Raw genomic sequence first — 110,557 nt, 5'->3', positions numbered from 1 at the left:
ATCGGCAGGTCATTCGCCATATCCGCAAGGAAATCGCCGATGTCGATGGGATCACGCTGGAAACCGGGCTGGGGGTGCTGTCGCTGCATCTGCCAGAGGGCTTCAGTTTTCATCAGCATTTCGCGACAGCCCTGTCCAGCCACCAGTGGGACGCCGACAATGCCGAGCGGATCACCGAGTTTCTAAGCTATACCCATCGGTTGGAGGGGATCAGCTCTTCCTACGATTCCTGGCTGGCGATCACACGCAGCGCCTTTCTGGCGCTTGTGCGCGAAAGCCTGGATGCAAGAATGGGCAACACGCAGGCGGGCGATCTGCCGTCGCTGCGCGATCCGGCGGGCTTTGCCCTGCAACTTGAGCCGTCGAACGAAACCGCCGCACGGATTCTGATGACGCTGGACTGGCAGGCGGGTCACGCGACCCGCGCCATCGAACGCTATAACGCGCTTTACGCCCATCTGGACGAGGAATTCGATCAGGAGCCCGAGGCTGAAACGATCGAACTTCTGGCCGCGATCAAGCTGAACCCGACCGCGGGCGGGGTGCGCCGTCAGGTGACCGACCGCCGCCCCGAGGTCAGCCTGAGCGTCAGGATGCTGCCGGGCGAGGGGATCCCCGCCGACATGGCCAGTTTCGGCACCGTGCTGTTCGCCGATCTGCGGATGCGGATGGGTCGGTTCCGCGAATGGCGCGTGATCGACGAACAGGGGGGCGAACAGGCGCAGATCCAGATCATGCTGCGCCCGGTCCATGCGCTTGGCCGCTATCACCTGTTCGTCGATGTCCAGAACGGCAGCGACGGGCAGTTGATGTGGTCGGAAGTGATCGACCAGCCCGAAACCGAATGGGAGGCGAAGGCCCGCGTCCTGCTGTCGAACATCGCCAACGCCCTGTCGGTGGTGGTGTCCGACAAATCGCTGTCGGATTCGGGGTCTGCGATCTACGACCGCTGGCTGCGGGCGCAGGCCCTGCTGGATGCGTGGTCGCCCCAGACCGAGGGCAAGGCCCTGTCCATGCTGGAGGACATCACCCGCGACGCGCCGCGCTTCGGGGCCGCCCATGCCGAGCTGGCTGGCGCGCTGAATGTGCGGCACGTCCTGTTGCCCGGCACGTTCCAGACCGAAGAGGTCAAGCAGCGCGCCCTGCATCACGCCATCATGGCGGTGTCGATCGACCCGCTGGACACGCGGGCGCATCGGGTCGTGGCATGGTGTTATTGCCATAAACGCGAATTCGGCCTGGCGGAATTTCACTTCGAACAGTCGCTGAACCTGAATCGCAGCAATCCGATGACGCTGGCCTCTTGCGCGCTTGGCTTCGCATTCGCCGGCAATCCGGGCCGCGCGGGCGACCTGATCGCAGAGGCCAAGTCCCATTCGGCGGTGATGGAACCCTTTCACCTGATCTACATGGCGGCGGTAGATTACCTGCGCGGCGATTATGCCCAATCGGCCGAGGAATGCAGCCGCGGAACGGGGTTGATGCCAACCGTGGGTGGCTGGCACGCGGCCTCGCTGTGGAAGCTGGGACGCACACAGGACGCGCAACGGCGTCTGGCCGATTACCTGACCGAAATCCGCGCGCAATGGTGTGGCGAGGATGATCCCGAAGATGCAAGGATCATCGAGTGGTTCGTGTCCTGCTTTCCCCTGCATGAAGAAAGCGCCGCCGCCGATCTGCGCCGGACGCTGCAGGATATCGCTGGCGATTAGCGGCACATGTTCGTCGCGTAGATCCCGACCGAACGATAGAAGGACCGCAGCGGGCTTTTCATGATGTCGTTCTTGACGTCATCGGCGGGATTGCCGCCCGCATCCTTGAAGGTACAGCGGTCCGCGATGCTGGCCTTGATATGGTCTTCCAGCTTCTGCTGCATCTCGGCGCTCATGTCGCGCTCGGCGGCGGCGAATTCGCGGACCATCTGCAGCATGTCATCCTGCATGCTGGCCAACATCAGCGCCCGGTCCAGTTCATAGGACAGGGGTGGCCGAAAGCCGTTCGCGCTGCCTTGCGATTTCAGCAGGGTATCGGTGATTTCAAGCGTTTCGTCCGAGGGCACGACAAGGATCCGGCGGTTGCGATCCGATCCACGATCGCCGCGCATCCGGGTTTCGAATTCGATCCGGACCTCGCAATTTTCAAGGATGGCCGCGCGTTCGTCATCGCTCAGCTCGGCGCCGCCGCTATGCAGCGCGAAATCCTGCACCATCAGGGCGTGGCGGACCTGATCCTCGAAGGTTTCAAGTTCGGCCACGGTGACATTGCCGGGGCCGCGTTTCGACAGATCGACCATCAACTGACCGATATATTCGACATTCAGCGCGGTGCCGTCCTGGCCTTTCTGCCGGTCGATGCTGCCATCGGGGTGCAGGAAATATTCGGCCTGATCGACCTCGGATCCGACAATCACGTATTTCGGGTTACTCATCACTTATCCCCTTCTCACAAGTTTGATCAGTTCCAGCATGGTGGCGGGTCGCGGCAGATTCTGCGCCGCAGGCAGTTCGGGGGCCAGGGCGACGCGGTCGATCGAGCCCATGATCGACCCGCGCAACAAGGCACTGCCAAAGGGACCAAGCCCCCCTTTCTGGCCGTAAAGCTGTGCCTCGATCATCATCATCTGAAACAGCGGCCCCCATTCGACGACCTCGGCGGTCAGATCGATGGGCGCGGCCGGAAAGCGGGCGTTGAAATCCTGTGCCAGCCGGTCGGGCGTCAGGCGGTCGCGCCATGCCGCCGGCAGCTTTGCCAGCGCGGACTCGATCACCGGGTTGCCGGGGCGCAGGGGCAGGGCCTCGGCCGCGGAACGATCATCCAGCGCGATCACGGCGGCAGCCGACACGGGCGCGCGCAGTTCCGGCGCGACGCTGGCCGAGAGGCCGGTTTTCGGCCCGCCCGGTTTCTCACCGAACAGCAGCGGCCAATCTACGGCCCAATCGGTCTCCGCCTCGCTGTGATCGAAGCCCGATTTCAGCAGCACGCGCAGGTTGTGGCTGCCCGACCGGCCCAGATGATAGGCCGCCAGCGGCATGGCGTGAAAGGCGCGGAACAGCCCGTGCAGCAGGGTCGTTTCGTCCAGCCGCCATTCCTGCGGAATCTGGGTCAGGGCGGCGATGTCGGGGTGAACAAAGCGGGGCAGGATGTCCTGGGCGACGATGTGATGCCACACCCGGACGGCATGGTTGCGCACGATCACATAGGCCTGAAATGGGCGATGTGCCGGCAACAGGCTGCGGGCGCAAAGGTTGTGGAACTGCATCCATGCGACGGTCAGCTCATGCAGCATCAGCGTGTCGCGATTGCGTTCGTCATACAGCGCCCGTATCACCTCGCGCCGGTCAGACAGCGGGTCGGGCGACACGCGATAGACCCGCGCCAGCCGCGCACCCGGCGTCAGGCGGAACAGCATCGTTTCGGGGTCGTAGAGGGTCGAGGCCATCGACGGACCCGAGCCATAGACCGTTTCAAGCGTCAGCGGATTGTCGATCAGGTTGTAGCGCGTCGGCCCCAGCGCCGCGACCGCGGTCATGTCCTTGCCCCGGCGCGCATGCGGCACGCTGGACATAGAGACGCTGCTGCCCATGTCGTGGCCCATCAGCTGACCCAGATAGGTATAGCCCGACGGAATATGCGCGGTCTGCGCAAGGCAGGCGCGGCGCCAGACCGGATCGGTGCGCAGAAGAATCTGCGGCATCTGACGCGCATTGGGATGGGGGCCTTGCGCGGGGGGTGGCGGGGCCGCGCGTTCGACCATCAGCGTCGGGTCGAAGGCATCGGGGCTGCACCCGAACCGGCACACGGTTTCCTCAAGGTGAAGCTCATCTGTCTGCGGCATGATATGACCCCCTTGCATATGTCAGAAAAACGGCGAGCCGCGCTCGGGCGTGACGCAGGGCGGCACGATCTGCGGGCGGCACAGCCAGACGCGGATCGGCCCGTCGGGCGGCGTGATGTCATCCAGATGCACCGGCGCCCCGAACATCTTTTCGGCCTTCACCGCGGTGCGGGCCACGGGCTCGACCTCGGGGGCGTCGGGCAGCAGGGCGGGGCTATAGCGCGCATAGGCGGCGATCTGGCGCTGGACCGCGCCCATCAGCGCGGTCTGCCCGCTGCCCCGCGCGGCCAGCAGCTCCATCAGGTTCATCTCCATCAGCAGCATTTCCCGCAGCGCCTTGCCGGCCGAGGCGGTGGGCGACGGATCGCAGCCAAAGCCAAGGATCGGTTCCTGTCCTTCAGGGCTGGTGCTGCGACAGATGGTGACGACGGGATGGTCCGCGCCCGCATCAATGCACCAGAACCGGGTTCGGCGTTTCAGCGCCGCCCCGGCGCGCCCGTCTGCCAGTTGTTGTTCAAGCCCCTGCCGTTGCAGCCAGGCGCCCTGCACCGGTGCGGCCGCCGCGCCGTGGCCATCCCACCAGGACATGATCGCGAAACGCTCATACGCCTCCATCAGCGCGGCGCGGCGGGCGATGTTCTGATCGACATGGGCGGCAATCCCGTCACGCAGCGGGTTGAACGCGACCTCGCCGCTTTGCAGGGCGTGGATTTCGGCGGTTTCGCCAAGGCAGCGGTGAAAGGCATCGGCGCGGCAGCGGCCCACGCCGCTTGCCGTGCGGTTGCCGTCGGTCAGCGCCTGCAGGATCGACATCTGGGGTGCAAAGAAGCTTTCGCGCCAGTCATAGCGCCGCCAGGTGGAAATCAAAGCATTTGGTTCCATTACCAAGCTGTTCATCAAATCGGGGCCCGGTCAAAAGAATGAATGTCATCCCTTCCTAGGCGTCGGTTGTGAACTGGCTGTGAATCGGGAAATGCTGCAATGCGGCAAGCCCGTATGGGGCAGTGTCACAGAGCTGTCTCACTCGTCCGTGATTGTTCACCGTGGTCGAACAGAGAAAGTGAGATTTCGCGGCTAATCTTTTTTAACCGGGCCGCTTATCTCCCCTCTCACAACGGGACGATGTCCCAACGGAAACAAAGGAAATACGTTATGAAACATACTGTTGCCATCCTGACCGCCCTTGCCCTGTCGACCGGTGCCGCTGCTGCCGCTGGCCCGAACACCGTGAACGAACGCCCGGGTGATGTTGCCCATGTCGTGTCGGCCAACAACACCACGCAAGTTCGCGCAGACAGCGTTCTGACCACCAAAGAACTGCACCGCGCAGGTCTGTCGGCTGATGCCAAACTGACCGTCACCAGCTATCCTTCGGAAGAATACACCATCGCCGAGCAAGAACGTTGATCGGTTGCAGCAGAAGCGTTCGGATGATGTCCGAACGCTTCTCGCGGTGCATTGAAACCGCCGGTGACCGCCCCACAAGGGCGGTTTTCCTTTTCCGATGAATGGTGCATTGTCGGGGGTCCTTGCCGACAAGCGGACCACTCGTTTCATGGACACCACAATTCTGCGCACTTTTGTCGCCATTCTCGATGACGGCAGCTTTGCGGCGGCGGCCCGCAAGATGGGCATCTCGCGCAGTCTTTGCAGCAAATACATCTCGGACCTGGAAGAAGATCTGGGCGTTCGCCTGCTGATGCGGACGACGCGGTCCGTGCGCCCGACCGTCATCGGACAGGAATATGGCCAGCGTATCCGCGAGGTTCTGCGACAGCTTGATGCCGCGAATGAAGGGGTGCGGGCCGCCAGCGGCAATCCCGCCGGCACGCTGAAAGTCGGTGCGCCGATCACCTACACGCTGAAATCGCTGCAAGCCCATCTGATCGATTTCATGGACCTGTATCCTTCGATCGAACTGGAACTGGTTCTGGACGACGGAACCTCCAATCTGGTGGATGAGGGTTATGCCGCGGTGATCCGCATCGGCGTGCTGCGTGATTCAACGCTGCATGCGCGCCGCCTTGACGATGTGCGCATCATGATGGTGGCCGCGCCCGAATATCTTGACCAGCGCGGCACCCCGACCGAGCCGCAGCACCTGTTGCAGCATAGCTGCCTGCATTACAACAACCTGCGCGAGGCAGAGACATGGCAGTTGCAGCGCGATGGCGAGCCGATCTACCAGAAGGTTCAGCCCGTCTTTTCCTCGAACAGCACCGAGATGCTGCAGCAGATGGCACTCAGCGGGCGAGGGATCGCTATGATGCCCGAATTCGCGGTGGCCGATGACATCGCGGCAGGACGGCTTGTGCCGATCATGCATAATTATGTCATCCCCGCCTTGCCGGTGCATCTGCTGTATCCCACGGGCAAGCTGATGACCGCCGCCTTGCGCAGTTTCCTGGATCATTTCGCCAAGCTGCGTCTGGGTTAGGGGCGATAGCCGCGGCCTGTCTTTATTCTGCGCCAACGGTCCTGCGCGGCGATCGCGTCGGGCATTGACGCGAACCAGTCGCGTCGTTCCTGCCCGGCTGTGCCGATCCGGCCCCAGTTGCGGATCAACACGACCCCGCCGAACAGATCGGGTTGCAGATCAATGCTGTAGAACCGCGCCATGTTGCGGCATGTGTCCGATCTGGTCAGGATCACGCGGCTGCTGCCCATAGCCGAAACCGTTTCGTGCCGGTCACTTCGCGGACAATCCCCATGCGATGCATCCGCGCCAGAAGGCGTTCCGAAGTGTCGCGGCTGGTGCCGGTCGCCTGTTCGACCATCGCCGTCGACATCAGCGGATGCGCCGCCAGCGCATCGATGACCCGGGCGGGGTTCTGCCCCTTGATCCGCGCGGTGCGCAGCTTGGCCTCGGCCGCCCAGTCACGCAGGCGAAGCAGGTGGATGCGGGCCTCGGTCGCACCCAGGGTCAGCGCGGCAAGGTGATTCGGCAGGCGTCGCGCGGGATCGCCGCTGTCGGTCCAGACCGCGCGACCGTGCAGGCCCATCGGCAGGAATGTCAGCGCCTCGGTGCCGATGGCCATCTGGCGGGCGGTCCAGACCGCCGCCTCGATCGGGGTGTCGGGCGGTGACAGGTCCGAAAGCCGCCACAGGGTCCGCAGTGCAGGCCCGCGACAGAACGCGTGCAGCCCGGCAAGTCGTTCGTTTTGTTCGTGAAAGCCCGCGATTGCCTCGTCCAGATCATGACCGGCCGCGCGGCGGGCGACATCCTGCGCAAGACCGGTGAATTCCGATCTGTGCAGGCCCAGAAACGCCCGCAGGTCGGGCGGCACGGTCGCGCCTTCCAGCCGCCGTAACGCCCAACGGGCCTGGCGCATCGCCTCTAGATCCGCATCGGCGCGCGCATCCATCAGATCGCGACCGATTTCTTCGCGTCGCAGAGGCGTGCCCTGCGCCCAAAGCATCGCCTCGACCTCGGTCAGGGCCAGACGGCGGATTGCGCCATCACGGTCGGTTCCGGACATGTCGCCCAGCATCGCATCCAGTCGCCCCACCGCCATCGCGGCATCCGCCAGTTCAGTGACGGACATTTCCTGTGCTCGCTGCCATTTCCGTGGATCTATCAGCGGTGTGTGATCGGCCTGCGGCAGGGGCGGCGACCAGTCCTCTACAGGTTCGATTGACAGGTTATCAAGATCGCCGGGTTCCATATCCGCAGATTAGGGCCGTTCCGCGAAAATCCCAAAGACTTCCTCGCTGATTAGAAAACCTGATGGGATGGATAAAAACAAACAACTTCTTCTTTTGGATCGCTCTGCTAACTTGATCGCACAAGCTGCCCGACCCCGGGCAAGTCAGAGATTCGTCAAGCGGAGGACGTCATGGACGGCAAGGATATGGAAACCGGGGGTTGCCCCGTCATGCATGGCAGCACCAAGCATGTTTCGTTCGGCGGTCGCAGCAATCGCGACTGGTGGCCGAACCAGTTGAACCTGAAGATCCTGCATCAGAACACGCCTCTTGGAAATCCGATGGGCGCCGAATTCGATTATCGCGCGGAATTTCAGAAGCTTGATCTGGATGCGGTCAAGCAGGATCTGTTCGCGCTGATGACCGACAGCAAGGAATGGTGGCCCGCCGATTACGGCCATTACGGCCCGTTCTTCATCCGCATGGCCTGGCACAGCGCCGGGACCTATCGCACCGGCGACGGGCGCGGGGGCTCGACCTCTGGTTCGCAGCGTTTCGCGCCGCTGAACAGCTGGCCGGATAACGCCAATCTGGACAAGGCGCGCCGTCTGCTGTGGCCGATCAAACAGAAATACGGCGATGCGCTGTCCTGGGCCGACCTTCTGATCCTTGCCGGGAATTGCGCGATTGAATCGATGGGCGGCAAGGTCTTTGGTTTCGGCGGGGGCCGCGAGGATATCTGGGAACCGGAAGAAGACATCTACTGGGGCACCGAGGAAGAGTGGCTGGCCACCAGCGACAAGAAAGGCAGCCGCTATTCGGGCGAGCGCGTTCTGGAAAACCCGCTGGCCGCCGTGCAGATGGGCCTGATCTATGTGAACCCGGAAGGGCCGGACGGAAACCCCGATCCCGTCGCCTCGGGCCGCGATATCCGCGAAACCTTTGGCCGGATGGGCATGAATGACGAGGAAACCGTCGCCCTGACCGCAGGTGGCCATACCTTCGGCAAATGCCACGGCGCGGGCGATGCCGCCATGGTCGGGCGCGAGCCCGAGGGCGAAGACATCGCCGCGCAGGGCCTTGGCTGGATCAGCACCTTCGAAAGCGGCAAGGGCGGCCATACCATCACCTCGGGGATCGAGGGGGCTTGGACGCCGAACCCGACGCAATGGGATAATGGCTATTTCGACATGCTGTTCGGCTACGAATGGGAACTGACCAAAAGCCCCGCAGGCGCACATCAGTGGACCCCGGTCGGGGTGGACCAGGATCACATGGCCCCTGCTGCGCATGATGCCGACATCAAGGTCAAGACCATCATGACCACCGCCGATATGGCGATGCGGATGGATCCGATCTATGAACCGATCTCGCGCCGTTTCCACGAGAACCCAGAAGAGCTGAAGGAAGCCTTCGCACGGGCGTGGTTCAAGCTGACCCACCGCGACATGGGGCCGAAATCGCGCTATCTGGGCAAGGATGTCCCGGCCGAGGATCTGCTGTGGCAGGATCCGATCCCGGCCCGCGACCATGCCCTGATCGAGGATGCCGATATCGCAACGCTGAAAGAGCAGATCCTCTCGTCCGGTCTGACGGTTCAGGAACTGGTCCAGACCGCCTGGGCCAGCGCGGCGACCTTCCGTGGGTCCGACAGCCGTGGCGGCGCCAACGGCGCCCGCATTCGCCTTGCGCCACAGAAGGACTGGGACGTCAACCAGCCGCAGCAATTGTCCAAGGTTCTGACCGTGCTTGAAAAAGTGCAGGCAGACTTCAATGCCGGGGCCGCTGGCGGCAAGCAGGTGTCGCTGGCCGACCTGATCGTTCTGGGCGGTGGCGCGGCCATCGAACAGGCCTCGGGCGGGGCGGTGCAGGTGCCTTTCGCGCCCGGCCGTACCGATGCCAGCCAGGACCAGACCGATGCCGAGGGCATGGAGGTTCTGGAACCCGAAGCCGACGGTTTCCGCAACTATCTGAAGGCGGATTATTCCGTGCCGACCGAAAGGTTGCTGATCGACCGGGCGCAATTGCTGACCCTGACCGCACCCGAAATGACGGTGCTGATCGGCGGCCTGCGGGTTCTGGGCAACAACCACGGCAATTCCAGCACCGGCGTGTTCACCGACCGTCCGGGCGAGCTGACGAATGATTTCTTCGTCAACCTTCTGGACATGGAAACCGAGTGGAAGCCCGTCGCCGGAACCGATCAGCTGTTCGAAGGCTTTGACCGGACCAGCGGTGACAAGAAATGGACCGGCAGCCGTGTCGATCTGGTCTTTGGCTCGAACTCGCAATTGCGGGCACTGGCCGAGGTCTATGCCTGCGAGGGCAATCAGGCCAAGTTCCAGCGCGATTTCGTCCGCGCCTGGACCAAGGTCATGAATGCGGATCGGTTCGACCTGATCTGATCACGGGACGCGGGTCCTGGGCTTGGCCCGGGGCCCGCGTTTCGCCGGCCTAGTCGCGCGACGCGGCCAGACCACCCCCCGCCTGACGTCGCCGCGCCAGATCCAGCTTGGCCTGTTCTTCGGTGACGTGGCGCAGACAATCGCGCACATAGCCCAGATGGGCATGGGCTGCCTGCGCCGCACGCGACGGATCGCGCGCGATGATCGCATCGGCAATCTCGTGATGCTGTTCATGCAGGCGTTTCCGGGTATCGGCGATGCTGAACATGCGTCCGCGATTGTGGATCACATCCATCCGCAGATTGCCCGACAACGCCCGCATGATCTGCAACAGCACAAGGTTATGCGTCGCCTCGTAGATCAGCTGATGCAGTTCGGCATCGGCTTCGGCCTCTTCCTCGGCGTCGGTGGCGGCATGGGCGTTATCGATTCGCGACAGCGATGTGCGGATCCGGTCCAGATCGACATCGGTGGCGCGTTCGGCGGCCAGTGCGGCGGCCTGACTTTCGACGATATCGCGAAATTCCAGATAATCATCCGCCAGCGCCGCGCTGCCGGTCAGAAGGTTCATCAGCGGATCGGTGATCGCTTGCTGACCCAGGGCCGCGACACGCATTCCGCGCCCGCCCTCGGCCGTCAGCAAACCCTTGTCCACCAAGGTCTTAAGCCCATCTCGCAGCGTGGGTCGCGAGACGTCCAGCCGCAGCGCCAATTCGCGTTCGGCCAGCAAGGACTGACCCGGACGCAGCGTGCCTTCCAGGATCAGCGATTGGATATGTTGGGCGACGGCATCGGCGGCCCGTTCGGTCTTGATCGCGCACATGGCGGGTCCTTTCGGCGCGGATTGGGGTTTGACATGCTTGGTCAAATTATTTTACCAAACCTAGGTAGCGAGGAGGAGGCACCATGTCCAGTATTGTCATGCCCCAGCCAGATGAACGTATCCTGTCACGCGCACCGCAGATAGTCGCGGCGCTGCGACAGGCGCTGCCCGATGACGCGGTGATATCCGATCTGGTCGAAACGCGCGCCTATGAATGCGACGCCTTGACGGCCTATCGATGCCCGCCCTTGGCGGTGGTCCTGCCGCGCAGTACGGCCGAGGTCGCGGCGGCGATGCGGGTCTGTGCCGACATGGGGGTGCCTGTTGTGCCGCGCGGTGCCGGCACCTCGCTTGCGGGTGGGGCGCTGCCGACGGCGGATTGCGTCGTGATCGGAACCATGCGGTTGAATTCATTTCTTGAAATCGACACACAGAACCGGTTCGCGCGGGTCCAGACCGGTGTGACGAACCTCTCTGTCAGCGCCGAACTGGAGCCGTTGGGCTTTTTCTACGCGCCTGACCCGTCGTCGCAGCTGGCCTGCACCATCGCGGGCAATATCGCCATGAATTCAGGTGGCGCGCATTGCCTGAAATACGGTGTGACGACGAATAATCTGATGGGGGCGACGGTCGTTCTGACCACGGGCGAGGTGATCGAACTGGGCGGTCCCGAGATGGGACCGCAGGGTCTTGATCTTCTTGGTCTGCTGTGCGGGTCCGAAGGGCAGCTTGGCATCGTGACCGAGGCGGTGTTGAAGATCCTGCCGCGTCCCGAAGGCGCGCGGCCCGTACTGATCGGTTTCGACGATGCCGAGGTCGCGGGCGAATGCGTGGCGCGGATCATCCGCTCGGGCATCCTGCCTGTCGCGATCGAATATATGGACGAACCCTGCCTGCGGGCGGTCGAAGCCTTCGCCAGGGCGGGCTATCCCAAATGCGCCGCGGTCCTGATCGTCGAGGTCGAGGGCTCGGCCCAGGAAATCAGCGATCAGATCGCCCGGATCCGCGCTATCGCGGATGCGCTGAACCCGGTCGAATTCCGTGAAAGCCGCAATGCCGACGAGGCGCTGGCGATCTGGAAGGGGCGCAAGTCGGCCTTTGGCGCCATGGGCGTTCTTGGCGACTATATCTGCCTTGATGGCACGGTGCCGGTCGGGCAATTGCCCTTCACGCTGCGCCGGATCGGTGAGTTGTCGCGCCATCACGGGCTGGAGGTCGCGAATGTCTTTCACGCGGGCGATGGCAACATGCACCCGCTGATCCTGTTCAACGCCAACGAACCCGGTCAACTGGAACGTGCCGAGGCCTTCGGAGGCGACATTCTGCGGCTGTGTGTCGAGGTCGGCGGATGCCTGACCGGCGAACATGGGGTGGGCATCGAAAAGCGCGATCTGATGAGCACGCAGTACGGGCCCGACGATCTGGCGATCCAGATGGAGGTGAAGGACGTGTTCGATCCGCAGTGGTTGCTGAACCCGGCCAAGGTGTTCCCGCTGGATGCAAGCCAGCCCTTCCGCGAAAGGGTCGCGTGATGGACAGCATGTCCGATCTGGCGCCGGTGGACGAGGCGGAACTGGCGGCAATCCTGCGGGACCGGTGCGCGGCGCGCGATCCGGTCTGGATCAAGGGCGGCGGCACGCGGATCGCGCCACGGCGCGATGCGGTGCTGGACCTGACGCGCCTGTCCGGTGTCGTCACCTATGAACCCGGCGAGATGACCCTGATCGCCCGCGCGGGCACATCCCTGACCCAGATCCGCGAAATGCTGGCGGCCGAGGGACAGGCGCTGGCCTTCGATCCGCCCGATGTGCGCGGCATGACCGGGCGCGGCGGCGAGTCGACGATCGGCGGTGTTGTCGCGGCCAATGCCTCGGGGCCGCGCCGGCTGTTTGCCGGGGCCTGTCGCGATCACCTTCTGGGGGTGCGTTTTGTCGATGGGCAGGGGCGCCGCCTGAAGAATGGTGGACGGGTGATGAAGAACGTGACCGGGCTTGATCTGTCAAAGCTGCTGGCCGGGTCATTCGGCACCCTTGGCGTCCTGACCGAGGTGGCGTTGAAAACCCTGCCTGCCGCGCACGATCAGGCGACCTTGCAGTTCGACGCCCCGACCGAAGCCGATGCCCTGGCCCTGTTCTGCGCCGCGCTGGCCACCCCGTTCGAGGTGTCGGGCGCGGCCTGGCATGGCGGCACGGCATGGCTGCGGATCGAGGGGTTGCCCGCGCAATTGACCTATCGTCGCGACCGGCTTCTGGCGCTGCTGGATCGCAAGGGCGCGCAGGTTCTGGATGCGGCGGCTACCGCGACACGCTGGCAGGATCTGCGCGATGTCCATCATTTTCAGGGCGCGATGCCCCTGTGGCGGCTTCTGGTCAAACCGACCGACGCGCCCCGTATCGCGGATGCGCTGCGTGGGCTTGGCGGTGATCTGTCGCTGGACTGGGGCGGGGGGCTGATCTGGTATGCCGGGCCTGCCGCGCCTGCCGACCTGCGTGAACTTGTACCTCACGCGACCCTGATCCGGCCTGCGGGTCTGACCGCGTCGATCTTTCCCGCGCCTGCGGGCCCCGTCGCGCGCCTGTCGCAGGGATTGCGCCGCAGTTTCGACCCCGCAGGTATTCTGAACCCCGGTTTGATGGACGGCTGACATGCAGACGAATTTCACGGCCACGCAGCTGGCTGATCCCGCGACCGCACGCAGCAACGAAATCCTCCGCACCTGCGTACATTGCGGTTTTTGCACCGCGACCTGCCCGACCTACAAGGTGCTGGGCGACGAACTGGACAGCCCGCGCGGGCGGATCTACCTGATCAAGGACATGCTGGAAAACCAGCGCAAACCGGATGCAAAGACCGTGCAGCATATCGACCGCTGCCTGTCCTGTCTCAGCTGCATGACGACCTGTCCGTCGGGCGTGCATTACATGCATCTGGTCGATCACGCCCGCGAATATATCGAGGAAAACTATCGCCGCCCCTTGTCGGACCGTATCCTGCGACGCGTGCTGGCGGCGATCTTGCCCTATCCGGGGCGGTTCCGGCTGGCGCTGGCGGCGGCGCGGCTGGGGCGACCGTTTCGCAAGCTGATGCCAGATGCCCGGCTGCGGGCGATGCTGGACATGGCGCCGGACGATATCCCGCCGGTCAGCCGCAATGACGATCCGCAGGTTTTCACCGCCGAAGGATCGCGGCGCAAGCGGGTCGCGCTGTTGATCGGCTGTGCGCAGCGGGCCCTGAACACCGACATCAACGATGCCACCATCCGGTTACTGCGGCGGCACGGATGCGAGGTGGTGATCCCAAAGGGGATCGGCTGCTGCGGTGCGCTGACCCATCACATGGGCAAGACCGATCAAAGCCATGCGCAGGCGGCCGCGAATATCCGCGCCCTGATGGCCGAGATCGCCGGCGACGGGCTGGATGCGGTGGTCATCAACACCTCGGGATGTGGGACGACGGTGAAGGATTACGGCCATATGTTCCGCAATGATGCGCTGGCGCAGGATGCCGCGCAGATCAGCGCCCTGGCCAAGGATATCAGCGAGGTGATGGTGGATCTGGGCCTTCGGGATCCGACAAAGGCCGTGCCGTTGCGCGTGGGCTATCACGCGGCCTGTTCATTGCAGCATGGACAGCAGGTCAAATCCGCACCCAAGGACCTGCTGAGCGCGGCCGGTTTCCACGTGGTCGAACCCAGGGATCCGCATCTGTGCTGCGGATCGGCGGGAACCTATAACCTGATGCAGCCCGCCATCTCGGCCGAGCTGAAATCGCGCAAGGTCGCCACGCTCGAGGCGACTGCCCCGCAGGTCATCAGCGCCGGAAATATCGGCTGCATGATGCAGATCGGGTCGGGCACCGGGGTGCCGGTCGTCCATACCGTGCAACTGCTGGACTGGGCGACGGGCGGACCGCGCCCGCGCGGGGTGCCTGCACAGGCATGACGGATTTGCAAGCCCGCGCGCTTGCGTTAGAAGCGGGCCGTTGACCACGAGGCCGCCATGATCCTGCCCAGCACCGCCCCCGATGCCCTGACCCGCGCGGTCGATACCCTGTCTGCGGGCGGGCTGGTCGCGCTGCCGACGGAAACCGTCTATGGGCTGGCGGGGTTGTCGACCTCGGCCGGGTCCATTGCAAAGATCTACGAGGCCAAGCGCCGTCCACATACCAACCCCTTGATTTCGCATGTTTCCGGAATCGAAATGGCCGAGCGTTTCGTGATCATGGACCCGGTGTCACGGCGTCTGGCGCAGGCGATGTGGCCGGGGCCGCTGACCCTGATCCTGCCGCTAAGGCCGGGCGGTATCGATCGCAGTTCCACCAATGGACAGGAACTGGCCGCGATCCGCGCCCCCGCCGGTTTCGCGCATCAGGTGATCACACGGCTGGACGCGCCGCTTGCCGCGCCCAGTGCGAATACTTCGGGCAAGATCAGCCCCACCACCGCCCAGCATGTCGCCGAGGACCTGGGCGCGCGTGTCGATCTGATCATCGACGGCGGACCGGCCAGCCTTGGCGTGGAATCGACCGTGGTCCGTGTGCTGCCCGACGGGGTTGCGATCCTGCGTCCCGGTGCGCTGAGCGCGGACATGGTGGCCGAACTGGCGGGGGTGCCGCTGATCGGGGCAGGGGCGGGCGACAACGAATTGTCGCCGGGCACGCTGCAATCGCATTATGCGCCGGATGCGGCGATGCGCCTGAATGCCGATCATGTGCAGCCGGGCGAGGTTCTGCTGAATTTCGGCGCCCGGCAGATCGCGGGGACGCGGCAGGCGGCCGCGGTTCTGGACCTTAGCCCCAAGGGCGATCTGTCCGAGGCCGCACGCAACCTGTTCACCTATCTGCACCGCGCGGATGAGACCGGCGCCGCGATGATCGCCGTGGCGCCGATCCCGCAGTCCGGGATCGGTGTGGCGATCAACGACCGCCTGCAAAGGGCAGCCGCGCCGCGCGACTGAACCGGGCCAGCCGCGCGACGCTGTCTGTCAGTCAAAGCGGATCTGGGTGTCCACCGGTGCAAAGCGCGGCGAGGTCACGGTGATCCGCACGTCCCCCTTGCCCGTCGGTCGCACCCAGAACCCGGTCGTTCCGCCCGCCAGAACCGAGGTTTCGGGCCCGATCAGCTGTGCGGGACCATTGATGGTGACGCTGACGGGATCGGTCAGGAACAACAGCTTGTGGCCCACCTGATCCAGCGCGCGCACCATCACCCGAACCTCACCATGATCGGCCAGGGCGGTCACCTGATCGGGAACGACCTGCAAGGTAGTCGGCAGCGCATCGGCGGGATAGATCCGTTCCGCGACTTTTTCGCCGTTCAGATAGCCGGTGACACGGCCCGCATGCCAGCTTTGGCCCCAATGGCCCAGCTCATCGGGCGAGAAATGGCGGTGGTCGATGATGATCGGCGGGTTCGGCAGATGCGGAAAGCGTTCGCGATCGGGGCCGACGCGTTTCACCACATCGGCATAGGCCAGTTCGATTTCGTCGCAATTGGTCAGCACGATCAGGGGCAGTACGCCGCCGATATTGCGTTCACCCCGGGCCCAGACGGTCACCGGCTCCATCACGATGCCGTCTTCCGGTGCCTTCTGGCTGGAATAGACATGCGCCGCGAATTTCGGTTCGCGAAAGATCGACATGACCCCGTGGTGACAGATGCGGTCGCCGGCCCCGAAATCCTTGTGGGTGTTATAATCGAACATGCACCAGCCGATGCAGCCCGCGATGGCATCGTCACCCATCGCCGCATTCAGCACCTCCAGATGGCGGATGACATGCTCGGCCTGCCGTTCTTCGGGGTCGCCCGATTTGGTCGGATACATGTGACCGTTATATTCGGTGACCAGATAGGGCACCTTGCGATCCAGCCCCGTCACCTCGCGTTGATCGCGCAAGGGGGTACGGCCCCGATTGTTGCTGGGCAGTTCGAATTCGCCCAGCACGAAATCATTCATCGTGTAGACGTCTTCGATCAGCTCGCTGTCGGGGATGCAGCGGACGCCGCCGGTGGGGCGGGTGCTGTCCAGCGCGCGCGCACGGGCGTTGGTGCGCAGGTAGAAATCGTGATCGTCCGGGCTTTCGTTGATGCGCACGCCCCAGATGATGATCGAGGGGTGGTTCCAGTCGCGGCGGATCATCCGTTCGACATTTTCGACGGATTCGTCCTGCCACGCCTGCCCGCCGATATGTTGCCAGCCGGGGATTTCCTCGAACACCAGCAGCCCGATTTCGTCGCAGCGATCAAGGAAATAGTGGCTTTGCGGGTAATGCGAGGTCCGCACGACGTTGCAGGCCAGATCATGGCGCAGGATCTCGGCGTCGCGTTCCTGCGACTGCTGTCCCTGGGCATAGCCGGAATAGGGGAATGACTGGTGCCGGTTCAGGCCGCGCAGCTTGATCCGCTGACCGTTCAGGTGGAACCCGTTGGCCTTCCATTCGACCTGGCGAAAGCCAAAGCGCTGGCTGATCCGGTCGCCCGATGCCAGTTCCACCTCGGCGGTATACAGCGCGGGGCTGTCGACCGACCACAGGGCGATGTCGCGCAACCCGGTCAGCGTGATTTCGCCCTGTCCCTGACCGCGCGCGATCTCGGTTCCGCTGGCGTCGCGGATGGTGGCGGTGGCGTGGCTGTCAGCCTCGATCAGCAGGCGCACGGTCTTGTGGTCGGCCAGAACATCCGGCGTTTCGATCTTCAGCCCGCGGATGTGGTCCCGGGGCAGGACGCACAGCCAGGCATCGCGATAGATACCGGCATAGGTCAGATAGTCGATCCGCCCGCCAAAGGGCGGGATCTGGGGGTTTTCGCTGCCATCGATGCGGACGGTCACAAGGTTTTCGCCCGGTACCAGATGATCCGACAGCGGCACCGTGAAGGGTGTATAGCCGTCGCGATGGCGGGTCACCTGCTGTCCGTTCACCCAGACATGCGCATCGGCCATCGCCGCGTCGAACCGCAGCGCGACGTGGCGGTCGGTCCAGTCGTCCTGCCACTGGATGCGGCGCTGATAGGTGAAGGGCCGCCAGTAAGACGTTTCGTCGAAATAGTTCAGCGGCAGATCGACCGCATTATGGGGCAGGGTGACGGCACGGCCATCCATGGCCGCGCCCGCCCATGCCGGGTCAAAGCCCTCGGCAAAGATCCAGCCGTCATTCAGCTTGGTTTCCGAACGCATCGCGATCACCACTCGGCAAAGCTGCCATCGGCGTGACGCCAGACGGGGTTGCGCCAACGGTGACCCTCGGCGGCGGCGCGGCGGACCTTGTCCTCGTTCACCTCGATGCCCAGACCGGGGCCTTGCGGGATCGCGACGAAGCCGTCCTTGTATTCAAAGACCGAACGGTCGGTGATGTAGTCCAGCAGATCCGACCCCTGATTGTAGTGGATCCCCAGCGACTGTTCCTGAATGAAGGCGTTATAGCAGACCGCATCCAGTTGCAGGTTCGCGGCCAGCGCGATGGGGCCAAGCGGGCAATGCAGCGCCAGCGCGATGTCATGCGCTTCGGCCATGGCGGCGATGCGATAGGTTTCGGTGATGCCGCCGGAATGGCTGGGATCGGGCTGGATGATATCCACGAAACCCTGCGAGATGATGTTCTTGAAGTCCCAGCGGCTGTACAGCCGTTCCCCCAGCGCGATCGGGGTCGAACAGTGGTTCGCGATCTCGCGCAGCGCCTCGGCATGTTCCGAAAGCACCGGTTCTTCGATGAACATCAGGCGGAAGGGTTCCAGTTCCTTGGCAAGGATCTTGGCCATCGGGCGATGTACCCGGCCATGAAAGTCGATGCCGATACCGAAATCCTGCCCCATTTCGTCGCGGATCGCCTGCACGCGTTCCAGAACCTGATCGACCTTGGCGTGGCTGTCGACGAATTGCATTTCCTCGGTGCCGTTCATCTTCACGGCGGTAAAGCCGCGGTCGCCGCATTCGCGCGCCATGCGGGCGGTATCGCCCGGCCGGTCGCCGCCGATCCAGCTGTAAACGCGAATGCGGTCGCGTTGCTGCCCGCCCAGAAGCGCATGGACCGGAACGCCAAGCGCCTTGCCCTTGATGTCCCACAGGGCCTGATCGAGACCGGCGATGGCCGACATGTGAATGCCGCCGCCGCGATAGAAACCGGCGCGATACATGACCGTCCAATGATCCTGGATCAGGCCGGGATCCTTGCCGATCAGGTAATCGGACAGTTCCTCGACGCAGGCCGCGACACTGTGGGCGCGACCTTCCAGAACGGGCTCGCCCCAGCCGCTGATGCCCTCGTCGGTACTGATTTTCACAAAGCACCAGCGGGGCGGCACGATGAAGGTCTCGATTGCGGTGATTTTCATGATGGTTCGGTCCGGGATGGATTATTCGGTGAATGGCTCGGTCACGTGGGGCGTGCCGGTCAGAAAGGCGTCAGAGACAAGGCGCAGCGGGGCCAGATCCACCTCGCTTTCGCCGGCGGCCACCAGATCGCGGAAACGGGCGTAAAGCCGCGCATATTCGCGGTTCTCGCCCTGCGCAAGCGGCTGGCCATCGACCGTCGCGACAGCGCCGCCCTGATCCAGCGTCAGGCTGCCGTCGTCGGTGTCGAACCGGATGCGCCACAATTCGTCGCCCTGCTGTCGCCAGTCGAAATGCGCGTCGATGACCGTATCGCCCGCACGCAAGCCCAGATCGGCGGCAATCGGGGTTTCGCGGCCCTGCGGGATATGCAGATCGGCCCCGGTCAGCAGAACGCCCGGCACCAGCGCGGTCAGGATCGACAGCGCATTGATGCCCGGGTCGAAAACGCCCAGCCCGCCGGCCCGCCAGACCCAGTCCTGACCCGGATGCCATTTGCGCACATCCTCGCACCAGTCGATCCGCACCTTTTCAAGGTTGCGCGTCGCCAGCCAGTCGCGTGCGGCCTGAACCGCCGCCGCCTCGCGCGAGTGCCAGGTGGCAAAGATGGTCAGACCGCGTCGCGCGGCCTCGTCCGCAAGGGCGTGAACTTCGGACAGGGTTGCGCCGGGGGGCTTTTCCAGCATCAGGTGCCGCCCGGCCCGCAGCGCGGCCATCGCCTGATCGAACCGCCCCTGCGGCGGCGTGCACAGCGAGATGGCGTTCACCGCATCCTCGGCGGCCAGCAGCGCGACGATATCGCGATGGCAGGGCACATTGTCCAACGCGGCATTGCGGCTGGCGATCGCGGCCAGCGTGACGCCATCCGTGTCCGCGATGGCAGGCAGATGCTGGGCGCGGGCGATGGTGCCCAGCCCGACCAGACCGATCCGAACCGACATCAGCGCAGCCGCAATTCGGTCTTGGCGTCGAAGAACAGCGCCTGCGACGGGTCAAAGTCCGCGCCAACCTTGTCGCCCAGCTTGACCGGGGTCTTCTGGCGGTCCTCGACGATCAGCTTTTCACCGCCGGCCGTGGTCACGTGGATATAGGACACGCCGCCAAGCGCCTCGACCATCTCGACGGTCAAGTCGCCGCCGGCCTCGATCCGCAGGAATTCGGGGCGCAGACCCACGGTCACCTCGGACCCGTCGGCGGGCAAGGCGACCGGCGTTGCGATGCTGCGGCGCAGGCCGGGAATCTGAACCTCGCCGCCGGTCACGGTGCCCTGCAGAAAATTCATCGAGGGCGAGCCGATGAAGCCCGCGACAAAGCGGTTGTCGGGATCTTCATACAGATGCATCGGCGCGCCGACCTGTTCGATATGACCGCCGCGCAGCACGACGATCTTGTCGGCCATGGTCATCGCCTCGACCTGATCATGGGTCACATAGATCATCGTCGCGCCGATTTCGCGGTGCAGACGCGCGATTTCGGCGCGCATCTCGACCCGCAATTCGGCGTCCAGGTTCGACAGCGGTTCGTCGAACAGGAACACCTTGGGCCCGCGCACGATGGCGCGTCCGATGGCGACCCGCTGACGTTGGCCGCCCGACAGGGCGGCAGGTTTGCGATCCAGAAGCGGCTCCAGCTTCAGGATGCGGGCGGCCTCATCGACCTTCTGGGCGATTTCGGATTTCGGGTGGCCGGTCATCTTCAGGCCAAATCCCATATTCTCGCGCACGGTCATGTGCGGGTACAGCGCATAGGTCTGAAAGACCATCGCCACGCCCCGGTCGGCGGCATCGGCATGGGTGACGTCATCGCCGCCGATGTCGATCTGGCCACCGCTGGTTTCTTCCAGCCCGGCGATCATCCGCAGCAGCGTGGATTTGCCGCAGCCCGAGGGGCCGACGAACACGCAGAACTCACCGTGATCGATATCGAGGTCGATGCCGTGGATGACTTCGACATCGCCAAAGCGCTTGACGATATTGCGCAGCTGAACGCCTGACACGTGGTTTCCTCCCAAGGGGTTATTTCTGTTCGGGGAACCGCCAGGCATTGGCGGCTTCTGCGATATGTGCCGCCGTCCGGCGCACCAGCGGGGCATAGCTTTCAAGTCTTGCGCGATCCGAGGCATCCGCCGTCGTGATCGACAGCGCCCCCAGAACCCGTCCGGCCAAGGACAGGATCGGGGCGGCGATGCAGCGGATGCCCAGTTCGTGTTCCTCGTCGTCCCAGGCAAATCCGCGCGCGCGAATATTCGCCAGTTCGTCCCGCAGCGCCTGTTCGCTGATCAGCGTGTGGGGGGTGAAGCGGTGAAAGGATTGCCGGGCAATGGCATCGGCCAGCTTGTCTTCGGGCAGATGGGCCAGCATCGCCTTGCCGACGCCGGTGCAATAGGCGGGACCGATCTTGCCCGATTGTGCAAACATCTCGATCGGGCGGGCGGCATTGCGCTTGTCGACATACAGCACCATCCCCTGATCCAGCTGCGCCAGATGGATCGTCTCGCCGGTTTCGGCGGACAGGCGATCCAGATGGGTCGCGGCGATCGGGGCAAGGCTGCTTTGCGCCCATGCCGCATGGGCCAGCCGCACAAGACGCAGCCCCGGCGCATAGGTCTGACGGTCCTCGTCAAAGGCCAGCATGCCCTGATTGGTCAGCGACTGGACAAAGCGGAACAACGTCGCCTTGGGCAGATCCGCCTTGGGAAGCAGTTCGGAAAATCGCACAGGGCGACCGAATTCGGCAACCAGATCCAGCACCGCCAGCGTACGCCCGACGGTTCCGTCCTGTTTCGACTTCAGATCGCGGATTTCCTTCATCGCCTCCTCCAAACGATGGTTGACAGAATGGCTGATTCGGCCCAAGGTTTCAATATCCAATATCTGGTTCCACTATGTGAGACAAGTGTGGGGCCGTGGATCGAGTATGGGAGGAATACGATGAAACTTTCGACGACCGTCGCGATTGCGGCGCTGATGGCGACCGTATCGCTGCCAGCCTTCGCGCAGCAGCGCACGCTGGTGCTGAACACCGATGCCTCGGACCCGGCGCCGAAGGCCGCGTTTGATCAGCTGGTCGCTGATTTCGAGGCCGCGAACCCCGATATCGATGTGGTGGTCAATGTCTTCGACCATGAAGGCTACAAGACCGCGATCCGCAACTTTCTGACCGCCGACAGCCCCGATCTGGCCAACTGGTACGCGGGCAACCGCATGGCGCCCTTTGTCAATTCGAACCAGTTCACCGATGTCTCGGACGTGTGGGAAGAAAACGGGCTGAAGGAAAGCCTGGCCCCGGCGCTGTCTTCGATGACTATCGACGGCAAGCAGTGGGGCGTCCCCTATACCTATTACCAGTGGGGCATCTATTATAACAAGGATGTCTACGCCAAGGCCGGTGTCGATGCCGGCGCGATCAAGACCTGGGACGAATTCGTCGCCGCCTGCGACAAGTTCAAGGAAGCCGGCGTCGACTGCCTGACCACGGGCAGCAAGGCATTGTGGCCGATTGCGGGGATCTTCGACTATCTGGACCTGCGCACCAACGGCTATGATTTCCACATGCAGCTGACCAATGGCGAGGTTGCCTGGACTGACGACCGCGTGAAGGCCGTCTTTGCGGAATGGGCCAAGGTTCTGCCCTATACCACGCAGAACCACGCCGCGATCGACTGGCAGGATGCCGTTGCCAACCTGGTGCAGGGCAAGGCCGCCAACTATGTCATGGGCAACTTTGCCGTGGCCGCGTTCAAGGATGGCGGCATGACCAACGACAATCTTGGCTTCATGCCGTTCCCGGAAATCACTCCGGGTCTGGCGCGTGCCGAAGAGGCGCCGACCGACACGATCCACATTCCGGCAGGCGCCAAGAATGTCGAGGATGCCAAGACCTTCCTGGCCTTCCTGGCCTCGGCCGACGTGCAGACCAAGATGAACGACACGCTGGGTCAGCTGCCGATCAACACCGGCGCCTCGGTGGGCGAGGATCCCTTCCTGCAGCAAGGGTTCGAATTGCTGTCGACCGCCGATGGCGGCATCGCGCAGTTCTTCGACCGTGACGCCCCGGCCGAAATGGCCAAGGCCGGCATGGAAGGCTTCCAGGAATTCATGGTCAAGCCCGACCGCGTCGATGCGATCCTCGAGCGTCTCGAAAAGACCCGCGCCCGCGTCTACAAGTAACGACCCTGTGAAGGGGCGCGGCCCGTGTGGCTGCGCCCCTTTTTTCCACGTCTGACAGGACTGGGAGGATTTACCATGCCCGAAGCCCCTGCAATTCCCGCAACCCATGCGCCCCGGCCCCGTCGGTCGCGCCGCGCGCTTGCGCCCTGGTTGTTCCTGGCCCCCGGGCTGGCGATGTTCCTGATCTATGTGATCATCCCGATCTTTCAGTCGATGTGGGTGTCCTTCTACGACTGGGACGGGCTCAGCGATGCCACCTGGGTCGGCATGGCCAACTATGTCGAGCTGATGGATGACGAGGCGTTCTATGTCAGCCTGAAGAACAACGTCATCTGGCTGGTCCTGTACATGCTGGCGGTGCCTGCGGGTCTGATGATCGCGCTGTTCCTGAACCAGACCGTGCGCGGTATCCGCATCTACAAGTCGCTGTTCTTCTTCCCCTTCGTGATCAGCCAGGTCGTTGTCGGCCTGATCTTTTCGTGGTTCTACGCCCCCGATTTCGGCCTGCTGTACAAGCTGATCGAGGGGCTGACTGGTCAAAGCGTCGCAATCCTCGCCGATGAGCGGCTGGTGACCTATGGCATCATCGCCGCCGGTCTGTGGCCGCAGATCGCCTATTGCATGATCCTGTATCTGACCGGCCTGAACGCCGTCGCCCCCGACCAGATCGAGGCCGCGCGGCTGGACGGTGCCAAGGGCTGGAAGATGCTGTGGTATGTGGTCCTGCCGCAATTGCGGCCCGCGACCTTCATCGCCATCGTCGTCACCGTGATCGGCGCACTGCGCAGCTTTGACCTTGTCTCGATCATGACCTCGGGCGGGCCGTTCGGCTCCAGCCGGGTCCTGTCCTATTACATGTATGAACAGGCGCTGTCCGAATATGGCTATCGGATGGGCTATGGCGCCGCCATCGCGGTCGTCCTGTTCGGCATCATGATGATCTTCATTTCGGGCTTCATCTGGAAGATGTGGCGCGACGAGAAAGGGGTGCGCTGAGATGTTTCCGCGTCCGATCCAGACCCTGTCCCCGGCCTCGCAGCGGCTGTACAAGATCGCGCTGCCGGTCATGCTGATCCTGTGGCTTCTGCCCCTGCTGGGCGTTGCCATGACCTCGGTCCGGCCATCTTCGGATCTTGCCTCGGGGAATTACTTCGGCATCCCGTCGCGGCTGGCCTTCGAGAACTACCTGACCGTGTTCCGCAACACCGAGCTGGAAAAATACCTGCTGAATAGTTTCAAGGTGACGATCCCGACGGTGATCGGCGCGGTGGCGTTGTCCTGTCTGACCGGGTTCGCGCTGGCGATCTACAAGTTCAAGGCGAACCTGATCCTGTTCTTCATGTTCGTGGCGGGCAATTTCGTGCCGTTCCAGATCCTGATGGTCCCGGTGCGCGACCTGACGGTGAACATGGGCCTGTATAACAGCATCACCGGTCTTGCGCTGTTCCACATCGCCTTTCAGACCGGGTTCTGCACGCTGTTCATGCGCAATTTCATCAAGGCGCTGCCCTTTGAACTGATCGAGGCCGCCCGCGTCGAGGGCGTCAGCGAATGGCAGATCTTCCGCCATGTGGTGATGCCCCTGATGCGGCCCGCCATTGCCGCGCTGTCCGTGCTGATCTTCACCTTCATCTGGAACGACTACTTCTGGGCGACGGTGCTGACGACGGGCGCGGATACGCAGCCGATCACCGCCGGTCTGAACAGCCTGAACGGGCAGTGGATCGCGGCCTGGCATCTGGTTTCGGCGGGGTCGATCCTGGCCGCGCTGCCGCCGGTTCTGATGTTTTTCATGATGCAGCGGCATTTCATTGCCGGTCTGACCCTTGGCGCGGTGAAATGATGCAGGTCTGGAAGCTAGAGGACGCAGGGCAAACACTTGTTCTTGCGTCCGAAAACGATCGTCTGCCCTGTGTGGCCTATTGGGGACCGCGCCTGCCCGAGGGCGAGGATCTGGACCAGTTGGCGCTTGCCCTTCTGGGCGATGTGACGGGCGGCATGCTGGACCGCAATCCCGATCTGTCGGTCTGCCCGGAAACCACGCAGACCTTCCCCGGGCAACCGGGGATGGCACTGCGCGGCGCCGATGGCGCGGTTCTGAATCCGCGCCTGCGCCTGACGGATGTGACGCAGGAGGGCGACCGTCTGACCATCACCGGGCAGGATCCGGCGCTTGGTCTGACCTATCGCGCCCATATTGCGCTGATCCCGGCAACCGGCGTGATCGAGGCCCGGTCCGAGGTCGAAAGCACCGCCCCGATCCGTGTCGAATGGCTGGCCGCGCCGGTCTTTCCCGCCCCGCAGCTGGCCGATGAGCTGATCGATTTCTCGGGCCGCTGGTGCGCCGAGTTTCAGGCCAACCGCGTCGCCTGGACCCCCGGCATCCATCTGCGCGACAATCGCACCGGGCGCACCGGGCATGAACATTTCCCCGGCGTGATCCTGCCCCTGCGCGGCGCGACGAACACGCAGGGGCAGGCGCAGGCCTTCCATTACGGCTGGTCCGGCGGGCATCGCATGATCGCCGAGGAATTGCCCGACGGTCGCCGCCAGATCCAGTTCGGTCATGCGGCGGGCACCATGCTGACGGCCGGCCACCGCTTTGCCAGCGCGACCCTTTATGCCGCGCAATCGGCGGCGGGGCTGAATGGCTGCGCGACCGCGTTTCAGCGCCACCTGCGCGATCATGTCGTCACCTGGCCGCATCCCGACCGGCCGCGTCCGGTCCATTACAATTGCTGGGAAGCGGTCTATTTCGACCACAAGCTGCCCGAATTGAAGGATATCGCCACACGCGCCGCCGCCCTGGGGGCCGAGCGTTTCGTGCTGGATGATGGCTGGTTCGGGCGTCGTGACGACGACACCACATCCCTTGGCGACTGGACCATCGACCCGCGCAAGTTTCCTGACGGGCTGACGCCGCTGATCGATCACGTTCACGATTGCGGAATGCGTTTCGGCATCTGGTTCGAACCCGAGATGGTCAATCCCGACAGCGATCTGCATCGCGCCCATCCCGACTGGGCACTGGGCGAGGACGATCAGATCACCGGTCGGCAACAGCTGGTTCTGGACATGTCGCGGCCCGAGGTTCGTGCATATCTTTACGACCATATCGCCGCCGTCCTTGGCACCTATGCCATCGACTATGTGAAATGGGATCATAACCGCGTGCTGCCCCATCCCGATGCGGCGCAGGCGCAGGGAACCTGGGATCTGCTGGACCGGCTGCGTGCGGATTTCCCGCAGGTCGAGATCGAAAGCTGCTCGTCAGGCGGGGGGCGGATCGATTTCGGCATCCTGTCGCGGACGCAGCGGGTCTGGCTGTCCGACAGCAACGACGCGATGGAGCGGTTGCGCATTCAACATGACGCCGCCCTGTTCCTGCCGCTGGCCGTCACCGGCAGCCATGTCGGCCCGCGCGTCTGCCACACCTCGGGGCGCATTCTGGATATCCGCGTTCGGGCCTGGGTCGCGGCGCAGCGGCATATGGGCTTCGAGATGGACCCGCGCGAGCTGACCGAGGATGAGGCCGCCGTGCTGACCCGCGTCACCGCCTGGTGGAAGGACAATCGCGACTGGATGACCCGCGCCGATATCCTGCGGCTGGACAGCGCCGATCCCAGCGTGATCGCGGAACAGCAACTGGCGCAGGATGGCGGGCGCTTTGTCGTTTTCGCGGGAAGTGCCGCCAGTTCGGCCCAGGTTCTGCCGCGCCCTCTGCGGCTGACGGGGCTGGACCCGCAGGCGCGATATCGGGTTGACCTTACCAATCGTGACGACCACAACCCGGCGTCGCGGATCGGTGTTCCGCTGTCCTCGGGGGCGCTGACCCTGTCGGGACAGTTCCTGATGACGCAGGGTGTGACCCTGCCCAAGGCCTTTCCGCAGACGATCTGGGTCCTTGAAGGAGAGAAGCTTTGACCAAGCCGGAATGGATAGCCGCCGATTGGGGCACCACGAACCTTCGGCTATGGGCAATGCAGGGGACCGAGGTTCTGGACAGCCGACAATCCGATCAGGGCATGGGCAAGCTGAACCCCGATGACTTTGCAGGCGTGTTGGCCGACATGACGCAGGGCTGGGGCGATGCGCCGGTGATCGCCTGCGGCATGGTCGGATCGCGTCAGGGCTGGATCGAGGCGCCCTATGGTCCCGTTCCGCTGGCCGCGCGACCGCGTCTGGTTCAGGTGCCCGGTCAGAATGTCTGGATCGTCTGTGGGGTCAACCAGATGGACCCGCCCGACGTGATGCGCGGCGAAGAAACCCAGATCGCGGGCCTGTTGGCGGCGCGGCCCAACTTCGATGGCACGATCTGTCTGCCGGGCACCCATACGAAATGGGCGCGTATCTCGGCCGGAGAGATCGTCTCGTTCCAAAGCTTCATGACCGGCGAGATGTTTGCTCTTTTGGCGCGGCAATCGGTGCTGCGCCACACGGTCGGCGATCCGACCGATCTTGGTGCCTTCGACGCGGCGTTGAATGATGCGCTGGCACAGCCCCACCGCGCCTATGGCCGCCTGTTCCAGTTGCGTGCCGGGGCGCTGCTGGGCGATCTGTCGCCCGAAACGGCGGGCGGACGCCTGTCGGGATCGCTGATCGGCTGGGAACTGGCCGCGGCGAAACCCTATTGGTTGGGGCAAGAGGTCTGCGTCATCGGCGCACCGGCGCTGTCCGCCCTTTACGCCCGCGCATTGTCGGCGCAGGGCGTCATCTGCACCGAAGGCGCGGCGCAGGCGACCACGCTTGCCGGCCTTTATTCCGCCTGGACCACGCTGAAGGAACACGCATGACCCGCAATATCGTTGCCATTCTTCGCGGGATCACCCCGCCCGAGGCCGTTTCCGTCGCTGCAGCCCTGATCGACGCCGGGGTGACCACGATCGAGGTGCCGTTGAATTCGCCCGATCCGCTGGACAGCATCCGCGCCATGCAGGACCATTTCGGCGATCAGGCAAAGATCGGCGCGGGAACGGTTCTGACCGTTCAGCAGGTTCGGGACGTGGCTGCGACCGGCGCAGGTTTGATCGTGTCACCCAATTGCGACCCGGCGGTCATTGCCGCGACGAAACAGGCAGGGCTGGACAGTTTTCCGGGCGTCATGACCCCGACCGAGGCTTTTGCCGCGCTGGCCGCGGGCGCCGATGCGCTGAAGCTGTTTCCGGGCGAACTGGTCGGCCCCGTCGGCCTGAAGGCCATGGGCGCGGTCATTCCAAAGACCGTGCCGCTTTATGCGGTCGGCGGTGTGTCGGCCCAGAACATGGGCGAGTGGCTGGCCGCGGGCGCAACCGGCTTCGGGATCGGCTCGTCGATCTACAAGCCGGGTGACAGTGCCGAAACGGTGGCGGAAAAGGCCCGCGCCCTGGTCGCTGCATGGGATGCCGCGATATGATGTTCGACGAGACCCGCTGCGAACTGGGCGAGGGACCGCTGTGGCATCCCGGTCGGCAAAGCCTGTTCTGGTTCGATATCCTGAACCGGCGCATGTATGAAAGGCCGCTGGACGGCGAAACGCGACGCCGCGATTTCGACGATCTGACCAGCGCGGCGGGGATCATCGATGACAACCGGCTGCTGGTTGCATCGGAAAAGGCGCTAAGCGTTCTGGACCTGACCAGCGGCACCCTTGAAACCGTCACCGCGCTAGAGGCCGACAACCCGGTCACGCGGTCGAATGACGGGCGCGCAGATCCGCAGGGCGGCTTCTGGATCGGGACGATGGGCAAACAGGCCCAGCCCAAGGCGGGCTCGATCTGGCGTTTTCATCGCGGCGAGCTTCGCCGCCTGTTTCCCCAGATCACGATCACCAATTCGATCTGCTTTTCGCCTGACGGGCAGACGGCCTATTTTGCCGACACCGCCGAGGCGGTGATCCAGTCCGTGGCCCTGGATGGCGATGGCTGGCCCGCATCCGCGCCACAGGTCTTTGCCGATCTGCGGTCCGAGGGGCTGAACCCCGATGGCGCGGTCGTCGATGCCGAAGGCTGCCTGTGGTCAGCGCAATGGGGCGCGTCCCGCGTTGCCCGCTATGCGCCGGACGGCCGGTTCCTTGAGGCGATCGAATTTCCTGTCGGTCAGATTTCCTGCCCGGCTTTCGGCGGCGCGGATCTGGCCACGCTGTTTGCAACCTCGGCGCATGAAGGATTGGCGCAGCCCGGCGATCAGGATGGCTGCGTCTTTGCCACGCCGACCCGGTTCCGCGGACAGGCCGAACATCGCGTGATCCTGTAGCGATCCTTCACGGCATCAAAAAACCCGCCCGAGGCGATGCTTCGGGCGGGTTCTTTCATTTCGGGGCAGCTTAGTTGATGTCGGCGCTGCGTTCGGCCTGCAATTCGGCAGTCGCCTCATCGACCGAGGCTTTCATCAGGTCAAAGATGTCCTGACCGCCATCGACATTGCTGGTGAACCATTCGTAGACGGGCTGTGCCGCATCGGCGAAGGCCTGCTTTTCTTCGGGGGTGGGCACATACAGATCGCCGCCGCCTGCCACGAATTCCTCGTAGGCCGGGATCGATTTCCGCTTGGGCGAGGCGAAGGTTGCCTGCTGAAGCTGATAGAACCCATCGACCACCACCTGACGCATGTCCTCGGGCAGTTCCATGAATTTCTGGTTCGACATCCACCACAGCGCCGCCATGTAGGCGTGGCCGTCCAGCGTGACATATTGCAGCCCCGCCTCGGGGAATTTCATCGACATGATGTCGGTGATGCCGTTCTTGGTGCCCTCGACCACGCCGGTCTGCAACGAGGTGAACAGCTCTGGCCACGGAATCGGGGTCGGCGATGCGCCAAGCGCGCGGACCAGTTCCTGCGGCAGGTCGGCGACGACGGTGCGCAGCTTCATCCCGGCCAGATCCTCGGGCTTCTGGACGCGCTGCTTGGTATTGGCAAAGTTGCGCCAGCCGCCGGTATTGCCGATGGTCATCAGGCGGATGGTGTCGCCCGAATCCGCCAACGCCATCTTGCGCATCTCGCGGGTGAAATCGCCTGCCAGAACCTTTTCGGCGATGCGGTCATCCTGCATCAGATAGGGCAGATCCAGCACCTGCACATAGGGAAACAGGCCAGCCGCCCCGCCCGAGGTCGAGATATAGACATCGATCGAGCCGTCGGCGACGCCCTGCAGACATTCGGCCCCGTTCGAGCACAGCTGCGTGCCCATGTAGATCTCGACCGCGATGCGCCCGTTCGAGGCGGCTTCGACATGGGATTTGAAGACCTGCAGGCCGTCGTAATCCTCGTCTTCCTCGTTCGAGTTGGCGACGGCGCGGATGGTGAAATCCTGTGCCATTGCGGGCGCGCTCAGCGCCAGCATCGCGGCCAGTGTCAGCGAAGTCTTCAGCATTTCAGTTAGCCTCCCTTGGTTATTCTGAATCTTGTCAGTTCGCGAAGCCCGTCAGGCGCGGGATCGTCATGGAAATCGCGGGGAAATAGGTGATCAGGAAGATCACGATGATCTCGACCGCAAGGAATGGCAGGATCGTGCGCGAGATCGACATGACCTTTTCCCCTGACACGGCCGAGGCCACGAATAACACCAGTCCCATCGGCGGTGTGGCCAGACCCACGGTCAGGTTGACGCACATGATGATCGCGAAATGGATGCTGTCCACACCCATGCCCACGAAAACCGGCCCCAGGATCGGACCCAGAATGATGATCGCGGGGCCTGCGTCAAGGAACATCCCGACCACGAACAGCAGCAGGTTCACCAGGAACAGCAACAGCAACGGGTTCGCGGTCAGCGTCAGGATGAACTCGGCCAGCATCTGCGGTGTATGCGACAGCGACACGACCGTCTTGAAGGACATCGCCGCCCCGACCAGCAACAGCACAACCGCCGAGGTCAGGCCGGCGCGGCCCATCACATCGCCCAGTTCGCCGATCCGCATCGTGCGCAGGACGAACAGGCTGATGAACAGCGCATAGGCGACGGCCACGGCGGCGGCCTCGGTCGGGGTAAAGACACCGATCAGGATGCCGCCCAGAATGATGATCGGCGTCATCAGCGGAAAGAACGCCTTCAGGCTGGCCTGTCCGCGTTCGCCCCAGGTGAACTTGCGCGACGCGACCGGAAAGTCATAGCGGTCGGCCATCAGCTTGATCAGCAGCATCAGACCGATCCCGACCATCGCCCCTGGAACCAGACCGGCAAGAAACAGCGCCGCGACGCTTTCGCCCATGACATAGGCATAGATGATCATGATGCCCGATGGCGGGATGATCGGCCCGATGACCGAGCTTGCGGCCGTGATCGCGGCGGCGAAGCGGCGGGTATAGCCCTGTTTTTCCATCGCCGGGATCAGCATCGACCCCAGGGCGCTGGTGTCGGCGACGGCGGATCCCGACAGCCCCGCGAACAGCATCGAGGACAGCACGTTCACATGCGCCAGACCGCCGCGCAGATGCCCCATCAGCGCCTGACTGAATTCGACCAGGCGATGCGTGATGCCGCCGCGGTTCATGATCTCGCCGGCCAGCATGAAGAACGGGATGGCCATCAGCGGAAAGCTGTCCATGCCGTTATAGAGATTGCGATACAGCAATGTCAGATCGCGTTCCTGACCATTCAGGAACAGCAGGATTCCCGGCGCGGCCAGCAGGCCGAAAAACACCGGCAGGCCGATCATCAGAAAGACCAGAAAGACGGGAAGAAACCAGACCAGCATCACTCGGCACCCTGCGTATCGGCGTGGGGAATGGGGGGAAGATCGGTGACGCCAAGAAGCTGGGCGACATTGCGCAGGATCAGTTCGACATTGACCATGATCAGCAGCACGATCCCGACCAGAAGAGACGCCATCATCCAGCTGCGCGGCACGCGTTGCCATTCGCTGAAATCGATCGCGGTCGGAATGTAAAGCGAGGCCGAGGCAAAGCGCCCGCCAAGGCCCGTCGTCTCGGACCAGCCGATCTGGACGGCAAAGACCAGCACCGTCAGGCTGACCACCATCAGAAAGATGTTCAGGATCGCCGCCGCCGCGCGGGGCAAGGCCAGCGCCAGCATGTCGATGGCCACGAACCCGCCACGGCGGAACGCCGTCGGCGCCATCAACCCGGTCATCCACAACATGCAGAACCGTGCGGCCTCGTCGGGCCAGGGCAGGGCATTGTTCAGCACATAGCGGCAGAACACCTGCAACAGGGTCACCGCCACCATCACGGCGATGGCGATGATGCCGACGCCGCGCCCCAGCATCAGAAGATGCTCGTTGATCCAGGAAATCGGCCGGATCACGCCGCCAAGCAGTGCCATATACTCCCCCCGACGCCTGTCAGCCCGGCTCCTCAACCGGGCCGGCGGCGCTTAATTGATATTCAGACGCGCGATCTTTCCACCGAAGAACGCCAGCGGGTCCCCCTCGCGCATTTCGGCGCGCAGCACCTCGCCGACCACGATGGCGTGGTCGCCAGCGTCATGCAGCGCATGCCGCGAACATTCGAAACGTGCAAGACAATGTTTCAGGACCGGCACGCCTTCGGCGTTCACGTCAAGGTCACCCTCGGTCAGTGCGGTGGCGCTGCGTGCGACGGCAAAGGCCAGCGCCTCTTGTTCGGCGGACAGCACATGGATCGCATAATGCGTGGCACCGGCGAAATGCTGAAACCGGGACGAACTGCGCGCGGGCGACCATAGCACCAGCGGCGGCTCCATCGAGACCGAGGAAAAGCTGTTGGCCGTGATTGCCACGCAGCCTTCGGGGCCCTTGGCCGTCACGATCGTCACGCCGGTCGCAAAGCGACCGAATGCGTCGCGCAGCATCCGGCCATTGGCGGGATCGGGGACAAAGCTTGTGGGTTTCGCCATCTGCATCACGCGACCTCGTGGCCCAGTGCGGCCTCGTACAGCTGGAACCACTGAACGCGGGTCAGCTGAACCTTGGCGGCATCGCCGATCCGCGCGATGCGGTCCAGCGCGTTGGTGCCCAGAACCGGCAGGATCGTTGCCGGGTGACGCAGCAGGAAGGCGATCGCGATTGCCGCGCGGTCAACGCCATATTCCTGCGCCAGCACGTCCATGCGGCGTGCCACCTCGCCATCACCCTGCATCAGGCTGCCACCGCCAAGCGGGGACCAGGCCATGATCGGGTCCTGACGGCGCTGATGGAAGGCCAGATCGCCATCGGTGAAGGGCGCGATGCGGGCCAGCGAGATTTCGATCTGGTTGGTGGCCAGCCGCGTCGACATCGCGCTTTGCAGCAGCTGGACATCCCAGGGACGGAAGTTGGACACGCCGACGGCGCGGACCTTGCCCGATGCCACCAGCGCGTCCAGCGCGGCGCCGGTTTCCTCGGCATCCATCAACGGGTCGGGACGATGGATCAGCAGCAGGTCCAGATAGTCTGTCCCCAGATCCTTCAGCGAATTTTCGACCGAGGCATCGATATGCGCCTTGGACGTGTCGTAGTATTTGCACGGCGCGTCGCTGTATTTGCCGATCGGCGCGACGATGTCGCATTTGGTGACCAGTTCGACCTTCTGGCGCAGGGCGGTGTCGGCCTTCAGCGCCTGGCCAAGGATCGATTCGGCGGTGTAATCGCCATAGATGTCGGCCTGATCCAGCGTGGTGATGCCCTGATCTAGGCAGGCGTCGATCTTGGCGCGGACATGGCTGGCCGAAGTGTCGGCATCATCGCCGATCCGCCACATTCCATAGACAAGGCGCGAAAAGCTAAGCCCCTCGGCGATCTGCACGCGGTCGGTGGTGGGGGTCGTGGTGATATCCATCTTAGCGACGTTCTCCTGCGCCAAGGGGCGTCTGCGGCATGCTGTCGGGGACGCGGCCCCAGACCTTGTTCAACTGACAGGTTTTCATCTGCGGCAATACGCGGCTGCCAAAGTGATCGGCTTCGTCGATATGGGGATAGCCCGACAGGATAAAGGCACGGATGCCCATCTTCTGAAGTTCTTCCAGCTTGGTCAGCACCTGATCGGTCGAGCCGACGATCGCCGCGCCACAGCCCGAACGCGCGCGCCCGATGCCGGTCCACAGATTCGGTTCGATATAGCCTTCCAAATCGGCCAGTTCGCGGTTGCGGGCCTGATGGCTGACGCCAAGGCTGCCCGAATCAAGCGCGCGTTCACGTATCGCACGGCCCAGATCGTCATCCAGCTTGCTGGCGATGTGGCGGGCGTAGTCCTTGGCCTCGGCTTCGGTATCGCGGACGATCACATGCGACCGGAAACCGTAATCCAGCGTGCGGCCGTATCTTTCGGCGGCGGCATTGGCGGCCTTCATCCGTTCGGCGATGTCTTCGGATTTTTCGGGCCACATCAGATAGACGTCGCAATGCTGGCCGCACAGGTCCAGTGCGGCGGGGCTGTAGCCGCCGAAATACAGCATCGGACCGCCCTGCTGATAGGGGCGGGCGGGATCGGTGGTGAGGCCGCTGAAATTATAGACCTCGCCCTGATAATCGATCTGGTCGCGGGTCCAGGCCTGTTTCAGGATCTCGACCACCTCGCGCGAGCGTTGGTAGCGATAGCCGCTATCGGCCTGTTCGCCCGGAAAATCGGACGAGATGATGTTCACCGTCAGCCGGCCTTCCAGCATGTGGTCCAGCGTGGCGATGGTGCGGGCCAGCATGATGGGCTGCATCTCGCCGCAGCGCACGGCTGCCAGCAGGTTGATGCGGTCGGTGATGGGCGCGCAGCCCGCGACAAAGCTAAGCGTGTCCTGGCCGACCTGATACGAGGACGGGCACAGGATATTGCCGAAGCCTTGCGATTCGGCGGTCTTCACGATGTCCGAACAGTGTTTCCACGACGACCGCAGCGACCCGTCCGGCACGCCCAGGAACTGATAATCGTCCGAGCAAAGCGCCGAAAACCATGCCACTTCGACTGCGTCGAGATCGGCGGATGTCACGGGTACGACCGTCATGAATTCCCCTCCTGAAGGCGTGCAACTTTCCCTTTTCCTACCCGTGTCCTTGATGTAGATCAATGGGGCATCAATTTTTTCGCCAATCGGATCGAAACGTGCAGACCGACACCCGAAATCGCCACAGCAGGCCCGACGCGCTGCCGATCTATCTGCAGATCAGCGAGTTGGTGATTCGCGATATCGCGGCGGGTCGGCTGGTCGATGGGCAGAAGCTGCCACCTGAACGCGAATTCGCGGCCAGCCACGGCACGACGGTCCGCACCCTGCGCAAGGCCCTGGCTGATCTGGAAGGCAAGGGGCTGCTGGAACGGCGTCAGGGATCGGGCAATTATATCCGCGTGGGCGCGCCCGTCGCCTCGGTCTATTCGATGTTCCGGCTGGAACATGCGCAGGGCGGGGGCGGTCTGCCCAATGCCGATATCCTGTCGGTCGATTATCTGCCAAAGGATGCGGCGCAGCCCGACTATGGCAGCTCGGATCATGGGACGCGGTTCCGGCGGCTGCGGTTCCTGGATGATGTCGTGATCGCGGTCGAGGAGATCTGGCTGGATGGCGGGGCGGGTCGCGTGGCCCGCGCGCAGGTGCAGGATTCGCTGTATCTGACCTACAAGACCGCGCTGCGGCTTTGGATCACCCGCGCCGAGGATCGGGTTGGCGTGGGCGCCGTGCCGCCATGGTCGCCCGACCGCTTTCGCCTGCCTGCGGGGCAGGTCACCGGCTATATCGAACGGCTGTCCTGGGCGCAGGGGCCCCGCGCGGTCGAATTTTCACGAACTTGGTTTGACACCGACAGGGCGCTGTATGTGCAGCGCCTGATCTGATGAGGAGCGACTTCATGTCCACCCAGACCCTCGCGCGCAGCGAGACCCGCACCATCACCTATGGCATCATCGGATGCGGTATGATGGGGCAGGAACATCTGCGCAATATCGCGCTGCTGGACAATACGGCGATCGGCGCGATCTTCGAACCCGATGCCGCCATGCGCGAGGCCGCCCGCCGCTTTGCCCCGACCGCCCGTTTCGTCGACAGCGTCGAGGCGCTGCTGGATCTGGACGATATCGACTGCCTGCTGATTGCCAGCCCGAACTATCGCCATGTCGAACAATTGCTGGCCATCGCCAGCCGTCGCCCCTTGCCGGTTCTGGTCGAAAAGCCGCTGTTCACCGATCCTGAACATGCAGCGGTGATCGAGAATTTCGCCGCGAACTACCCCGCGCCGGTCTGGGTGGCGATGGAATATCGCTATATGCCCCCGGTCGCGAAGCTGCTGGAAGAGGCCGAGGCCGCGACCGGCGGCATCAAGATGCTGACCATCCGCGAACACCGTTTCCCTTTCCTGCCCAAGGTCGGCGAATGGAACCGGTTCAACCGCTTTACCGGCGGCACCTTCGTGGAAAAATGCTGCCATTTCTTTGACCTGATGCGGGTTGCGCTGAAATCGAACCCGGTGCGCGTGATGGCGATGGGTGGTCAGGCGGGCAACCATCTGGACGAAACCTATGGCGGCGAAACCCCGGACATCTTCGACCACGGCTATGTCATCGTCGAATTCGAAAGCGGTGTGCGCGCGATGCTGGAACTGTGCATGTTCGCCGAGGGCTCGCGCTATCAAGAGGAAATCTCGGCGGTCGGTCCGACCGGCAAGATCGAGGCGCTGGTCCCCGGACCGGGCCGTTTCTGGCCCGAACATCTGGGCGAGGCGCCGGTCCCGCAAGTGATCGTGTCGCCGCGCATGCCCAAGGGGCCAGAGATCCGCGAGATCCCGGTCGATCCGACCATCCTGGAGGCGGGCGATCACAACGGCTCGACCTTCTATCAGCATCGCGGCTTTCTGGAACTGGTGCGCGGTCAGCGCAGCGCCCCCGAGGTCAGCCTGCAGGATGGCAAATGGGCGGTTCTGATGGGCTTTGCGGCGCAGCGCTCGATGCTGGAACATCGCGCCGTCGAGATGAGCGAATTGCTGGACTGACCCGTCACCTGACGTCACGCGGCGACCCATCATCCTGCGGCCTTGAAAGGGGCCGCAGGATCCACTAGCTGCGGCGCAGTTTCCGGCGAATCCTGACGGCATGCAAAACATGCCCCTCAGGGCAGCAGGAACCACCCAAATTTTGAATCTTGCAGGAGGATGCCATGCGCAATCTGCCTTATGCCGTCTTGGCTGCTTCGGGATGGGTTCCAGTACTGGGCCTGTTCGCCGCCGCCGCCCATTTCGATCAACCGCTGCTGGCCGTGGCGGGCACCGGCCTTCTGGCGGTCAAGCTGTCGCTGGGGGCGATGCGTCGCTGGCTGGTCTGACCGGGTCAGTCAATCGCCATCAACCAGAACTGCGGCGCGCAGTCCCCGATCGGTCAGCTTGCGCGCCGCAGCCCATGCACGAAGACCCGTGGCGCAGGCAAAGATCGTGCGCCGTCCCTGCGGGATCAGCCCGGCCACATCTTCGGGCGCAAGACGGATCGCCTGCGGCACGGCCATGACCGGGGCCTCGGCGATATCGCGAAGGTCGATCACCTCGTCATCGGTCCGCAGGTCAAGACGCGACAGCAGCACGGGGTGCCGGCCTGTCGGTTCGGGGGCGCTGTCGAACCGGAACCGCGTCACCTGCCAATCGGCCAGATCGACCGTCATCATCAGCCCCAGAGGACTGGGCTTCAGGCCCAGCAGTACCGCCATCGCCATCTGCGCCTGCAACGATCCCATCACCGCGACCGCCGGTCCCATGACGCCTGCCGTCGCGCAGCTTTGCGCCCCGCCCGGCAGGTCGGGAAAGATCGCGCGATAGCTGGGCGCAGCGCCGCAGAACCCGCCGACATGTCCCCGCCGCCCCAGCACCGAGGCGCTGATCATCGGCAGCCCGGCAGCGTGGCACAGATCCGACAGAAGATAGGTCAGGGTAAAGCGGTCCGCGGCGTCGATGACCAGATCGACGCCTTCGATAGCCGTACGGGCGTTGGCCGGGGTCATATGCTCGGCCCGTGCGACAATTCTACATTCGGGGTTCAGCGCCGTCAGTTCCCGTGCCGCACTGCTGACCTTCGGCGTGCCGATATCGGTCATCCGGAACAGGGTCTGGCGATGCAGGTTGTGCGCCTCGACCACGTCGCCATCGAACAGGGTGATACGCCCGATTCCGGCCCCGGCCAGAAGGGGCAGCAAGGGCGCCGCCAGCCCGCCCGCGCCCGCCACCAGAACATGCGCCTTTCGCAGCCTGTCCTGGCCGTCGGGGCCGATTTCGGGAAGGCGGGTCTGTCGGTCATAGCGGGTCATGGCAGATATCCTCGGGTCGCGGCGATCCAGTCGCGGCAACGCGCGACGGGATCGGGCGCGCGCTGGATGTCGGTGACGACGGCGGCGCTGTCGGCCCCGGCGGTGAACAGGTCGGGCAGCCGCTGCACGGTCAGCCCGCCGATCCCCACCAGCGGCACCTGGCCCGCACGGCGTTTCCAGTCCGACACGCGGTCCAGGCCCTGCGGCCCCCATTTCATCTTCTTCAGCAGGGTCGGATAGACCGGTCCCAGCGCGACATAGGCCGGATTCTGCGTCAGGGCGCGGTCCAGTTCGGCCTCGTCATGGGTCGACAGCCCGACGCGGATGCCGGCACGCCGCAGGGCGGGCAGATCGGCGCTGTCCAGATCTTCCTGGCCCAGATGCACGAAATCGCAGCCTTCTTGCAGTGCCAATTGCCAGTAATCGTTGATGACAAGTTGGCAAAAGTGCCGATCGCAGATCGATTTGGCCAGCGTGATCTGACGGCGCAGTTCTGCCGGCGGCTGATCCTTGACCCGCAGTTGCACCAACCGCACCCCCAGCGGCACCAGCGCCTGCAATTCGGCCACATCGCCCACGATCAGGTAGAACGGATCCAGCCGCGTCATGCCAGTGCCGCCAGTCCGAAGATCGGGGTCGAGGCGACGGCCATGTCGCGCGGCGGCATCAGCCCTGCCTGATGCGCCAGCTGTCCGGCGACGACCGCCTGACCAAAGGCGCGGGCCATGCCGACCGGATCGACCGCCTTGGCGACGGCGGTGTTCAGCAGTACGGCGTCGAAGCCCATCTCCATCGCCATCATCGCCTGCGAGGGCGCGCCGATGCCCGCGTCGATCACAAGCGGAATGTCGGGGAAATGGGCCCGCATGCTGCGCAGCGCATCCAGATGCCGCAGGCCCTGACCCGACCCGATCGGTGCGCCCCAGGGCATCAGCACGCGGCAGCCCGCCTCGATCAGCTTTTCCCCGACGATCAGATCCTCGGTCGTGTAGGGAAAGACCTGAAAGCCGTCCTCGGACAGGATGCGTGCCGCCTCGACCAGCGCGAAAGGGTCGGGTTGCAGCGTGTCGGCATGGCCGATCACCTCCAGCTTGATCCAGTCAGTGCCGAACAGTTCACGGGCCATATGGGCGGTGGTGACGGCCTCGCGGACACTGTGACAGCCCGCGGTATTCGGCAGGATGCGACAGCCGCTGTCTTTCAGGATACGCCGGAAATCGCCGCCCTCCTGTCCTTCGCGCCGCAGCGAGACGGTGATGACATCCGCGCCCGACGCCGCGATCGCGTCGCGCAGGATCTGGGGCGAGGGGTATTGCGCCGTGCCCAGCATCAGGCGGCTGGACAGGGTCCGATCATAGAACATCGCCTAGCCCCCCTGCATCGGCGACAGGATCTCGATCCGGGTGCCGGGGGTCAGCGCGGTTCCGTCGCGCAGGCCGCGCGGTACGAATTCGCCGTTGACCGCCGTGGCGACCGAGGCGGCGTCCAGACCGCGTTCCGCGATCAATTGCGCCAGCGTCGCGGCAAGCGTGACGGTCGGCTGGCCGTTCAGGTCAATTTGCATAGATCACCTCGTGGCAAAGCTGCTGCGCCAGATCGGTGGCCAGAACCGGGGCCATCAGAAAGCCGTGGCGATGCATCCCGTTCATGTGGATGCGGTCGCCCGCGCGGCGCAGGGCAGGAATGTTGTCGGGAAAGGCGGGGCGCAGGCCCGCGCCGCCGTGGATCAGCCGCGCCTCGGCAAAGCCGGGATGGACAGCATAGGCGGCAGACAGCAGTTCCATCAGGGCGCGGGCGGTGATCGGGCCGCCATCGGCGGTTTCAACCATGGTCGCGCCGATCATATAGCGGTGCTGCCCGCGCGGCACGATATAGCAGGGAAAGCGCGGGTGCAGCAGGCGGATGGTCCGGGTCAACGCGACCTGCGGGGCGAACAGTTCCAGCATCTCGCCCCGCACGCCGCGCAGGTCGGGAAGATCGGCGCGTGCGGACCAGCCCCGGCAATCGACGATGCGACTGCCGGTGTGCGGGCCATGATGAAAGCGCACGCCCCGCGTAGTCAGGCGGCTGCGCAGGCTTGCCATCGCCTCGGCCGGGTCAAGATGGCCTTCATCGGCAAAGAACAGACCGCGGGCAAAGCGTCCCGACAGGTCAGGTTCCAGATCGTCGGGCCGCACGGTGCGATGATTCTGGGTGGCGCGGGCAAAGCGGTCCAGTTCCGCCCGATCGCGGGCCGCGGCCAGGACCAGGGTGCCGCGCGGCTGAAAGCTGCGCACGCGGGCGGACCACCATGCGATGGATTGCTGCCCCCGGCGGGTGACAAGCGGATCGGCGCCGTCGCCTTCGCAGAACGGCGCCAGCATTCCCCCCGCCAGCCCGGAAACCGGGTCCGGCGCGTCGGCCGGGGTGACGACCTCGACCGTCATCCCCTGTTCGGCAAGGGCGGTGGCGGCGCAAAGCCCCGCCACCCCCGCACCCAGAACGGTGATCATTCGCCGGCCTCGTGGACCGGGACATAAAGCTCGCCCCCTTCGCGGAACCGCGCGGCCATGCGTTCCATGCCCTGCTGCTTTTCCGCCTCGGCCCGGATGTCGTGGCTGATCCGCATCGAGCAGAATTTCGGCCCGCACATGGAACAGAAATGCGCCACCTTATGCGCCTCGGCGGGCATGGTTTCGTCATGCATCTCGCGCGCGGTGTCGGGGTCCAGACCAAGGTTGAACTGATCGATCCAGCGGAACTCGAACCGGGCGCGCGACAGGGCATCGTCACGGCGCTGCGCGCCGGGATGGCCCTTGGCCAGATCGGCGGCATGGGCGGCCAGCTTGTAGGTGATGACGCCGGTTTTCACATCGTCACGGTCGGGCAGGCCCAGATGTTCCTTGGGCGTGACATAGCACAGCATCGCCGTTCCGAACCACCCGATCATCGCCGCGCCGATGGCGCTGGTGATGTGGTCATAGCCCGGCGCGATATCGGTGGTCAGCGGCCCGAGCGTATAGAAGGGCGCCTCGTGGCAGTGCTTGAGCTGCTCCTCCATATTGGCCTTGATCTTGTGCATGGGCACGTGGCCCGGCCCTTCGATCATGACCTGGCAATCCTTGGCCCAGGCAATCTTCGTCAGCTCGCCCAGGGTGTGCAGTTCGGCGAATTGCGCCTGGTCGTTGGCATCGGCGATGGAACCCGGACGCAGCCCGTCGCCCAGGCTGAAGCTGACGTCATAGCGGCGGCAGATATCGCAGATCTCTTCGAAATGTTCATAGAGAAAGCTTTCGCGGTGATGGTGCAGGCACCATTTCGCCATGATCGAGCCGCCCCGGCTGACGATGCCGGTCACGCGTTTCGCGGTCATCGGGATCATGTGCAGCCGCACGCCGGCGTGGATGGTGAAATAGTCGACGCCCTGTTCGGCCTGCTCGATCAGCGTGTCGCGGAAAATCTCCCATGTCAGGTCCTCGGCCACGCCGCCGACCTTTTCCAGCGCCTGATACAGCGGCACCGTCCCGATGGGCACGGGCGCGTTGCGCAGGATCCAGTCGCGGATATTGTGGATGTTGCGACCGGTGGACAGGTCCATGACCGTGTCTGCCCCCCATCGGATGGCCCAGACCATCTTTTCGACCTCTTGTTCCATCGACGAGGTGACGGCCGAGTTGCCGATATTGGCGTTGATCTTGACCTTGAAATTGCGGCCGATGATCACCGGTTCCAGTTCCGGGTGGTTGATGTTGGCGGGGATGATCGCGCGGCCTTCGGCAATCTCGCGGCGCACGAATTCGGGCGTGACCAGATCGGGCAATTCGGCGCCCATCGGTTCGCCATCGCGTTCCTGGGCGGCGATGCGGCTTTCGTTTTCGCGAATGGCGACGAATTCCATTTCCGGGGTGATGATCCCCGCCCGCGCATAGGCCAGCTGGGTCACCGCGCGGTCGCCCTTCGCGCGCATCGGCCGATGACGCAGCGGGAAGGCCGGGGTCAGGCGGTCGCCCTTGGCAAAGCCGTTATCGGCATCGGTGACTTCGCGCCCGTCATACGCCTCGATATCGCCGCGCTGATGCTGCCAGCCGCCGCGCATCGGCGGAAGGCCCTTGGCGATGTCGATGTCGATCTGGGGGTCGGTATAGGGGCCGGAACTGTCATAGACCACCAGCGGGTCTTCGTTGGAAATCGCGATCTCGCGCATGGGGACGCGGATATCGTGCTGCTGGCCGGCGACATGGATCTTGCGCGAGGCGGGCAGCGGGCCGGTGGTGATGGCGGGGGCAGTGTCTTTCATTTCGGTCCTCTCTTTCGAAAAGACCCAAGTGAAACTTTCGGCAGAAAGGGGCCGCAAGGCCCGGCGCGATGACGCGGTTGGGCCCTTCGGCCCGAAAGGCTTTCCGTGTCGGAAAAGCGCCCTTCGGTCTTCCTACGCCAGCATCAACTGGGTCAGGTTCAAAGGGTCGCTTCACCGGGGTTTCCCCCTGTCAGCCTCTCAGTCCCCGTGGCGGGACTCCCCTGACGTGGGGACATGGCTAGCAGGATCGGCGGCTATGTCAAGCGGTCGGAATCGCCGGGGCGATCCGACCGCCCGCGATCAGGATTTGCCCTTGAAGCGGCGCGGGGGCGCATCGCCCGACCGTGCGGGGCGCGAGCCGGATTTCGCCTTGAAGCCCTTGGCGGGCTTGTCCTTGGCGCGGAAGGGCTTGCCCTCGGGGCGCGCCGCGCCGGGCTTCTTGCTGCGAGGTGCAGTGAATTCACCTGCGGGACGCGGCTTCTTGCGTGCGGCGGGCTTTGCTTCGGTCGGGGCCTCGTCACGCGGCTTTTCGGCTGCGGGTCTGGGGCGCGGCGCGAATTCCTTTTTCGGCTTCGGGCCGCGGTCGCGGTCCTTGCCCGCGCGTTGCGGCTTGCCACCGGGGCGGGGGCCGTCGGTGCCGCGACCCAGCGGCGGTTCGCCCGCCATGCGCAGCATCATCAGCCCCTCTTCCAGTTCGGCAGCATCGCCGAATTTCGGGGCATCCGCAGTGGCGATCTGAACGAAGGTTTCGTGTTCACGCACACGGATCGCGCCGATGGCGTCACGGGTGATGCCACCTGCTTCGCAGATCTTCGGCAGCAGCCAACGTGCCTCGGCGCGGCCGCTATAGCCGACCGACAGGGTGAACCAGACCGAATCGCCAAATTCGCGCGGCGGGCGCGGCGCGGATTCGGACGGAGGCGCCTGCACGGTCAGTTCCTCGGGCGAGGGGCGGCCATCGCGCCACAATTGCACGAATGCGGCGGCAACCTGCTGCGCGCCGAACTGTTCCAGCAGCTTGTCGGCGATGGATGCGTCTTCCAGCGCGGTTTTCAGCGCGGGATGGTCCAGCATCCGCACATCGTCACGTGCGCTGACCTCGTCGGCCGAAGGCGCGTTGCCCCACTCGGCTTCCAGCTTGGCACCTTTCAGCAGGCGGTTGGCCTTCTTGAATTCGCCCGGCGTCACGATCAGCGCCGAGACACCCTTGGCGCCCGCGCGACCCGTCCGCCCCGAACGGTGCAGCAGCGTTTCGGGGCTGCCCGGCAGATCGGCATGGATCACCAGTTCCAGGCCGGGCAGGTCGATGCCGCGCGCGGCCACATCGGTCGCGATACACACGCTGGCCCGGCCATCACGCAGCGCCTGCAGCGCATGGGTGCGTTCCTGTTGTGACAGCTCGCCCGACAGGGCGACGGCGCGGAAACCGCGATTGCCCATGCGGGCAAGCAGGTGGTTCACATTGGCGCGGGTCTTGCAGAACACGATCGCGGTACGCGCCTCGTAGAAACGCAGCAGGTTGAAGATCGCATTCTCGCGGTCGCGCACGGCCACCGACAGGGCGCGATAGGCGATGTCGCCATGCTGGCGGGCCTCGCCCTTGGTGGTGACGCGCAGGGCGTCACGCTGAAAATCGCGGGCCAGCTTTTCGATATCCGACGGCACCGTGGCCGAAAACATCAGGGTGCGGCGTTCTTCGGGTGCGGAGGACAGGATGAATTCCAGATCCTCGCGAAAGCCCAGGTCCAGCATCTCGTCGGCTTCGTCCAGAACCGCGACGCGCAGGTCGGTCAGAACAAGGCTGCCGCGCTCGATATGGTCGCGCAGACGGCCGGGGGTGCCGACCACGATCTGCGCCCCGCGGGCCAGTGCGCGCCGTTCGTTGCGGTAATCCATGCCGCCGACGCAGGTGGCGATCTTGGCGCCGGTCGCCGCATAAAGCCAGGTCAGTTCTGCCGCGACCTGCAGCGCCAGTTCGCGCGTCGGCGCAATGGCCAGCGCCAGCGGCGCCTCGGCCTGATGCAGAAGCCCATTATCGTCCAGAAGATCGGCGGCCGAGGCGATGCCGAAGGCCACGGTCTTGCCCGAGCCGGTCTGCGCCGAAACCAGAAGGTCGCGACCGACCATTTCGGGATTCAGAACCGCCTGTTGCACGCCGGTCAGTGTTTCATAGCCGCGATCGGCCAAAGCCTGCGCCAGGGGCGCAGCAATATCAGTCTGTGTCATGTATGTGCCTAGAAGGGCCCGCAGGCCGGTGGACGGCCCTATTCTGCCTCCACGCGCCCTCAACCATGCGCCACCAGAACAGCCGATTGGGCGACCTATCCCGAATGGGCGATGAAGTCAAAGCCAGATTGCACAGTTGTCACGATGCCGGACCCAAGGTTAAGCTTGCCCAAAACAAACGAGCGGACAGAAGGGGCAGGCGATGAAAACCGCAAGGCGCGGGGCGTTGAGGCTGGGTTTGGTCGGGGTGATGCTGCTGGCCGCCTGCGGTGGCGGCAAGGGCGTTGGCCGACATTCGGCGCAGAACTGCATGGAACGCGCGATGTATTTCGAATCGAACCGTTCCAGCCGCGATGGGATGATCGCGGTCGGCAGCGTGGTGATGAACCGGGTGCATTCACCGCAATTTCCAAACAGCGTCTGTGGCGTCGTTGCGCAAAAGAACCAGTTCGCGCCGGGCGTGATGACGCGCGACATGAACAGCCGCGCCATGCCGCTGGTCCGCGCCTCGGCCGCCGCGGTGCTGCGGGGCGAGCGTCATCCCTATGTGGCCAATGCGCAGTTCTTTCACACGGCGGGCTACAGCTTTCCCTATGACAACATGCATTACGTGTTGGTCACGGGCGGCAACGCCTTCTACGAAAAGCGCAAAAGCCATCTGGTCACCCGTCCGGTGCCGCCCCGCGCGATCGAGGGCGTGACCGGGCGTCGTTAAGGATCCGGACGCCAAGGTTCGGGGCGGGCATATCGCCCGCCCTTCCTGTGCTGCCGGATCTAAAGCTGATCTGCCAGCACCTCGGCCATGCCAAGGACCGTGGCGTCATGGCCGCGCGGCGCGGTGATCATCAGCCCCGCGCCCGGCAACTCGGTCAGCGGCAGGCTGACCGAGCAGCCATCGATCACGTTCCCAAGGCTGGTATTGCGCAGTGCCAGCAGGTTCACGCGGTCATAGGTGGCGTCGTCCGACAGGTCGGCCAGTTGCGGCGGCAGGGTCGCGACGGTCGGCAGCACGATGGGCGCATCCGCGAAGATGCGCGTGGCCTCGTTCACCAGCGCCTGGCGCGCGATCAGCGTGCGGGCATAGCCCGGGGCATCGGTCTCGTCCGCGCGGGCCATGCGCGAGGCGACGCGCGGGTCCAGCCGGTCGCGGTGATCCGCGAAGGCCGCGCCGTGATGGCAGCGGGATTCGACCGCGCTGAACTGCCAGACGGGCAGGGCGCTGTAATCGTCGAAGAAGCGCATCGACAGGCGGCGGATGGTGATGCCGCCCTGGGCCAGGACCTCCAGCGCGGCCTCGAAGGCCTCCATGATCTGCGGATCCACGCCGTCCAGCCCGAAATTCTGCGGCACGATCACGGTGCCGGGGATGTCGGCGGCGGCCAGTGGGCGGTCGCGCAGCACGTTCAGCACCGGGCGCAGCAGGGCCGGATCGCGGGTCATCACGCCCACGCTGTCCAGCGAATGCGACAGCGGCACGGACCCCTTGCGCGAGATGCTGTCCGCCGTCGGCTTGAACCCGTAAAGCCCGCAGAAGGCCGCCGGAATGCGTGCCGATCCGCCCGTGTCGGTCCCAAGCGCGATATCGGCCACGCCGCGCGCCACCGCCGACGCCCCGCCCGAGGTCGAGCCACCCGCGATCGCGCCCTCGATCAGCGGGGTCAGCGGCGTGCCGTGATGGGGGTTCAGGCCCAGCCCGCTATAGGCGTATTCGGTCATGTTGGCATGGCCGATCAGCCCCGCCCCTGCCGCCCGCAGCCGCGCCACGGCGACCGCGTCGTCCTGCGCAGGCGCGCGCGCGGGATCGGGGGCGGTGCCCGCGCCGGTCGGGTAACCGCGCACGTCGAACAGGTCCTTGACCGCGACGGTCAGGCCGCTCAGCGGGCCTTCGGTTTCCACCGGATCGTCGAACACGCGCGTGAAGTCGGGGGCAGAGGCGCGGGCGCGGGCGGCGGCAAGCAGGTCGTTGGTCATCGAAGCTCTCAGATCGTTTGTTGGACAAGCCAGGTGGCGATGCCGGGGAATGCCGTCAGCAATATCACCGCCAGCACGAGGATCAGGAAATAGGGCACGATCATGCGCGTGATCTCGAAGATGCCGCGCCCGGTCAGGTTCTGGATCACGAACAGGTTGAAGCCAAGAGGGGGCGTGATCTGCGCCATCTCGACCACGATGATCAGGTAGATGCCGAACCAGACCGGATCGATCCCCACCGCCGCGATGGCGGGCATCACCACCGAGGTCGTCAGCACCACGATCGAGATCCCGTCGAGGAAGCAGCCCAGCAGCACGAAGAACACCGTCAGCACCGCGATCAGCCCCGCCTTGCCCAGCCCGCTGTTCGAGATCACTTCGGCCAGGTCGGCGGGCAGGCCCGAGAAGCTCATGGCGGATGTCAGGAAGGCCGCGCCCAGAAGGATCAGGCCGATCATCGCGGATGTCCGCGTCGCGCCGAACAGCGCGGCGATGAAGCTGTCGCGCGTCAGCGACCGCCCAAGCGCGGCGATCAGCAGGGCGCCCGCCACGCCGATGGCCGCAGCCTCGGTCGCGGTGGCGAAACCGGCATAGATCGAGCCGATGACGCCCACGATCAGCCCCACCACCGGCAGCAGCAGGCGCAGGCGGTACAGGCGCTCGGCCCAGCCGATGCTGGTTTCGGGGGCGGGCATGGCATCGCGGTTCATCCGCGACCAGATCGCGATATAGCCCGAGAACAGCGCCATCAGCATCAGCCCCGGCACCACGCCCGCGATGAACAGGCGGTTGATCGAGACCTGCGCCGCGACGCCATAGACGATCATCACGACCGAAGGCGGGATCAGCAGGCCAAGCGTGCCCGACCCCGCCAGCGACCCGATGGCCAGCCGGTCGTCATAGCCGCGCGATTTCAGTTCCGGCAGCGAAATGCGGCCCACGGTGGCCGTGGTGGCTGCCGACGATCCAGACACGGCGGCGAAGATGCCGCAGCCCACCACGTTCACATGCGCCAGCCCGCCGGGCAGACGCCCGACCCAGGGGGCAAGGCCGGAAAACAGATCCTCGGCCAGGCGGGTGCGGTACAGGATCTCGCCCATCCAGATGAACAGCGGCAGCGCGGTCAGGGTCCAGCTGGCGGAATGCGCCCACATCGTGGTGCCAAGCACCGCATCGACCGGGCTGGAGGTGAACAGCAGGAAGATCACCACGGCGGATGCCAGAAGCGCCACGCCGACCCAGACGCCCAGGCCCAGAAGGACCAGCAGCGTCACGACAAGAACGGCGGATTGCGAAAGGATTTCCATGTCACTCGCCCCGTGCTTGTTCGGCGACATCGTCGCGTTCGACCGGCAGGCCCAGGACCAGGCGCAGCGTGCGTTCGGCAAAGGCCACCGCGAACAGGATCGCGCCGAAGGCCATGGCCGATTGCGGGATCCACAGCGGCACCGCGACGATCCCCTGGCTGACATCGTCATAGGCCCAGCTTTCGTGGACATAGCCGAAGATCGCCCATGCGACCCAGGCCATCATCAGCGTGGCAAAGCCCGCAGCGATGATGTCCGCCGCGTGTCCGATGCCCGCAGGCAGCAGCTGGCGCAACGAGGTCACGCGGATATGGTCGCCATGCGTCAGCGCGGTCGGAAGCGCCAGGAAGATCGAGGCCGACAGCCCCCATGCCGCGAAATCGTCGGCGGACGGGATCTGGCTGCCCATCATGCGCAGCACGATCTGGGCAAGGATCAGCACGGCGATCCCCACAAGCGAAAGCGCGGCCAGGGCCCCGCAGAAGGTGAACAGATGTCGTGTCAGGACCATCGCGACGCTCCTTTTGTCGTGGACGGGCGGCGCCCGTGGCAGGATGCCCGCGACCCCGTGGGCGGGATCGCGGGTGCGGGGCCTCAGTTCAGGCCGTCGACGATGGTCTGGCCATCCTCGCCCGCCTGTTCCAGCCACTCGGCGCGCATGGTCTCGGCGATGGCCTCGAAATCGGTCGCAAGGCCTTCGGGGGTGGGCAGGACCTGCATGCCGTTATCGGCCATGGTCTGCGTGGCCTCGGTGGTGGCGGTCTCGGCCATCTCCCAGCCGCGGGTCTCGGCCAGGTCGGCGGCCTCGCGCAGCGCGCCCTGGACGCCCTCGTCCAGCCCGTCGAAGGACCGCTGGTTCACGATGACCATGTTCTTCGGGATGAAGGCCTGCACGTCATAGTAATGCGAGACGAAATCCCACGCCTGGCTGTCCACCCCGGTCGAGGGCGAGGTGATCATCCCGTTGATGACCCCGGTCGAGAAGGCCTGCGAGATCTCGGCCGTGGCGATGGTCGCGGGCACGGCACCCAGCAGCTCGGCCAGCCGCGCGGTCGAGGGGTTGTAGGCGCGGAACTTCACGCCGTCGAAGGACGAGGCGTCGGTGACCTCGCTGTTCATGTAGATCCCCTGCGGCGGCCAGGGCGCGGCATAGAGCAGGACCAGGCCTTCCTCGGCCAGCTTCTCCTCGTAGATCGGGCGCGATGCGTCCCACAGGGCCTTCGCCTCGTCGAAGGTGGTGGCCAGCAGCGGCACGGCATCCGCCGAATAGGCCGCGTCCTCGTTCCCAAGCGCCGAGATCAGCACCTCGCCGATGGGCACGATGCCGCGCTGCACGCCGCGCTTCAGTTCCGGGCGCTTCAGCAGGACCGAGTTCGAGACGACCTCGATCTCCAGCTCGCCCTCGGTCAGGCGGGCGACGTCATCGGCGAAGGCGCGGATGTTCTGGGTCAGGTAGTTGCCGTCCGGCGCGTCCGCCGACATCTGCCAGGTTTCGGCCTGTGCCAGACCGGCGCCGAAAACAGCGAAGGTGGTGCCAAGAAGAAAGCGTTTCATGATGCGTAAACTCCTGTTGGTCGGATCTTGTGATTGAAAGGCCGGGGGTCTGCGCCCCCGTGCCGGGCATTGTCAGTCGGTCAGGGCCGGCAGGTCGTGCTCGTCCAGCGACCACAGCAAGGTAAAGGTCTGTGCCTCGCGGATCGCGCCCTCGAAGCGTTCGGTCATCTGGCGCAGGGTCGCCTCGGCCACGGGTTCGGTGGTGACATCGACGACAAGGCAGGGCGCAAGGACGCGGCCTTCAGTCTGTTCCGAGGGCAGGGGCGTCGAAAGGGTTTCGTCGGGGACCATGTAGTGGACGCGCAGCACGCCCTCGACCGCCATCAGCGCCTCCATCTGGTCGCGGATCGCGTCCTGATCGACCGCGCCGGGGGCCAGTTCGACCATCGCGACGGCCGATCCCCAGCCGAAGCCGCCTTCCAGCGCGACCTGCATCACGCGGCGGCGGGTGTTCGACATGCGGGTGAAGTTCGTGACCGACCACTGCGTCTGGTGCTGGAACGCCTGCTTGTAGGCCGCCGAGGTGAAATCGCTCAGCGCGCTTGCGCGATACAGCGCAAGGTAGCGCCGCGCCGATCCCGACACCGCGCGATAGCGGCGCGCACCGGTAAAGCCTTCGATGCGGACGCGCTCTTCCATGTGTTCGCGATCGTACCACAGGTTGAAATCGCTTTCGTGGTCGGGGTCCACGTCGCTCCAGACGAACAGTTGCGCTTCGGTGGTGGAGTGGATCTTGCTCATGTCACGTCCTGCCTGCGGGACGGGCGGACGGGCCGCCGCGTCGATTGCGTTTGCGCAAAGCTGCGCCAAGGCGGTCGGTTCACGCAAACGGGAATTTCCGTCAGGGGGCGATCGGGTTTTCCTAAGTTTCTGTTTTAGCTTTGGAAAGTGAGGCTGTGCGATGCGCCTCGGCGCAGGTTCGGGCCAGATCGGCAATGGCCTCGTAGATGGCGGCATCGGAATTTCGTCGCCAGACGCAAAACAGCGGCAGGTCGGGCAGGCGGGCATCGACCTGCAATTCGCACAGGCCCGGCCCGGCCAGATCGCAGCCGCGCGGCAGGGTCGCCACGCCAAGCCCGCGTTCGGTCAGCCGCGCAATCGCCGAGATCGAGGTGACGCAATGCACCATCGACGGCCGCAGCCCCTGTTCGGAAAACAGCGCCACGATATTGGCATGTGGGCGCGAATTGCGGGTGAAGGTGATCAGCGGGCCGGTGATGATATCGGCAAGGGTCAACGCCTCGTCGCGCATCCCCGCAGGGCCGAACCAGCCCATCGGCAACGGCGGCAGTTCGACACAGGCGATCTGTTCGCCCTGCGTTTCCTGTGTCGTCAGCAGCATGTCCAGACCGCCGCGATCGAAGGTGACGGCGATATTCGATGTCGGCTCGATCGTCAGCTCCATCTCCAGCCGGGGATAGCAGCGGGCGATCTCTTCCATCAGGTCACAGAACCATGTATGAACGATCGAGGTCACAAGCCCCAGCCGCACACGCCCGGCGGCCTTGCCGGGATCGGAGAGCGTCAGCCGCAGCTTGCGTTCGGTCGCCAGAATATCCTGCGCCTTGTCCAGGATCAGTGCGCCCGCGACGGTGATGCGGGTGGCATGGAATTCCCGGTCGAACAGATTCACGCCCAATTCCGTTTCAAGCGCCGAGATGCGGCTGGATACGGTCGCCTGCGAGATGTTCAACTGCTCGGCCGCGGCGCGAAAACTGCCAAGGCCGGCGACGGTCACGAAGGTTTCCAGAAATCGAATATTCACCTTTTTCCCGCCCCATGCCGCCTGAAACGCATCTGACGGTCCTAAAGGCTGGGGCGGGTCGGGGCAATTCAGAAGACGGGCGGGATCGAAAGAAGGCCGCGACAGGCGCGACCCTTTCTGGCGGTCATTCGTCGCGCATTGCCGCCCTGGCCTGCGTCGCGGCGTGATCGGCTGCCGCTGCCAGCTTGGCGCGTTCCTCGTGGTAGATCGCGCTGACCTCGTCATAAAGGCGGTCACTGTAGCGGCCAAGATAGGCACGTTCCTGACGCGTGCGCGGCAGCAGCGCGGCGATCCCCGCGCCGATCCCGAAGGCAAGTGCCCCAAAGACCAGTGGCGCCTTGTCGAAACCTTGTTCGGTGTAGCGACGCGCGTTGCGGGCGGCATCATGTGCGGCGCGCTGGCCGTCTTCGCGCCACTGGCGGGCACGTTGGCGCAGATCCGCAGGCCGGGGGTCGGTTGTTGTCTTGAAGGTCATGTCTGCCTCTGCTGGATGGGGGCCGGCGCGGGGCGATGCGCCCGCAGGGTCAGGCTGATCGCGAGTAGGGACAAGGCCAGAAGGTTAAGGGCGACGAACATGGGAACCTCCGGGCAGGTCGTTGTGGATCCGCGATCCGGCCATCACGAACCTTGCGGCGGCAAAGCCCAGAAGTGTCGCCCCCGCGATAAAGCTGGCGGGGTTCGCACGGGCAAAGCGACCTAGGTCGCGGGCCACGTCGCCCAGATCCTGATCGCGCAACAGGGCCGAGGCCTGTCCGACATTGCGGGCGGTGTAATGCGCGGCCTTGGCGGCGGTGCGTTCGTTGATATCCTCGGCCGCCGAATGCAATGCGCCCGATACCTTGTCCACGCGATCGGCGATATCGTCGCGCAACTCGGCTTCGCGTTCGCTGAACTCGCGGGTGATTTCGTCGCGGGCCTCGCCAAGACGGTCCTTGGCATGTTCCTTGATACGGTCAAGGCGGCCCTGCGCCTGATCCGAAGGCGTCGCGTGATCGCTTTCCATCTTTGGTCTCCGATCTGACTGGTTTTGACAGCTTAACCAAGGCGGCGGGCGCTGGGTTCCGCGGTTTAACCTTTGTTCGCGGCAACCGCCTGCTGCAACGCCTCGCCCAGACGGCCAAAGGACAGCGCAACGGCCAGTTCCAGATCAAGCCCGTCGGCGATGACCGCGCCGGGATCCTCTTGCCCGTCATGCAGATTGCTGCGGCTGGCCAGCCAATCGTCCAGATCGGCGATCTGGTCGGCGGTCAATATCGTGGCAAGATGCTGGATCAGGCGTCGTCCCGCGATCATCGGGGCATCGGTTGCGCGGCTTTGTGTCATGGCGGTTTCCCCTGGGCATGGTCCATGCGGATCAATCCGGCACGCCGCGCGTTGGTTCCGCGGATCAATCGGCAGGAGGAAGGGATGCTGGACTGGATCGGTCAGCACAGCAGCGTGGTTCAGGCAGGCGTCGGGGTGATCACGGCGCTGGTCTGGCTGGTCTATCTGCATATCATGGTGTCGGGATTTCGTCGCCAGCGGCGCAGCGAGATCCTGATAACCCTTGGCGGGCCGCGGCGCGTATCGGGCCATCTTTTCGTCAGCAATCTGGGGTTCGAGCCGATCTATGTCCTGGATATCCTGCTGACCTGTTGTCGGGATCAGGATAAGGTCACGGTCTCGATCGTGGATCGCTTTGACGAGGGTGACACAGGGGATGGCAGGGTGACGTTGCAGATGCCGCTGAACAGCGGCGATCATGTCGATGCGGGGCGGATCAGCGATCTGCTGGAACGGGCGCAGGCGCGTTCGGACCAGATCAGCGATATCGGCGATTTCGCCAGCTTGCGGATCACCGTGGCGGCCCTGACCGCCGCGAATGCCGGGATCGTCGCCGCCGAGCGCAGCTTTCGGGTTCTGCAGGACGATGATGAACCCGTCCTGCAGGCAGAACAGCTATATGCACGGCAGATCCGCGGTCGCCATGCCCGCAAATCGATCGAGGCACAGCTGAAGGATGACTTCCGTCGCCGCAGGGTTTCCTGAGCCTTGGGTCGCTTACCCGCCATCCGAGAAATTTTTACGCTGCGTTGGAATAGAAATGCGGCACCGCACGTCTACCCCACACGGAAGGCAGTTCGGCGTGACATGCTTTCCTGAAAATCAAGGGAGAGACAGATGACGATCATACCCAATCTGAAACGTCGGCATTTTCTGATCGGCACCGCCGGTGTGGTGACCAGCGCCGCGACCGGCCTGCCCGCGCTGGCAGAGGGCGACGCGACCGCGCTGCCCGATTACGTGTCCTGGAAGAACGCCGACACGGTGATCGTTCATACCAAGGAAACGCTGGAAACGCAGCGCGCCGCGCAGGGTGCCGAACTGCTGACCCCCAGCAACAGCCTTTATGTGCGCAACAACCTTCCCGCCCCTTCGGACGAGATCGTCGCGGATCGCGATGCGTGGGAAATCGAATTCGGCGGCGTCGCCAACCCGACCAGCATGACCCTGGGCCAGTTGAAGACCATGGGCATCGAAACCGTCGTATGCGTGCTGCAATGTTCGGGCAATGGCCGCGCCTTCTTTGATCACGAGGCCAGCGGCACCCAATGGGGCGTCGGCGCGGCGGGCAATGTCGCATGGACCGGCGTCCCGGTTCGCACGGTGATCGAGGCGATGGGCGGTGCCGGCGATGACCTGCCCTGGCTGACCGGAACCGGTGGCGAGGTCATCCCCGAGGGCATCCCCGCCGAGACCATCCAAGTCGAGCGTTCGGTCCCGGCCGAGGTCATGGACCGGGCAATTCTGGCCTGGGAAATGAATGGCGAGCCGATCCCGCTGGCGCATGGTGGTCCGCTGCGGTTGATCGTTCCGGGCTATTACGGCGTCAACAACGTCAAATACGTCAAGAAACTGGCCTTCACTGCCGAAGAATCCTCGGCCAAGATTCAGCAATCGGGCTACCGGATCCGTCCGGTCGGCGAAAAGGGTGCGCCCTCGCAGCCCTCGATGTTCGAAATGAACGTCAAATCCTGGATCACCGGCCCGCTGACCGATGCGGCCACCGGCAAGGTGCAGATCCATGGTGTGGCCCTTGGCGGTGTCAGCGCCGTCAGCAAGATCGAAGTGTCGATCGACGGTGGCGAGACCTGGACCGAAGCCAGCTTCATCGGCCCCGATCTGGGCGAATATGCCTGGCGTCCCTTCGTTCTTGGCGTCGATCTGCCTGCGGGCGATCACGTTCTGGCCAGCCGTGCCACCAATGCGGCCGGCGACACGCAGCCCGAAACGGTCGAGCCGAATGAACGCGCCTACGGCCATAACGGCTGGCGCGCCCATGCGGTGACCGTGACCGTCGCCTGATTATCCTGACCGGTCGGCGGCTTTCGCGCCGCCCGGTTTTCACCTTCGGAGATAGCCATGAAGTTCTTCACGTCGCCGCTGTTCTGCGGCGCAGCCATTCTTGCGGCCTCGATCACCGGTGCCGCCCATGCGGGGACGGATCTGGATGCAGGTCGCCAGATCTTTGTCGAGGGCGCCGAGCCGAATTGCGCGATCTGCCACACGCTTGGCGATGCCGAGGCCGTGGGCGAGATCGGTCCCAATCTGGACGACCTGAAACCGACCGCCGATCAGGTGCGCGCCGCTGTGACCAGTGGTATCGGCGTGATGCCGGCCTTTGCCGACATGATGTCCGAAGAGGATATCGAAACCGTCGCGCAATATGTGGCTGCCGCGACCGGCGGCGAGGCGCAGTAAGCCCCGCTTGCCATCGTTCCGCCCGTGACGGAACTTGCCGCGTTTCACTCCCTGGGCGCGGGCAAGGGCCCCGGCGGAACATCCGACAGGCCCGGACGCAAGATCGTCCGGGCCTGTCCTTTGGGAGAAGGCGGTGTCAAGCGCAGCTGCGGCTTTGCAGGAAATCACGGGGCAGATCGGCGGCCATGTCGCGGCGTCCCGTGGTCCGGTCCTGAAGATAGCGGGCGATCAGCGCAAAACGACGTTGATCCATCCCCTCGGACAGGGCCATGAAGCGACGCCCGTCCGCATCCCATTCTGCCACGCGGGTCACCGCACCCCTGGGTGCCGTCAGCGGATATTCGGACATCAGCAGGGTGATCCGGCAGCCATTCGGCCCGGCGTAATGCGCGGCCTTGATCCCGTTCTTGTTGTACGAGGCGACATGCACCAGCCCTGCAACGCCCAGTTCGGGAAAGTCGCTGTCGACCTGACCCGGCGCCGCGATCGGCGTGGTGCCGGATGCGGGCTGGCTGGCGGCGATGAATTGGGCGTGAATCGACGCGGCCGAGGGTGCGGTGCCGCTGCCAAGGCCCAGAAAAACCGCAAGCGCGGCACTGGCCGCCAATGCGGTCAGGCCGGTCCGGATCATCGCGCGTCGGGGCCTGTTCATCGAAACAGTTGCCGTCGCCGTCGCCGGGCGCAGCGTTCGCAGCCGGCCCGACAGCGCCTGCAATTCGCGCAGCTCTGCCGCAAGCGCGGGTTCGGCCCGCAGGCGGTGTTCGAACAGGCGACGTTCCGACGCCGACATTTCGTCGTCGTGATAGGCGTTCAGTGCCTGCCAGTCATGATCGGTCAGAATGGTCATGGCCTAAACTTGATCCTCTGTGCTGTCCTGTGTTCCCACGCCTTCGACAAGATCGCGCAGCGCCCTGCGGGCGCGGCTGATCCGGCTCATGATGGTGCCTTGGGGTACATCCAGGATTTCTGCAGCCTCGCGGTATTTCAATTCCATGATATCGATCAAAAACAGGATCTCGCGTGTCTCGGGCGGAAGGCGCTGGAACAGCATCCGCATCTGGATGTCGGATTCGGTGCCCCATTGGATCGCCGTGACATCGGATAGACGTTTCTCACGCGCGGAATATTCCCGGCGCACGCGCGTTTTACGCAATTCATCGTAGTGCAGGTTTCTGATGACCCGGAACATCCAGGGCCGCAATGCGGCAAGCTGGCGCGGGCGGGTCCCCGATTGCAGGGCCCGCTCGATCGCATCCTGTACCAGATCATCGACCTCGTCGCCTTTGCGGCAGATCGACAGCGCATAGCTGCGCAGCTCCGGCAACAGGGTCATAAGAAGTCGTTCGCGCGCCATTTTCGGCTGTTAGCACGAATGGCTTTCGCAAGAGTAGCCGGAATCCGGCCCGGCGCGCGGGTCTACAGAACGTCCTGCCAGTCGCGATGGCGCTGAAACTGGGCCTTGGCAAAGGGACATAGCGGCAGGATCCGGATGCCGTTCTGCCGCGCATCCGCAACCGCGCGTTCAACCAGCCGAACACCGACGCCCTGACCGCGCAGGGCGTCCGGCACATCGGTATGATCGATGATGATCATGCTGTCGCCCGCGCGGGAATAGGTCAGTTCGGCCAGATGTCCGTCGACCTGCATCCAGTAGCGGCCTTTGCTGTCGTCCTTTTCGTGGTGGATCTGGGACATTTTTCCTCTATCCTCAGGGGGTTCCGGTCCGGGATCGTCGGGCTTTCCCGGCCGGGTTCTTGTGGTCAGCGCCGTTCTCTATCATGCACGGAAGGGCGAGACGGGGAAGGAGTATTGCCGCATGCAGCCTGCGACACCCGGCGAACCATCCCCGGACAGTGCAAGCCCGCCACGGTTCAGCGCGACCCTGACGGGGGAGTGCCTGATCCTGTCCGGGCCGCTGCGCGTGCAGGCGCTGTCCGATCCGGCGATGACCAGATCGGCGGCGACCATAGATGCCAGCGCCGTCACGGCGCTGGATACGGCAGGTGCGTGGTTTCTGGAAAAGGCGCGGCGCGGTGGCTGCAAGGTCACGGGATTGCCGCAAGAACTGCAGCCGCTGCTAAGGCAGGTCGCGGCATCCTGGCCGCAAAGGCCCAAGGAGACCGGTCCCCCCCGTGGCAGCCTGCGTGGCGCGGTGGAACAACTGGGCCGCCATGTCGGCGCGGCGATCGCCTCGCTTCTGGCGCTGGTCGAATATCTGGGCCGTTTCCTGGCGGCGCTTGCCCGCGCATTGCGCCATCCAAGGCAGTTTCCGCTAACCTCGCTGGTCTATCATTGTCAGGCGGTGGGGCTGAACGCGGTGCCGATCGTGGTGACGATTTCATTCCTGATCGGGGTCGTCATCGCCTATCAGGGGGCCTATCAGCTGCGCGCCTTCGGGGCCGAGATCTTTACCATCGATCTGGTCGGCATCGCGGTCCTGCGCGAATTGGCGATCTTGCTGACGGCCATTGTCGTGGCCGGGCGTACGGGTGCGGCCTTCACCGCCGCGCTGGGGGCGATGAAGATGCGCGAAGAGATCGACGCCATGCGCACGCTGGATATCGACCCGGACCAGACCCTGATCCTGCCCCGTGTTCTGGCGCTGACGCTGATGATGCCGATCCTTGCGCTGATCGGCGATATCGCGGGCCTGTTCGGGGGCGGGGTGATGGCATGGGCGGCGCTGGACATCTCGCCCGCGATCTATGTGGCGCGGCTGTCGCAGAACGTGGATGTCACCCATGCCTTTGTCGGTCTGGTGAAGGCCCCGGTCTTTGGCATGTTGATCGCGATCATCGGCTGTCGTTTCGGGATGCAGGTCGGTGGCGACACGGAATCGCTGGGGCGCATGACCTCGGCCTCGGTCGTGGCGGCGATCTTTGCGGTGATCGTGGCGGATGCGGGCTTTTCCATCTTCTTCGCACAGGTCGGCCTATGAGCGATCCGATCATCACCATGCGCGGCATCCGGACCCAGTTCGGGCCGAAGGTCATCCATGACGGGCTGGATCTGGATGTGATGCGGGGCGAGATTCTGGGCATCGTCGGGGGATCGGGCACTGGGAAATCGGTTCTGTTGCGCAGCATCGTCGGCCTGCTGACGCCCGCGGCGGGTCAGATCACCGTGAAGGGGATCGATGTCCATCGCGCATCGGGTCGCGAACATGCGTTGCTGGGGCGGTCCCTGGGCGTCATGTTTCAGGATGGGGCGCTGTTTTCGACGCTGACCGTGCGCGAGAATGTCGAGGTGCCGATGCGACGGCTGGATCTTCCGGCTGGGGTCCGCAGTGAACTGGCCGATCTGAAAATCTCGATGGCGGGGCTGCCCTGGGATGCTGGCGGGAAATACCCGTCCGAGCTGTCGGGCGGCATGCGCAAGCGCGCCGGTCTGGCGCGTGCGCTGGCGCTGGATCCGGAACTGGTCTTTCTGGATGAACCGACCGCCGGTCTGGACCCGATCGGGGCATCCGAATTCGACCGCCTGATCCGTGGGCTGACCGACACGCTGGGGCTGACGGTGTTTCTGGTCACGCATGATCTGGATACGCTGCACGCCTGTTGCGACCGGATTGCGGTTCTGGCGGAAAAGCGGGTTCTGGCCACAGGCAGCATCGATCAGCTGCGCCGGATCGACCACCCCTGGGTGCATGAATATTTCAATGGCCCACGCGCCCGCGCCGCGATGGAACAGACGGCCCGAAAGGACGACTAGCATGGAAACCAAGGCCAATTATCTGCTGATCGGCGCGTTCACCCTGGCCGGTTTCGTCGGGCTTCTGGGGCTGCTGATGTGGTTTGCCGGGCATGAGGCGAACCGCCAGTATGAGTATTATCAGGTGATGTTTCCCGAAATCTCGGGCATTTCGGCGGGGACGCAGGTTCAGTTTTCGGGCGTGCCGACGGGCCAGATCGTCGATCTTTCCCTTGAGGAGAACGGGCAGGTCCTTGTCCGGCTGGAACTGCGACAGGGCACCCCGGTGCGGACCAGCAGCGTCGCGACCATGGTGCCGCAAGGGATCACGGGGCTGTCGATCCTGTCGATTTCTTCGGGCACGCCGCGTGCGCCGCTGCTGCGCGAGGTGCGCGACGAACCCGAGCCGCGGATCATCGCGGGTCGGTCGGTCCTGGATTCGATCACGCAAAGCGGACCGGAACTGGTCGATCAGCTGTCGCAGGCCGCGACCCGCCTGAACGACCTGCTCAGCGATGAGAACCGCGATCACGTCGGCAGCATTCTGGGCAATGTGGACAGCGCCTCGGGGCAGTTGGAGGAATCGATCAGCGCGATTTCCGATGCCGTGTCGGGGATCAGCGACGTGGCCGAGGCGCTGGACGAATTCGCGGGTCAGTTCGACGGCCTGGCCCCTCGTCTTGAAACCGCGCTGGATGCCGCGACCGACGCGGCCCGCCAGGTCGAACAGACCGGCGCGGCGCTTTCCGATGTCGATTACGCCGGCCTGTCGCAAGAGGCGCAGGGGCTGGTCGGCGATCTGCGCGCGATGCTTGGCAGCGAGGATGCGGGCGAATTGCCCCGCAACCTGTCCGAAACGCTGAAGGCGGCCTCGGCCCTGCTGCGCGACATGCAGGACAGCGGCACCGTTGCCAATCTGAACGCCAGCCTGCAATCAGTGGCCAATGCGGCCGAGGATCTGGAAAACGGCATCGGGCCGCTGCTGTCACGCTTTGGTCGTGCCGCCGACAATATCGCCCGTGCCGCGCAGGCGTTCGGCGATGGCGGCGCATTGCAGGTGGATCTGCGCAAGATGACCCGCGAAATCGCCAAGGCCGCCGCCGCGGTCGGGGCGACGGCACGCGATATCCAGCGCAATCCCAATTCGCTGTTGCTGGGCCGCTAGGCGACCACCCGCATCATTATTTCAGATAGGTGTCGAACCATTCGATGGTGCGATCCCAGGCCAGTTCCGCCTTTTCCTTGTCATAGCGCGGTGTGCTGTCGTTATGGAAACCGTGATTGGCCGCCTCGTAGATATGGGCCTGATAGGTCTTGTCGTTGGCCTGCAGCGCCTCTTCGAAGGCGGGCCAGCCTTCGTTGATGCGTTCGTCCAGTTCGCCCATCTGGATCATCAACGGGGCCTGGATCTTTGCGACATCCTCGGACGCGGGCTGGCGGCCATAGAAGGAAACGCCGGCCGACATTTCGGGATAGGCGACGGCCAGCGCGTTCACGACCCCGCCGCCATAGCAAAAGCCGACCGCGCCGACCTTGCCGGTGCTGTCCTCGCGCGTCAGCAGATGTTCGAAACCTGCGAAGAAGTCGTTCATCAGCTGAGTCGTGTCGACCGTCTGTTGCAGCTCGCGTCCCTCGGCGTCGTTGCCGGGATAGCCGCCGACCGAGGTCAGCCCGTCGGGCGCCAGCGCCATGAACCCGGCCTTGGCAAGGCGGCGCGCCACATCCTCGATATAGGGGTTCAGACCGCGATTTTCGTGGATGACCAGCACGGCGGGCAGCGGTCCTTCCACCCCGGAAGGACGGACCAGATATCCGCGCACATCGCCGGTCCCGTTGGGCGAAGGGTAGGTGATGTATTCGGGCAGGATTTCGGGATCGTTGAACGACACCTGCTGAGCCAGCGCGTAATCCGGGCTCAGCATGTTCAACAGCGCAATGGCGGTCACGCCGCCGACCGCGAATTTTCCGGCGCGGTCCAGAAACTCGCGCTTGGTGATCCGGCCATGGGCGTAGAAATCATAAAGATCCAGAAGTTCCTGATCGAAATCCTTGGCGGTCATGCGGGTCATCGGCATCTCTCCGGGTAAAGGCCAGCGTGGGCGGGAAGGATGCGATCAGCCTAAGGGCGTTTTACGCCAACACGGCGCGAAAAATCCCGCGCCGCGTTCACGATTTCTTGCGGGCCGCGCGGATCAGGCCGCCCGGTTGCGGGACAGCGCGTGGATGATGCCCCTGATCTCGGCCAGGCCGCGCAGGCGCCCGATGGCCGGGTATCCGGGCGCACCACCCTGTCGGGTCAGGTCGTCCAGGATCTGGTGCCCGTGATCGGGACGGAAGGGCAGTTCGACCCCGCGCGCCTTCTGGATCGACAGCGCCTCGGAGACGATGGCGACCATGTCCACGTCGCCCTCCAGATGCGCGGCCTCGTGGAAGGACAGCCCGTCCTCTTCGCGCAGCGTCGCGCGCAGGTGTAGGAAATGGACCCGGTCGCCGTGCCGCGCCAGCATGGCGGGCAGGTCGTTGTCGGCCCGCACGCCATAGGAGCCGGTACAGAAGGTGAAGCCGTTGGCGTGGCTCTCGTCGATGCCCGCGATGAAGTCCATGTCCGCGGCGGTCGAGACGATCCGCGGCAGGCCGAACAGCGGGCGGGGCGGATCGTCGGGATGGATCGCCAGCACGACCTTCGCCTGTTTCGCGGCGGGCAGCACATGGCGCAGGAAGGCCGCAAGGTTTTCGCGCAGGCGGGCCGCGTCGATCCCGTCATAGGTCGCCAGCCGCTCGCGGAACTGGTCCAGCGTATAGCTTTCCTCGGACCCCGGAAGCCCGGCCAGGATGGTGCCGGTCAGCGCATCGCGGTCGATGCCGGGTGCGCGGCGGGCGGCCTCGGCCACGATTTCGGCGGGGTGGTCGGCATCCGCGCCGGGGCGTTCCAGCACATGGATGTCGAAGACCGCGAAATCGGCGGCGTCGAAGCGCAGGCAGCGCGCCCCGTCCGGCAATTCGTGATCCAGCGAGGTCCGCGTCCAGTCCAGCACCGGCATGAAGTTGTAGCACACCGTGCGGATGCCGCATTCGCCCAGGTTCAGCACCGATTGCGCCCAGGCATCGGCATGGGCCTGCCAGCCGGGGGCGGCGGTCTTGATGTCCTCGTGGATCGGGATGCTTTCGACGACATCCCAGGTCAGGCCGGCTTCCTCGATCAGGCGCTTGCGGGCCATGATCTCGTCCACGGACCAGACGGCGCCGTTCGGCAGGTGGTGCAGCGCGGTCACGATGCCCGTCGCCCCTGCCTGCCGGATATCGGCCAGCGTCACCGCATCGTTCGGCCCGAACCAACGCCAAGTCTGCTTCACTTCCTGTTCTCCGTAATCTTCAAAGCGCCTGCCGGGCGCGTGCGGTCGAGAATAGATACCCGTCGAAGGACGGATCGTCGGGATCGGACAATTGCATCAGTGTCGCGCTGACATTGCCGATATGGTCGCTCATGGCGTTGCGGGCGCGCTGGCTGTCGCGGGCGCGCAGGGCGTCCAAGATTTCCTGGTGGTCGTCCAGCCAGCGGTTGCGATAGGCGTCGTCGAAGATGCGGCTGTGCAGCTGTGCCCACATCCGGCTGCGTTCGCGCCGTTCCCACAGGTCGGTGACCGTGCGGACCAGAACGCCGTTCTGCGTCGCCTCGGCGATCAGCAGGTGAAAGCGCTGGTCGCCCGAATAATCGCCGGTGCCTGCCTCGATATTGCGGCGCTCCTGGTCCAGCGCCTCGCGCATGGCGGTGATGTCGGCCTTGGTCACGGTGGCGGCGGCAAGGCCCGCGACGGCGCTTTCGATCACCATCCGCGCCTCCAGCAGCTCGAACGGGCCGATATCGTCGTCGATGACCGTCGCCTCGCCCGCAGGCTCGTTCAGGTAGATGCCTGACCCTTGGCGCACCTGCACCAGCCCCTCGACCTCCAGCATGATGATCGCGTCGCGCACCAGACTGCGCCCCACGTCCAGCCGCAGCGCGATCTGGCGTTCGGTCAGCAGGCGGTCGCCCGGGCGCAGCCCCTCGGCCCGGATCAGGTCGCGCAGTTCTGCGGCGACATCCTGGTAACGGCGTTGCTGCGATCCGCTCATGCCTTGCCCTCGGCCCGGCGGGCATAGAAATCGGCAAGGATGCCGAAGGCCTGCTTGCGCGTGGTCTTGTCGGCGGCGATCAGCCCCTTGCGGTTCCAGCCGCGCTGAAAGATGCCCTGCCGCCGCTCGGTCCGGAAATCATAGAGGATCCAAGGCGACATGCCCTTGACGTAATCCAGCTTGGACAGCGTGGCGATCTGCTTGCGATAGATCTCGGCCTGATAGGCCTCGGAGAACAGACCGGTCTTCGGACCCTGCGGCGTGATGTCGGCATCCGCGCCGGTCTCGGAGATCACCACGGGGCGGTCGGGGTCGGAATTGCGGCCGATCTTTTCCAGGTCGTCGAAATCCTCGTCGTACCAGCCGTAATATTCGTTGATCCCGATGATATCGAGATGCTCGGCCAGCCTGTCCTCGATCTTCAGGGTGTTGTGGTTGATCAGGCAGGCCGCCGCGATCAGGCGGGTCGGGTCCATCCTGCGGGCCAGCGCCGCAAGGTCGGACATGAAATCCAGCCGCGCGTCGGTATCGGGGTTCTCGTTGCCGACGGACCAGATCACCACCGATGCGCGGTTGCGGTCGCGGCGGACCAGTTCGGCCAGCTGGTTGCGTGCATCGGCCTGCGTGGCCGGATTGGCAAAGTCGATCGCCCAATAGACCGGGATCTCGGCCCAGATCAGGATGCCGCGTTCATCCGCCATGCGCGAGGCATCCTCGTGATGGGGATAATGCGCCAGCCGCATGAAATTGCTGTTCAGCGCCTTGGCGTGGTCGAAGCGGCGGGTCAGGTCGGCGTGGTTCGTGAGCTTGCCCAGCTTCTCGTCATCCTCGTGGACCGCGATGCCGCGCAGCCAGATCGGGCTGCCGTTCAGCAGGATCTCGGTCCCGCGGCGTTCGATCTGGCGGAAACCCACGCGGTCGGTCACGCGGTCGGGGCCTGCGGTCAGTTCGACATCGTACAGATGCGGGTCGTCGGTGGACCACAGATGCGGTTCGGCCGGGATCTCGATCACGGCCCGGCCATCGGTCAGCGGGATCGTCCGGTCGACCAGGCCGTCGATGCGCAGATGCGCCTCGGTCGCGCCCTCGACCTCGATCTCGGCGCGGATCAGGTCATAGCGACCCGGCGCCAGCGTCACGAACAGGTCGCGGATGACGGTGCGCGGGGTCCGGTACAGCGACACCTCGCGGTAGATGCCGCCATAGTTGAACCAGTCGGTGTTCTGCATCGGCAGACGGTCGGGGCGGCGGCGGTTGTCCACGAACAGCATCAGCCAGTTGCGCCCTTCGCGGACGTGATCCGTCAGTTCGACGAAGAACGGCGTCGAGGCCCCGAGGTGGTTGCCCAGATATTCGCCGTTCAGGAACACCTTGCAGTCATAGCTGGCGGCCCCGATGCGTAGGAACAGCCGACCGTCCGGATCGGGTTCGATATCCAGCGGACGCGTGTACCACGACCCGCCCTCGAAGAAATACCAGCGGTCCTGAAGCATCTGCCAGTTGGACGGGACGGGCACGGTCTCGCCCATATGGGGGTCATAATCCCAGGGCTCGATCCGGTCGGCGGGATCGCCGGGCTGCATGGCGAACCATTTCTGGCGCAGCCCGGTATCCAGCAGATCGACGCAGAAGTTCCAGTCCCCGTCCAGCGACTGCGCCTTGCGCCCGCCGATGAAGATCATGCCCTGCGCCGTCAGATCGCGCCGGTCGAAGGCGCGATCATAGGCTTCGTCATGCAGGGCCGCCAAGGCGTTTTCGGCCAGATCCGAACGTTCAAGCATGGCGTCCCCGTCCCCTTACTGCGCCGAGGCGCGGATCTGTTCGATCAGACCGGCCAGTTCGGGATTGGCCTCTTCGGCCTCTTGGTACATCGGCTGCACGGCCTCGATGAAGGGGGCCTTGTCCACCTCGTGGATCTCCACGCCCATCTCGGCCTGCGCCTCTTCGATGGCGGCGTCGGATGCCAGCTTCCAGGCTTCGGTATGCGACAGCATCGAGTTGTGCGCGGCGGTGGCCAAGGCCTCCTGCTCTTCGGTGCTCAGCCCGTCCCATGCGCAGTTCGAGATGAACACCACCGAGGGGATCAGCGTGTGTTCGTCCAGCGAGAAGTGCTTGGCGACCTCGCCGTGGCGGGCGGTGGTCAGCGCGGTCGGGTTGTTCTCGGCCCCGTCCACGACGCCCTGCTGCAGCGCGGAATACAGCTCGCCCCAGCCGATGGGGGTGGGGTTGCCGCCCAGCAGTTCGACCATGCGCACCGCCGAGGGGCTGGGCTGGACGCGGATCTTCATGCCCTCTAGGTCGGCGGGCGAGTTGATCGCCTTGTTGGTATAGAAGGACCGCGCGCCCTCGGTATAGTAGGCCAGCCCGCGGATGCCGTTCTCGATGCCGGAATCAAGGATTTCCTTGCCGATATCGCCCGCGATCACCTGGTTGAAGTGATCCTCGCTTGCGAACATGTAGGGCAGGTTGAAGACGGCATAGGACGGCACGAAGGCCTCCAGTTCCGCCGCGTTCGACCGCGCCATGTCCAACGAGCAGTTCTGCACCTGCTCGGTGGATTCGCGCTGGGTGCCCAGCTGGCCGTTGGCATAGATGCGGATCTTCAGATCGCCGCCGGTGGCCTCTTCGACCTCATCGGCCATCTTCTGCATCGAGATGTGGACCGGGTGATCTTCCGGGTTGTTGTGGTTCAGGCGCAGGGTCTTTGCCTGCGCGGCAGCGGTCATGGTCAGCAGCGCAAGCGCGGTGCCTGCGGCAAGCTTGGTCGCGATCTTCATTCGTGTCCTCCCGAAAAGATGCGTGGGGCGTTGAATCGCCAGATTGTGGTGCGGCGATTTGATCCGCCAATTTGCCTGATTGTCAACCAGTTTAATAAATTGGTTGACCACTTTGTCGGTTGGCGTCATCTTCCGCCCCAATCAGGAACCTGCGGGAGGAGCACGCAGCATGACCGACGGAACCCCTTGCCCCCGGATATCCGCATGAGGCGGGTCGCGGATCTTGTGCTGCGTGGCGGCATCATCGTGGCCTTTGCCGTCCTGCTGATCTGCGTCAGCTGGCAGGTCATCAGCCGGTATGTCCTTGGCACGCCATCGACGGTGACGGACGAATTGGCGCGTTTCATCTTCATGTGGCTGGCGCTTGTGGGCGGCGCCTATACCTATGGGCAGGGCCGCCATCTGGCGATCGATTTCCTGCCCTTATCGCAGATCGGTGGCAGGCGTCAGGCGACCGAGGCGGCGATCACGCTGCTGATCGCCGCCTTCGCCGTGATCGTGATGATCTGGGGCGGCTGGCAACTGGTCAGCAAGACGCTGGCCTCGGGTCAGATCTCGCCTGCGCTGCGGCTACCGATGGGGTGGGTCTATGGTGCGGTGCCGGTCGCGGGCGCGATCATCACGGCCTATGCGGCGGGCAACCTGGCCCGCATTGCCAAGGGCCGGCACATCCTGTCGCCTGCCGATGAAATCCTGGCCCAATCGGCCGACCCGAAGGAGAGCCAGCGATGAATTCCGCCGCAATCGTCCTGTTCGGCAGCTTTGCCGCGATGATGGTGCTGGGCGTGCCCATCGCCTTTTCCATCGGCATTTCCGCCGCGCTGACCTTCCTGCTGTTCATGTCGCTGGACCAGACGATCTTCATCGTGGCCCAGCAGATGGTGTCGGGGCTGGACAGCTTCACCCTGCTGGCGATCCCGTTCTTCATCCTTGCGGGCAACATCATGAACCGCGGCGGCATCGCCCTGCGCCTGATCGAGTTCGCCAAGGTCCTTGGCGGTCGCCTGCCGGGCGCGCTGGCGCATTGCAACGTCATCGCGAACATGATGTTCGGCGCGATCTCGGGCTCGGCGGTGGCATCGGCCGCCGCCGTGGGGGGCGTCATGGCACCCCTTCAGCGCAAGGAGGGCTACGATCCGGCCTATTCGGCGGCGGTCAACATCGCCTCCAGCCCGACGGGCCTGCTGATCCCGCCCTCGACCACGCTGATCGTCTTCTCGCTGATCACCGGGGGGACCTCGATCTCGGCGCTGTTCGTGGCGGGTTACCTGCCGGGCATCCTGCTGGGCCTGTCGCTGATGGTCGTCGCGGGCATCATCGCCAAGAAGCGCGGATACCCGCTGGCCCCGCGCCCCAGCATGGCCGAGGTGCGTCATCGCACGCTGGACGCGATCCTGCCGCTTGGGCTGATCGTGGTCATCATGGGCGGCATCATCGCGGGCATCTTCACCGCGACCGAGGCATCCGCCGTCGCCGTCCTCTATTCGCTGTTCCTGGCGCTGGTGTGGTACCGGGAACTGAAGCTGTCGGACCTGCCGCGCATCTTCCTGGAAAGCGCGATCACCACGACCATCGTGCTGCTGATGATCGGGACATCCATCGCGATGTCGCGGGCCATGGCCTATGGCGACATCCCCTTCGCGCTGTCGGACTGGCTGCTGGCGCTGTCGGACAACCCGATCGTGATCCTGCTGATCATCAACGCGGCGCTGCTGGTCGTCGGCACCTTCATGGACATGACCCCCGCGCTGCTGATCTTCACGCCGATCTTCTATCCGGTGGTGCAGGATCTGGGCATGGACCCGGTCCATTTCGGCATCATGATGACGCTGAACCTGTCCATCGGCATCTGCACGCCGCCGGTGGGGTCGGCGCTGTTCGTCGGCTGCTCGGTCGCGGGCGTGCCGATCCAGCGGGTGATCCGCCCGATGCTGCCGCTCTATGCCGCGATGATCGTCCTGCTGCTGGCGGTGACCTTCATCCCCGAAATCAGCCTGACGCTGCCGCGCTGGCTTGTAAGCTACGGTTAAGATCATGAAGACCCTCAAGGACTGGACCCTGCAGGGGCGCGACGGCGCCACCGTCACCCTGCTGACCGATGGCGGCCGCCAGTTGCGCATCGCCGTGCTGGACCGCGAACTGATCCGCGTGTCGCTGACGGGGCAGGACGGCTGGCGGCTGGACCGCAGCTGGTCGGTGGCCCCCGATGGCGACGTGCCGTTCGAGGGACGTTCGCGCGACGATCTGTCGGGCTTTGCCTGCCCCGATTTCGACCTGTCGGACACGGATCGGGGGCTGGTGATCGACACCGGCACGCTGCGGCTGCAGGTGCTGCGCCCGCTGCAGCTGGTCTGGCAGGCGAAGGTCGGGGACGAGTGGCGCGTATTCGCCGCCGACCGCACGACCGGGGCCTATATGGCCGGCGTCCGCGACCACGCCCACAGCCATTTCCTGCGCCGCAACCCGGGCGAGCTGGTCTATGGCCTGGGCGAGAAGTCGGGCGATCTGGAACGCTCGGGCCGCCGGTTCGAGATGCGCAACCTCGACGCGATGGGCTATGACGCGGAACGCACCGATCCGCTGTACAAGCACATCCCCGTCACGCTGACCCGCACGCCGGATGCGGGGTCGTTCTCGGTCTTCTACGACAACCTTGCCTGCTGCTGGTTCGACCTGGGGAACGAGCTGGACAACTACCACGCCCCCTATCGCGCCTATCGGGCCGAGGACGGGGACCTGGATTACTACATGGCCTGGTCGCCCGATCTGGCGGGGCTGACGCGCAGGCAGGCATGGCTGACGGGCGGCACCGCCTTCATGCCGCGTTGGGCGCTTGGATATTCCGGGTCGACCATGAGCTATACCGACGCGCCGGACGCGCAGGCGCAGGTGCAGGGGTTCCTCGACCGGATCACCGAACACGCGCTGCCCTGCGACAGCTTCCAGATGTCGTCGGGCTATACCTCGATCGGGCCGAAGCGCTATGTCTTCAACTGGAACACCGACAAGTTCCCCGACATCGACGCGATGACCGCGCGCTTCGCGGATGCGGACCTGCACCTGATCGCCAATATCAAGCCCTGCATGCTGCATGATCACCCGCGTTATGCCGAGGCCGCCTCGGCGGGCCTGTTCATCCGCGACAGCGAGGCCGACCGGCCCGAGATCTCGGTCTTCTGGGACGACGAGGGGTCGCATCTGGACTTCACCAACCCCGCGACCATCGACTGGTGGAAGGCCAACGTGACCACCCAGCTGCTGGAGCACGGCATCGGGTCCACCTGGAACGACAACAACGAATACGAGATCTGGGACCGCGCCGCGCGATGCCACGGCTTCGGCGACCCGATCGACGTCGCGCTGATCCGCCCGCTGCAGCCAGTGCTGATGACGCGGGCCTCGCGCGATGCGCAGGCCGAACATGCGCCGCATCTGCGCCCCTACCTGATCAGCCGTTCGGGCGCGCCGGGGATCCAGCGCTATGCCCAGACCTGGACGGGCGACAACCGCACCGACTGGAAGACGCTGCGCTACAACAACCGCATGGGGCTGGGCCTGTCCATGTCGGGGATCTTCAACATCGGCCATGACGTGGGCGGCTTCTCGGGGCCGCGCCCGGGGCCCGAGCTGTTCCTGCGCTGGGTCCAGAACGGCATCTTCCATCCGCGCTTCACCATCCACAGCTGGAACGACGACGCGACCGTCAACGAGCCCTGGATGTATCCCGAGATCCTGCCCCATATCCGCGCGGCGCTGGCGCTGCGGGGGCAGCTGATCCCCTATCTTTACACGCTGACATGGCAGGCCGTGCAGGACCACCAGCCGATCCTGCGCCCGACCGTGGCCGAGTTCGAGGCCGATCCCGCCTGCCGCGCGGAATGCGACGAGTTCATGCTGGGCCGCGACCTGCTGGTCGCCACCGTGATCGAGGAAGGCGCCGCGACCCGCAGCCTGTACCTGCCCGACAATGGCAGCGGCTGGTGGGATTTCCACACCGGCACCTTCCACACGGGCGGCCAGGTGATCGAACAGCCCGTCGATCTGGGCAGCATGCCGCTGTTCGTGCGTGCCGGTGCCGCGCTGCCCCTGTCCCGGGGCTGCGCCCGCGCCAAGCCGGAGGCCGACACGACCCGCCGCATCGCGCTGTTCCCCGCGCCGGGCGATTTCAGCGACCGGACGATGCTGTATGAAGATGACGGCGTCTCGGCCGACGCGCTGGCGGGCAACAACTGCCGCCTGCTGATCGAAACCCGCGCCGATGCGGATGTGATCGATGTGACGATCACCGCCCGCGGCCCGTTCCGTCCCTTCTGGCCCGCGCTGGACCTGTCGCTGCCCGATGCCGAAACCCGCCCCATGCGCGTGAACGGCCAGCCCGTCACCCGCATCGCGTTCGAGGATATCCCCCATGCAGATTGAGACCCTCGCCCCCGCGCATGACCGTCAGGGCCTGCGCCCGCGCATCCTGCATATCGGTTTCGGCGCCTTCGCCCGCGCGCATCAGCTGGTCTATCTGGACCAGGTGCTGGCGGATGGCGGCGATTGGGGCGTCATCGCCTGCCGCCTGAATTCGGGCGTCGAGGATCTGGACGCGCTGGACGCGGCGGACGGCATCTATCACGTGCTGGAGGCCGACGATCGGGGCATCGTCGCGCGGCCCATTGGCGCGGTGGTGGGTTCGGTCCATCCGGTGCGCGACGGCATCGCGGCGGTGACGGGGCGGATCGCGGATCCCGCGCTGGCGATCATATCCCTGACCATCACCGAAAAGGGCTATGCGCTGAAGGGCGATGGCCTCGACGCAGATCACGCGGGCATCAAGGCCGATCTGGCGAACCCCGATGCGCCCCGGACCGCCATCGGCGTCATTGTCGCGGGCCTGCGCGCGCGCCGCGATGCGGGGCAGGGCGGGCTGACCGTGATGTCCTGCGACAACCTTCCGCATAACGGGCGGCTGGCCCGCGCCGCCGTGCTGGACTATGCGCGGCTGCTGGACGCCGATCTGGCCGGTTGGATCGAGGGGAATGTCCGCTTTCCGGCCACGATGGTCGATCGTATCGTGCCCGCGCTGAACGACAAGGCGCTGGCCCTGATCGAGCAGGCCACGGGCCGCGCCGATCCGAACAGCATCCTGACCGAACCCTTCCGCCAATGGGTGATCGAGGACGACTTTGCCGCAGGCCGCCCCGCATTCGAGGATGCGGGCGCGCAGATGGTTCAGGACGTCGCCCCGTTCGAGGAGATGAAGCTGCGGATGCTGAACGGCAGCCACAGCTTCCTGGCCTGCCTGGGCCAGCTTGCGGGATGCGAGACGGTGTCCGACTGCATGGACGATCCGGTGCTGCGCGATGCCGCCCGCCGCCTGATGCTGACCGAGCAGGCCCCGACGCTGCGCCCGCTGCCGGGCGTGGACATCGCGGATTACGCCGACCAGCTGATCGCGCGCTTCGGCAACAGCACGCTGCAGCACCGCACCGCCCAGATCGCCACCGATACCAGCGCCAAGCTGCCGCAGCGCCTTGTCGCGCCCGCCGCGGCGCATCTGGCGGCGGATCGCGACTGGCCGCTGACCGCGCTGGCCATCGCGGGCTGGATGCGGCTGGTCCGCCAGACCGTCGAAGGCGGCGGCAAGCCCGCCGACCCGATGGCCGACAGGCTGGCACAGGTGGTCGCGGACACGCAGGATGGCGGCGATTACGTCACCGCGATGCTGGCGCTGACGCAGGTCTTCCTGGTGGAACTGGCCGCCGATCCGCGCTTTGCCGCGCCCATCGCCAGCGCCTATCTGAACATCGTGCGGACCGGCGCCCGCACCGCCATCGCCAACGCCATGGGGGCAGCATGACCGAATTCCTGGGGCCCGACTTCCTGCTGGACACGCCCGCAGCGCAACGCATGTACCACGATGTTGTGGCCGATCTGCCCATCGTGGATTACCACAACCACCTTCCCCCGGCCGAGATCGCGCAGGACCACCACTGGGACAATCTGGGCCAGCTGTGGCTGGCGCATGACCACTACAAGTGGCGCGTCATGCGGTGGGCCGGCATCCCCGAGGATCTGTGCACCGGTCCCGCGACCGACCGCCAGAAATTCGACGCCTTCGCCCGCGCCATGCCCGCGCTGGTGATGAACCCCGTCCACCACTGGTCGCATCTGGAGCTGTGGCGCTTCTTCGGGCTGGACGGCACCGTCCTGTCGCCGGATACCGCAGACCGGGTCTGGGATGTCGCGAATGCGGCGCTGCCGGGGCCGGATTTCGGCGCGCGCGGTCTGCTGCGGCAGATGAAGGTGCGCTTTGTCGGCACGACCGACGATCCGCTGGACGACCTGGCCCATCACCGCGCGATGCAGGGCGATCCCGACCTTGTCGTCGCGCCCAGCTTCCGCCCCGATGCGGCCTTCAAGGTCGAGGATGAGGGCTTTGCCCCGTGGATCGCGCGTCTGGCCGAGCTGACGGGGATCCGGATCGACGGCTTCGCGCCGCTTCTGCAGGCGCTGATCCAGCGGCTGGACGTCTTTGTCGATCATGGCTGCCGCGCCGCCGATCACGGCATCGAGCGGCTGGAGGCCGGCCCCGAATGGTCCGAGGATCAGCTGACCGCCGCGCTGAACCGCCGCCTTGCGGGCGAGGCTCCGACCCCGGACGAGGCCGCCGCCATCCGCTCGGCCCTGTTCGTCGGGTTGGGGCGCGCCTATGCCGAACGCGGCATCGTCATGCAGCTGCATCTTGCGCCCCTGCGCAACAACCGCCAGCGCCTGCTGGACCGCGTGGGCCGCGATGCGGGCGCGGACGGGATGAACGACTTTGCCATCGCGCAGCCGCTGAACGCGCTGCTGGACCGGCTGGACCGGACCGACCAGCTGCCGGACATGGTGCTGTATTCGGTGAACCCCGCACATAACGCGGTGCTGGCGACGACGGCGGGCAATTTCCAGGACGGATCGCGCCCCGGCAAGGTGCAGGTCGGCACCGCGTGGTGGTTCAACGACCAGCTTGACGGGATGGAGCGTCAGATGACCGATCTTGCGCAGATGGGGCTGATCTCGACCTTCCTGGGAATGCTGACCGACAGCCGGTCCTTCCTGTCCTTCACGCGGCACGAATATTTCCGCCGCCTGCTGTGCCGGATGTTGGGACGGCAGGTGCAGGACGGGTTGCTGCCGAACGATCGGGCCGCGCTGGACAGGCTGGTCCATGACATCTGCTGGGGGAATGCCGCGCGGCGCTTTCTGCCTGCGGATCGCATCTGAGGTTCATGGCGGCGCGGGGCCGGGTCGTTCCGCGCCGCGCCCTTTACTTCGCGACGGCCTTTGCCTGATTGACGCGCTGCGACAGCGCGTCGTGGCTTTCGACACGTTCGGAATAGCGGTCGACCAGATGATCCTTGATGTCGCGGGTCAGCAGGGTGAATTTCACCAGCTCTTCCATCACATCGACGATCCGGTCGTAATAGGGCGAGGGCTTCATGCGGCCATCCTCGTCGAATTCGTCCCATGCCTTCGCGACCGAGGATTGGTTCGGAATCGTCAGCAGCCGCATCCAGCGGCCAAGGATGCGCAGCTGATTGACCGTGTTGAAGGATTGCGACCCGCCGCAGACCTGCATCACGGCCAGCGTCTTGCCCTGCGTCGGCCGCACCGATCCCAGCGACAGGGGAATCCAGTCGATTTGACTTTTCATGATGCCGGTCATGGCGCCATGCCGCTCAGGCGAGGACCAGACCATGCCTTCCGACCACTGCACCAGATCGCGCAGTTCGGCGACCTTGGGGTGGTCCAGCGGCACCGTGTCGGGTTGGGGCAGATCGCGGGGATCGAAGATCCGCACATCGGCGCCCAGACGGGTCAGGATGCGACCGGCCTCTTCGGCGGCAAAGCGCGAAAAACTGCGGTCGCGCAGCGATCCGTAGAGGATCAGGATGCGCGGGGCGTGTCGGCTGCGGGTGGTGGGGAACAGTTGATCGGGGTCGATCGCGGCAAAGCCGGCTTCGCTGATCTGTGGGGTGTCGGTCATGCGCGGGCCTTGGTTTCGGTGTTGACGATCTGGCCGTCCTCTTTGCGGATCACGCCGTTGGGCAAGTTGTCCAGCAGATCGAAAACGGTTTCGGACGGACGGCACAGGCGCACGCCCTTGGGGCTGCACACGATGGGACGGTTGACCAGAACAGGATGACGGATCATCGCGTCCAGCAGATCGTCATCGGTGACGCCTTGGGCCAGCAGCCCCATTTCCTCGGCGGGCGAGCGTTTGTCGCGCAACGCCTGTCGCGGTGTCAGCCCCGCCGCCGCGAACAGCGCCAGAAGCTGTGGCCGGGTCCAGCCTTCCTGCAGATAGTCGATGATCACCGGCTCGACCCCGCTGGCGCGGATGAAGGCCAGCACATTGCGCGACGTGCCGCATTTGGGATTGTGATGAATGACGATCATGGCTCAGTCCTTGGCAAAGCGGTAACGGGTGCGGTTGGCAAAGGCCACCAGCGACAGCATCACGGGCACTTCGACCAGCACGCCGACGACCGTGGCAAGCGCCGCGCCCGAGTTCAAGCCGAACAGGCTGATCGCGACGGCGACGGCCAGTTCAAAGAAATTCGAGGTGCCGATCAGCGCGCAGGGGGCGGCGATCTTGTGCGGCACCCGCATCAGGTAGGCCGCGCCATAGGCCAGCGCGAAGATGCCGTAACTTTGGATCAGGATCGGCACCGCGATCAGCAGGATGACGCCCGGACGGTCAAGGATCGTGTCGCCCTGCAACCCGAACAGGATCGCGACCGTCGCGATCAGCCCGATCATCGACAGCGGCTTGATCCGGGCGGTGAACGCGTCGATCGCCCGCGCCGAGCCCAGCACGCGCCGGGTGATCAATCCGGCGACAAGGGGCAGCACGACATAAAGCAGCGTCGCAAGGACCAGCGTGTCCCAGGGCACGACGATCTCGGTCACGCCCAGCAGCAGCGCCACGATCGGGGCGAAGGCCACGACCATGATCAGGTCGTTCACCGACACCTGCACCAGCGTGTAGGTCGCGTCGCCCCGTGTCAGCTGTGCCCAGACAAAGACCATCGCGGTACATGGCGCGGCGCCCAGCAGAATCAGGCCCGCGATATATTGGGCGGCATCCTGCGGCGCGATCCAGGGCGCAAAGATGTGATCGAAGAACAGAACCGCCAGCAGCGCCATGGTGAAAGGCTTGATCAGCCAATTCACCACCAGTGTCACCAGCAGGCCCCTGGGTTGGCGGGCAACGCCGGCCACGGCGCCGAAATCGACGCTGACCATCATCGGATAGACCATCGCCCAGATCAGCACCGCGACCACCATGTTGATCGAGGCGATCTCGGCCCCGGCAATGCCCTGGACCAGGCCGGGGGCCAGAGTGCCGATGGCGATGCCCGCCACCATGGCCAGCGCGACCCAGACGGTCAGCAGGCGTTCGAAACTGCCCATTGGGGCGGGGGCCGGGGTGTCGGTCATGCGGATCTCCGGTGCGGCGGCTGTCATGATTTCGTCATTTCGCGAAATTGCGAATTGATGCCTTCTAGGCCTGTGGCGCACGGCTTGTCAATATCCGTCATTTCGCGTATTTACGAAATATGGATCAGAACCTTGCCATCGACGCCTTTGGCGCCCTTGCCCATGATACGCGGCTTGCCATCTTTCGCCTGCTGGTTCAGCGCGGCCCCGACGGCACCCCGGCGATGGAGGTGGGGCGGCTTCTGGACCTGAAGCCCTCGACCCTGTCGGGGCATCTTGCGGTGCTGAAACGCGCCGGTCTGGTCACCAGCGAACGGCAGCACCGCGAGGTGTTCTATGCGCCCAGCTTTCAGGCGGTGAATGGACTGGTGCGGTTCCTGTTGCAGGATTGCTGTGGCGGTGACAGCGCGGCCTGCGCGGGGCTGGTCCTGCCACAGGCCTGAGGCCCCGCCGGTCAGGGCGGGGCTGTTGGCTGGGTCAGTCGTCCCAGTCGGGCGCAAGACCTTCAGGGGCGACGATACGGCCATCGGGCCGAACCAGCGCGTCGATCCGCGCGATCTGGTCAGGGCTCAGCGCGATTTCCGCAGCCGCCAGATTGCCCGCAAGACGCGAGGGTTTGGCGGTTTTCGGCAGGGCGATCACACCGGGCTTGTGCAGCAGCCATGCGACGGCAATCGCGGCGGCACTGGTCTGATGCGTCTCGGCGATCTCGGCCATGACCGCGTTTTCCATCACGCGCCCCTGTGCCAGCGGGGCATAGGCCTGCAACGGGATATCCGCCTGTTGCATGAAGGCGCGCAGCCTGGTTTGGTCGATGAAGGGATGCATCTCGACCTGATTGGCGGCCAGCGGCGCTTGCAGGATGTCGCGGGCCTGTTCCAGCATCGGGATGGTAAAGTTCGACACGCCGCCAAAGCGGACCTTGCCCTCGTCGATCAGCTGATCCAGCACCGGCAGGGTTTCGGACAGCGCGACCTCTTTTGACGGCCAGTGCAGCAACAGCAGGTCGACATAATCGGTGCCAAGCGCCTTCAGGCTGGCCTCGGCCGCCTTGCGGAAATCGGCGGCGGCAAAGTCGCGTGGCAGGATCTTGGTCGTCAGAAAGATCTGGTCGCGCGGCGTGGCCGAGGCACGGATGCCCTCGCCCACCTCGATCTCGTTTTCATAGGCCTGCGCGGTGTCGATATGGCGATAGCCCTCGGCCAATGCGGCCTTGGTGATCTCGCGCGCTTCGCCCTCCTTCATCTTGAAGGTGCCAAGGCCAAGGCTGGGAATGGCGGCAGGTCCGATATTCAAGATGCTCATGTCGATCTTCCTTTATTCTGCGGGAACGGTACGGCTGCCGGTCGCGGAGCTGCGGTCCAGACGCCCCGACAGGCGGGTCAGCAGGATGCCGACGGCAACGACCAGCGCGCCAAGATAGGGGGCCGCGGCAAGGCCGAGACCCTCGACGATCAGGCCACCGGCCCACGCGCCAAGCGCAATGCCCAGATTGAATGCGCCGATATTCAGGCCAGACGCGACATCGACCGAGTCGGGCGAAACCTCGCGGGCAATCTGCACCACATAGACCTGCAAGGGCGGCACATTGGCAAAGGCAAAGCCACCCCAGACCGCAATCACAGCAATGGTCGCGACGGGCGAGGTCAGGACAAGGCCAAGGGCGAACAACACGACCGTCAGGCCGACGAAGATCAAGGTCAGCGCGGGCACGGCCCCCATGCGATCGGCCAGCTTGCCGCCAACGATATTACCCACGGCAACCGACGCGCCATAAAGCAGGATGACCAGGCTGACCGCACCCACGCTGAGGCCGGTCACATCGGTCAGCATCGGTGCCAGATAGGTGAAGGCGATGAAATTGCCGCCATAGCCGACCGCGGTGATCAGATAGACAAGCAGCAGCCGGGGCGAGGTCAGCACGCGGGCCTGTTCGCGTAATCCCGGCGCCGAACCCTGACGCAGGTTCGATGGCACCAGCACGGCCGAGGCGATCAGACCGATGACGCCAAGCGCAACAACGCCAAGGAAGGTCGATTGCCAACCAAAGATCTGGCCGATCCAGGTTCCCAGCGGAACACCGGTGACCAGCGCAACGGTCAGGCCAAGAAAGACCATCGCGATGGCCGAACTTTCCTTTTCACGCTCGACCAGATCCGTGGCGATGGTCGAGGCGATGGCAAAGAACACGCCATGGGCCAACCCGGTCAGGAAACGGGCGACGATCAGGCTGTTATAGCCCGGTGCATAGGCGGCAAAGGCATTGCCCGCGATGAAAAGCACCAGCAACGACAGCAGCAGCGTCTTGCGCGGCATCCGGCCTGCCATTGCGGTCAGAACCGGTGCACCGATGGTCACGCCAAGCGCATAAAGGCTGACCAGCAGGCCGGCCGAGGGAAGGGAAACGCCAAGATCGGCGGCGATGGTCGGGATAAGGCCGACGATCACGAACTCGGTCGTGCCGACGGCAAAGGCGCTGATTGTCAGCGCCAGAAGGGCGAGTGGCATTGGGGAAACTCCTGTTTCGGTTTCCCGGCCCATATGGATCGGTTAGGCTTTTGCGTGAACAGACAGGTTGGCAAAGGGTCTTTGCGTCAAATGCACGAATTGCCTCAAACGCGCGATTTGGCGGCCTTTGTCGCGGTGGTCGAGGATGGCGGCTTTGCCGAGGCCGGGCGCCGGCTGGGGGTCGCGCCCTCGACACTCAGCCGGACGGTGACGCGGTTGGAACAGTTGCTTGGGGTCAGCCTGTTGCGGCGATCGACCCGCGCCATCGAACTGACGCCCGAGGGGCGGCAATTGCTGCAAACGGCGCAGGACATCGTGCGACAGACGGAGTCACTGGCCGATCTGGCGCATGGCAGCCGCACACCGCGCGGGCCGCTGCGGGTGAACGCCCCGGTGCCTTTCGTTCTGCATGTGATCGCGCCACGACTGGCCGATTTTCACCGGCAATATCCGCAGGTTCACGTCACGCTGGACATGACCGACCGCCCGGTGGACCTGATCGACAGCCATGCCGATGTGGCGATCCGCTTTGGCCCGCTTGGCAATGGCGATCAGTTGCACCGTCGGCTGGGCCGGACCCCGTGGAAATTGTGCGCCGCCCCCGATTATCTGGATCGCTGCGGCTGGCCCGACACGCCCGCCGATCTGCTGCGCCTGTCACAGGTGCGCTTTACCGCGCCCGACCATATCAACAGCCTGCGGTTTCGCGGATCAGAGGCACCCCTTGCCCTGACCTCATCGGTCGAGGCTGCGAATGGCGAGGCCGTACGCAGCCTTGTGCTGGGCGGCATGGGGATCGCGCGGTTTTCCGATTTCATGGTGGCCGACGACATCGCGCAGGGTCGCCTGGTCGAGCTGTTCCCCGACCAGTTGGATGCACAACCCCTTGCTATTTCTGCGCTGTATCTGACCCGTGCGTCGGGCTTGCGGCGATTGGCGGTCTTTCTGGACTGGCTGGGGCAGACGCTGGCCTAGCCGGGCATGTCCATGATCAGGCAGGTCGTGGTGCCAAAGGCCATGACGCGGCCATCCTGATCGACCAGCTTGGCTTCGGATGTGCCGATGCTGCGGCCAAGGGTGATGACCTCGCCCAGACAGGTATATGTCTCACCCAGCCTGGGGGCGCGCGTCAGGTTTGTCTTGACCTCGACCGTGGTATAGCCGCGACCGGCCGGCAGCGCCGAATGCACCGCACAGGCCAGTGCGCTGTCCAGAACCGTCATCGCCCAGCCGCCATGCACCCCGCCCATCGGATTGACGAAATTCGCAGGGGGCGAGCAGGTCCAGGTCACGCGACCCTTCTCTACCGATGTCATCCACTGGTTCGACACTTCCGAGACCGGCGGAGAGGGCAGTTCCCCCGCGATCATCCTGGTGAACAGCTCCAGCCCTGAAAGCTTTGCCATGGTTTCAAGCGGAATGGCGCCCAATGGGCGATCGGGACGGGTGGTCATGCGGGGGTCCTTTGGTGGCCGGTCCTGTTGCCGCCAATAGGACCGGGCCGCCCGTTGATTATCAAGGGGCGTCCCGGAAGAATGTCACGTCATCCGACGATCAACTGCTTGATTTGCAACGCTTCCAGTTCCAGCTGGGTCAGGCGGAAATGCACCACGTCGCCGATCGTGACCAGATTGACCAGCGACTCTCCCTCGACGACGGGCATGTGGCGAAAACGCCCCTGGGTCATGCGGGTCAGGACGGTGACCAGCGGTTCCTCTGCGGTGCAGGTTTCGACATTGCGAGTCATCACCTCTTCGACCTTGTGCGGCAGGGTGCGTCCCGGCGTTTCGGCCAGTTTGCGCACGATGTCACGTTCGGACAGGATGCCGATCAGCGCGCCATTGGCATCTGTCACCGGCAGCGCGCCGATATTGTGGTCGCGCAGCATCTCGACCGCTTCGTGCAGGGTCTGCTGCGGGCGGATCGTGTACAAGTCCCCGGTCTTTTCATGCAGCAGATCCCCCACCTGCGCATTCGCGTTCGACGTATTGGTCGAAACCGACTGGCTTGCGGTGCGGTGCTCGGCGTCGTCCTTGCGCAGATGCGGGCGATAGGATTCGGGCATGGTCATGGCTCCTTGCTTGTCGCTGTTTCAGCGGTTATGCGACCTAGTCTAAACCGCATAAGCACAGGAGTGGTTCAGATTTTTTCGACCTTGCCGCTACTTACCCCGACAAGCGCGACAATTCTGTTCGTTCTGGGCTGCCTTGCGGGCTATCGCTATCGTGCCGTCTGGAAGAACGAAGGGCCGCGCTGGCAGCTTTGGGCGACCGGGCTGATCGCCGCCGCCGCCTTTCTGATCCTTGGGCTGGTGCCGATGTCCGGCCCGAACTAGGGTCGACCGCCTAGGCCTCGGCCTCCATCCGCTCCATCATCTGGCGGGCGCGCGGGCAGGCCAGTCGTTCGCGCAACGGGCTTTCGGGATCGATTTCCTTCTTGCACACAAGGCATTGGTCGGCGTCGCCGATAGCGTTCAACCCGCCGCAGCTGCCCTTGATGCGGCGACCGGAAAAGATCACGCCGACGGCCATGCCCAGCATGATCAGGCACAGGAAAAAGAATGCGAGGGCGGCGGTTTCCATGGCGACCTCCTTACTGGTCCGGTTGCAGTTCGCCAAAGCGGCGGCTGGCGGTGGCGACAAAACCTTGGTCGGGGTCGCGGTCGATGAACAGAACGGCAAGCCCCTGTTCATCCGCGATCTGCACGCCACGTTCGCGCCCAAGAACCAGCATCGCGGTCGCCCATGCATCGGCGGTCATCGCGTCATCGGCCAGCACGGTCGTCGATACGGTCTGATGCAGGATCGGGCGGCCGGTCGCCGGGTCGATGATATGGGAATAGCGCTTGCCATCCACCTCGAAGAAATTGCGGTAATCGCCCGATGTCGCCATGCCCATGCCCGACACATCGACCACGCTGTGCAGGGCACGATCGCCGGCCAGGGGCGACTCGATCCCGATCTGCCACGGCGTGCCGCCCGCATTGCGGCCCGAGGCATAGATTTCGCCGCCGATCTCGACCATGAAATCTTTCAGGCCGAAATCGCGCATCACATCGGCGACGCGGTCCACGCCATAGCCCTTGCCGATCGCCGACAGATAGATTTCCACCCCGTCGGCCGTCTTGCGCAGCCCGTCGTCCGACAGGTCCAGAACGCGGCTTTGGCCGCTGCGGGCCATCGCCTGTTCGATCTCGCTGTCGCTGGGAACGCGCGGTCCGGCATCTTTAGAGCCAAAACCCCAGGCATCAATCAGCGGGCCGACGGTAATGTCAAAGCGGCCCTCGCTGACCTCATGCACCTGCATCGCGCTGTGCAGAAGCTCCGACAATTCGGGCGACAATACGACCAGTTCGCCTTGGGGCGCGGCGTTCAGCCGCGAGATTTCCGAGGTCTCGTCCCAGTTCGACATCTGCGCATTGACCTTGGCCAGTGCGGCGTCGATGGCCGATTGCAGGGCGTCCTTGTCGATATCCTGTCCGTGGGGCACCGCGACGATATTATAGGTCGTGCCCATCGTCGGGCCCGACAGGCGGAGAGGTTCTTTGGCTTCGGCCTTGCCGGAAACAAGGGCGGTGGCCGACACGGTCGACAGGATCAGGAACGAGCGCCGAGAGAATCGCTGAGTGACGGACACGGGACATGCCTCCGGGAAATTGGGCGTTGCGTCTCAATATGGGCTGAGTTTTACAGCCGCAACCGGCGTCGGGTGAAAAAAAATGCGTGGTGCGGCGCTTCACCCGGTTTTGTTTGGCGGCCCGGCGTTGCATAAGACGCGCGACTAAACAGATGGCGATCCAAGTGCAACACTACTCATTCAAAAGAGGTCTCGATCTTCCGATCGAGGGGGCAGCCGAAAACGGCCCACCGGTAAATGCAGACATCAGGACGGTCGCGCTGCTGGGCGCAGACTATCTTGGATTGAAGCCGCGGCTTGCGGTCGAGGAAGGCGATATCGTCGGGGCGGGCGCACCGATCCTGTCCCACAAGGACAATCCCGACGCGCTGATCACCTCGCCCGTGTCGGGGCGGATCAAGGCAATCCATCGCGGCGCGCGGCGCAAATTGATCAGCGTCGAGATCGAAATCGACGAGGCCGCCGCGCCTGCCGTCGATTTTTCGGCGCTTGGGGATGTCACCACCGCCGAGGGTGTGGCGCAGCGTCTGTGCGCGGCAGGTCTGTGGACCTCGTTCCGCACGCGGCCCTATTCCAAGGTGCCCGATGCCGCCAGCCGTCCCGCCGCGATCTTCGTGAACGCCATGGATACCGAGCCGCTGTCGCCGGACCCCGCGCCGATCATCGCGGAATCCGCCGATGCCTTTGTTCGCGGTCTGGAAGCCATCGCCCTTCTGACCGAGGGCAGCACCTTCCTGTGCCACGAGGCCGGGGCCAATGTGCCGGGTGGTGATGTCGCGGGTGTCAGCGCCGCCACCTTCTCGGGTCCGCATCCGGCAGGTCTGCCGGGCACGCATATCCATTTCCTGGCCCCGCCGACAGCCGACAAGACGGTCTGGACGATCGGCTATCAGGACGTGATCGCCATCGGTCGCCTGATGCTGACGGGCCGTCTGGACATGAGCCGTGTGATCGCCGTGGCCGGCCCGCTGGCCAGCAAGCCGCGTCTGGTGCGCACCGTCGCGGGCGCGTCGATGGGACAGCTATGTGCGCAGGACAATCCCGAAGGTCTGCCGATGCGCGTGATTTCGGGTTCGGTCCTCAGTGGCCGCGCGGGCGAGGGCGCTGACGCCTATCTGGGCCGATATGCCCGCCAGATCACCCTGATCGAGGAGGATCACAAGCAGATCCCGATGGGCTGGATCCGTCCGATGCCCTCGAAATTCGCGTTTCAGCCGGTGCTTGGTTCGGCCTTTGCCACCAAGCTGTACCGCCTGACCACGAACCTGAATGGCGGCCGCCGCGCCATGGTGCCGATCGGCACCTTCGAACAGCTGATGCCGCAGGACTTCCTGCCGACCCAGTTGCTGCGTGCGCTGCTGGTCATGGACACCGATCAGGCACAGGCGCTTGGCGCGCTGGAACTGGACGAGGAAGATCTGGGGCTGGTCGGTTTCGCCTGCCCTGCCAAATATGAATACGGGATGGCATTGCGCGACTGCCTGACCAAGATCGAGAAGGAGGGCTGACATATGGGTTTGCGCAGCTTCTTCGACAGGATCGAGCCCAGCTTCGAAAAGGGGGGCAAGTACGAACGCTACTTCCCGCTTTACGAAATGGTCGAGAGCTTCCTGTTCACGCCAAAGACCGTCACCACCGCCGCGCCGCATGCGCGCAGCTATATCGATATGAAGCGGATCATGACCTATGTCGTGATCGCGACCATCCCCTGTATCCTGTTCGGCCTATATAATGTCGGCCTGCAGACGAATATGGCGATTGCCGAATTCGGGGCTTCGGGCTGGCGTGCCGCCATCATCGAGGGGCTGGGCATCGGCTTTGATGCCACCAACCCGTTGGCCAACATGCTGCACGGGCTGCTGTATTTCCTGCCCATCTATATCGTGACGCTGGTCGCGGGTGGCTTTTGGGAAGTGGTCTTTGCCACCGTCCGCCGCCACGAGGTCAACGAGGGCTTTCTGGTCACTTCGATGCTGTACACGCTGATCCTGCCGGCTTCTACGCCGCTGTGGCAGGTCGCGCTGGGGATTTCCTTTGGCGTGGTCATCGGCAAGGAAGTGTTCGGCGGCACCGGCAAGAACTTCCTGAACCCGGCGCTGGTCGGACGGGCATTCCTGTATTTCGCCTATCCCGCCTATATGTCGGGCGATACGATCTGGACCCCGGTTGACGGTTTTTCGGGCGCGACCGCGCTGGCCGTCACGGCCGCCGAAGGCCCCGCCGCACTGGCGACCTATGGTATCACCTGGATGGATTCCTTTGTCGGCACGATTCAGGGCAGCATGGGCGAAACCTCGACCATCGCCTGTCTTCTGGGCCTTGCCTTCCTGTTGCTGACGAGGATCGCCAATCACCGCATGGTCGTGGGCTGCCTGCTGGGCATGATCGCCTTTTCGACGCTGCTGAACTGGATCGGATCGGACAGCAATCCGGCCTTCGCCACGCCCTGGTACTGGCATCTGGTGATGGGCGGCTATGCGTTCGGTCTGGTCTTCATGGTGACCGAACCGGTGTCGGGATCGCATACCAATCTGGGCCGCTATATCTATGGCGCGCTGATCGGCTTCATGGTCGTGATGATCCGCGTCGTGAACCCGGCCTTCCCCGAAGGCATGATGCTGGCCATCCTCTTCGGCAATGTTTTCGCCCCGCTGATCGACTATTTCGTCGTGCAGGCCAATATCCGCAGGAGGGCTCGTCGGCATGCCTGACAAGGATAACCAGAACCCGTCCGATGAGGCGCAGTTCACCCCCGAGATGAACCCGCCCGATCGCGACATTCCCGCCCCCGAGGGCGAGGTCGTGGCCCGCAAGGGCCTGCTGCGCCGCTTTCTGGACGCGCCAGCCGACAACACGGTCAAGACCGTCGTCGTGGCCCTGGGCCTGTGCCTTGTGGCTTCGATGGTCGTGTCCTCGGCCGCGGTGTCGCTGCGCCCGTTGCAGGAACGCAATGCCGCGCTGGACAAGCAGGTCAACATCCTGCAGGTCGCCGGTGTCTATGAAGACGGCATCGACGTGGCCGAGGCCTTTGACGCGTTCGAGCCGCATGTGCTGGAACTGGCAAGCGGTGAATTCACCGATCAGTTCGAAGCCGACAGCTTTGACGACCGTGCCGCAGCCGATGACCTGACCCTGTCCGCCCCGCTGGAGGATGACCCCGCCAGCATCGGCCGTCAGGCCAATTACGTCACCGTCTATCTGCTGCGCAACGAAGACGGCACGCTGGATAAGGTGATCCTGCCTGTCTATGGCTATGGCCTGTGGTCCACGCTTTATGGCTTCATGGCCATCGAAGAGGACGGCAACACCATCTACGGCCTGCAGTTCTATGAACATGCCGAAACGCCGGGTCTTGGCGCCGAGGTTGACAACCCCCGCTGGAAGGCGCTGTGGCGCGACAAGAAGCTGCGCACCGATGATGGCGAGGGCGAATTGGCGATCACCGTCGCCAAGACCCCGCCCGCAGCCGGTCGCGACTATTACGTCGACGCGCTGTCGGGGGCCACGCTGACCTCGCGCGGGGTCGACAACCTCGTCCGCTTCTGGATGAGCGAGCGCGGCTTCGAGCCCTTCCTGGAACGTGTAAGAGCAGGAGAAATCTGATGGCCCAGACCTATCGGAGCATGCTCGTCGACCCGATGGTCGACAACAACCCGATCACCTTGCAGGTGCTGGGCATCTGCTCGGCCCTGGCCGTGACCTCGTCGATGCAGGTTGCGCTGGTGATGACCATCGCCGTGACCACCGTGACCGCGTTTTCGTCGATGTTCATTTCGGTGCTGCGCAGCCAGATCCCGTCCTCGATCCGGATCATCGTGCAGATGATCATCATCGCCTCGCTGGTGATCGTGGTCGATCAGGTTCTGAAAGCCTATGCCTATGAAATCTCGAAGACGCTGTCGGTCTTTGTCGGCCTGATCATCACCAACTGCATCGTGATGGGCCGGGCCGAAGCCTTTGCCATGAAGAACCCGCCCTTCGCGTCCTTCGTCGATGGCGTCGGCAACGGTCTGGGCTATGGCCTGATCCTGATGCTGGTCGGCACCATCCGCGAGCTGTTCGGTTCCGGCTCGCTGTTCGGCATCACGATCTTCGAGACGGTCAACAACGGTGGCTGGTATGTGCCAAACGGCCTGCTGCTGCTGCCGCCCTCGGCCTTCTTCGTGATCGGTCTGCTGATCTGGGCCTTCCGTACCTGGAAGCCGGAGCAGGTCGAAGAGCGTGAATATCGCATTCAGACGGTAGAGGCCCACTGATGGAAGCACTCGTCTCTCTTGCCGTGAAGGCCATCTTTGTCGAGAACATGGCGCTGGCCTTCTTTCTTGGCATGTGCACCTTTCTGGCCGTGTCGAAGAAGATCGGCACCGCGATCGGGCTTGGCATCTCGGTGACGCTGGTTCAGGCGATCACGGTTCCGGCCAACAACCTGATCCTGACCTATCTGCTGGCGCCCGGTGCGCTGGCATGGGCGGGCTTTCCCGATGTGGACCTGACCTTCCTTGGCCTGATCTCGTATATCGGGGTGATCGCCGCGATGGTTCAGATCCTGGAAATGATCCTCGATAAGTATTTCCCGCCGCTTTACAACGCGCTTGGGGTGTTTCTGCCGCTGATCACGGTGAACTGCGCCATTCTGGGCGGGTCGCTGTTCATGGTGGAACGCGACTATGACCTGGCGCAATCGACCGTCTATGGCCTGTCCTCGGGCTTTGGCTGGGCGCTGGCGATCACGGCGATGGCCGGTGTGCGCGAAAAGCTGAAATACTCTGACATCCCCGAGGGGCTTCAGGGTCTGGGGATCACCTTCATCAGTGCAGGACTGATGGCCATGGCCTTCATGTCCTTCTCTGGCGTCAACCTCTGAGGAGCATTCGATGCAGACATTCTCTCTTGGCGTCCTGCTCTTCTCGCTGATCGTCGTCGCCCTGGTGTCGATCATCCTGGTCGCACGTTCGCGGCTGGTGTCGTCGGGCAACGTCAACATCACCATCAACGGCGAAAAGACCATCTCGGTCCCCGCAGGGGGCAAGCTGTTGCAGACTCTTGCGGCCGAAAAGCTGTTCGTGCCCTCGGCCTGCGGCGGTGGCGGCACCTGTGCCCAGTGCCGCGTGCGCGTGCTGGAAGGCGGCGGCTCGATCCTGCCGACCGAGGAAAGCCACATCACCAAGCGCGAGGCCGCCTGCGGCGACCGCCTGTCCTGTCAGGTCGCGGTCAAGCAGGACATGCATGTCGAGGTGCCCGAAGAAGTTTTCGGCGTGAAAAAGTGGGAATGCACCGTGCGTTCCAACGAAAACGTCGCGACCTTCATCAAGGCGCTGGTTCTGGAACTGCCCGAAGGCGAGGACGTGAATTTCCGCGCCGGCGGCTATATCCAGATCGAGGCCCCCGCGCATCGCGTGAAATACAGCGATTTCGATGTGCAGGAAGAATATCGCGAGGACTGGGACAAGTTCAACATCTGGCAATACGAGTCCGTCGTCGATGAACCGATCGAGCGGGCCTATTCGATGGCGAACTATCCGGATGAAAAGGGCATGATCATGCTGAACGTCCGGATCGCCACGCCGCCGCCGCGCACCGAGGGCATCCCGCCGGGCAAGATGTCGTCCTATATCTTCAACCTGAAACCCGGCGACAAGGTCACCATTTCGGGCCCATTCGGCGAATTCTTCGCCCGCGAGACCGAAAAGGAAATGGTCTTCATCGGCGGCGGTGCGGGCATGGCGCCGATGCGCAGCCACATCTTCGACCAGCTTAAGCGCCTGAAGAACAAGGATCGCAAGATCACCTTCTGGTACGGGGCCCGGTCCAAGCGCGAGATGTTCTTCGTCGAGGATTTCGACGAGCTGGCCAAAGAGTTCCCGAACTTCACCTGGCATGTCGCGTTGTCCGACGCCCTGCCCGAGGACGATTGGGGTGGCTATACCGGCTTCATCCACAATGTGCTGTTCGAAGAATATCTGAAGAATCATCCGAACCCGGAAGATTGCGAATATTACATGTGCGGCCCCCCCATCATGAACCAGTCGGTCATCAATATGCTGCTGGATCTTGGGGTCGATCGCGAAGACATCATGCTGGACGATTTCGGCGGCTAGAAAATCACGAAACCCGCCCCTTTGGGCGGGTTTCTTCTTTCAGGGCGGGTGTAACGCAAGACGGACCTATGCAGCGCCGATCAACCCGGCCTTTCTGAATTTCCGCCGTTGCCGTGCCGTGATGGCGTGCAGGCTGGCGGCGAATTCTCCATCATCAAGACGGATCAGCGCGGAATGCGCCGCACACAGATTGCGGGTGTCGGCCCAACGGTCCGCCAGGTCATCGGCCCAGTCGCAGAAGCTGGCCGCCGCCCCGGCCTGAGGTTTCAGCGCGCTTTTCACCGTGGGGTGGAAGGACAGGCGCGGCAGGCCCAGCAGACTGCGAAGCCACCTCGGAATCGGCAGCACATTCAGCGTGTCATCGACATGCAGGCTGCGACTGGCGGGGTGGTAGGCCAGCAGCGATCCGGCATGCACCTTTTCATTGCCGCTGATATAATCGATCCCGGCGGGCAGCGAGAACTGCAACTCTGGGAACAATGCGGCGACGGCGGGGCTTTCGACCGGATCGTCGGCCCAGTTCAGGTCCGACGCCTTCGCGCGATGCCGGGCCGAGCCATAGAAGGTCGCGTTCGGCAATTCCTGCGCCATTGCCTTGCAATGCAGCGTGTGGAACGGGTGCAGGTTCAACACCGCCTCGACCGCGCGGCCATTTTCGGTCAGTGCCATCAGGTCGCGATGCACCGCGCCCGACGGTCGGTAGCTGTCCAGCATCACGAAACGCCCGTTTGATCGGCGGATCAGCGAGGCCTGCGTGCCGACATTCACCACGCCACCCAGCCGAAGATCGCCACGGATCGACCAGAAACCCTGACCAAGATCAATGATCGTTTCTGTCATGGTCGGCCCTTTCTAGCTGCCCGGCGGATTGCCGCAATCCTGATTGGGGGGAAGGGCGGTGTCGGACGCCCTGCAGATCTGGCGCAATGCGGAACGCAGGCCTTCCTCCAGCGTGGGATGATAAAACGGTCGGTTCAGCAGTTCGGTGGCGGTCGCCCCCTCGATCACCGCCCAAAGCAGCAGATGCGCCAGGTGATCGCCGCCGGGCGCGAACAGGTCGGCGCCGATCAGGCGGTCCTGACTATCGGCATAAAGATGCACGCTGCCCTGCGCCTGATCCTCGACCCGCGCGCGGCCCTGATTGCCGTAATCCGACAGGCCGACACAGGCGGCGTCATCCGGACCCTTGCCGATGCGGGCAATCGGTGGATCGGTAAAAGTGATGGTGAATTGCGGTGATCGGTCAAAAGGTTGGACCTGTGGAAACCGCGCGGCATTTCGCCCGGCAATCGCGCCTTCCTGCGAGGCTTCGTGCAGGACCGGACGCGCGCCATTCACATCGCCCGCGATGAAGATCGGCAGATCCTCGATCTGCATGGTCTGGTCGTTAAAGGTGGGCATACCCCGTTCGTCCAGTGTCGCGCCGGTTCGGTCCAGATCCAGCCCCGCCACTTGCGGCGGACGGCCTGCGGCGATCAGCACATGATCGAACATGTCGCTGCGCCCTGCACCCCAGTCCAATCGCAGCTTGCCGTCGACGCGGGACGGCGTGGGCGAACTGCCGTGATGGATGGCGAATTCCGCACCAAGCGCCTGCGCGATCGCCTGATTGATCGCCGGCTGGCGTGACAGGCGGATCTGGTTTGCCCGATCAAAGACGGCAACCCGCACGCCCAGACGCGCCATGGCCTGCGCCAGTTCCAACCCGATGACGCCCGCGCCGATCACCGCAAGGCTTTCGGGAAGGTCGGGCAGTTCGAAAACATTGTCATTGGTCAGGATCAGATCGCCCAAATGCTGAAAAGGACCGGGGATCGCGGGGGCCGATCCGGTCGCGATGACCGTGCGCGCGGCGGTGACGCTGCGCCCGTCATCCAACAGCAGGCGGTTCGGCCCCGCAAATCGCGCCCGCGCCGTGATCGCGACGCCCTGCGGCAGCCGCTTGAACCCGTCGCGAACGCCTTGGGCAAAACGGTCGCGTTCGCGTCGAAGGCGCTGCATCACCGCCTTGCCGTCGATCTGCGGCGGCGCGGATATGCCGAAAATGTCGGCGGTGCGGGCATGATGGGCGCGTTTCGCCGCGGCCAGCAGCAGTTTCGAGGGCATGCAGCCGACGGTCGCGCAGACGGTGCCCGCGAAATTCGGATCTATCAGCAGGGTCGAGGCCCCCGCGCCACGCGCCGCCCTCTCGGCCGAGATGCCGGCGGTGCCCGCGCCGATTACGGCGACGTCGCATTGTAGGTCGCTCATGCGCGATTACCCGGTCGTTGTGATCGCTTGCCTGCTGTCATCCGCGTCCCTCTGTCTGTCGGTTCCAAACCGATCAGCGGCGAAACCGTTCCCGGTTTTGGGGTCCAACGTTGGAAAAACCGGGGGCGCGACGGGGGGCAGGCGCGGCGCACAAGGCCTTGGCAGCAAGGAAAAGCCCCCGATATCCGGGGGCTTTCGGTTCTAAGCGGCAATCACGACATTGCCGCCTTCGATGCGAACTGGAACCGGGTCCAGCCCGCAATCGGCACCCGCGATATTCTGGCCGGTTTCCCGGTCAAAGCGTGCGCCATGCGCGGTGCACAGCAATGCGGTTCCGTCCGCCGACAGCAATTGATCGCCACGATAGTCCAGCGGCAGATACTGATGCGGGCAGGCGTTCACGAAGGCACCAATCCCGTCGCCCTGACGCAGCACAAGGACCGGGAACTGCCCCCGATCCGAGGTGACAGTCACCGCGAGCACCCCAGTCACCTGATCTGCGGGGCAGATCACGGTGCCGGGGGCGGGGGCGCTGCTGTAGTCGGTCCAGCTCATGCCCGCGATCAGTCCGAGGTCGTCAGCACGCCGCGACGGATCTGATCTTCTTCGATCGACTCGAACAGGGCGCGGAAATTGCCCTCGCCAAAGCCGTCATCGCCCTTGCGCTGGATGAACTCGAAGAAGATCGGCCCGATCACCGTCTTTGAAAAGATCTGCAGCAGGATGCGGGTTTCACCACCGCCGACGACCCCTTCGCCGTCGATCAGGATACCGCGCGCCTTCATGCGGTCGATCGGTTCCTGATGGCCTTTCACGCGCTTGTGCGACATTTCGTAATAGGTGTCGGGCGGTCCGGGCATGAAGTCCATCCCGGCCTCGGCGATCTGATCGGTCCCGGCATAGATATCCTCGGACGCGATGGCGATGTGCTGAATGCCTTCGCCATTGTATTCGCGCAGATATTCCTCGATCTGGCTGTGATCGTCGGTGCTTTCGTTGATGGGAATGCGGATCTTGCCATCAGGTGAAGTCAGGGCGCGGCTGACAAGGCCGGTTTGTTTGCCCTTGATGTCGAAATACTTGATCTCGCGAAAATTGAAGGTGTCGTGGTAGAACTTGTACCACGTGTCCATATTGCCGCGGATCACGTTATGGGTCAGGTGATCCAGATAGTAGAAGCCAAACCCCTTGGGGCGCGGATCGACCTCGTCCAGCCAGTCGTAATCGGCGGAATAGGCGCTGCCTTCCGTGCCGTAGCGGTCGATGAAATACAGAAGCGACCCCCCGATGCCGTAAACCGCGGGTGCGTCGATGGATTTGCCGTCGCCGGTATATTCGGTCGCGCCTAGATCCAGCGCACGTTTCAGCGCCACCTGCGCATCGACCACGCGCCAGGCCATGGCCGGGGCGCAGGGGCCATGTTCCTCGACAAAGCCTGCGGCATGGCTGTCAGCTTCGGCGTTCAGCAGATAGTTGATGTCGCCCTGGCGATACAGCGTGATGTTCTTTGTCTTGTGCCGCGCGACCGGGGCAAAGCCCATCTGGCGAAAGATCTGGTCCAGCTTTTCGGGCTGGGGATGGGCATATTCGACGAATTCAAACCCGTCGGTGCCGGCCGGGTTGGCGGCGCTGATCGTGGCTTTCGGGGCGTTGTGGGGAAAGGGGCCCATGCGTTCCTCCTGCTTTCATCCTGTTGCGTTGAAGCCAGTGTCCCGCAATTGACCTGCACAAAGCTTGCAATTGGCGCGGATGGGCGCAATTAATCGCATGAAACATGCATGTAGATTGGATTGGATGCGCGTAATGCAGCTGGACAGCTATGATGTCGCGATTCTGGTTGCATTGCAGCGCGATGGCGCGATGACCAATGCCAGCCTGTCAGAGGTGGTGAACCTGTCCGCCTCGCAATGTTCGCGCCGACGTGCCGCACTGGAACAGGCGGGGGTGATCCAGGGCTATGCCGCGCGGCTTAGCGCGGCAAAGCTGGGCTACGGGTTTCGGGCGGTGGTGCGGGTGAACCTGTCCAGCCACGGCCAGTCGAAGGAAAACGACTTCGCCCGTTTCGTGACCAGCCATCCGCAGATCCGCAGCGCGTTTTCGGTCTCGGGCGATGCGGATTATGTGCTGGATGTCCGGACACGCGATCTGGATGTGTTCGCCGATTTCATGCATCGGCATCTGTTGCCGCACCCACAGGTGTCGCAGGTGCGGTCCGAAATCGTGCTGAAAACCCTCAAGGACGAGGCGGGCGTGCCCGTCGTCTGACGGTCGGGCTATTTCACGCCGGGCGTGCCGTCGAACTTCTTTTCCAGATGCTGCCAGACCTCGATATATTCCTGCTGCCTCGGGGCCTCCTTGGCGGCGTATTCGGTCAGATGCTGCGGAAAGCGGGTCTCGAACATGAAGGACATGGTGTTGTCCAGCTTTTCGGGTTTCAGATCGGCGTTGCTGGCACCTTCGAAGGCATCGCGATCCGGGCCATGGGGCAACATGCAATTGTGCAGGCTGATGCTGCCCGGCGCAAAGCCCTGCGGCTTGGCGTCATACTGACCGTAGATATTGCCCATCAGTTCGGACATGATGTTCTTGTGATACCAGGGCGGGCGGAAGCTGTGTTCCGCCACCATCCAGCGTTCGCGGAACAGCACGAAATCGATATTCGCGGTGCCCGCCTGACCCGACGGGGCGGTCAGCACGGTGAAGATCGACGGATCGGGATGGTCGAACAGGATCGCGCCAACAGGGGAGTATGTCCGCAGATCATACTTGTAGGCGCAATAGTTGCCGTGCCACGCCACCACATCCAGCGGGCTGTGGCCGATATGGGTTTCGTGAAACTGGCCGCACCATTTGATGACGACGCGGCTGGGCACTTCGCGATCCTCGAAGGCGGCGACGGGGGATTTGAAGTCGCGCGGGTTCGCCAGGCAGTTCGCGCCGATCGGGCCGCGGTCGGGCAGGTCGAATTTCTGTCCATAGTTCTCGCAGACAAAGCCGCGGGCGGGGCCGTCCAGCAGCTCGACCCGGTAGACCAGCCCACGCGGCAGGATCGCGATTTCCTTGGGCTCAAGGTCGATCACGCCCAGTTCGGTGCAGAACCGCAGCCGGCCTTCCTGCGGCACGACCAGCAATTCGCTGTCGGCGGAAAAGAAATACTCATCCTGCATGGATTGCGTGACCAGATAGACATGGCTGGCCATGCCGGTCTGGGTGTTCACGTCGCCCGCCGTGGTGATCGTGCGCATGCCGGTGATCCAGGTCAGCGGCTGATCCGGCACCGGGATCGGGTCCCAGCGATATTGCCCAAGGCTGGTCACGTTCGGCACGATATTCGGTGCCGTCTTCCAATGCGGCACCTCGATGGGCGAAAAGCGCCCGGTATGATGGACCGAAGGCCGGATGCGATAGCACCAGGTGCGTTCATTCTGGCCGCGCGGCGCGGTGAAGGCGGTGCCGGACAGCTGTTCGGCGTAAAGACCGTAATTGCATTTCTGCGGGCTGTTCTGCCCTTGGGGCAGGGCGTCGGGCAGGGCCTCGGTTTCAAAATCATTGCCGAAACCGGGCATGTAGCCCGCATGGGTTCCGGTGGTGCCGGCGGCGCGGATCATGCCCTTGGGCAGGTCGTGGGTGGTCATGCGGCCTCCTGTTCCGATTCATTGCGATTGCAACGAATATATCGTTGTGAAAGCAACAAAGTCAATCGCGGCATCGGATTTCTGTTGCGCGGGCAATGAAATCTTGCTGTCTAGGGGCGGTCAGGAGGCATGATGAGTTTTCAGCTGGATGAGTTTCTGCCCTATCGGCTGTCGGTGGCCGCGGCCCAGATCAGCCGCCGCTTTGCCGCGCGCTATGCGCAAGAGGCCGGGCTGACGATCCCGGAATGGCGGGTTCTGGCGCATCTGGATCACTCGGGCGCGGTCAGCGTCCGCGACATTCACGCGCGGGTCAATCTGGACAAATCAATGGTCAGCCGCGCCGCGACCCGGCTGGAACAGGCGGGATTGCTGCGCAAGGACGGGCACCGGACGGATCGGCGGCTGATCGTGTTGGAGCTGACCGATGAGGGGCGTGACCTGATGCTGCGTCTGGGCCGCATCGCGACCCAGTTTCAGGACGAGTTGTTGGCCGAACTGGGCAAAGACGGTCCGGCCCTGCGCCGCGCCCTGGCGCAACTGTCTGACGGCTAGGGTTTTTTCGGTGGCTGTGGGGCCGATCCGTCGCTGTCGGCGATGGCGCGGCCAAGTGCCTCGACCCCCTGGATCAGCGCGGCGCGGTCGTCCTGTGACATCGCCTGCAGGATCCCCTCGGCGCGGGCCCGAACGCCGGCAAAGGCCCGCCCGAACAGATCGCGCCCCGCCGGTGTGATCGCATAGTTGCGCAGGCGGCGGTCGGAACCCAGAATCTCTCGTGTGATCAGGCCCTTGTCCTGCAACCGGCTGGCCGCGCGGCTGACCTGCACCTTGTCCAGCGAGGTGCGCTGCGACAATTGCAGCGAATCCAGCGCTCCGGCCCCTTCCAGCAGGAACAGCAATCGCCACTCCTCGCGCGTCAGGCCGTGTTCCTGGCCATAAACGGCCACCAGTTGCCGCGAAAAGGCTTCGGCCACGATGGCAAGGCGATAGGGAAAGAAGGTCTCGATGCTCACATCTGGGTCCGGTATTCGGGCCACGGGCCGGGATGACGGCCTGTGGCGGCTGGGTCAGGTCGCAAGATACAGCGACAGGATCGGCAGGGCGATGATGATCGCCAGACGGAAGATATCCGCGATCCAGAACGGCAGCACCCCGCGAAAGATCGTTGCCAGCGGCACATCCGGCAGGACCGAACGCAGGACGAACACATTCATCCCGATCGGCGGCGTTATCAGGCTGATTTCCGTCACGACGACGACGATGATCGCGAACCAGATCAGCACGGCGTCGGGATCCTGTAGCACGCCCAGCCCGAAATCCAGACCCGAGACCAGCGGATAGAACACCGGCACCGTCAGCAGGATCATCGACAGGCTTTCCAGAAAACAGCCCAGCACCATATAGATCGCGACGATCAGCAGCAGCACGGCCCAGGGCGACAGGCCCATCTGTTCGATCAGGTCCGACAGCCCGTCGGGCAGGCCCGCGAAGCTGACGAAATTGCCAAAGATCTCGGCCCCGATGATGATGGCGAAGATCATCGCCGAGGCGGTCGCGCTGTCCAGAAAGGCGGTCCACAGCCCCGCGCGGGTCAGCCCCCCGGTCAGCGCCGCGATCAGCAGCGCGGCGGCGGCACCCATCCCGGCGGCCTCGATCGGGGTGAAGAACCCGCCATAGATCCCGGCCATGATAAAGACGAACAGCGCCAGCACGGCCACGACGCTGATCGCATCGCGCCGTGACATCGGCTGAACCTCTTTGACCTGCGGGGCCAGTTCGGGGCGCAGGCGCACGGCGACCATGACGGCCAGAAGATAGCCGATGATCCCCAGAATGCCGGGAATGATGCCCGCAAGGAACAGCTTGCCGATATCGGCCTCGGTCAGCAGGCCGAAGATGATCAGCACGACCGATGGCGGGATCAGGATGCCAAGCGTGCCGCCCGCGGCGATGGCGCCGGTGGCAAGGCTGTCGGAGTAACCAAAGCGCCGCATCGAGGGCATGGTGACCTTGGACATGGTTGCCGCCGTCGCCAGCGAGGACCCGCAGACGGCCGAAAAACCGCCGCAGGACAGGACCGTGGCCATGGCAAGCCCACCGCGCATCCGTCCAAAGACCCGGTCGGCGGCGGAAAACAGGCCCTGCGCGATGCCCGACCCGGCCAGGACATTGCCCATGAAGATGAACAGCGGCACGACGGACAGCGAATAGTTCAGCCCGGTTTCAAACACCGCATTGCCCACCATCGCGCCCGCCGGACCCCAGCCGCGCAGCAGCGCAAAGCCGATCCCGCCCACCAGCGCCATTGCAAAGGCAATGGGCACGCGGGCAAAGACCATCATGAGCAGGATGGCAAGGGCGATCAGGGACAGGGTCATGGGGCTTCCTTGCGCAGCAGGATCAGGATTGCGGAAACGGCGCAGCTGACAGCGGCCAGAAAGGCCAGGGGCGCCATCGGAATGGCCAGCGACGCGCTGCGCGTGCCGTCATGCAGCTGGTCCATCCCGATCACCACCAGCCGCCATGCAAAAAAGGCCAGCGCGACCGAGGCCACCGCCCCGGCCAGTCGCCCCAACACGCGCTGCACGCGGCGCGACAGCAGGTGCAGCGCCAGATCGACCTCGACATGGCCGCCATCGGCGGTGGTCAGGGGCAGCGCGACAAAGACCAGCGCCGCCAGCAGGATCTGCGTCAGCTCATACGCGCCGCCAAAGGGACGGTTCAGCGCATAGCGCCCGATCACATCGACGCAGGTCACGCCGATCAGCGCCACGATCAACAGCGCCGCCACCCCCGCCAGCGCGCGATACCACGGCGCGCGGCGATGTGGGGTCCGGCCCGGGACCATGTCGGGGGCCGGATCGGTGTCGCAGTGGTCGGTCATTCCGCCGACACGCCGGTCATTTCGCGGAAGGCGGCCAGTGCGGCGGCACCGTCATAATCGCCCAGCCCCTCGGACCATGCCTGTTCCAGCTTGGCGGCCTGTTCCTTCAGCGCGGCGACGACCTCGGGGGTGGCCTGATAGAAATCGACCTTGTCGCCGATCTCGGCCTGCGCGGCGGTGTCGGCATCGTTCCAGGCCTGGCCCACACGTTCGGCGAAGGCCTGACCCGAAATGGCGTCGATGGCGGCGCGGTCCTCTTCGGACAGGCTGTTCCACTTGTCCTCGTTGATCACGAAGAACCAGGTGGTGTTGTAGATGCCGCCGGGCACCGTCATCGAATATTTGATGTCATCTACCAGATTGAAGGCGGTCATCGCCTCATAGGTAAAGGCCACCCCGTCGATGACGCCGCGCGACAGCTTTTCGTAAACCTCGGGCGAGGACATGAACAGCGGCGTCGCCCCCAATGCGCTGACCAGATCACCGACATAGCCGCCGGGCACCCGGATCTTCAGCCCCTGCATGTCGGCGGGGGTTTCGATCTTGCGGACATTGTTGTGCAACAGGCCGGGACCATGCATGAACAGGCCCAGCAGATGGGTGCCTGCATGTTCCTCGGCCGCGTTCAACTGATCGCCATAGACCGACCAATAGGCCTGAGAGTTGGCGATGGCGTCATCGCCCAGAAAGCTGAACTGGCCCAGCCGTGCGCGGTTGAAGCGGTCATCCTCGGTGAAGGAATGCAGGCCATAGGTCACATCGGCCACGCCGTCGCGGGCCATGTCGAAATGCGCGGGCGGGCTGCCAAGGGGCTTGCCCATGATGCGCACGGTCACGCGGCCATCGGTGACCTTTTCGACCTCTTCGGCCCAGGGTTCGAACGCATTGACCACGATCGGGTGCTTGGGCGGCAGCCACGAGGACATGATCAGTTCCTCGGCCATGGCCGGGGTGACGGATAGCAGCAGGGCGGCAAGCGCCGGTTTCGTGATGGTCATGGGGTTTCCTCCTCTGTCGCCCTCGCCTCCCGCGAGGGGTCGAAATTGTCGGGATGGGCTGCGGTAAAGTCGGGATGGGCGGCGCAGGTCGCGGCGACCTGCGCGATGCGGGGCAGGTGGTCGAAGCCGACGCCCCAGCGCGTTGCGTTGTAAAGCTGCGGGATCAGCACGCAATCGGCCAGCGAGGGGGTGTCGCCGTGACAAAAGCTGCCGGTATGGGTGGGGTGATCCAGCATCGCCTCGATCGCGGTCAGGCCATTGGCGATGTTGTCGCGGTTCCACGCGGCGCGGGCGTCCGACCCGGCCAGCGCCTCGACCCGCTGCAGGATCTTCAGGTTCGAGACGGGGTGGATCTCGCAGGCGATGGCCTGGGCAATGGCGCGGACATGCGCCCGCGCCGCCGGATCGACAGGCAGCAGCGCAGGCTGCGGCCGGGTTTCTTCCAGATAATCCAGAACCGCCAGCGATTGCGTCAACACCTGTCCGTCGATTTCCAGAACCGGGACAAGGCCCTGCGGGTTTAGCGCGACGTGATCGGGGCTGCGGTGATCGCCCGCCACCAGATCGACCGACAGGCGGCGATGCACGATCCCCTTCAGGCGCAGCGCGATCCGCAGCCGATAGCCCGCCGAGGACCGCCAGTAATCATGCAGGATGACCGGGTGCGACATGGTCATTCCACGGCGGGAAGGATCTTGCCGGTGCAGGGGCCAAAGCCCACGCGATAGCCGTCGCCCTGTGCATGGGCGAACAGGCCGATCTCGTCGCCGTCCTGAATGAAGGTCCGGTCCTCGCCATTGACGGTGACGGGGCTTTTGCCGCCTTCGGTCATTTCCAGCAGCGCGCCGGTCTGGTCACGTTCCGGGCCGGAAATCGTCCCGCTGCCCAGCAGGTCGCCGACGCGCATCGGGCAGCCTGACACCGCGTGATGGGCAAGTTGCTGGGCGCTGGAATAATACATGACGTTATAGTTCGTCTGGCTCATCCGCTGGCCGTTCATCGTCCAGCCGACGGTCATGTCGTAAAATCCCGGCCGGCTTTCCTGCAGATAGGGCAACAGCGGGTTCACCCGTTCGGCGCCATCGCAGCGAAACGGCTCCAGCGCGGCCTGCGTCACGATCCAGGGGCTGATCGTGGTGCCAAGCGCCTTGGCCTGAAACGGCCCCAGCGGTTGATATTCCCAAGCCTGAATGTCACGCGCCGACCAGTCGTTCAGCAGCACATAGCCAAAGATCATCTGTTCGGCCTGATCGACGCTGATCCGCGAACCCATCTGGCTGTCGGCCCCGACGATCGCGCCCAGTTCCAGTTCCAGGTCCAGCCGCTTGCAGGGCGACCAGACGGGGCCATCCTCGCCTTTGACCTGACCCATCGGGCGATGAATGTCGGTGCCCGAGACGACGACCGACGAGGCGCGGCCGTTATAGCCGATGGGCATATGCGTCCATTGCGGCGGCAGCGCATTTTCAGGGCCGCGAAACAGCACGCCGACATTGAAGGCATGGTTCTTCGAGGCGTAGAAATCGGTGAACTCGGTCACTCGGATCGGCAGGTGCAGTGTCGCGTCGGACATGGCGACAAGCGGCACGGTCTGATCGGCGCCCTCGGCCAGCAGCGCGGTCAGCTGTTCGCGGATGCGGTCCCAGACCGGGCGGCCAAGGGCGATGAAATCGTTCAGTCGCGGGCGGTCGAAGGTGCCGGCGGCGTCCAGCATCCCCTGTGCCTCGCAGGCGGCCAGATCGACGATCATCTGCCCGATGGCCACGCCGCAGCGCGGTCCGCGATCCGCGGTCGAGAAAACGCCAAAGGGCAGGTTCTGGATCGGAAAATCGCAAGCGGGATCGTTCGCGCCAGCTACCCAGCTGCGCAGCGGCATGTCTGCCATCGCCATTTCAGGCCTCCTGTCTTTCAGATCCCCGAGGCGGTCGGTGCGTGCCACCGCCTAAAGTCGGGCTTCCAGAAAGACATAACACAGTTCGTTTCATATGCAACAAGTTTGTCCCGGCGCGGGAAAACTGTCCTGGCGCTGTTCGGAAACCAGATCACATATCAAGATCAAGATTTTGATATAAAGCGAAAATATGATATTTAATCTTCGCGCATTCTGCGGCGGGTCGCCAAATTCGGACAGGCGCGCAGATCTTCATCCTCGATTTTCAGGCTGCGGCCGGCGGGGCGATCGGCCCATTTCGCACGGTTTCCGGCCTTCGTGATCGTGTTGCCGCGCGGCAGGATCAGCCGGTCGATCAGGTTGCGACGCAGGCCAAGGGTGCTGGTCTGGTCAAAAAGCGCCTCTGCGATGATCGCTTCATGCGCGGGGTCGCAAAGCAGTTCCATCCGCGTGACGGGGCGCGATTTCTTGCCCTGCGCATTCAGCAGGATCAGGTCCAGCACCCCCGGCATGTCGCGCAGCCGGTCGGTCGCGGCGCCGATTTCTTCTCCGGTCATGTCGTCCAGGTCGCAAGCAAGCTGGACAACCCGGTCGCGGTCGGCCCCATGCGCGATGTCGAAGGTCGTGACGCGCAGCACGTTCGGGCGGTCGGGCAGGTCGCGCGTGCCCGCGCCCATGCCGGTCGCCCCCATGCGCCCGCCGGGATGGGTGGGGGCGGGGCGTCCGCCGGTCACATGCGCCAGGATGGCCGCGCCCGTGGGCGTCACGCGTTCGCCGCCGATCCCGTCATCGATCCAGTCGTATCCTTGCAGGATTCGCGCGGTGGCCGGGGCGGGCACCGGCAGGATGCCATGCGCCGTGCGGATCGTGCCCCCGCCAAGCGGCAGGGGCGCGCAGGACCATGTGGCATCGGCCAAGGCCACGACGATGCTGCCCGCCGCTACGACATCCATCAGCGAATCCCAGTCGGCCAGTTCGTGGAAATGCACCTTCTCCAGCGGCAGGTCATGGGCCGCAGCCTCGGCCAAGGCGATAAGGTGCAGGATGGCGCAGGCGTGGTGCGCGGTGCCTTCGGACAGCGGCGCGGCGCCGATGCGGTCGCGCAGCGCGGCATAGGTCGTGGCGTGGTCATGGTGATGGTGGTCATGCGCGTGCCCGCCATGCAGGCCGAAGCGCAGGACCGACATGCCCCGCGACATGCCGCGTTCCAGCCGCGCGGTCCCCGCGTCGTTTGGCAGCACGGCCGCCACATCGGCCAGCACGCGATCCGTCAGTTCGGGAAAGGCGTCCAGCATCGCCGCGACGAACATGTCGCCCGCGATCCCGCCAAGCGGGTCCAGGTGCAGATGCCGTCTCATGGATGCGCCCCGGGCCACGGGTTCGCCAGCCGCACGCCGTCGAAGCGCATCGGCTCGGGCGGGCCGATCACCTCGATCCCCGGCCTGTCCTGCAGTTCCGGCAGCATGGCCTCGGACGCATAGAGGTATTCCAGCTGCAGCGTGTTGGGGATGCGCAGCAGGCGGGCCTTGGCGATATCCTCGGCGCCGCAGGTCTTGATCGCGGCCTGGATGGCGCTGCGATCGTCGGGCATGACCATCGGCATCTTGGCCTGCAGCAGCACGGTCGAGGTCAGCGCATTGGCATAAACGGCCTCTCGGTCGAAGGCCTGTTCCAGTCGTGCGGTGACCACGTCTGCGCGGGCCGCACCGTTGCCGTTGCCGTTGCTGCGCGGCGACAGTTCCAGCGCGGCAAGGCGCGAGACATGCAGCGTGGCATGCGCCATCATCCTGGCCGACGAGAAGCGATGCGTGATGTTCGGGTCCATGCCGGTGCCCGAAAACTCCTTGCCGATCTGATCGACGACCAGCACGTCCAGATTGCCCGCAGCCGAGGGCGCATCGGCTGGCCCTATCGGCAGGCGTGGCATGTTCGCCATCGCCTTTTGCAGCCAGGGCTGTTCGGCCTCCAGCAGGCCCTCGCTGTCGAGGACCGCGATTTCGGACAGCTGGTCATAGGCGTTCTCGATCGTGCCGATGCCGAACAGCACCTTGCAGCGTTCTAGCTTCATCCGCGCCATCAGATCGACATAGATCGGCACCTGGTCGATGCCGCGCGAATGGCATGCCTCGGCCCCCGACTGCTTGCCCAGACCTATGGACAGCATCTTGGCCAGCCCGCTTTCGTTCGGCGCGCGGAACGAGGTGTGGGGCTTGATGCGGTTGAACAGGACGATGCCGTCGGCATCCTGCGCGTGGCGGTCCATGCGGACGGACATGCCGTTCTCCAGTCGACCGATCTCGACCGTGTCCATGCTGGATCGGATGGGGCAGCCGATGACGTCCTCGGTGACGCCCAGCTTGGCCAGGACGGCGGTCTGACCCTCGGCGGTGGCGCCGCCATGGCTGCCCATCGCGGGCACGACAAAGGGGTCGGCCCCCCGCGCACGGATTTCCGCGACGATGGCCGCGACCAGCTCGGGAAAGGCCGCGATGCCGCGGCTGCCCGCGGTGATGGCGATGGACATGCCGGGGCGGATCTTCGACGCGCAATCGGCGGCGGCCAGCGCGTCGTGGATCGCGCGGGCCGGATCGTCGATCCGCGTGCCCTGGAACCGCTGGCGGCACAGCGCGATGCGGGGCAGGGGCGTATCCTCGACCAGCCGGACATAGTTCGGTTTCGCAAGCTGGGTCATGGGCCTCATCCCGTCACGCCGATGGGCCAGGGGGCGAATTCATCCTCGCCCACGCCAAGTGCCTCGGATTTGCTTTGTCGGCCCGATGCGATGTCCAGGATGGTGCGGAAGATCTCCTCTCCCATCTCCTCGACGGTGCTGGTGCCGTCGGCGATGCGGCCGCAATTGACGTCCATGTCCTCCTCCATCCGTGCGAACATCGCGCTGTTCGAGGCCAGCTTGATCGTCGGCGAGGGGTAGCTGCCGAAGCACGACCCCCGACCGGTGGTAAAGCAGATCAGGTTCGCGCCCCCCGCAATCTGACCCGTGGCCGATACCGGATCGAAGCCCGGCGTATCCATGAAGACAAGGCCCTTCTCGTCCACAGGTTCGGCATAGCGATAGACCTGCATCAGACCGGTCGTGCCGCCCTTCTTCGCCCCGCCAAGCGACTTTTCCAGCACGTTGGCCAGCCCGCCCGCATTGTTGCCGGGGCTGACATTGCCGTTGATCTGCGTGTCGCGGCCACGGGTGTGATCCAGCCACCAGTCCATCCGGTCGACCAGCTTGCGGCCCACTTCCTCGGATCGGGCGCGGCGGGTCAGAAGCTGTTCGACGCCGAAGATCTCGGGGGTTTCCGACAGGATCGCGGTGCCGCCATTGCGGATCAGGATGTCGGCGGCAGCCCCCAGGGCCGGGTTGGCCGTCAGCCCCGACAGCCCGTCCGAGCCGCCGCATTGCATGCCGATGGTGATATGTTCCGCCGAACAGGGCTCGCGCCGGACCTCGTTCGCCTGGTCCAGCATCTGGCGCACGGCCTTTTTGCCCTCGGCGATGGCGCGGGCGGTGCCGCCGACATGCTGCATGGTGATGCTGCGCAGCATCTTGCCCTCGGCCAGGCTGTGGTCGCGGAAGAACTGCATCAGGTCGTTCCGTTCGCAACCGAGCGAGACGACCACCGCGCCCGCCATGTTCGGATGGCGGACATAGCCCGCCAGCGTGCGGCGCAGCAGGTCCATCGGCTCTCCTGTCATCTCCATCCCGCAGCCGGATTCGTGGATGAAGGGGATGACGCCATCGACATGGGGCCAGTCCTGCAAGCGTTCCTCGTCGAAGTGATTGGCGATCTTGCGGGCCACCGTGGCCGAGCAGTTCACCGTCACGAACAGCCCGATATAGTTGCGCGTCCCCACGCGCCCGTTCGCGCGGCGGATGCCCTGGAACACGGCCCGCCTGTCCGGCGGCAGGATGCGGGTCGGGCGATAGTCGCGCGCGAAGGCATAGTCCTTCTCGACCGCGTCGAAGCGGATGTTGTGGCTGTGCAGCCAGTCGCCGGGTTGCAGATCGGTTCCGGCATAGCCGATCACCACGTCGAATTTCAGGATGGGCGAACCTTCGGGGATAGGCCGCAGCGCGATCTTGTGACCCCGCGGAATGTCCTGACGGGTGGTGATCCCGGTGCCGGGGATCGGCGTTCCGGCCGGTATGTCCCGAAGGGCGACGATGGTGTTGTCGCCTTGATTCAGCCGCAGGATCAGCGGTCGGTCGCGCGTGGCGGCCTGATCTGACATGATGTATCCTCCCTGACGGATCGGCTGCGCCTGATGGGCAATCGACATGCCGAACACATCTGATATATTAATATTAGCAATAACCACAGGCGCTCGCAATGGCCCACAGTTTTGACAAGACATCTGCCACGCCGGACGACACGCTGCGTCTGGCGCAGGGTTTCGGCCTGCCGCCGACGACCCAGGTCCTGTTCGAGGGCGGGCAGGCCGGCCGGGGCGTCTACGAAGCGTTGCGCGGTCAGATCGTGCGTCTGGAGCTGCCGCCCGGAACGCCGCTGTCGCGGGCCGAACTGGCCAAGGCCTTTGGCGTCAGCGTGACCCCCCTGCGCGATGCCTTGCAGCAATTGGCGGAAGAGGGGTTGGTCCTGATCTATCCGCAATCGCGCACTCTGGTCGCGCCCATCGATGTCGCCGCCATTCGCGAGGCGCAGTTTCTGCGGCTTGCGCTGGAAACCGAGGTTGTGCGGCAGCTGGCCCACCGCATCGCGCCTGCCGATCTGGAGCGTCTGCGCGCGATCCACAAATTGCAGTCCGGGCTGGCGGGCGACGCTGACAGCATCGCCACCTTTCAGGAACTGGACGCGCTGTTTCATCAGGCGCTGTTCGCGGCGGCGGATCATTTGCCCAGTGCGCGGCTGATGCGTGGCCATTCGGGCCATCTGGACCGCCTGCGCCGCGTCTATCTTCCCGAGGCAGAGATGCCGGACGAGGATGGCAACCTGCGTATGGACGCGGTCATTCAGGGTCATGGCGCGATCCTGTCCGCGATCGAGGCGGGCGAACCGGATGCCGCCGCGCAGGCAATGCGCAGCCACCTGACCCGCACGGTGGATCGGTTGGCCGAAAAACGCGCGGCCTTCCCGGAATATTTCGGCTGAACCCTAGGTGTCGCGCGCGTAATCGGTCACGCGCTGCCGCGATTGCAGCAGGTGATAGGACATCGACAGGCCCGCGGCCTCGACATCGCGGGCGACGATGGCGTCATAGATCTGCCGATGTTCCAGCGCGACGCGATCGACGCGGGCCTGCGTGCCGCCGCGGGTGATGCTTTGCGCGACGGTGATCGCGCGTTCGACCTGATCGCGGATGGCATTCAGCAGGGTGACGAAAACCTCGTTTCCGCTGGCTTCGGCGACGGCAAGGTGGAAATCGAAATCGGCATCGCGGGCCACCTCGCGGCGTTGCATCGCGCCTTCCAGCGTTGTCAGCGCGGCTTCGATCCGCGCCAGATCGCGTGGTCCGGCGCGTTGTGCGGCAAGGCGCGCGGCCTGTCCCTCGACGGCCATGCGCGCCTCCATCGCCCGCATCAGTCCCGACACGCTGTCGGCGGTGGCATATTCGATCAGTCCCTGCGGTGGCCTTTTGCGCACGAACGAGCCGACGCCCCGCCGCGCCTCGACAAGGCCATCTTCCTGCAACTTGCGCAGGGCTTCGCGGACCACGGGGCGCGACACTTCGAAGGCTTGGCAGATCTGGTTTTCCGAAGGCAGTTTTTCCCCCTGTTGCAGGCTGCCCGATACGATCTGTTCAAGGATCTGGCCGTAAAGCTGATCTGCCAGCGTCTTGCGCTTGCGTATGGTCAGCCCGCCATTCTCCATTCCCGGTCCACCGATCGTTGCCATGCGCCCAAGCGGCGCGGTCACCGGATTATCCAGACCCTCCGGCGTCATGTAAAGCCGCCCGCCGCATTGGCAAATCGCAGCGCGGCACAGGCCGCGCCATAGCCATTGTCGATATTGGTGACCAGAACGCCCGGTGCGCAGCTGGCCAGCGCGGCATCCAGCGCGGCGCGACCGCCCGCCGCCACGCCATAGCCGACCGATGTGGGCACCGCGATCACCATCCCCGGCACTAGCCCGGCGACCACGCTTGGCAGGGCCGCATCCATGCCGGCGCAGACGATCACCACCTGCATGCGTTGCAGGCTGTCCTGATGCGACAGCAGCCGCCACAGCCCGGCCACGCCGACATCGGCGATCATGGTGGCGCTGATGCCGGAATAGGCCAGCACCCGTTGCGCCTCGGTCGCGGGACCGGAATCCGAGGTGCCTGCGCTGACGACCGCGATGCGTGGCATGTCGCGCGGGCTGGGCCGCGCGCCCAGCATCGCCGTGTACGACATCGCGCAATAGTCCAGCGCGGCCCGTTGCGCGGCGGGCAGCGCCTGATGCTGATCGGGTTGCAATCGCGTTAACAGCAGGCGGCGATCCTCGGCCATGGCATCGGCGATGATGGCCGCGATCTGCCCGACCGATTTCGGCTGGGCAAGCACGGCTTCTTCAATGCCGATGCGATCCTTGCGGGTTCGGTCGAACATGACCGAGGGGTGGGTGTCAGGCATGGATGAAGGCGCTTCCCTGTCTATAGGCGCGAATGGTGATGCCCAGCCCCGCGCCGCCATGCGGCCGGGCCAAGTCGCGGGCCAGCGTCGTCAACTGCATCAGGCGCAGCGGTGACAGGCCGTCCAGCAAGGCGGCATCCAGTTCGATCGCCAAGGCATCCGGCAGGCGGCGGCAGCGCAGGGTCACGGCCCCCAGATCGTCGCGCAGCGCGGTTTCGATGGCGTCGATCATCGCCAGTTCCGACGGCTCGACCCGCAGGCCGGTCTGGATCCGGCTGGCAAGGCAGGGCGCGGCGGGAAGATCGGCGATCTGCCCCAGCCCCAGTTCGCGGGCAAGGGCGCGGACGGCCGCCTTGTCCATCCGTGCCGTCACGAAAGGGTGGATCACGCGATGTTCGTCGGCTGCCCGATGGCCGGGACGGTAATCGCCCAGATCGTCCAGATTGGTTCCGGCGGCCAGCGTTGCGCCACCGGGCAGGGCGGTCAGGCTGCCATAAAGGTTCGACTTGCAGAAATAGCAGCGATTGACCGGGTTGCTGCGATAGCGTTCGTCCCGAAACTCGCCCGCGTCGATCACCCGCAGCGGCAGGCCGTGCGTTTCGGCAAATCTGCGGGTGCGGGCCGTCGCGGCAGGGGGCACTGCGGGCGATGTGGCGTGGCACAGTTGCAGGTCGCGGCCCTCGCGTGCCCGCGCGGCGGCGGCGGACAGGCACAGGCTGTCGACCCCGCCGCTGACGGCGATACGCAGGGTTTCCGGGGCGCGCAGCGCGTCGATCAGGGGGCTTGGCAGGCTCATTCGCCGTCCTCCGCGCCCCAAAGATGCCCCAGAAGGCGGTCGCGCGACAGTGCAAGGTGGCGGCGCATCAGTTTGCGGGCCGCCATGCCGTCCTGAGCCTTGATCGCAGCGGCAATGGTGTGGTGTTCGGCGGCGGCCTCGCGGCTGTCGCCGCCGCGCTGCGCGGATCGCAGGCGTCCGGCCTCGATCACTTCATGCAGGCTGGCACCAAGATAGTTGAAAAGGCCAAGGTAATATTCGTTCTGTGTCGCCACACAGATCGCACGGTGAAAGGCCATGTCGGCATCGACCCCGTCGCGCACGCGGCCCGGATCGAACCGTTGCACGGCGGCGAATTCCTCGACCGCGCGATTGATGCTGTCCAGATCCGCCTGGCTGCGGCGCTGTGCGGCGATGGCGGCTGCCTCGATCTCGATGCCCAGCCGCAGTTCAAGGATCTGGGCCAGCTTGCGGCGGCTGTCGACATCGCGGCTGTCGATGGCAAAGCCCGATTTCGGGCGGTTGCTGGCCACGAAAACCCCGCGTCCCTGATGGCTTTCCAGCAGCCCCTCGGCCTTCAGGCGCGACACGGCTTCGCGAATGACGGACCGGCTGACCGTCAGCGTCTGCGACAGCGCGGTTTCGGCAGGCAGCATCGTTCCGACCGGCCAGTCGCCGTTCAGGATCTGGCCGCGCAGGGCGGTCGTGGCCTGATCGCCAAGCGTGCTGCCGCGCGCCAATGGCGTCGCATTCTGAAACATATCGCCCATCGACATCCTCCTGCCGGGATCGTCGCAGTTGTCTGTTCTGCTGTCAATCATATGACATTACAAGTTGAGGCTGTACAAGCCGCGATTTCAGAAATATCCCAATAAAAACAGGGATGAGATTTTGATTTCCTGAAGCCTGGCCCTATTTTTTGTATTTTTATTTGACAAGTTGCCGTGCTGTGACGCAGGGTTGTTGCAGTCGGAAAGCCCATGAGCGCCAGAGGAGGGGCGGGGCGCCGATCCCTGCTGGTCGCGATGCCATGTCGCCCGCGCCAGCCATAACAACATGGGGGAGTATCGTGTCTTATTTCATCAACACCCTGCGCGGTGTCGCGCTGGCCAGCGTGGCCGTTGCCGCCGCTGCGACGGGCGCTCATGCGCAGGCCCTGACCATGGCCACAGGTCAGCAGGGCGGATCGTGGTTCCCGGTCGGCGGTCAGATCAAGGCGATCGTCGAGCGGGAACATCCCGACCTGGATTTCACGGTGACGCCGGGGGCGGGTGTGTCGAATGTGGTGGGCGTCGATGCCGGCCGCTTTCAGATCGCGTTCGCGAACTCGATCTCGACCGTGGACAGCATGTCGGGCAAGGAGCCGTTCCGCAAGCCGACCACCAATGTCTGTAATATCGGCATCCTTTATCCGCAGTTCTTCCAGATCGTGACCATCGCGGATGCCGGGATCGGCTCGATCGCGGATATGAAGGGCAAACGCCTGACGACGCAGCAGCTGGGCAATACCGGCGAATTCCTGACCCGCGAATTGCTGGCGCTGGAAGGGATGAGCTTCGATGACCTGGAATCGGTGGCCCATACATCCTATTCCGACAGCGCATCGCAGATGAAGGACGGCCATGCCGACATCTTCACGCTGGGGTCGTCGCTGCCGACGGGTTCGGTGATGGATCTGGCATCGTCGCGCCAGATCGCGCTGGTCGATATCGATGATGCGACCTTCACCCATTTCAAGGACCAGAACGCGGCTTTCCAGCATCGCGACGTACCGGCGGGATCCTATCCGGGCTTCGATCAGGCGATCAAGGCGATCAGCTATGACAGCCACATGGTCGCGCCCTGCGATTCCGAGGGCACAATCGTCAAGGCCGTGCTGGCAGCGGTGGCCGACAACGTGGACAGCTTTGCAGCGGTGAACAAGTCGATGTCGGGCCTGACGGTCGAGGCGATGGCCACCGATATCGGTGTGCCGATGCACCCTGCGGCCAAGGAATTCTATGCCGAGCGTGGCATCGAGGGTATGGAATAACCATTCCCCGGCCATGTCCCGGACGGGGCCGCGCGGCCCCGTTCTTCCACATCCGGTGCCGGGACCAAGGGTCCGGCGCATAGGGAGGACGTCGTGACTTTGTCGATACTGGACCGCAACATCCCGCTGATCGGGCGTATTGCGCGGGTGATCCTGATCGGAATGGCGCTGTGGCATCTGTATGTTGCCTTTGCCGGCCCGCCCAACCCCTATGTGATGCGCGGGGTTCACGTCGCGCTGGCGCTGTTGCTGATCTTCCTGACCGTCGATATCCGCGGTCAACTGGTCGAGCGTCCGCGCTGGTACGATATCGGCTTTGCGGTCATTGCCTGTCTTGCGGCGCTGTATCCATCGCTGAACCTCGACTATATTTATCAGCGGTTCCTGTATGTCGATCCGCTGTTGCCGCGCGATATCGTCGTCGGCATCGTGCTGGTCGTGCTGCTGCTGGAGGCCGCGCGGCGGATGCTGGGGCCGGTCCTGCCGATCACGGCGATCCTGTTCATGGCCTATGGGCTGATCTTCACCAACACCCTGCCCACGGTCATCCTGGAACAGCTGTTCATGACGCCCGAAGGGATCTTCGGCATCCCCATTTCGGTCTCGGCGACCTACATGGTGCTGTTCATCCTGTTCGGTTCGCTGGTCGAGCGGATGGGCGTGGGCCAGCTGTTCATGGATTTCGCGGTCGCCCTGACGGGGCGGCAGGTCGGCGGTCCGGCCAAGGTGGCCTGCGTGACCTCGGGGATGTTCGGCTCGGTCTCGGGTTCGGCGGTGGCGAATGTCATGACGACGGGCACCTTCTCGATCCCGCTGATGAAGCGCATGGGCTTCAAGCCCGCCTTTTCCGGCGCGGTCGAGGCCGTGGCATCGACCGGCGGGCAGATCATGCCGCCGGTGATGGGGGCCGCGGCCTTTGTCATGGCCGAATATCTGGGCGTCGGATACCTGCAGGTCGCGGCCTATGCGATCGTGCCCGCGATCCTGTTCTATGTCGCGCTGTTCGCCGCCGTGCATTTCGAGGCCAAGCGCACCGGTGTCGGCTCGGTCCCGGCCGAGGATCAGGTCCCGATGATGCAGGTGCTGCGCGAACGCGGCCACCTGTTCATCCCGCTGGCGATCATCATCGGCGTGCTGTTGCAGGGTTATTCCGCGCCTTATGCCGCGCTGTGCGGTGTGGTGTCGGTCATCCCGACCGCCGCGCTGCGCAAGACCACGCGCCATTACGTGACGATCGACAACATCCTGGGCGCGTTGGAAAATGGCGCACGGAACGTGCTGTCCATTGCCGCGGCCTGCGCCTGTGCGGGCATCGTGGTCGGCGTGATCGACATCACCGGGCTGGGGCTGACCTTCTCGAACTTCGTGATCTCGGCGGCGCAGGACACGCTGCTGATCGCGCTGCTGCTGTCGATGGTGGCGGGCATCATCCTGGGCATGGGGATGCCCACGACCCCGGCCTATATCGTGCAGGTCGCGCTGCTGGTGCCCGCGCTGGTCAAGCTGGGCGTCCAGGTCGAGGCGGCGCATCTGTTCGTCTTCTACTTCGCGATCCTGTCCGCGATCACGCCCCCCGTGGCGATGGCCGTCTATGCCGCCAACACGCTGAGCCAGGCCAAGATCGTCGAGGCCAGCTGGGCGGCGGTCAAGCTGGGCGCGACCGGTTTCATCGTGCCCTTCATGTTCGTCTATGAACCCGCGATCCTGCTGCAGGGCGACTGGTTCCACATCTTCATGGTGATCGCGCAGGCGACGCTTGGGGTCGTGCTGCTGGCGGCGGCGCTGCAACGCTACTTCTTCGGCAGGCTGCGGCCCCTGCAGGCGATGGTCCTGTTCGCCGGGTCGCTGTGCTTCATCTATCCCGACTGGCGGGTGACCCTGGCCGGACTGACCTGCGCGGGCGTGATCTGGTTCACCCAGACCCTGCGCCAGTCGAAACCCCTGACCCAGCCGGGCGAGTGACCGGAGCCGGAGAGAGACATGCTGAAGACCACAGATACCGCGACCCGCACCGG

The 110,557-nt window shown here is 64.6% G+C and carries 113 protein-coding genes and 1 riboswitch (2 of these 114 only partly in view); of the genes, 45 read left to right on the top strand and 68 right to left on the bottom strand.

What is annotated here, in order from left to right:
* A protein-coding gene (locus BMX67_RS08110; protein ID WP_090733929.1) for a BTAD domain-containing putative transcriptional regulator crosses the window boundary here: on the top strand, positions 1-1,712 show its 3' portion. Its footprint begins 175 nt before the window's first position; only the last 1,712 of its 1,887 coding nucleotides appear in the window; the start codon falls outside the window, past its left edge; its stop codon occupies positions 1,710-1,712.
* Here BMX67_RS08110 and BMX67_RS08105 read toward each other — a convergent pair.
* The 3 genes from BMX67_RS08105 to BMX67_RS08095 are packed head-to-tail and all read right to left on the bottom strand — an operon-like array spanning position 1,709 to position 4,717.
* Positions 1,709-2,428: a hypothetical protein gene (locus tag BMX67_RS08105; protein ID WP_090733927.1), complete on the bottom strand. Its 720-nt coding sequence runs from the start codon at positions 2,426-2,428 to the stop codon at positions 1,709-1,711. The genes BMX67_RS08110 and BMX67_RS08105 overlap by 4 nt on opposite strands.
* Positions 2,429-2,431: 3 nt before the next feature.
* Positions 2,432-3,835, bottom strand: coding sequence for a peroxidase family protein (locus BMX67_RS08100; protein WP_090733926.1), 1,404 nt, complete (start codon positions 3,833-3,835; stop codon positions 2,432-2,434).
* 21 nt (positions 3,836-3,856) lie between these two features.
* Positions 3,857-4,717, bottom strand: coding sequence for a YcaO-like family protein (locus BMX67_RS08095; RefSeq protein WP_175479851.1), 861 nt, complete (start codon positions 4,715-4,717; stop codon positions 3,857-3,859).
* A gap of 270 nt (positions 4,718-4,987) precedes the next feature.
* Here BMX67_RS08095 and BMX67_RS08090 point away from each other — a divergent pair, with 270 nt between their 5' ends.
* Both BMX67_RS08090 and BMX67_RS08085 read left to right on the top strand, forming a co-directional pair.
* Entirely contained in the window at positions 4,988-5,242 is a 255-nt protein-coding gene (locus tag BMX67_RS08090; RefSeq protein WP_090733923.1) for a hypothetical protein, read from the top strand.
* Positions 5,243-5,390: 148 nt separating this feature from the next.
* Positions 5,391-6,272 carry a LysR family transcriptional regulator gene (locus BMX67_RS08085; RefSeq protein ID WP_175479850.1) on the top strand — a complete coding sequence of 294 codons (882 nt, stop codon included), beginning with the start codon at positions 5,391-5,393 and terminating at the stop codon, positions 6,270-6,272.
* Here BMX67_RS08085 and BMX67_RS08080 read toward each other — a convergent pair.
* Together BMX67_RS08080 and BMX67_RS08075 are read right to left on the bottom strand one after the other, a co-directional pair.
* Positions 6,269-6,502 (bottom strand): WGR domain-containing protein, encoded by a 234-nt coding sequence (locus BMX67_RS08080; protein WP_090733920.1) that lies wholly within the window; start codon positions 6,500-6,502, stop codon positions 6,269-6,271. The two genes, BMX67_RS08085 and BMX67_RS08080, sit on opposite strands and share 4 nt — an antisense overlap.
* Entirely contained in the window at positions 6,484-7,500 is a 1,017-nt protein-coding gene (locus BMX67_RS08075; RefSeq protein ID WP_245739320.1) for a hypothetical protein, read from the bottom strand. Before BMX67_RS08075 ends, BMX67_RS08080 begins: the two co-directional genes overlap by 19 nt.
* 171 nt (positions 7,501-7,671) lie before the next feature.
* Here BMX67_RS08075 and katG point away from each other — a divergent pair, with 171 nt between their 5' ends.
* Positions 7,672-9,885, top strand: a complete 2,214-nt coding sequence (gene katG / locus BMX67_RS08070; RefSeq protein ID WP_090733916.1) for a catalase/peroxidase HPI — start codon at positions 7,672-7,674, stop codon at positions 9,883-9,885.
* Between the two features lie 49 nt (positions 9,886-9,934).
* On the opposite strand, the gene BMX67_RS08065 is transcribed toward katG, so the two are convergent.
* Positions 9,935-10,708: a FadR/GntR family transcriptional regulator gene (locus BMX67_RS08065; protein ID WP_090733915.1), complete on the bottom strand. Its 774-nt coding sequence runs from the start codon at positions 10,706-10,708 to the stop codon at positions 9,935-9,937.
* A 92-nt stretch (positions 10,709-10,800) separates the two neighbouring features.
* Between BMX67_RS08065 and BMX67_RS08060 the strand changes: the two genes are divergently transcribed.
* From BMX67_RS08060 to BMX67_RS08045, 4 genes are read left to right on the top strand one after another with little or no spacing between them, the layout of a single operon-like run.
* A complete protein-coding gene (locus BMX67_RS08060; RefSeq protein WP_217645819.1) occupies positions 10,801-12,240 on the top strand; it encodes an FAD-linked oxidase C-terminal domain-containing protein in 1,440 nt (479 codons plus the stop codon).
* Positions 12,240-13,352 (top strand): FAD-binding protein, encoded by a 1,113-nt coding sequence (locus tag BMX67_RS08055; RefSeq protein WP_425438973.1) that lies wholly within the window; start codon positions 12,240-12,242, stop codon positions 13,350-13,352. The genes BMX67_RS08060 and BMX67_RS08055 overlap by 1 nt, the downstream gene beginning before the upstream one ends.
* Position 13,353: 1 nt before the next feature.
* Positions 13,354-14,649, top strand: a complete 1,296-nt coding sequence (gene glcF, locus BMX67_RS08050; protein WP_090733912.1) for a glycolate oxidase subunit GlcF — start codon at positions 13,354-13,356, stop codon at positions 14,647-14,649.
* 57 nt (positions 14,650-14,706) lie between these two features.
* Complete coding sequence (locus tag BMX67_RS08045) at positions 14,707-15,663, top strand: L-threonylcarbamoyladenylate synthase (RefSeq protein WP_090733911.1); 957 nt, start codon at positions 14,707-14,709, stop codon at positions 15,661-15,663.
* A gap of 27 nt (positions 15,664-15,690) precedes the next feature.
* Here BMX67_RS08045 and BMX67_RS08040 read toward each other — a convergent pair whose 3' ends face one another.
* From BMX67_RS08040 to BMX67_RS08020, 5 genes are read right to left on the bottom strand one after another with little or no spacing between them, the layout of a single operon-like run.
* The gene (locus BMX67_RS08040; protein ID WP_090734059.1) at positions 15,691-17,880 is read right to left on the bottom strand and encodes a glycoside hydrolase family 2 protein; all 2,190 of its coding nucleotides are present in this window, start codon (positions 17,878-17,880) and stop codon (positions 15,691-15,693) included.
* Between the two features lie 5 nt (positions 17,881-17,885).
* A complete protein-coding gene (gene dgoD, locus BMX67_RS08035) occupies positions 17,886-19,034 on the bottom strand; it encodes a galactonate dehydratase (protein WP_090733910.1) in 1,149 nt (382 codons plus the stop codon).
* Positions 19,035-19,055: 21 nt separating this feature from the next.
* Complete coding sequence (locus BMX67_RS08030; RefSeq protein ID WP_090733908.1) at positions 19,056-19,973, bottom strand: Gfo/Idh/MocA family protein; 918 nt, start codon at positions 19,971-19,973, stop codon at positions 19,056-19,058.
* A complete protein-coding gene (locus BMX67_RS08025; RefSeq protein ID WP_090733907.1) occupies positions 19,973-21,028 on the bottom strand; it encodes an ABC transporter ATP-binding protein in 1,056 nt (351 codons plus the stop codon). Before BMX67_RS08025 ends, BMX67_RS08030 begins: the two co-directional genes overlap by 1 nt.
* A gap of 19 nt (positions 21,029-21,047) precedes the next feature.
* Positions 21,048-21,842 (bottom strand): IclR family transcriptional regulator, encoded by a 795-nt coding sequence (locus tag BMX67_RS08020; RefSeq protein ID WP_090733905.1) that lies wholly within the window; start codon positions 21,840-21,842, stop codon positions 21,048-21,050.
* A gap of 120 nt (positions 21,843-21,962) precedes the next feature.
* Here BMX67_RS08020 and BMX67_RS08015 point away from each other — a divergent pair, with 120 nt between their 5' ends.
* The 7 genes from BMX67_RS08015 to BMX67_RS07985 all read left to right on the top strand — a co-directional run bounded on the left by BMX67_RS08015 (position 21,963) and on the right by BMX67_RS07985 (position 29,432).
* The gene (locus tag BMX67_RS08015) at positions 21,963-23,201 is read left to right on the top strand and encodes an ABC transporter substrate-binding protein (RefSeq protein ID WP_090733903.1); all 1,239 of its coding nucleotides are present in this window, start codon (positions 21,963-21,965) and stop codon (positions 23,199-23,201) included.
* A gap of 75 nt (positions 23,202-23,276) precedes the next feature.
* On the top strand, positions 23,277-24,197 hold the full coding sequence (locus BMX67_RS08010; protein ID WP_090733902.1) for a carbohydrate ABC transporter permease: 921 nt from the start codon (positions 23,277-23,279) through the stop codon (positions 24,195-24,197).
* A 1-nt stretch (position 24,198) separates the two neighbouring features.
* A complete protein-coding gene (locus tag BMX67_RS08005) occupies positions 24,199-25,044 on the top strand; it encodes a carbohydrate ABC transporter permease (RefSeq protein ID WP_090733900.1) in 846 nt (281 codons plus the stop codon).
* Positions 25,041-27,125: an alpha-galactosidase gene (locus tag BMX67_RS08000; protein WP_090733899.1), complete on the top strand. Its 2,085-nt coding sequence runs from the start codon at positions 25,041-25,043 to the stop codon at positions 27,123-27,125. Before BMX67_RS08005 ends, BMX67_RS08000 begins: the two co-directional genes overlap by 4 nt.
* Positions 27,122-27,994: a 2-dehydro-3-deoxygalactonokinase gene (locus tag BMX67_RS07995; protein ID WP_090733897.1), complete on the top strand. Its 873-nt coding sequence runs from the start codon at positions 27,122-27,124 to the stop codon at positions 27,992-27,994. The genes BMX67_RS08000 and BMX67_RS07995 overlap by 4 nt, the downstream gene beginning before the upstream one ends.
* Positions 27,991-28,593, top strand: coding sequence for a 2-dehydro-3-deoxy-6-phosphogalactonate aldolase (locus BMX67_RS07990; protein WP_090733895.1), 603 nt, complete (start codon positions 27,991-27,993; stop codon positions 28,591-28,593). The genes BMX67_RS07995 and BMX67_RS07990 overlap by 4 nt, the downstream gene beginning before the upstream one ends.
* Positions 28,593-29,432: an SMP-30/gluconolactonase/LRE family protein gene (locus BMX67_RS07985; RefSeq protein ID WP_342707911.1), complete on the top strand. Its 840-nt coding sequence runs from the start codon at positions 28,593-28,595 to the stop codon at positions 29,430-29,432. Before BMX67_RS07990 ends, BMX67_RS07985 begins: the two co-directional genes overlap by 1 nt.
* Before the next feature lie 70 nt (positions 29,433-29,502).
* Here BMX67_RS07985 and BMX67_RS07980 read toward each other — a convergent pair whose 3' ends face one another.
* Genes BMX67_RS07980 through BMX67_RS07955 form a run of 6 tightly spaced genes read right to left on the bottom strand, consistent with a single transcriptional unit; the run spans position 29,503 to position 35,088 of the window.
* Positions 29,503-30,549 carry a TRAP transporter substrate-binding protein gene (locus tag BMX67_RS07980; protein ID WP_090733894.1) on the bottom strand — a complete coding sequence of 349 codons (1,047 nt, stop codon included), beginning with the start codon at positions 30,547-30,549 and terminating at the stop codon, positions 29,503-29,505.
* A gap of 34 nt (positions 30,550-30,583) precedes the next feature.
* Positions 30,584-31,873, bottom strand: coding sequence for a TRAP transporter large permease (locus tag BMX67_RS07975; RefSeq protein WP_090733892.1), 1,290 nt, complete (start codon positions 31,871-31,873; stop codon positions 30,584-30,586).
* Positions 31,873-32,460 (bottom strand): TRAP transporter small permease, encoded by a 588-nt coding sequence (locus BMX67_RS07970; RefSeq protein ID WP_090733891.1) that lies wholly within the window; start codon positions 32,458-32,460, stop codon positions 31,873-31,875. The genes BMX67_RS07975 and BMX67_RS07970 overlap by 1 nt, the downstream gene beginning before the upstream one ends.
* A 51-nt stretch (positions 32,461-32,511) precedes the next feature.
* On the bottom strand, positions 32,512-33,012 hold the full coding sequence (locus BMX67_RS07965; protein ID WP_425438972.1) for a flavin reductase family protein: 501 nt from the start codon (positions 33,010-33,012) through the stop codon (positions 32,512-32,514).
* A 5-nt stretch (positions 33,013-33,017) separates the two neighbouring features.
* Positions 33,018-33,932 (bottom strand): aldo/keto reductase, encoded by a 915-nt coding sequence (locus BMX67_RS07960; RefSeq protein ID WP_090733888.1) that lies wholly within the window; start codon positions 33,930-33,932, stop codon positions 33,018-33,020.
* A 1-nt stretch (position 33,933) separates the two neighbouring features.
* Complete coding sequence (locus tag BMX67_RS07955) at positions 33,934-35,088, bottom strand: LLM class flavin-dependent oxidoreductase (RefSeq protein WP_090733887.1); 1,155 nt, start codon at positions 35,086-35,088, stop codon at positions 33,934-33,936.
* A 62-nt stretch (positions 35,089-35,150) separates the two neighbouring features.
* On the opposite strand from BMX67_RS07955, the gene BMX67_RS07950 reads away from it, so the two are divergent.
* From BMX67_RS07950 to BMX67_RS19560, 3 genes are all read left to right on the top strand, one after another.
* Complete coding sequence (locus BMX67_RS07950; protein ID WP_090733885.1) at positions 35,151-35,912, top strand: GntR family transcriptional regulator; 762 nt, start codon at positions 35,151-35,153, stop codon at positions 35,910-35,912.
* A 14-nt stretch (positions 35,913-35,926) separates the two neighbouring features.
* The gene (locus BMX67_RS07945) at positions 35,927-37,063 is read left to right on the top strand and encodes a Gfo/Idh/MocA family protein (RefSeq protein WP_090733883.1); all 1,137 of its coding nucleotides are present in this window, start codon (positions 35,927-35,929) and stop codon (positions 37,061-37,063) included.
* Between the two features lie 164 nt (positions 37,064-37,227).
* Entirely contained in the window at positions 37,228-37,392 is a 165-nt protein-coding gene (locus BMX67_RS19560; RefSeq protein ID WP_175479849.1) for a hypothetical protein, read from the top strand.
* A gap of 9 nt (positions 37,393-37,401) precedes the next feature.
* On the opposite strand, the gene BMX67_RS07940 is transcribed toward BMX67_RS19560, so the two are convergent.
* The 7 genes from BMX67_RS07940 to BMX67_RS07910 form a co-directional block, all read right to left on the bottom strand.
* Positions 37,402-38,361 carry a ThiF family adenylyltransferase gene (locus BMX67_RS07940; RefSeq protein WP_090733881.1) on the bottom strand — a complete coding sequence of 320 codons (960 nt, stop codon included), beginning with the start codon at positions 38,359-38,361 and terminating at the stop codon, positions 37,402-37,404.
* Positions 38,358-38,960 carry a thiamine phosphate synthase gene (locus tag BMX67_RS07935; protein ID WP_090734054.1) on the bottom strand — a complete coding sequence of 201 codons (603 nt, stop codon included), beginning with the start codon at positions 38,958-38,960 and terminating at the stop codon, positions 38,358-38,360. Before BMX67_RS07935 ends, BMX67_RS07940 begins: the two co-directional genes overlap by 4 nt.
* A gap of 5 nt (positions 38,961-38,965) precedes the next feature.
* Positions 38,966-39,724 (bottom strand): thiazole synthase, encoded by a 759-nt coding sequence (locus BMX67_RS07930; RefSeq protein WP_090733879.1) that lies wholly within the window; start codon positions 39,722-39,724, stop codon positions 38,966-38,968.
* A gap of 3 nt (positions 39,725-39,727) precedes the next feature.
* Entirely contained in the window at positions 39,728-39,925 is a 198-nt protein-coding gene (gene thiS, locus BMX67_RS07925; RefSeq protein ID WP_090733877.1) for a sulfur carrier protein ThiS, read from the bottom strand.
* Positions 39,915-40,853, bottom strand: coding sequence for an FAD-dependent oxidoreductase (locus BMX67_RS07920; protein ID WP_090733875.1), 939 nt, complete (start codon positions 40,851-40,853; stop codon positions 39,915-39,917). Before BMX67_RS07920 ends, thiS begins: the two co-directional genes overlap by 11 nt.
* Positions 40,850-42,637, bottom strand: a complete 1,788-nt coding sequence (gene thiC / locus BMX67_RS07915; protein ID WP_090733873.1) for a phosphomethylpyrimidine synthase ThiC — start codon at positions 42,635-42,637, stop codon at positions 40,850-40,852. The genes BMX67_RS07920 and thiC overlap by 4 nt, the downstream gene beginning before the upstream one ends.
* 112 nt (positions 42,638-42,749) lie before the next feature.
* A riboswitch (TPP riboswitch) is annotated at positions 42,750-42,870 on the bottom strand.
* Between the two features lie 67 nt (positions 42,871-42,937).
* A complete protein-coding gene (locus BMX67_RS07910; protein ID WP_090733872.1) occupies positions 42,938-44,863 on the bottom strand; it encodes a DEAD/DEAH box helicase in 1,926 nt (641 codons plus the stop codon).
* Positions 44,864-45,065: 202 nt separating this feature from the next.
* Here BMX67_RS07910 and BMX67_RS07905 point away from each other — a divergent pair, with 202 nt between their 5' ends.
* Positions 45,066-45,578 carry a cell wall hydrolase gene (locus tag BMX67_RS07905; protein ID WP_090733870.1) on the top strand — a complete coding sequence of 171 codons (513 nt, stop codon included), beginning with the start codon at positions 45,066-45,068 and terminating at the stop codon, positions 45,576-45,578.
* 59 nt (positions 45,579-45,637) lie between these two features.
* On the opposite strand, the gene BMX67_RS07900 is transcribed toward BMX67_RS07905, so the two are convergent.
* From BMX67_RS07900 to BMX67_RS07865, 9 genes are all read right to left on the bottom strand, one after another.
* Entirely contained in the window at positions 45,638-46,834 is a 1,197-nt protein-coding gene (locus BMX67_RS07900) for an amidase family protein (RefSeq protein WP_090733868.1), read from the bottom strand.
* An 8-nt stretch (positions 46,835-46,842) separates the two neighbouring features.
* Complete coding sequence (locus tag BMX67_RS07895) at positions 46,843-48,141, bottom strand: TRAP transporter large permease (protein WP_090733867.1); 1,299 nt, start codon at positions 48,139-48,141, stop codon at positions 46,843-46,845.
* Position 48,142: 1 nt separating this feature from the next.
* Positions 48,143-48,652 carry a TRAP transporter small permease gene (locus BMX67_RS07890; RefSeq protein ID WP_090733865.1) on the bottom strand — a complete coding sequence of 170 codons (510 nt, stop codon included), beginning with the start codon at positions 48,650-48,652 and terminating at the stop codon, positions 48,143-48,145.
* 83 nt (positions 48,653-48,735) lie between these two features.
* Entirely contained in the window at positions 48,736-49,695 is a 960-nt protein-coding gene (locus tag BMX67_RS07885) for a TRAP transporter substrate-binding protein (protein WP_090733864.1), read from the bottom strand.
* Positions 49,696-49,767: 72 nt separating this feature from the next.
* Positions 49,768-50,436, bottom strand: coding sequence for a DUF4286 family protein (locus BMX67_RS07880; RefSeq protein WP_090733863.1), 669 nt, complete (start codon positions 50,434-50,436; stop codon positions 49,768-49,770).
* Positions 50,437-50,557: 121 nt separating this feature from the next.
* Positions 50,558-51,460 carry a LysR family transcriptional regulator gene (locus tag BMX67_RS07875; RefSeq protein WP_175479848.1) on the bottom strand — a complete coding sequence of 301 codons (903 nt, stop codon included), beginning with the start codon at positions 51,458-51,460 and terminating at the stop codon, positions 50,558-50,560.
* A 124-nt stretch (positions 51,461-51,584) separates the two neighbouring features.
* Positions 51,585-51,935, bottom strand: a complete 351-nt coding sequence (locus BMX67_RS19555) for a hypothetical protein (protein ID WP_175479847.1) — start codon at positions 51,933-51,935, stop codon at positions 51,585-51,587.
* 84 nt (positions 51,936-52,019) lie between these two features.
* On the bottom strand, positions 52,020-52,463 hold the full coding sequence (locus BMX67_RS07870) for a hypothetical protein (protein WP_090733860.1): 444 nt from the start codon (positions 52,461-52,463) through the stop codon (positions 52,020-52,022).
* A gap of 65 nt (positions 52,464-52,528) precedes the next feature.
* On the bottom strand, positions 52,529-52,783 hold the full coding sequence (locus BMX67_RS07865; protein ID WP_090733859.1) for a hypothetical protein: 255 nt from the start codon (positions 52,781-52,783) through the stop codon (positions 52,529-52,531).
* An 84-nt stretch (positions 52,784-52,867) separates the two neighbouring features.
* On the opposite strand from BMX67_RS07865, the gene BMX67_RS07860 reads away from it, so the two are divergent.
* The 3 genes from BMX67_RS07860 (at position 52,868) to sorU (ending at position 55,201) form a co-directional block, all read left to right on the top strand.
* Entirely contained in the window at positions 52,868-53,488 is a 621-nt protein-coding gene (locus tag BMX67_RS07860; protein ID WP_139206467.1) for a hypothetical protein, read from the top strand.
* A 132-nt stretch (positions 53,489-53,620) separates the two neighbouring features.
* On the top strand, positions 53,621-54,805 hold the full coding sequence (gene sorT / locus BMX67_RS07855; RefSeq protein ID WP_090733856.1) for a SorT family sulfite dehydrogenase catalytic subunit: 1,185 nt from the start codon (positions 53,621-53,623) through the stop codon (positions 54,803-54,805).
* 57 nt (positions 54,806-54,862) lie between these two features.
* Entirely contained in the window at positions 54,863-55,201 is a 339-nt protein-coding gene (gene sorU, locus BMX67_RS07850) for a SorU family sulfite dehydrogenase c-type cytochrome subunit (protein WP_090733855.1), read from the top strand.
* Between the two features lie 136 nt (positions 55,202-55,337).
* On the opposite strand, the gene BMX67_RS07845 is transcribed toward sorU, so the two are convergent.
* From BMX67_RS07845 to BMX67_RS07835, 3 genes are all read right to left on the bottom strand, one after another.
* Entirely contained in the window at positions 55,338-56,048 is a 711-nt protein-coding gene (locus BMX67_RS07845; RefSeq protein ID WP_090733853.1) for an anti-sigma factor family protein, read from the bottom strand.
* A 3-nt stretch (positions 56,049-56,051) separates the two neighbouring features.
* Positions 56,052-56,555 carry a sigma-70 family RNA polymerase sigma factor gene (locus BMX67_RS07840; protein WP_090733852.1) on the bottom strand — a complete coding sequence of 168 codons (504 nt, stop codon included), beginning with the start codon at positions 56,553-56,555 and terminating at the stop codon, positions 56,052-56,054.
* A gap of 62 nt (positions 56,556-56,617) precedes the next feature.
* Positions 56,618-56,965 (bottom strand): GNAT family N-acetyltransferase, encoded by a 348-nt coding sequence (locus BMX67_RS07835; protein ID WP_342707913.1) that lies wholly within the window; start codon positions 56,963-56,965, stop codon positions 56,618-56,620.
* Positions 56,966-57,017: 52 nt separating this feature from the next.
* On the opposite strand from BMX67_RS07835, the gene BMX67_RS07830 reads away from it, so the two are divergent.
* Genes BMX67_RS07830 through BMX67_RS07820 form a run of 3 tightly spaced genes read left to right on the top strand, consistent with a single transcriptional unit; the run spans position 57,018 to position 60,056 of the window.
* Positions 57,018-58,139 (top strand): ABC transporter permease, encoded by a 1,122-nt coding sequence (locus tag BMX67_RS07830; RefSeq protein ID WP_090733849.1) that lies wholly within the window; start codon positions 57,018-57,020, stop codon positions 58,137-58,139.
* Positions 58,136-58,912 (top strand): ABC transporter ATP-binding protein, encoded by a 777-nt coding sequence (locus BMX67_RS07825; RefSeq protein WP_090733848.1) that lies wholly within the window; start codon positions 58,136-58,138, stop codon positions 58,910-58,912. The genes BMX67_RS07830 and BMX67_RS07825 overlap by 4 nt, the downstream gene beginning before the upstream one ends.
* Position 58,913: 1 nt before the next feature.
* A complete protein-coding gene (locus BMX67_RS07820) occupies positions 58,914-60,056 on the top strand; it encodes an MlaD family protein (RefSeq protein ID WP_175479846.1) in 1,143 nt (380 codons plus the stop codon).
* A gap of 16 nt (positions 60,057-60,072) precedes the next feature.
* Here the strand turns inward: BMX67_RS07820 and yghX are convergent, their stop codons facing one another.
* From yghX to BMX67_RS07795, 5 genes are all read right to left on the bottom strand, one after another.
* A complete protein-coding gene (gene yghX / locus BMX67_RS07815; RefSeq protein WP_090734051.1) occupies positions 60,073-60,960 on the bottom strand; it encodes a YghX family hydrolase in 888 nt (295 codons plus the stop codon).
* Between the two features lie 123 nt (positions 60,961-61,083).
* The gene (gene uxuA, locus BMX67_RS07810) at positions 61,084-62,244 is read right to left on the bottom strand and encodes a mannonate dehydratase (RefSeq protein ID WP_090733845.1); all 1,161 of its coding nucleotides are present in this window, start codon (positions 62,242-62,244) and stop codon (positions 61,084-61,086) included.
* 19 nt (positions 62,245-62,263) lie between these two features.
* Complete coding sequence (locus BMX67_RS07805; RefSeq protein WP_090733843.1) at positions 62,264-63,004, bottom strand: FCD domain-containing protein; 741 nt, start codon at positions 63,002-63,004, stop codon at positions 62,264-62,266.
* Complete coding sequence (locus tag BMX67_RS07800) at positions 63,001-64,785, bottom strand: glycoside hydrolase family 2 protein (protein WP_090733842.1); 1,785 nt, start codon at positions 64,783-64,785, stop codon at positions 63,001-63,003. Before BMX67_RS07800 ends, BMX67_RS07805 begins: the two co-directional genes overlap by 4 nt.
* A 15-nt stretch (positions 64,786-64,800) precedes the next feature.
* On the bottom strand, positions 64,801-65,781 hold the full coding sequence (locus BMX67_RS07795) for a TRAP transporter substrate-binding protein (protein WP_090733840.1): 981 nt from the start codon (positions 65,779-65,781) through the stop codon (positions 64,801-64,803).
* A 204-nt stretch (positions 65,782-65,985) separates the two neighbouring features.
* Here BMX67_RS07795 and BMX67_RS07790 point away from each other — a divergent pair, with 204 nt between their 5' ends.
* The 5 genes from BMX67_RS07790 to uxaC are packed head-to-tail and all read left to right on the top strand — an operon-like array spanning position 65,986 to position 73,035.
* A complete protein-coding gene (locus BMX67_RS07790) occupies positions 65,986-66,513 on the top strand; it encodes a TRAP transporter small permease (RefSeq protein WP_090733839.1) in 528 nt (175 codons plus the stop codon).
* Entirely contained in the window at positions 66,510-67,811 is a 1,302-nt protein-coding gene (locus tag BMX67_RS07785; protein WP_022708471.1) for a TRAP transporter large permease, read from the top strand. Before BMX67_RS07790 ends, BMX67_RS07785 begins: the two co-directional genes overlap by 4 nt.
* Positions 67,812-67,815: 4 nt before the next feature.
* Positions 67,816-70,200: a glycoside hydrolase family 31 protein gene (locus tag BMX67_RS07780; RefSeq protein ID WP_090733838.1), complete on the top strand. Its 2,385-nt coding sequence runs from the start codon at positions 67,816-67,818 to the stop codon at positions 70,198-70,200.
* Positions 70,190-71,626, top strand: coding sequence for a mannitol dehydrogenase family protein (locus BMX67_RS07775; protein ID WP_090733836.1), 1,437 nt, complete (start codon positions 70,190-70,192; stop codon positions 71,624-71,626). The genes BMX67_RS07780 and BMX67_RS07775 overlap by 11 nt, the downstream gene beginning before the upstream one ends.
* Positions 71,623-73,035: a glucuronate isomerase gene (gene uxaC, locus BMX67_RS07770; RefSeq protein ID WP_090733835.1), complete on the top strand. Its 1,413-nt coding sequence runs from the start codon at positions 71,623-71,625 to the stop codon at positions 73,033-73,035. Before BMX67_RS07775 ends, uxaC begins: the two co-directional genes overlap by 4 nt.
* 43 nt (positions 73,036-73,078) lie before the next feature.
* Here uxaC and arsH read toward each other — a convergent pair whose 3' ends face one another.
* Genes arsH through arsB form a run of 3 tightly spaced genes read right to left on the bottom strand, consistent with a single transcriptional unit; the run spans position 73,079 to position 75,228 of the window.
* A complete protein-coding gene (gene arsH / locus BMX67_RS07765; protein ID WP_090733833.1) occupies positions 73,079-73,798 on the bottom strand; it encodes an arsenical resistance protein ArsH in 720 nt (239 codons plus the stop codon).
* Positions 73,795-74,211 (bottom strand): arsenate reductase (glutaredoxin), encoded by a 417-nt coding sequence (gene arsC / locus BMX67_RS07760; RefSeq protein WP_090733832.1) that lies wholly within the window; start codon positions 74,209-74,211, stop codon positions 73,795-73,797. The genes arsH and arsC overlap by 4 nt, the downstream gene beginning before the upstream one ends.
* 3 nt (positions 74,212-74,214) lie before the next feature.
* Complete coding sequence (gene arsB, locus BMX67_RS07755) at positions 74,215-75,228, bottom strand: ACR3 family arsenite efflux transporter (RefSeq protein ID WP_217645817.1); 1,014 nt, start codon at positions 75,226-75,228, stop codon at positions 74,215-74,217.
* A 146-nt stretch (positions 75,229-75,374) separates the two neighbouring features.
* Here arsB and BMX67_RS07750 point away from each other — a divergent pair, with 146 nt between their 5' ends.
* A complete protein-coding gene (locus BMX67_RS07750) occupies positions 75,375-75,698 on the top strand; it encodes an ArsR/SmtB family transcription factor (protein ID WP_090733830.1) in 324 nt (107 codons plus the stop codon).
* Between the two features lie 34 nt (positions 75,699-75,732).
* Here BMX67_RS07750 and BMX67_RS07745 read toward each other — a convergent pair whose 3' ends face one another.
* Positions 75,733-76,560 carry an aldo/keto reductase gene (locus tag BMX67_RS07745; RefSeq protein WP_090733829.1) on the bottom strand — a complete coding sequence of 276 codons (828 nt, stop codon included), beginning with the start codon at positions 76,558-76,560 and terminating at the stop codon, positions 75,733-75,735.
* Between the two features lie 12 nt (positions 76,561-76,572).
* Positions 76,573-77,763 carry an MFS transporter gene (locus BMX67_RS07740; RefSeq protein ID WP_090733827.1) on the bottom strand — a complete coding sequence of 397 codons (1,191 nt, stop codon included), beginning with the start codon at positions 77,761-77,763 and terminating at the stop codon, positions 76,573-76,575.
* A gap of 117 nt (positions 77,764-77,880) precedes the next feature.
* Between BMX67_RS07740 and BMX67_RS07735 the strand changes: the two genes are divergently transcribed.
* Positions 77,881-78,738, top strand: a complete 858-nt coding sequence (locus tag BMX67_RS07735; RefSeq protein ID WP_245739315.1) for a LysR family transcriptional regulator — start codon at positions 77,881-77,883, stop codon at positions 78,736-78,738.
* Here the strand turns inward: BMX67_RS07735 and BMX67_RS07730 are convergent.
* Together BMX67_RS07730 and BMX67_RS07725 are read right to left on the bottom strand one after the other, a co-directional pair.
* Positions 78,735-79,217 carry a PaaI family thioesterase gene (locus BMX67_RS07730; RefSeq protein ID WP_090733824.1) on the bottom strand — a complete coding sequence of 161 codons (483 nt, stop codon included), beginning with the start codon at positions 79,215-79,217 and terminating at the stop codon, positions 78,735-78,737. The two genes, BMX67_RS07735 and BMX67_RS07730, sit on opposite strands and share 4 nt — an antisense overlap.
* An 89-nt stretch (positions 79,218-79,306) precedes the next feature.
* Positions 79,307-79,828, bottom strand: a complete 522-nt coding sequence (locus BMX67_RS07725; RefSeq protein ID WP_090734048.1) for a CBS domain-containing protein — start codon at positions 79,826-79,828, stop codon at positions 79,307-79,309.
* Between the two features lie 69 nt (positions 79,829-79,897).
* Here BMX67_RS07725 and BMX67_RS07720 point away from each other — a divergent pair, with 69 nt between their 5' ends.
* A complete protein-coding gene (locus BMX67_RS07720; RefSeq protein ID WP_245739307.1) occupies positions 79,898-80,098 on the top strand; it encodes a hypothetical protein in 201 nt (66 codons plus the stop codon).
* Between the two features lie 10 nt (positions 80,099-80,108).
* On the opposite strand, the gene nqrM is transcribed toward BMX67_RS07720, so the two are convergent.
* The gene (gene nqrM, locus BMX67_RS07715; protein WP_090733823.1) at positions 80,109-80,345 is read right to left on the bottom strand and encodes a (Na+)-NQR maturation NqrM; all 237 of its coding nucleotides are present in this window, start codon (positions 80,343-80,345) and stop codon (positions 80,109-80,111) included.
* A gap of 10 nt (positions 80,346-80,355) precedes the next feature.
* Positions 80,356-81,399 (bottom strand): FAD:protein FMN transferase, encoded by a 1,044-nt coding sequence (locus BMX67_RS07710; protein WP_090733822.1) that lies wholly within the window; start codon positions 81,397-81,399, stop codon positions 80,356-80,358.
* A gap of 152 nt (positions 81,400-81,551) precedes the next feature.
* Here BMX67_RS07710 and BMX67_RS07705 point away from each other — a divergent pair, with 152 nt between their 5' ends.
* Genes BMX67_RS07705 through nqrF form a run of 6 tightly spaced genes read left to right on the top strand, consistent with a single transcriptional unit; the run spans position 81,552 to position 87,497 of the window.
* Entirely contained in the window at positions 81,552-82,907 is a 1,356-nt protein-coding gene (locus BMX67_RS07705) for a Na(+)-translocating NADH-quinone reductase subunit A (protein WP_425438971.1), read from the top strand.
* 3 nt (positions 82,908-82,910) lie between these two features.
* A complete protein-coding gene (locus BMX67_RS07700) occupies positions 82,911-84,110 on the top strand; it encodes an NADH:ubiquinone reductase (Na(+)-transporting) subunit B (RefSeq protein ID WP_090733820.1) in 1,200 nt (399 codons plus the stop codon).
* Positions 84,111-84,156: 46 nt separating this feature from the next.
* Complete coding sequence (locus BMX67_RS07695; RefSeq protein WP_245739324.1) at positions 84,157-85,002, top strand: Na(+)-translocating NADH-quinone reductase subunit C; 846 nt, start codon at positions 84,157-84,159, stop codon at positions 85,000-85,002.
* Entirely contained in the window at positions 85,002-85,655 is a 654-nt protein-coding gene (locus tag BMX67_RS07690) for an NADH:ubiquinone reductase (Na(+)-transporting) subunit D (protein ID WP_090733818.1), read from the top strand. The genes BMX67_RS07695 and BMX67_RS07690 overlap by 1 nt, the downstream gene beginning before the upstream one ends.
* Complete coding sequence (nqrE, locus tag BMX67_RS07685) at positions 85,655-86,263, top strand: NADH:ubiquinone reductase (Na(+)-transporting) subunit E (protein WP_090733817.1); 609 nt, start codon at positions 85,655-85,657, stop codon at positions 86,261-86,263. Before BMX67_RS07690 ends, nqrE begins: the two co-directional genes overlap by 1 nt.
* A gap of 10 nt (positions 86,264-86,273) precedes the next feature.
* Positions 86,274-87,497: an NADH:ubiquinone reductase (Na(+)-transporting) subunit F gene (gene nqrF / locus BMX67_RS07680; RefSeq protein WP_090733815.1), complete on the top strand. Its 1,224-nt coding sequence runs from the start codon at positions 86,274-86,276 to the stop codon at positions 87,495-87,497.
* Positions 87,498-87,563: 66 nt separating this feature from the next.
* Here the strand turns inward: nqrF and BMX67_RS07675 are convergent, their stop codons facing one another.
* From BMX67_RS07675 to hppD, 4 genes are all read right to left on the bottom strand, one after another.
* On the bottom strand, positions 87,564-88,337 hold the full coding sequence (locus BMX67_RS07675; RefSeq protein WP_090733814.1) for a hypothetical protein: 774 nt from the start codon (positions 88,335-88,337) through the stop codon (positions 87,564-87,566).
* A 12-nt stretch (positions 88,338-88,349) separates the two neighbouring features.
* The gene (locus BMX67_RS07670; RefSeq protein WP_090733813.1) at positions 88,350-89,747 is read right to left on the bottom strand and encodes a dihydrolipoyl dehydrogenase; all 1,398 of its coding nucleotides are present in this window, start codon (positions 89,745-89,747) and stop codon (positions 88,350-88,352) included.
* Between the two features lie 201 nt (positions 89,748-89,948).
* Positions 89,949-90,302: a Rieske (2Fe-2S) protein gene (locus tag BMX67_RS07665; RefSeq protein ID WP_090733811.1), complete on the bottom strand. Its 354-nt coding sequence runs from the start codon at positions 90,300-90,302 to the stop codon at positions 89,949-89,951.
* Between the two features lie 8 nt (positions 90,303-90,310).
* The gene (gene hppD / locus BMX67_RS07660; RefSeq protein WP_090733809.1) at positions 90,311-91,417 is read right to left on the bottom strand and encodes a 4-hydroxyphenylpyruvate dioxygenase; all 1,107 of its coding nucleotides are present in this window, start codon (positions 91,415-91,417) and stop codon (positions 90,311-90,313) included.
* Positions 91,418-91,541: 124 nt separating this feature from the next.
* Here hppD and BMX67_RS07655 point away from each other — a divergent pair, with 124 nt between their 5' ends.
* The gene (locus tag BMX67_RS07655; RefSeq protein ID WP_090733807.1) at positions 91,542-92,012 is read left to right on the top strand and encodes an Lrp/AsnC family transcriptional regulator; all 471 of its coding nucleotides are present in this window, start codon (positions 91,542-91,544) and stop codon (positions 92,010-92,012) included.
* Positions 92,013-92,020: 8 nt separating this feature from the next.
* On the opposite strand, the gene hmgA is transcribed toward BMX67_RS07655, so the two are convergent.
* The gene (hmgA, locus tag BMX67_RS07650; protein ID WP_090733806.1) at positions 92,021-93,382 is read right to left on the bottom strand and encodes a homogentisate 1,2-dioxygenase; all 1,362 of its coding nucleotides are present in this window, start codon (positions 93,380-93,382) and stop codon (positions 92,021-92,023) included.
* A 132-nt stretch (positions 93,383-93,514) separates the two neighbouring features.
* On the opposite strand from hmgA, the gene BMX67_RS07645 reads away from it, so the two are divergent.
* Positions 93,515-93,934, top strand: a complete 420-nt coding sequence (locus tag BMX67_RS07645; RefSeq protein ID WP_090733805.1) for a MarR family winged helix-turn-helix transcriptional regulator — start codon at positions 93,515-93,517, stop codon at positions 93,932-93,934.
* On the opposite strand, the gene BMX67_RS07640 is transcribed toward BMX67_RS07645, so the two are convergent.
* The 9 genes from BMX67_RS07640 to BMX67_RS07600 form a co-directional block, all read right to left on the bottom strand.
* On the bottom strand, positions 93,931-94,392 hold the full coding sequence (locus BMX67_RS07640; protein WP_090733803.1) for a MarR family winged helix-turn-helix transcriptional regulator: 462 nt from the start codon (positions 94,390-94,392) through the stop codon (positions 93,931-93,933). The two genes, BMX67_RS07645 and BMX67_RS07640, sit on opposite strands and share 4 nt — an antisense overlap.
* A 54-nt stretch (positions 94,393-94,446) precedes the next feature.
* The gene (locus tag BMX67_RS07635) at positions 94,447-95,757 is read right to left on the bottom strand and encodes a TRAP transporter large permease (protein WP_090733801.1); all 1,311 of its coding nucleotides are present in this window, start codon (positions 95,755-95,757) and stop codon (positions 94,447-94,449) included.
* A complete protein-coding gene (locus BMX67_RS07630) occupies positions 95,754-96,263 on the bottom strand; it encodes a TRAP transporter small permease (RefSeq protein WP_090733800.1) in 510 nt (169 codons plus the stop codon). Before BMX67_RS07630 ends, BMX67_RS07635 begins: the two co-directional genes overlap by 4 nt.
* Entirely contained in the window at positions 96,260-97,261 is a 1,002-nt protein-coding gene (locus BMX67_RS07625) for a TRAP transporter substrate-binding protein (protein ID WP_090733799.1), read from the bottom strand. Before BMX67_RS07625 ends, BMX67_RS07630 begins: the two co-directional genes overlap by 4 nt.
* Positions 97,258-97,938 (bottom strand): maleylacetoacetate isomerase, encoded by a 681-nt coding sequence (maiA, locus tag BMX67_RS07620; protein ID WP_425438970.1) that lies wholly within the window; start codon positions 97,936-97,938, stop codon positions 97,258-97,260. The genes BMX67_RS07625 and maiA overlap by 4 nt, the downstream gene beginning before the upstream one ends.
* Positions 97,935-99,152 carry a fumarylacetoacetase gene (gene fahA, locus BMX67_RS07615; protein ID WP_090733797.1) on the bottom strand — a complete coding sequence of 406 codons (1,218 nt, stop codon included), beginning with the start codon at positions 99,150-99,152 and terminating at the stop codon, positions 97,935-97,937. The genes maiA and fahA overlap by 4 nt, the downstream gene beginning before the upstream one ends.
* Positions 99,153-99,349: 197 nt before the next feature.
* Positions 99,350-100,510 (bottom strand): nickel pincer cofactor biosynthesis protein LarC, encoded by a 1,161-nt coding sequence (gene larC, locus BMX67_RS07610; protein WP_090733796.1) that lies wholly within the window; start codon positions 100,508-100,510, stop codon positions 99,350-99,352.
* Positions 100,507-101,844, bottom strand: coding sequence for a nickel pincer cofactor-dependent isomerase, group 22 (locus BMX67_RS07605; RefSeq protein ID WP_090733794.1), 1,338 nt, complete (start codon positions 101,842-101,844; stop codon positions 100,507-100,509). The genes larC and BMX67_RS07605 overlap by 4 nt, the downstream gene beginning before the upstream one ends.
* Positions 101,845-101,849: 5 nt before the next feature.
* The gene (locus tag BMX67_RS07600; protein ID WP_245739304.1) at positions 101,850-103,442 is read right to left on the bottom strand and encodes a UxaA family hydrolase; all 1,593 of its coding nucleotides are present in this window, start codon (positions 103,440-103,442) and stop codon (positions 101,850-101,852) included.
* Positions 103,443-103,492: 50 nt separating this feature from the next.
* Between BMX67_RS07600 and BMX67_RS07595 the strand changes: the two genes are divergently transcribed.
* The gene (locus BMX67_RS07595; protein WP_090733793.1) at positions 103,493-104,272 is read left to right on the top strand and encodes a GntR family transcriptional regulator; all 780 of its coding nucleotides are present in this window, start codon (positions 103,493-103,495) and stop codon (positions 104,270-104,272) included.
* 3 nt (positions 104,273-104,275) lie between these two features.
* Here BMX67_RS07595 and BMX67_RS07590 read toward each other — a convergent pair whose 3' ends face one another.
* Genes BMX67_RS07590 through BMX67_RS07575 form a run of 4 tightly spaced genes read right to left on the bottom strand, consistent with a single transcriptional unit; the run spans position 104,276 to position 107,280 of the window.
* Positions 104,276-105,064 carry a FadR/GntR family transcriptional regulator gene (locus BMX67_RS07590; protein WP_245739302.1) on the bottom strand — a complete coding sequence of 263 codons (789 nt, stop codon included), beginning with the start codon at positions 105,062-105,064 and terminating at the stop codon, positions 104,276-104,278.
* Positions 105,061-105,735 (bottom strand): nickel pincer cofactor biosynthesis protein LarB, encoded by a 675-nt coding sequence (gene larB, locus BMX67_RS07585; RefSeq protein ID WP_175479845.1) that lies wholly within the window; start codon positions 105,733-105,735, stop codon positions 105,061-105,063. Before larB ends, BMX67_RS07590 begins: the two co-directional genes overlap by 4 nt.
* Positions 105,728-106,531: an ATP-dependent sacrificial sulfur transferase LarE gene (larE, locus tag BMX67_RS07580; RefSeq protein WP_090733791.1), complete on the bottom strand. Its 804-nt coding sequence runs from the start codon at positions 106,529-106,531 to the stop codon at positions 105,728-105,730. Before larE ends, larB begins: the two co-directional genes overlap by 8 nt.
* Positions 106,528-107,280 carry a FadR/GntR family transcriptional regulator gene (locus tag BMX67_RS07575; protein ID WP_175479844.1) on the bottom strand — a complete coding sequence of 251 codons (753 nt, stop codon included), beginning with the start codon at positions 107,278-107,280 and terminating at the stop codon, positions 106,528-106,530. Before BMX67_RS07575 ends, larE begins: the two co-directional genes overlap by 4 nt.
* 299 nt (positions 107,281-107,579) lie before the next feature.
* Between BMX67_RS07575 and BMX67_RS07570 the strand changes: the two genes are divergently transcribed.
* From BMX67_RS07570 to BMX67_RS07560, 3 genes are all read left to right on the top strand, one after another.
* The gene (locus BMX67_RS07570) at positions 107,580-108,542 is read left to right on the top strand and encodes a TAXI family TRAP transporter solute-binding subunit (RefSeq protein ID WP_245739300.1); all 963 of its coding nucleotides are present in this window, start codon (positions 107,580-107,582) and stop codon (positions 108,540-108,542) included.
* Positions 108,543-108,635: 93 nt separating this feature from the next.
* Complete coding sequence (locus tag BMX67_RS07565; RefSeq protein WP_090733787.1) at positions 108,636-110,504, top strand: TRAP transporter permease; 1,869 nt, start codon at positions 108,636-108,638, stop codon at positions 110,502-110,504.
* Between the two features lie 18 nt (positions 110,505-110,522).
* A protein-coding gene (locus BMX67_RS07560; protein WP_090733786.1) for a thiamine pyrophosphate-binding protein crosses the window boundary here: on the top strand, positions 110,523-110,557 show its 5' portion. 1,660 nt of this gene lie beyond the right edge of the window; the window shows 35 of its 1,695 coding nt (coding positions 1-35); its start codon is at positions 110,523-110,525; its stop codon lies off the right edge, out of view.

Source organism: Paracoccus homiensis (assembly GCF_900111675.1).
GTDB lineage: Bacteria > Pseudomonadota > Alphaproteobacteria > Rhodobacterales > Rhodobacteraceae > Paracoccus > Paracoccus homiensis.
The sequence above is the reverse complement of the archived record's forward strand: the minus strand, read 5'-3'. Positions and strand labels throughout refer to the sequence as shown.

Excerpts from the sequence above, each read along its gene's own strand:
- BMX67_RS07605 (WP_090733794.1), bottom strand. The coding sequence starts at position 101,844 with ATGACCCAGCTTGCGAAACCGAACTATGTCCGGCTGGTCGAGGATACG.
- BMX67_RS07800 (WP_090733842.1), bottom strand. The coding sequence starts at position 64,785 with ATGCTTGAACGTTCGGATCTGGCCGAAAACGCCTTGGCGGCCCTGCAT.
- dgoD (WP_090733910.1), bottom strand. The coding sequence starts at position 19,034 with ATGAAAATCACCGCAATCGAGACCTTCATCGTGCCGCCCCGCTGGTGC.
- BMX67_RS07665 (WP_090733811.1), bottom strand. The coding sequence starts at position 90,302 with ATGAGCTGGACCGACTACAGCAGCGCCCCCGCCCCCGGCACCGTGATC.
- BMX67_RS07860 (WP_139206467.1), top strand. The coding sequence starts at position 52,868 with ATGCTGGACTGGATCGGTCAGCACAGCAGCGTGGTTCAGGCAGGCGTC.
- fahA (WP_090733797.1), bottom strand. The coding sequence starts at position 99,152 with ATGGCGATGGCAGACATGCCGCTGCGCAGCTGGGTAGCTGGCGCGAAC.
- BMX67_RS07880 (WP_090733863.1), bottom strand. The coding sequence starts at position 50,436 with ATGAGCAAGATCCACTCCACCACCGAAGCGCAACTGTTCGTCTGGAGC.
- BMX67_RS07865 (WP_090733859.1), bottom strand. The coding sequence starts at position 52,783 with ATGACACAAAGCCGCGCAACCGATGCCCCGATGATCGCGGGACGACGC.
- sorT (WP_090733856.1), top strand. The coding sequence starts at position 53,621 with ATGACGATCATACCCAATCTGAAACGTCGGCATTTTCTGATCGGCACC.
- maiA (WP_425438970.1), bottom strand. The coding sequence starts at position 97,938 with ATGACCATGTCGCACCCGGTCATCCTGCATGATTACTGGCGGTCCTCG.
- BMX67_RS07745 (WP_090733829.1), bottom strand. The coding sequence starts at position 76,560 with ATGAGCATCTTGAATATCGGACCTGCCGCCATTCCCAGCCTTGGCCTT.
- arsH (WP_090733833.1), bottom strand. The coding sequence starts at position 73,798 with ATGACCGACACCCCACAGATCAGCGAAGCCGGCTTTGCCGCGATCGAC.
- BMX67_RS07630 (WP_090733800.1), bottom strand. The coding sequence starts at position 96,263 with ATGACCGACCACTGCGACACCGATCCGGCCCCCGACATGGTCCCGGGC.
- glcF (WP_090733912.1), top strand. The coding sequence starts at position 13,354 with ATGCAGACGAATTTCACGGCCACGCAGCTGGCTGATCCCGCGACCGCA.
- BMX67_RS07965 (WP_425438972.1), bottom strand. The coding sequence starts at position 33,012 with ATGGCGAAACCCACAAGCTTTGTCCCCGATCCCGCCAATGGCCGGATG.
- BMX67_RS08085 (WP_175479850.1), top strand. The coding sequence starts at position 5,391 with ATGGACACCACAATTCTGCGCACTTTTGTCGCCATTCTCGATGACGGC.
- BMX67_RS07690 (WP_090733818.1), top strand. The coding sequence starts at position 85,002 with ATGGCCCAGACCTATCGGAGCATGCTCGTCGACCCGATGGTCGACAAC.
- BMX67_RS07695 (WP_245739324.1), top strand. The coding sequence starts at position 84,157 with ATGAACCCGCCCGATCGCGACATTCCCGCCCCCGAGGGCGAGGTCGTG.
- BMX67_RS19560 (WP_175479849.1), top strand. The coding sequence starts at position 37,228 with ATGCGCAATCTGCCTTATGCCGTCTTGGCTGCTTCGGGATGGGTTCCA.
- larE (WP_090733791.1), bottom strand. The coding sequence starts at position 106,531 with ATGAGCCTGCCAAGCCCCCTGATCGACGCGCTGCGCGCCCCGGAAACC.
- BMX67_RS08080 (WP_090733920.1), bottom strand. The coding sequence starts at position 6,502 with ATGGGCAGCAGCCGCGTGATCCTGACCAGATCGGACACATGCCGCAAC.
- BMX67_RS07885 (WP_090733864.1), bottom strand. The coding sequence starts at position 49,695 with ATGAAACGCTTTCTTCTTGGCACCACCTTCGCTGTTTTCGGCGCCGGT.
- BMX67_RS19555 (WP_175479847.1), bottom strand. The coding sequence starts at position 51,935 with ATGACCTTCAAGACAACAACCGACCCCCGGCCTGCGGATCTGCGCCAA.
- BMX67_RS08065 (WP_090733915.1), bottom strand. The coding sequence starts at position 10,708 with ATGTGCGCGATCAAGACCGAACGGGCCGCCGATGCCGTCGCCCAACAT.
- larC (WP_090733796.1), bottom strand. The coding sequence starts at position 100,510 with ATGAGACGGCATCTGCACCTGGACCCGCTTGGCGGGATCGCGGGCGAC.
- BMX67_RS08005 (WP_090733900.1), top strand. The coding sequence starts at position 24,199 with ATGTTTCCGCGTCCGATCCAGACCCTGTCCCCGGCCTCGCAGCGGCTG.
- BMX67_RS08045 (WP_090733911.1), top strand. The coding sequence starts at position 14,707 with ATGATCCTGCCCAGCACCGCCCCCGATGCCCTGACCCGCGCGGTCGAT.
- BMX67_RS08000 (WP_090733899.1), top strand. The coding sequence starts at position 25,041 with ATGATGCAGGTCTGGAAGCTAGAGGACGCAGGGCAAACACTTGTTCTT.
- BMX67_RS07670 (WP_090733813.1), bottom strand. The coding sequence starts at position 89,747 with ATGAGCGACCTACAATGCGACGTCGCCGTAATCGGCGCGGGCACCGCC.
- BMX67_RS07960 (WP_090733888.1), bottom strand. The coding sequence starts at position 33,932 with ATGGATATCACCACGACCCCCACCACCGACCGCGTGCAGATCGCCGAG.
- nqrE (WP_090733817.1), top strand. The coding sequence starts at position 85,655 with ATGGAAGCACTCGTCTCTCTTGCCGTGAAGGCCATCTTTGTCGAGAAC.
- BMX67_RS07975 (WP_090733892.1), bottom strand. The coding sequence starts at position 31,873 with ATGCTGGTCTGGTTTCTTCCCGTCTTTCTGGTCTTTCTGATGATCGGC.
- nqrF (WP_090733815.1), top strand. The coding sequence starts at position 86,274 with ATGCAGACATTCTCTCTTGGCGTCCTGCTCTTCTCGCTGATCGTCGTC.
- BMX67_RS07785 (WP_022708471.1), top strand. The coding sequence starts at position 66,510 with ATGAATTCCGCCGCAATCGTCCTGTTCGGCAGCTTTGCCGCGATGATG.
- BMX67_RS08095 (WP_175479851.1), bottom strand. The coding sequence starts at position 4,717 with ATGGAACCAAATGCTTTGATTTCCACCTGGCGGCGCTATGACTGGCGC.
- larB (WP_175479845.1), bottom strand. The coding sequence starts at position 105,735 with ATGCCTGACACCCACCCCTCGGTCATGTTCGACCGAACCCGCAAGGAT.
- BMX67_RS07895 (WP_090733867.1), bottom strand. The coding sequence starts at position 48,141 with ATGGAAATCCTTTCGCAATCCGCCGTTCTTGTCGTGACGCTGCTGGTC.
- BMX67_RS07930 (WP_090733879.1), bottom strand. The coding sequence starts at position 39,724 with ATGTTCTATGATCGGACCCTGTCCAGCCGCCTGATGCTGGGCACGGCG.
- BMX67_RS07920 (WP_090733875.1), bottom strand. The coding sequence starts at position 40,853 with ATGATCACCGTTCTGGGTGCGGGGGTGGCGGGGCTTTGCGCCGCCACC.
- BMX67_RS07635 (WP_090733801.1), bottom strand. The coding sequence starts at position 95,757 with ATGACCCTGTCCCTGATCGCCCTTGCCATCCTGCTCATGATGGTCTTT.
- BMX67_RS07990 (WP_090733895.1), top strand. The coding sequence starts at position 27,991 with ATGACCCGCAATATCGTTGCCATTCTTCGCGGGATCACCCCGCCCGAG.
- BMX67_RS08055 (WP_425438973.1), top strand. The coding sequence starts at position 12,240 with ATGGACAGCATGTCCGATCTGGCGCCGGTGGACGAGGCGGAACTGGCG.
- BMX67_RS08010 (WP_090733902.1), top strand. The coding sequence starts at position 23,277 with ATGCCCGAAGCCCCTGCAATTCCCGCAACCCATGCGCCCCGGCCCCGT.
- BMX67_RS07795 (WP_090733840.1), bottom strand. The coding sequence starts at position 65,781 with ATGAAGATCGCGACCAAGCTTGCCGCAGGCACCGCGCTTGCGCTGCTG.
- BMX67_RS07775 (WP_090733836.1), top strand. The coding sequence starts at position 70,190 with ATGCAGATTGAGACCCTCGCCCCCGCGCATGACCGTCAGGGCCTGCGC.
- BMX67_RS07730 (WP_090733824.1), bottom strand. The coding sequence starts at position 79,217 with ATGACCACCCGTCCCGATCGCCCATTGGGCGCCATTCCGCTTGAAACC.
- BMX67_RS08075 (WP_245739320.1), bottom strand. The coding sequence starts at position 7,500 with ATGGAACCCGGCGATCTTGATAACCTGTCAATCGAACCTGTAGAGGAC.
- BMX67_RS07625 (WP_090733799.1), bottom strand. The coding sequence starts at position 97,261 with ATGACCATCACGAAACCGGCGCTTGCCGCCCTGCTGCTATCCGTCACC.
- BMX67_RS07905 (WP_090733870.1), top strand. The coding sequence starts at position 45,066 with ATGAAAACCGCAAGGCGCGGGGCGTTGAGGCTGGGTTTGGTCGGGGTG.
- BMX67_RS08105 (WP_090733927.1), bottom strand. The coding sequence starts at position 2,428 with ATGAGTAACCCGAAATACGTGATTGTCGGATCCGAGGTCGATCAGGCC.
- BMX67_RS07700 (WP_090733820.1), top strand. The coding sequence starts at position 82,911 with ATGGGTTTGCGCAGCTTCTTCGACAGGATCGAGCCCAGCTTCGAAAAG.
- BMX67_RS07590 (WP_245739302.1), bottom strand. The coding sequence starts at position 105,064 with ATGACGCCGGAGGGTCTGGATAATCCGGTGACCGCGCCGCTTGGGCGC.
- BMX67_RS07945 (WP_090733883.1), top strand. The coding sequence starts at position 35,927 with ATGTCCACCCAGACCCTCGCGCGCAGCGAGACCCGCACCATCACCTAT.
- BMX67_RS08020 (WP_090733905.1), bottom strand. The coding sequence starts at position 21,842 with ATGAAGGAAATCCGCGATCTGAAGTCGAAACAGGACGGAACCGTCGGG.
- BMX67_RS07940 (WP_090733881.1), bottom strand. The coding sequence starts at position 38,361 with ATGACCCGCTATGACCGACAGACCCGCCTTCCCGAAATCGGCCCCGAC.
- BMX67_RS08015 (WP_090733903.1), top strand. The coding sequence starts at position 21,963 with ATGAAACTTTCGACGACCGTCGCGATTGCGGCGCTGATGGCGACCGTA.
- BMX67_RS07790 (WP_090733839.1), top strand. The coding sequence starts at position 65,986 with ATGAGGCGGGTCGCGGATCTTGTGCTGCGTGGCGGCATCATCGTGGCC.
- BMX67_RS07900 (WP_090733868.1), bottom strand. The coding sequence starts at position 46,834 with ATGACCAACGACCTGCTTGCCGCCGCCCGCGCCCGCGCCTCTGCCCCC.
- sorU (WP_090733855.1), top strand. The coding sequence starts at position 54,863 with ATGAAGTTCTTCACGTCGCCGCTGTTCTGCGGCGCAGCCATTCTTGCG.
- BMX67_RS08030 (WP_090733908.1), bottom strand. The coding sequence starts at position 19,973 with ATGTCGGTTCGGATCGGTCTGGTCGGGCTGGGCACCATCGCCCGCGCC.
- BMX67_RS07825 (WP_090733848.1), top strand. The coding sequence starts at position 58,136 with ATGAGCGATCCGATCATCACCATGCGCGGCATCCGGACCCAGTTCGGG.
- hppD (WP_090733809.1), bottom strand. The coding sequence starts at position 91,417 with ATGGGCCCCTTTCCCCACAACGCCCCGAAAGCCACGATCAGCGCCGCC.
- BMX67_RS07705 (WP_425438971.1), top strand. The coding sequence starts at position 81,552 with ATGGCGATCCAAGTGCAACACTACTCATTCAAAAGAGGTCTCGATCTT.
- BMX67_RS07645 (WP_090733805.1), top strand. The coding sequence starts at position 93,515 with ATGAGTTTTCAGCTGGATGAGTTTCTGCCCTATCGGCTGTCGGTGGCC.
- BMX67_RS08040 (WP_090734059.1), bottom strand. The coding sequence starts at position 17,880 with ATGCGTTCGGAAACCAAGCTGAATGACGGCTGGATCTTTGCCGAGGGC.
- BMX67_RS07600 (WP_245739304.1), bottom strand. The coding sequence starts at position 103,442 with ATGTCGATTGCCCATCAGGCGCAGCCGATCCGTCAGGGAGGATACATC.
- arsB (WP_217645817.1), bottom strand. The coding sequence starts at position 75,228 with ATGGGCAGTTTCGAACGCCTGCTGACCGTCTGGGTCGCGCTGGCCATG.
- BMX67_RS07820 (WP_175479846.1), top strand. The coding sequence starts at position 58,914 with ATGGAAACCAAGGCCAATTATCTGCTGATCGGCGCGTTCACCCTGGCC.
- BMX67_RS07675 (WP_090733814.1), bottom strand. The coding sequence starts at position 88,337 with ATGACAGAAACGATCATTGATCTTGGTCAGGGTTTCTGGTCGATCCGT.
- BMX67_RS07655 (WP_090733807.1), top strand. The coding sequence starts at position 91,542 with ATGCGCGTAATGCAGCTGGACAGCTATGATGTCGCGATTCTGGTTGCA.
- uxaC (WP_090733835.1), top strand. The coding sequence starts at position 71,623 with ATGACCGAATTCCTGGGGCCCGACTTCCTGCTGGACACGCCCGCAGCG.
- BMX67_RS07845 (WP_090733853.1), bottom strand. The coding sequence starts at position 56,048 with ATGACCATTCTGACCGATCATGACTGGCAGGCACTGAACGCCTATCAC.
- BMX67_RS07980 (WP_090733894.1), bottom strand. The coding sequence starts at position 30,549 with ATGCTGAAGACTTCGCTGACACTGGCCGCGATGCTGGCGCTGAGCGCG.
- thiC (WP_090733873.1), bottom strand. The coding sequence starts at position 42,637 with ATGAAAGACACTGCCCCCGCCATCACCACCGGCCCGCTGCCCGCCTCG.
- BMX67_RS07750 (WP_090733830.1), top strand. The coding sequence starts at position 75,375 with ATGGATCAGAACCTTGCCATCGACGCCTTTGGCGCCCTTGCCCATGAT.
- BMX67_RS07950 (WP_090733885.1), top strand. The coding sequence starts at position 35,151 with ATGGGGCATCAATTTTTTCGCCAATCGGATCGAAACGTGCAGACCGAC.
- BMX67_RS07870 (WP_090733860.1), bottom strand. The coding sequence starts at position 52,463 with ATGGAAAGCGATCACGCGACGCCTTCGGATCAGGCGCAGGGCCGCCTT.
- BMX67_RS07890 (WP_090733865.1), bottom strand. The coding sequence starts at position 48,652 with ATGGTCCTGACACGACATCTGTTCACCTTCTGCGGGGCCCTGGCCGCG.
- BMX67_RS07740 (WP_090733827.1), bottom strand. The coding sequence starts at position 77,763 with ATGCCACTCGCCCTTCTGGCGCTGACAATCAGCGCCTTTGCCGTCGGC.
- BMX67_RS08090 (WP_090733923.1), top strand. The coding sequence starts at position 4,988 with ATGAAACATACTGTTGCCATCCTGACCGCCCTTGCCCTGTCGACCGGT.
- BMX67_RS08100 (WP_090733926.1), bottom strand. The coding sequence starts at position 3,835 with ATGCCGCAGACAGATGAGCTTCACCTTGAGGAAACCGTGTGCCGGTTC.
- BMX67_RS07955 (WP_090733887.1), bottom strand. The coding sequence starts at position 35,088 with ATGACGGTCGTACCCGTGACATCCGCCGATCTCGACGCAGTCGAAGTG.
- hmgA (WP_090733806.1), bottom strand. The coding sequence starts at position 93,382 with ATGACCACCCACGACCTGCCCAAGGGCATGATCCGCGCCGCCGGCACC.
- BMX67_RS07780 (WP_090733838.1), top strand. The coding sequence starts at position 67,816 with ATGAAGACCCTCAAGGACTGGACCCTGCAGGGGCGCGACGGCGCCACC.
- BMX67_RS07725 (WP_090734048.1), bottom strand. The coding sequence starts at position 79,828 with ATGCCCGAATCCTATCGCCCGCATCTGCGCAAGGACGACGCCGAGCAC.
- nqrM (WP_090733823.1), bottom strand. The coding sequence starts at position 80,345 with ATGGAAACCGCCGCCCTCGCATTCTTTTTCCTGTGCCTGATCATGCTG.
- BMX67_RS07840 (WP_090733852.1), bottom strand. The coding sequence starts at position 56,555 with ATGGCGCGCGAACGACTTCTTATGACCCTGTTGCCGGAGCTGCGCAGC.
- arsC (WP_090733832.1), bottom strand. The coding sequence starts at position 74,211 with ATGATCGTCATTCATCACAATCCCAAATGCGGCACGTCGCGCAATGTG.
- BMX67_RS07985 (WP_342707911.1), top strand. The coding sequence starts at position 28,593 with ATGTTCGACGAGACCCGCTGCGAACTGGGCGAGGGACCGCTGTGGCAT.
- thiS (WP_090733877.1), bottom strand. The coding sequence starts at position 39,925 with ATGCAAATTGACCTGAACGGCCAGCCGACCGTCACGCTTGCCGCGACG.
- BMX67_RS07575 (WP_175479844.1), bottom strand. The coding sequence starts at position 107,280 with ATGGGCGATATGTTTCAGAATGCGACGCCATTGGCGCGCGGCAGCACG.
- BMX67_RS07595 (WP_090733793.1), top strand. The coding sequence starts at position 103,493 with ATGGCCCACAGTTTTGACAAGACATCTGCCACGCCGGACGACACGCTG.
- BMX67_RS07910 (WP_090733872.1), bottom strand. The coding sequence starts at position 44,863 with ATGACACAGACTGATATTGCTGCGCCCCTGGCGCAGGCTTTGGCCGAT.
- katG (WP_090733916.1), top strand. The coding sequence starts at position 7,672 with ATGGACGGCAAGGATATGGAAACCGGGGGTTGCCCCGTCATGCATGGC.
- BMX67_RS07830 (WP_090733849.1), top strand. The coding sequence starts at position 57,018 with ATGCAGCCTGCGACACCCGGCGAACCATCCCCGGACAGTGCAAGCCCG.
- BMX67_RS07970 (WP_090733891.1), bottom strand. The coding sequence starts at position 32,460 with ATGGCACTGCTTGGCGGCGTGATCCGGCCGATTTCCTGGATCAACGAG.
- BMX67_RS07805 (WP_090733843.1), bottom strand. The coding sequence starts at position 63,004 with ATGAGCGGATCGCAGCAACGCCGTTACCAGGATGTCGCCGCAGAACTG.
- yghX (WP_090734051.1), bottom strand. The coding sequence starts at position 60,960 with ATGACCCGCATGACCGCCAAGGATTTCGATCAGGAACTTCTGGATCTT.